The sequence below is a fragment of the Mycolicibacterium duvalii genome (genome assembly GCF_010726645.1).
In the GTDB taxonomy this organism is placed as follows: domain Bacteria; phylum Actinomycetota; class Actinomycetes; order Mycobacteriales; family Mycobacteriaceae; genus Mycobacterium; species Mycobacterium duvalii.
In genome coordinates this window covers 3473795-3584584 of sequence record NZ_AP022563.1, presented here as the reverse complement: position 1 = coordinate 3584584, position 110790 = coordinate 3473795, and the positions used below count along the sequence as shown (strand labels likewise).

The 110790-nt window shown below is 68.9% G+C and carries 116 protein-coding genes and 1 pseudogene (2 of these 117 only partly in view); 81 read left to right on the top strand and 36 right to left on the bottom strand.

From position 1 onward, the window contains the following. The 8 genes from G6N31_RS16985 to G6N31_RS16950 all read left to right on the top strand — a co-directional run. Positions 1 to 2905: the 3' portion of a DNA-directed RNA polymerase subunit beta' gene (locus G6N31_RS16985; RefSeq protein WP_098002433.1), read on the top strand. It extends 1049 nt beyond the left edge of the window; the window shows 2905 of its 3954 coding nt (coding positions 1050-3954); its start codon lies off the left edge, out of view; it ends in the stop codon at positions 2903 to 2905. 158 nt (positions 2906 to 3063) lie between these two features. Beyond that, complete coding sequence (locus G6N31_RS16980) at positions 3064 to 3816, top strand: deoxyribonuclease IV (RefSeq protein ID WP_098002434.1); 753 nt, start codon at positions 3064 to 3066, stop codon at positions 3814 to 3816. A 273-nt stretch (positions 3817 to 4089) separates the two neighbouring features. After that, on the top strand, positions 4090 to 5079 hold the full coding sequence (locus tag G6N31_RS16975) for a phosphatase PAP2 family protein (RefSeq protein WP_163722469.1): 990 nt from the start codon (positions 4090 to 4092) through the stop codon (positions 5077 to 5079). A gap of 30 nt (positions 5080 to 5109) precedes the next feature. After that, a complete protein-coding gene (locus G6N31_RS16970; protein ID WP_098002436.1) occupies positions 5110 to 6330 on the top strand; it encodes a cation:proton antiporter domain-containing protein in 1221 nt (406 codons plus the stop codon). A 48-nt stretch (positions 6331 to 6378) separates the two neighbouring features. Beyond that, on the top strand, positions 6379 to 8004 hold the full coding sequence (locus G6N31_RS16965) for an acyl-CoA dehydrogenase family protein (protein ID WP_098002437.1): 1626 nt from the start codon (positions 6379 to 6381) through the stop codon (positions 8002 to 8004). Beyond that, positions 8001 to 8939: a crotonase/enoyl-CoA hydratase family protein gene (locus tag G6N31_RS16960; RefSeq protein WP_098002438.1), complete on the top strand. Its 939-nt coding sequence runs from the start codon at positions 8001 to 8003 to the stop codon at positions 8937 to 8939. Before G6N31_RS16965 ends, G6N31_RS16960 begins: the two co-directional genes overlap by 4 nt. Before the next feature lie 23 nt (positions 8940 to 8962). After that, a complete protein-coding gene (locus G6N31_RS16955; protein WP_098002537.1) occupies positions 8963 to 9676 on the top strand; it encodes a PaaX family transcriptional regulator C-terminal domain-containing protein in 714 nt (237 codons plus the stop codon). An 11-nt stretch (positions 9677 to 9687) separates the two neighbouring features. Next, positions 9688 to 10452, top strand: a complete 765-nt coding sequence (locus tag G6N31_RS16950) for a crotonase/enoyl-CoA hydratase family protein (RefSeq protein WP_179964193.1) — start codon at positions 9688 to 9690, stop codon at positions 10450 to 10452. A gap of 10 nt (positions 10453 to 10462) precedes the next feature. Here G6N31_RS16950 and G6N31_RS16945 read toward each other — a convergent pair whose 3' ends face one another. After that, entirely contained in the window at positions 10463 to 10864 is a 402-nt protein-coding gene (locus G6N31_RS16945; RefSeq protein ID WP_098002440.1) for a DUF3060 domain-containing protein, read from the bottom strand. A 1-nt stretch (position 10865) separates the two neighbouring features. Continuing rightward, a complete protein-coding gene (locus G6N31_RS16940; RefSeq protein WP_098002441.1) occupies positions 10866 to 11237 on the bottom strand; it encodes a DUF3060 domain-containing protein in 372 nt (123 codons plus the stop codon). A 65-nt stretch (positions 11238 to 11302) separates the two neighbouring features. Here G6N31_RS16940 and G6N31_RS16935 point away from each other — a divergent pair, with 65 nt between their 5' ends. The 7 genes from G6N31_RS16935 (at position 11303) to tuf (ending at position 17622) form a co-directional block, all read left to right on the top strand. Continuing rightward, entirely contained in the window at positions 11303 to 11836 is a 534-nt protein-coding gene (locus G6N31_RS16935; protein WP_098002538.1) for a DUF3558 domain-containing protein, read from the top strand. 1 nt (position 11837) lies between these two features. Next, complete coding sequence (locus tag G6N31_RS16930; protein ID WP_098002442.1) at positions 11838 to 12350, top strand: DUF3558 domain-containing protein; 513 nt, start codon at positions 11838 to 11840, stop codon at positions 12348 to 12350. 11 nt (positions 12351 to 12361) lie between these two features. Beyond that, positions 12362 to 12937, top strand: coding sequence for a TetR/AcrR family transcriptional regulator (locus tag G6N31_RS16925; protein WP_098002539.1), 576 nt, complete (start codon positions 12362 to 12364; stop codon positions 12935 to 12937). A gap of 308 nt (positions 12938 to 13245) precedes the next feature. Then, positions 13246 to 13620, top strand: coding sequence for a 30S ribosomal protein S12 (gene rpsL, locus G6N31_RS16920; RefSeq protein WP_003929602.1), 375 nt, complete (start codon positions 13246 to 13248; stop codon positions 13618 to 13620). Then, positions 13620 to 14090, top strand: coding sequence for a 30S ribosomal protein S7 (gene rpsG, locus G6N31_RS16915; protein ID WP_059015889.1), 471 nt, complete (start codon positions 13620 to 13622; stop codon positions 14088 to 14090). Before rpsL ends, rpsG begins: the two co-directional genes overlap by 1 nt. 59 nt (positions 14091 to 14149) lie before the next feature. After that, the gene (gene fusA / locus G6N31_RS16910) at positions 14150 to 16255 is read left to right on the top strand and encodes an elongation factor G (protein WP_098002443.1); all 2106 of its coding nucleotides are present in this window, start codon (positions 14150 to 14152) and stop codon (positions 16253 to 16255) included. 176 nt (positions 16256 to 16431) lie between these two features. Further along, the gene (gene tuf, locus G6N31_RS16905; protein WP_098002444.1) at positions 16432 to 17622 is read left to right on the top strand and encodes an elongation factor Tu; all 1191 of its coding nucleotides are present in this window, start codon (positions 16432 to 16434) and stop codon (positions 17620 to 17622) included. 68 nt (positions 17623 to 17690) lie between these two features. On the opposite strand, the gene G6N31_RS16900 is transcribed toward tuf, so the two are convergent. Continuing rightward, positions 17691 to 18647, bottom strand: a complete 957-nt coding sequence (locus G6N31_RS16900; protein ID WP_098002445.1) for an ERCC4 domain-containing protein — start codon at positions 18645 to 18647, stop codon at positions 17691 to 17693. Between the two features lie 189 nt (positions 18648 to 18836). On the opposite strand from G6N31_RS16900, the gene G6N31_RS16895 reads away from it, so the two are divergent. From G6N31_RS16895 to G6N31_RS16875, 5 genes are all read left to right on the top strand, one after another. Continuing rightward, positions 18837 to 19628, top strand: a complete 792-nt coding sequence (locus G6N31_RS16895) for a cutinase family protein (protein ID WP_098002446.1) — start codon at positions 18837 to 18839, stop codon at positions 19626 to 19628. 51 nt (positions 19629 to 19679) lie between these two features. Continuing rightward, positions 19680 to 20501, top strand: a complete 822-nt coding sequence (locus G6N31_RS16890; protein ID WP_098002447.1) for an SHOCT domain-containing protein — start codon at positions 19680 to 19682, stop codon at positions 20499 to 20501. Positions 20502 to 20549: 48 nt separating this feature from the next. Then, a complete protein-coding gene (locus G6N31_RS16885; RefSeq protein WP_098002448.1) occupies positions 20550 to 21401 on the top strand; it encodes a mycofactocin-coupled SDR family oxidoreductase in 852 nt (283 codons plus the stop codon). 75 nt (positions 21402 to 21476) lie between these two features. After that, the gene (locus G6N31_RS16880) at positions 21477 to 22670 is read left to right on the top strand and encodes an NAD(P)/FAD-dependent oxidoreductase (RefSeq protein ID WP_098002449.1); all 1194 of its coding nucleotides are present in this window, start codon (positions 21477 to 21479) and stop codon (positions 22668 to 22670) included. 61 nt (positions 22671 to 22731) lie between these two features. Further along, positions 22732 to 24513 carry an HNH endonuclease signature motif containing protein gene (locus tag G6N31_RS16875; RefSeq protein WP_098002450.1) on the top strand — a complete coding sequence of 594 codons (1782 nt, stop codon included), beginning with the start codon at positions 22732 to 22734 and terminating at the stop codon, positions 24511 to 24513. Here the strand turns inward: G6N31_RS16875 and G6N31_RS16870 are convergent. From G6N31_RS16870 to mftR, 3 genes are read right to left on the bottom strand one after another with little or no spacing between them, the layout of a single operon-like run. Beyond that, the gene (locus tag G6N31_RS16870; RefSeq protein WP_098002451.1) at positions 24510 to 25784 is read right to left on the bottom strand and encodes a VOC family protein; all 1275 of its coding nucleotides are present in this window, start codon (positions 25782 to 25784) and stop codon (positions 24510 to 24512) included. The two genes, G6N31_RS16875 and G6N31_RS16870, sit on opposite strands and share 4 nt — an antisense overlap. Further along, positions 25781 to 26305, bottom strand: coding sequence for an RNA polymerase sigma factor (locus tag G6N31_RS16865; RefSeq protein WP_098002452.1), 525 nt, complete (start codon positions 26303 to 26305; stop codon positions 25781 to 25783). The genes G6N31_RS16870 and G6N31_RS16865 overlap by 4 nt, the downstream gene beginning before the upstream one ends. 25 nt (positions 26306 to 26330) lie before the next feature. Continuing rightward, on the bottom strand, positions 26331 to 26972 hold the full coding sequence (mftR, locus tag G6N31_RS16860) for a mycofactocin system transcriptional regulator MftR (RefSeq protein WP_098002453.1): 642 nt from the start codon (positions 26970 to 26972) through the stop codon (positions 26331 to 26333). A gap of 50 nt (positions 26973 to 27022) precedes the next feature. On the opposite strand from mftR, the gene mftA reads away from it, so the two are divergent. From mftA to mftG, 7 genes are all read left to right on the top strand, one after another. Next, on the top strand, positions 27023 to 27115 hold the full coding sequence (gene mftA, locus G6N31_RS16855) for a mycofactocin precursor MftA (protein ID WP_098002454.1): 93 nt from the start codon (positions 27023 to 27025) through the stop codon (positions 27113 to 27115). Positions 27116 to 27117: 2 nt separating this feature from the next. Further along, the gene (mftB, locus tag G6N31_RS16850) at positions 27118 to 27405 is read left to right on the top strand and encodes a mycofactocin biosynthesis chaperone MftB (RefSeq protein ID WP_098002455.1); all 288 of its coding nucleotides are present in this window, start codon (positions 27118 to 27120) and stop codon (positions 27403 to 27405) included. Then, on the top strand, positions 27402 to 28589 hold the full coding sequence (mftC, locus tag G6N31_RS16845; RefSeq protein ID WP_098002456.1) for a mycofactocin radical SAM maturase: 1188 nt from the start codon (positions 27402 to 27404) through the stop codon (positions 28587 to 28589). The genes mftB and mftC overlap by 4 nt, the downstream gene beginning before the upstream one ends. Before the next feature lie 4 nt (positions 28590 to 28593). After that, positions 28594 to 29769: a pre-mycofactocin synthase MftD gene (gene mftD, locus G6N31_RS16840; protein ID WP_098002457.1), complete on the top strand. Its 1176-nt coding sequence runs from the start codon at positions 28594 to 28596 to the stop codon at positions 29767 to 29769. Positions 29770 to 29871: 102 nt separating this feature from the next. Continuing rightward, positions 29872 to 30612, top strand: coding sequence for a mycofactocin biosynthesis peptidyl-dipeptidase MftE (gene mftE, locus G6N31_RS16835; RefSeq protein WP_098002458.1), 741 nt, complete (start codon positions 29872 to 29874; stop codon positions 30610 to 30612). Beyond that, complete coding sequence (mftF, locus tag G6N31_RS16830; RefSeq protein ID WP_098002459.1) at positions 30609 to 32021, top strand: mycofactocin biosynthesis glycosyltransferase MftF; 1413 nt, start codon at positions 30609 to 30611, stop codon at positions 32019 to 32021. The genes mftE and mftF overlap by 4 nt, the downstream gene beginning before the upstream one ends. A 5-nt stretch (positions 32022 to 32026) precedes the next feature. Then, positions 32027 to 33442, top strand: coding sequence for a mycofactocin dehydrogenase MftG (gene mftG / locus G6N31_RS16825; protein WP_098002540.1), 1416 nt, complete (start codon positions 32027 to 32029; stop codon positions 33440 to 33442). On the opposite strand, the gene G6N31_RS16820 is transcribed toward mftG, so the two are convergent. Continuing rightward, positions 33344 to 35002 (bottom strand): MFS transporter, encoded by a 1659-nt coding sequence (locus G6N31_RS16820; RefSeq protein WP_098002460.1) that lies wholly within the window; start codon positions 35000 to 35002, stop codon positions 33344 to 33346. The genes mftG and G6N31_RS16820 overlap by 99 nt on opposite strands. Positions 35003 to 35138: 136 nt before the next feature. On the opposite strand from G6N31_RS16820, the gene G6N31_RS16815 reads away from it, so the two are divergent. Then, positions 35139 to 35747 carry a TetR/AcrR family transcriptional regulator gene (locus tag G6N31_RS16815; protein ID WP_098002541.1) on the top strand — a complete coding sequence of 203 codons (609 nt, stop codon included), beginning with the start codon at positions 35139 to 35141 and terminating at the stop codon, positions 35745 to 35747. Here G6N31_RS16815 and G6N31_RS16810 read toward each other — a convergent pair. Together G6N31_RS16810 and G6N31_RS16805 are read right to left on the bottom strand one after the other, a co-directional pair. After that, positions 35732 to 36994, bottom strand: a complete 1263-nt coding sequence (locus G6N31_RS16810; RefSeq protein ID WP_098002461.1) for a cytochrome P450 — start codon at positions 36992 to 36994, stop codon at positions 35732 to 35734. The genes G6N31_RS16815 and G6N31_RS16810 overlap by 16 nt on opposite strands. A gap of 99 nt (positions 36995 to 37093) precedes the next feature. Beyond that, positions 37094 to 38335 carry a cytochrome P450 gene (locus G6N31_RS16805; protein WP_098002462.1) on the bottom strand — a complete coding sequence of 414 codons (1242 nt, stop codon included), beginning with the start codon at positions 38333 to 38335 and terminating at the stop codon, positions 37094 to 37096. A gap of 73 nt (positions 38336 to 38408) precedes the next feature. Here G6N31_RS16805 and G6N31_RS16800 point away from each other — a divergent pair, with 73 nt between their 5' ends. The 27 genes from G6N31_RS16800 (at position 38409) to sppA (ending at position 56309) form a co-directional block, all read left to right on the top strand. Continuing rightward, positions 38409 to 39965 carry a carboxylesterase/lipase family protein gene (locus G6N31_RS16800; protein ID WP_098002463.1) on the top strand — a complete coding sequence of 519 codons (1557 nt, stop codon included), beginning with the start codon at positions 38409 to 38411 and terminating at the stop codon, positions 39963 to 39965. Positions 39966 to 40266: 301 nt separating this feature from the next. Beyond that, positions 40267 to 40572, top strand: coding sequence for a 30S ribosomal protein S10 (rpsJ, locus tag G6N31_RS16795; RefSeq protein ID WP_003883485.1), 306 nt, complete (start codon positions 40267 to 40269; stop codon positions 40570 to 40572). Positions 40573 to 40585: 13 nt separating this feature from the next. Beyond that, positions 40586 to 41266, top strand: coding sequence for a 50S ribosomal protein L3 (gene rplC, locus G6N31_RS16790; RefSeq protein ID WP_098002464.1), 681 nt, complete (start codon positions 40586 to 40588; stop codon positions 41264 to 41266). Then, the gene (gene rplD, locus G6N31_RS16785) at positions 41263 to 41916 is read left to right on the top strand and encodes a 50S ribosomal protein L4 (RefSeq protein ID WP_098002465.1); all 654 of its coding nucleotides are present in this window, start codon (positions 41263 to 41265) and stop codon (positions 41914 to 41916) included. The genes rplC and rplD overlap by 4 nt, the downstream gene beginning before the upstream one ends. Further along, a complete protein-coding gene (gene rplW / locus G6N31_RS16780; protein ID WP_098002466.1) occupies positions 41917 to 42219 on the top strand; it encodes a 50S ribosomal protein L23 in 303 nt (100 codons plus the stop codon). Positions 42220 to 42254: 35 nt separating this feature from the next. Further along, positions 42255 to 43091: a 50S ribosomal protein L2 gene (rplB, locus tag G6N31_RS16775; protein WP_098002467.1), complete on the top strand. Its 837-nt coding sequence runs from the start codon at positions 42255 to 42257 to the stop codon at positions 43089 to 43091. 27 nt (positions 43092 to 43118) lie between these two features. Next, positions 43119 to 43400 carry a 30S ribosomal protein S19 gene (rpsS, locus tag G6N31_RS16770; protein ID WP_003892827.1) on the top strand — a complete coding sequence of 94 codons (282 nt, stop codon included), beginning with the start codon at positions 43119 to 43121 and terminating at the stop codon, positions 43398 to 43400. Further along, positions 43400 to 43879 carry a 50S ribosomal protein L22 gene (rplV, locus tag G6N31_RS16765; RefSeq protein ID WP_098002468.1) on the top strand — a complete coding sequence of 160 codons (480 nt, stop codon included), beginning with the start codon at positions 43400 to 43402 and terminating at the stop codon, positions 43877 to 43879. Before rpsS ends, rplV begins: the two co-directional genes overlap by 1 nt. Further along, positions 43879 to 44718, top strand: coding sequence for a 30S ribosomal protein S3 (gene rpsC / locus G6N31_RS16760; protein WP_098002469.1), 840 nt, complete (start codon positions 43879 to 43881; stop codon positions 44716 to 44718). The genes rplV and rpsC overlap by 1 nt, the downstream gene beginning before the upstream one ends. A gap of 2 nt (positions 44719 to 44720) precedes the next feature. Next, complete coding sequence (gene rplP / locus G6N31_RS16755; RefSeq protein WP_098002470.1) at positions 44721 to 45137, top strand: 50S ribosomal protein L16; 417 nt, start codon at positions 44721 to 44723, stop codon at positions 45135 to 45137. After that, positions 45137 to 45370: a 50S ribosomal protein L29 gene (gene rpmC, locus G6N31_RS16750; RefSeq protein ID WP_098002471.1), complete on the top strand. Its 234-nt coding sequence runs from the start codon at positions 45137 to 45139 to the stop codon at positions 45368 to 45370. The genes rplP and rpmC overlap by 1 nt, the downstream gene beginning before the upstream one ends. Then, complete coding sequence (gene rpsQ, locus G6N31_RS16745) at positions 45370 to 45672, top strand: 30S ribosomal protein S17 (RefSeq protein WP_098002472.1); 303 nt, start codon at positions 45370 to 45372, stop codon at positions 45670 to 45672. The genes rpmC and rpsQ overlap by 1 nt, the downstream gene beginning before the upstream one ends. 84 nt (positions 45673 to 45756) lie before the next feature. Further along, positions 45757 to 48108 (top strand): arylsulfatase, encoded by a 2352-nt coding sequence (locus G6N31_RS16740; RefSeq protein WP_098002473.1) that lies wholly within the window; start codon positions 45757 to 45759, stop codon positions 48106 to 48108. A 4-nt stretch (positions 48109 to 48112) separates the two neighbouring features. Further along, positions 48113 to 48733: a hypothetical protein gene (locus G6N31_RS16735; protein WP_098002474.1), complete on the top strand. Its 621-nt coding sequence runs from the start codon at positions 48113 to 48115 to the stop codon at positions 48731 to 48733. A gap of 5 nt (positions 48734 to 48738) precedes the next feature. Continuing rightward, positions 48739 to 49608: a formylglycine-generating enzyme family protein gene (locus tag G6N31_RS16730; RefSeq protein ID WP_098002475.1), complete on the top strand. Its 870-nt coding sequence runs from the start codon at positions 48739 to 48741 to the stop codon at positions 49606 to 49608. 176 nt (positions 49609 to 49784) lie between these two features. After that, a complete protein-coding gene (gene rplN / locus G6N31_RS16725; protein WP_014814254.1) occupies positions 49785 to 50153 on the top strand; it encodes a 50S ribosomal protein L14 in 369 nt (122 codons plus the stop codon). Beyond that, complete coding sequence (gene rplX, locus G6N31_RS16720) at positions 50154 to 50471, top strand: 50S ribosomal protein L24 (protein ID WP_098002476.1); 318 nt, start codon at positions 50154 to 50156, stop codon at positions 50469 to 50471. Position 50472: 1 nt separating this feature from the next. Continuing rightward, on the top strand, positions 50473 to 51039 hold the full coding sequence (rplE, locus tag G6N31_RS16715; RefSeq protein ID WP_098002477.1) for a 50S ribosomal protein L5: 567 nt from the start codon (positions 50473 to 50475) through the stop codon (positions 51037 to 51039). Between the two features lie 4 nt (positions 51040 to 51043). Continuing rightward, entirely contained in the window at positions 51044 to 51229 is a 186-nt protein-coding gene (locus G6N31_RS16710) for a type Z 30S ribosomal protein S14 (protein WP_098002478.1), read from the top strand. 90 nt (positions 51230 to 51319) lie between these two features. Continuing rightward, a complete protein-coding gene (gene rpsH / locus G6N31_RS16705; protein ID WP_098002479.1) occupies positions 51320 to 51718 on the top strand; it encodes a 30S ribosomal protein S8 in 399 nt (132 codons plus the stop codon). A gap of 14 nt (positions 51719 to 51732) precedes the next feature. Beyond that, positions 51733 to 52272 carry a 50S ribosomal protein L6 gene (gene rplF, locus G6N31_RS16700; RefSeq protein ID WP_098002480.1) on the top strand — a complete coding sequence of 180 codons (540 nt, stop codon included), beginning with the start codon at positions 51733 to 51735 and terminating at the stop codon, positions 52270 to 52272. Positions 52273 to 52275: 3 nt separating this feature from the next. Beyond that, entirely contained in the window at positions 52276 to 52680 is a 405-nt protein-coding gene (gene rplR / locus G6N31_RS16695; protein WP_098002481.1) for a 50S ribosomal protein L18, read from the top strand. A 43-nt stretch (positions 52681 to 52723) separates the two neighbouring features. Beyond that, positions 52724 to 53395, top strand: coding sequence for a 30S ribosomal protein S5 (rpsE, locus tag G6N31_RS16690; protein WP_098002542.1), 672 nt, complete (start codon positions 52724 to 52726; stop codon positions 53393 to 53395). A 2-nt stretch (positions 53396 to 53397) separates the two neighbouring features. Then, positions 53398 to 53577 (top strand): 50S ribosomal protein L30, encoded by a 180-nt coding sequence (gene rpmD, locus G6N31_RS16685; RefSeq protein ID WP_014814261.1) that lies wholly within the window; start codon positions 53398 to 53400, stop codon positions 53575 to 53577. 2 nt (positions 53578 to 53579) lie between these two features. Next, the gene (rplO, locus tag G6N31_RS16680; RefSeq protein ID WP_098002482.1) at positions 53580 to 54023 is read left to right on the top strand and encodes a 50S ribosomal protein L15; all 444 of its coding nucleotides are present in this window, start codon (positions 53580 to 53582) and stop codon (positions 54021 to 54023) included. Between the two features lie 120 nt (positions 54024 to 54143). Continuing rightward, positions 54144 to 54491, top strand: coding sequence for a DUF732 domain-containing protein (locus tag G6N31_RS16675; protein WP_098002483.1), 348 nt, complete (start codon positions 54144 to 54146; stop codon positions 54489 to 54491). A gap of 51 nt (positions 54492 to 54542) precedes the next feature. Beyond that, positions 54543 to 56309, top strand: a complete 1767-nt coding sequence (gene sppA / locus G6N31_RS16670; RefSeq protein WP_098002484.1) for a signal peptide peptidase SppA — start codon at positions 54543 to 54545, stop codon at positions 56307 to 56309. Here sppA and G6N31_RS16665 read toward each other — a convergent pair. From G6N31_RS16665 to G6N31_RS16655, 3 genes are read right to left on the bottom strand one after another with little or no spacing between them, the layout of a single operon-like run. Further along, positions 56275 to 57207 carry an SAM-dependent methyltransferase gene (locus G6N31_RS16665; RefSeq protein ID WP_098002485.1) on the bottom strand — a complete coding sequence of 311 codons (933 nt, stop codon included), beginning with the start codon at positions 57205 to 57207 and terminating at the stop codon, positions 56275 to 56277. The two genes, sppA and G6N31_RS16665, sit on opposite strands and share 35 nt — an antisense overlap. 4 nt (positions 57208 to 57211) lie before the next feature. Further along, a complete protein-coding gene (locus tag G6N31_RS16660) occupies positions 57212 to 58111 on the bottom strand; it encodes a class I SAM-dependent methyltransferase (RefSeq protein WP_098002486.1) in 900 nt (299 codons plus the stop codon). Positions 58112 to 58125: 14 nt separating this feature from the next. After that, positions 58126 to 59049, bottom strand: a complete 924-nt coding sequence (locus tag G6N31_RS16655) for an SAM-dependent methyltransferase (protein ID WP_098002487.1) — start codon at positions 59047 to 59049, stop codon at positions 58126 to 58128. Positions 59050 to 59277: 228 nt separating this feature from the next. On the opposite strand from G6N31_RS16655, the gene secY reads away from it, so the two are divergent. Genes secY through G6N31_RS16635 form a run of 4 tightly spaced genes read left to right on the top strand, consistent with a single transcriptional unit; the run spans position 59278 to position 62472 of the window. After that, positions 59278 to 60621 carry a preprotein translocase subunit SecY gene (gene secY, locus G6N31_RS16650; protein WP_098002488.1) on the top strand — a complete coding sequence of 448 codons (1344 nt, stop codon included), beginning with the start codon at positions 59278 to 59280 and terminating at the stop codon, positions 60619 to 60621. Positions 60622 to 60636: 15 nt separating this feature from the next. Next, on the top strand, positions 60637 to 61182 hold the full coding sequence (locus tag G6N31_RS16645; protein WP_098002489.1) for an adenylate kinase: 546 nt from the start codon (positions 60637 to 60639) through the stop codon (positions 61180 to 61182). Positions 61183 to 61186: 4 nt separating this feature from the next. Next, the gene (map, locus tag G6N31_RS16640; protein WP_098002490.1) at positions 61187 to 61984 is read left to right on the top strand and encodes a type I methionyl aminopeptidase; all 798 of its coding nucleotides are present in this window, start codon (positions 61187 to 61189) and stop codon (positions 61982 to 61984) included. Further along, a complete protein-coding gene (locus G6N31_RS16635) occupies positions 61981 to 62472 on the top strand; it encodes a MarR family transcriptional regulator (protein WP_098002491.1) in 492 nt (163 codons plus the stop codon). Before map ends, G6N31_RS16635 begins: the two co-directional genes overlap by 4 nt. A gap of 2 nt (positions 62473 to 62474) precedes the next feature. Here the strand turns inward: G6N31_RS16635 and G6N31_RS16630 are convergent, their stop codons facing one another. Continuing rightward, entirely contained in the window at positions 62475 to 63689 is a 1215-nt protein-coding gene (locus G6N31_RS16630) for a GAF domain-containing sensor histidine kinase (protein WP_098002492.1), read from the bottom strand. Next, complete coding sequence (locus tag G6N31_RS16625) at positions 63686 to 64348, bottom strand: response regulator (protein WP_098002493.1); 663 nt, start codon at positions 64346 to 64348, stop codon at positions 63686 to 63688. The genes G6N31_RS16630 and G6N31_RS16625 overlap by 4 nt, the downstream gene beginning before the upstream one ends. Positions 64349 to 64453: 105 nt before the next feature. Here G6N31_RS16625 and G6N31_RS16620 point away from each other — a divergent pair, with 105 nt between their 5' ends. Continuing rightward, positions 64454 to 65209: an HAD family hydrolase gene (locus G6N31_RS16620; protein ID WP_308207658.1), complete on the top strand. Its 756-nt coding sequence runs from the start codon at positions 64454 to 64456 to the stop codon at positions 65207 to 65209. On the opposite strand, the gene G6N31_RS16615 is transcribed toward G6N31_RS16620, so the two are convergent. Continuing rightward, the gene (locus G6N31_RS16615; protein WP_098002494.1) at positions 65124 to 66488 is read right to left on the bottom strand and encodes a glycosyltransferase; all 1365 of its coding nucleotides are present in this window, start codon (positions 66486 to 66488) and stop codon (positions 65124 to 65126) included. The genes G6N31_RS16620 and G6N31_RS16615 overlap by 86 nt on opposite strands. Positions 66489 to 66535: 47 nt before the next feature. Between G6N31_RS16615 and G6N31_RS16610 the strand changes: the two genes are divergently transcribed. After that, complete coding sequence (locus tag G6N31_RS16610; RefSeq protein ID WP_098002495.1) at positions 66536 to 67213, top strand: TetR/AcrR family transcriptional regulator; 678 nt, start codon at positions 66536 to 66538, stop codon at positions 67211 to 67213. Here G6N31_RS16610 and mmsB read toward each other — a convergent pair. The 3 genes from mmsB to G6N31_RS16595 are packed head-to-tail and all read right to left on the bottom strand — an operon-like array spanning position 67188 to position 70771. Next, a complete protein-coding gene (mmsB, locus tag G6N31_RS16605) occupies positions 67188 to 68063 on the bottom strand; it encodes a 3-hydroxyisobutyrate dehydrogenase (protein ID WP_098002496.1) in 876 nt (291 codons plus the stop codon). The two genes, G6N31_RS16610 and mmsB, sit on opposite strands and share 26 nt — an antisense overlap. A 15-nt stretch (positions 68064 to 68078) precedes the next feature. Further along, positions 68079 to 69242, bottom strand: coding sequence for an acyl-CoA dehydrogenase family protein (locus G6N31_RS16600; protein WP_098002497.1), 1164 nt, complete (start codon positions 69240 to 69242; stop codon positions 68079 to 68081). Positions 69243 to 69250: 8 nt separating this feature from the next. Further along, positions 69251 to 70771, bottom strand: a complete 1521-nt coding sequence (locus G6N31_RS16595; RefSeq protein ID WP_098002498.1) for a CoA-acylating methylmalonate-semialdehyde dehydrogenase — start codon at positions 70769 to 70771, stop codon at positions 69251 to 69253. A gap of 169 nt (positions 70772 to 70940) precedes the next feature. On the opposite strand from G6N31_RS16595, the gene G6N31_RS16590 reads away from it, so the two are divergent. After that, on the top strand, positions 70941 to 72329 hold the full coding sequence (locus G6N31_RS16590) for an HNH endonuclease signature motif containing protein (RefSeq protein WP_098002499.1): 1389 nt from the start codon (positions 70941 to 70943) through the stop codon (positions 72327 to 72329). Here G6N31_RS16590 and G6N31_RS16585 read toward each other — a convergent pair. The 5 genes from G6N31_RS16585 to G6N31_RS16565 all read right to left on the bottom strand — a co-directional run bounded on the left by G6N31_RS16585 (position 72281) and on the right by G6N31_RS16565 (position 78079). After that, positions 72281 to 72922 carry a dTDP-4-dehydrorhamnose 3,5-epimerase family protein gene (locus G6N31_RS16585; RefSeq protein ID WP_098002500.1) on the bottom strand — a complete coding sequence of 214 codons (642 nt, stop codon included), beginning with the start codon at positions 72920 to 72922 and terminating at the stop codon, positions 72281 to 72283. The two genes, G6N31_RS16590 and G6N31_RS16585, sit on opposite strands and share 49 nt — an antisense overlap. Next, entirely contained in the window at positions 72919 to 73926 is a 1008-nt protein-coding gene (gene rfbB, locus G6N31_RS16580) for a dTDP-glucose 4,6-dehydratase (protein ID WP_098002501.1), read from the bottom strand. Before rfbB ends, G6N31_RS16585 begins: the two co-directional genes overlap by 4 nt. Before the next feature lie 25 nt (positions 73927 to 73951). After that, the gene (locus tag G6N31_RS16575) at positions 73952 to 74821 is read right to left on the bottom strand and encodes an LLM class F420-dependent oxidoreductase (protein ID WP_420090343.1); all 870 of its coding nucleotides are present in this window, start codon (positions 74819 to 74821) and stop codon (positions 73952 to 73954) included. A gap of 27 nt (positions 74822 to 74848) precedes the next feature. Then, positions 74849 to 76333: an ATP-binding protein gene (locus G6N31_RS16570; RefSeq protein ID WP_098002503.1), complete on the bottom strand. Its 1485-nt coding sequence runs from the start codon at positions 76331 to 76333 to the stop codon at positions 74849 to 74851. 81 nt (positions 76334 to 76414) lie between these two features. Beyond that, positions 76415 to 78079 carry an NAD(P)/FAD-dependent oxidoreductase gene (locus G6N31_RS16565; RefSeq protein ID WP_098002504.1) on the bottom strand — a complete coding sequence of 555 codons (1665 nt, stop codon included), beginning with the start codon at positions 78077 to 78079 and terminating at the stop codon, positions 76415 to 76417. A gap of 99 nt (positions 78080 to 78178) precedes the next feature. Between G6N31_RS16565 and G6N31_RS16560 the strand changes: the two genes are divergently transcribed. Then, positions 78179 to 79030, top strand: coding sequence for a universal stress protein (locus tag G6N31_RS16560; RefSeq protein WP_098002505.1), 852 nt, complete (start codon positions 78179 to 78181; stop codon positions 79028 to 79030). Here the strand turns inward: G6N31_RS16560 and G6N31_RS16555 are convergent. Beyond that, entirely contained in the window at positions 79000 to 79713 is a 714-nt protein-coding gene (locus tag G6N31_RS16555; RefSeq protein WP_098002506.1) for a hypothetical protein, read from the bottom strand. The genes G6N31_RS16560 and G6N31_RS16555 overlap by 31 nt on opposite strands. Positions 79714 to 79735: 22 nt before the next feature. Next, positions 79736 to 80167 (bottom strand): Hsp20/alpha crystallin family protein, encoded by a 432-nt coding sequence (locus tag G6N31_RS16550; RefSeq protein WP_098002507.1) that lies wholly within the window; start codon positions 80165 to 80167, stop codon positions 79736 to 79738. A gap of 86 nt (positions 80168 to 80253) precedes the next feature. On the opposite strand from G6N31_RS16550, the gene G6N31_RS16545 reads away from it, so the two are divergent. From G6N31_RS16545 to G6N31_RS16520, 6 genes are all read left to right on the top strand, one after another. After that, entirely contained in the window at positions 80254 to 82914 is a 2661-nt protein-coding gene (locus G6N31_RS16545) for a cation-translocating P-type ATPase (RefSeq protein ID WP_098002508.1), read from the top strand. Between the two features lie 4 nt (positions 82915 to 82918). Continuing rightward, positions 82919 to 83611 (top strand): SRPBCC family protein, encoded by a 693-nt coding sequence (locus G6N31_RS16540; protein ID WP_234815217.1) that lies wholly within the window; start codon positions 82919 to 82921, stop codon positions 83609 to 83611. Further along, positions 83608 to 84405, top strand: a complete 798-nt coding sequence (locus G6N31_RS16535) for a ribosome hibernation promotion factor (protein ID WP_098002509.1) — start codon at positions 83608 to 83610, stop codon at positions 84403 to 84405. Before G6N31_RS16540 ends, G6N31_RS16535 begins: the two co-directional genes overlap by 4 nt. Continuing rightward, positions 84402 to 85289, top strand: a complete 888-nt coding sequence (locus G6N31_RS16530) for a universal stress protein (protein ID WP_098002510.1) — start codon at positions 84402 to 84404, stop codon at positions 85287 to 85289. The genes G6N31_RS16535 and G6N31_RS16530 overlap by 4 nt, the downstream gene beginning before the upstream one ends. Before the next feature lie 96 nt (positions 85290 to 85385). Continuing rightward, on the top strand, positions 85386 to 85973 hold the full coding sequence (locus G6N31_RS16525; RefSeq protein ID WP_098002511.1) for an Rv1733c family protein: 588 nt from the start codon (positions 85386 to 85388) through the stop codon (positions 85971 to 85973). A 30-nt stretch (positions 85974 to 86003) separates the two neighbouring features. Then, the gene (locus tag G6N31_RS16520) at positions 86004 to 86744 is read left to right on the top strand and encodes a universal stress protein (protein ID WP_098002512.1); all 741 of its coding nucleotides are present in this window, start codon (positions 86004 to 86006) and stop codon (positions 86742 to 86744) included. Here the strand turns inward: G6N31_RS16520 and G6N31_RS16515 are convergent. The 5 genes from G6N31_RS16515 to G6N31_RS16495 form a co-directional block, all read right to left on the bottom strand. Then, entirely contained in the window at positions 86708 to 87586 is an 879-nt protein-coding gene (locus G6N31_RS16515) for a universal stress protein (RefSeq protein WP_098002513.1), read from the bottom strand. The genes G6N31_RS16520 and G6N31_RS16515 overlap by 37 nt on opposite strands. After that, the gene (locus G6N31_RS16510) at positions 87583 to 88566 is read right to left on the bottom strand and encodes an Acg family FMN-binding oxidoreductase (protein ID WP_098002514.1); all 984 of its coding nucleotides are present in this window, start codon (positions 88564 to 88566) and stop codon (positions 87583 to 87585) included. The genes G6N31_RS16515 and G6N31_RS16510 overlap by 4 nt, the downstream gene beginning before the upstream one ends. Before the next feature lie 69 nt (positions 88567 to 88635). Next, positions 88636 to 90957 (bottom strand): heavy metal translocating P-type ATPase, encoded by a 2322-nt coding sequence (locus tag G6N31_RS16505; protein WP_098002515.1) that lies wholly within the window; start codon positions 90955 to 90957, stop codon positions 88636 to 88638. 4 nt (positions 90958 to 90961) lie between these two features. Next, the gene (locus tag G6N31_RS16500; protein WP_098002516.1) at positions 90962 to 91843 is read right to left on the bottom strand and encodes a universal stress protein; all 882 of its coding nucleotides are present in this window, start codon (positions 91841 to 91843) and stop codon (positions 90962 to 90964) included. 28 nt (positions 91844 to 91871) lie between these two features. Continuing rightward, positions 91872 to 92684, bottom strand: a complete 813-nt coding sequence (locus tag G6N31_RS16495; RefSeq protein ID WP_234815218.1) for a universal stress protein — start codon at positions 92682 to 92684, stop codon at positions 91872 to 91874. Positions 92685 to 92846: 162 nt separating this feature from the next. Here G6N31_RS16495 and otsB point away from each other — a divergent pair, with 162 nt between their 5' ends. The 7 genes from otsB to G6N31_RS16460 all read left to right on the top strand — a co-directional run bounded on the left by otsB (position 92847) and on the right by G6N31_RS16460 (position 104110). Beyond that, a complete protein-coding gene (gene otsB / locus G6N31_RS16490; RefSeq protein WP_098002518.1) occupies positions 92847 to 96401 on the top strand; it encodes a trehalose-phosphatase in 3555 nt (1184 codons plus the stop codon). A 79-nt stretch (positions 96402 to 96480) separates the two neighbouring features. Then, the gene (locus G6N31_RS16485) at positions 96481 to 96930 is read left to right on the top strand and encodes a pyridoxamine 5'-phosphate oxidase family protein (protein WP_098002519.1); all 450 of its coding nucleotides are present in this window, start codon (positions 96481 to 96483) and stop codon (positions 96928 to 96930) included. 24 nt (positions 96931 to 96954) lie between these two features. Beyond that, positions 96955 to 98994, top strand: coding sequence for an erythromycin esterase family protein (locus G6N31_RS16480; RefSeq protein WP_098002520.1), 2040 nt, complete (start codon positions 96955 to 96957; stop codon positions 98992 to 98994). Beyond that, on the top strand, positions 98991 to 99941 hold the full coding sequence (locus G6N31_RS16475) for a 1-phosphofructokinase family hexose kinase (protein ID WP_098002521.1): 951 nt from the start codon (positions 98991 to 98993) through the stop codon (positions 99939 to 99941). The genes G6N31_RS16480 and G6N31_RS16475 overlap by 4 nt, the downstream gene beginning before the upstream one ends. A 53-nt stretch (positions 99942 to 99994) precedes the next feature. Then, positions 99995 to 101719, top strand: a complete 1725-nt coding sequence (locus G6N31_RS16470; RefSeq protein WP_234815219.1) for a sensor histidine kinase — start codon at positions 99995 to 99997, stop codon at positions 101717 to 101719. A gap of 11 nt (positions 101720 to 101730) precedes the next feature. Then, positions 101731 to 101997 carry a DUF1918 domain-containing protein gene (locus tag G6N31_RS16465; RefSeq protein WP_098002522.1) on the top strand — a complete coding sequence of 89 codons (267 nt, stop codon included), beginning with the start codon at positions 101731 to 101733 and terminating at the stop codon, positions 101995 to 101997. A 19-nt stretch (positions 101998 to 102016) separates the two neighbouring features. Beyond that, positions 102017 to 104110 carry an adenosylcobalamin-dependent ribonucleoside-diphosphate reductase gene (locus G6N31_RS16460; protein ID WP_234815220.1) on the top strand — a complete coding sequence of 698 codons (2094 nt, stop codon included), beginning with the start codon at positions 102017 to 102019 and terminating at the stop codon, positions 104108 to 104110. A gap of 9 nt (positions 104111 to 104119) precedes the next feature. Here G6N31_RS16460 and G6N31_RS16455 read toward each other — a convergent pair whose 3' ends face one another. From G6N31_RS16455 to G6N31_RS16445, 3 genes are read right to left on the bottom strand one after another with little or no spacing between them, the layout of a single operon-like run. Beyond that, entirely contained in the window at positions 104120 to 104857 is a 738-nt protein-coding gene (locus tag G6N31_RS16455) for a GAF and ANTAR domain-containing protein (RefSeq protein WP_098002524.1), read from the bottom strand. Then, complete coding sequence (locus G6N31_RS16450) at positions 104854 to 105612, bottom strand: GAF and ANTAR domain-containing protein (RefSeq protein ID WP_133117663.1); 759 nt, start codon at positions 105610 to 105612, stop codon at positions 104854 to 104856. The genes G6N31_RS16455 and G6N31_RS16450 overlap by 4 nt, the downstream gene beginning before the upstream one ends. A 20-nt stretch (positions 105613 to 105632) precedes the next feature. Then, positions 105633 to 106067 carry a CBS domain-containing protein gene (locus tag G6N31_RS16445; protein ID WP_098002526.1) on the bottom strand — a complete coding sequence of 145 codons (435 nt, stop codon included), beginning with the start codon at positions 106065 to 106067 and terminating at the stop codon, positions 105633 to 105635. Positions 106068 to 106271: 204 nt separating this feature from the next. On the opposite strand from G6N31_RS16445, the gene G6N31_RS16440 reads away from it, so the two are divergent. Then, complete coding sequence (locus G6N31_RS16440) at positions 106272 to 106697, top strand: DUF2267 domain-containing protein (protein ID WP_098002527.1); 426 nt, start codon at positions 106272 to 106274, stop codon at positions 106695 to 106697. Here G6N31_RS16440 and G6N31_RS16435 read toward each other — a convergent pair. From G6N31_RS16435 to G6N31_RS16425, 3 genes are read right to left on the bottom strand one after another with little or no spacing between them, the layout of a single operon-like run. Beyond that, on the bottom strand, positions 106675 to 106950 hold the full coding sequence (locus G6N31_RS16435) for a hypothetical protein (protein WP_133117664.1): 276 nt from the start codon (positions 106948 to 106950) through the stop codon (positions 106675 to 106677). The two genes, G6N31_RS16440 and G6N31_RS16435, sit on opposite strands and share 23 nt — an antisense overlap. Next, a complete protein-coding gene (locus tag G6N31_RS16430) occupies positions 106947 to 108101 on the bottom strand; it encodes an Rv2629 family ribosome hibernation factor (protein ID WP_098002529.1) in 1155 nt (384 codons plus the stop codon). Before G6N31_RS16430 ends, G6N31_RS16435 begins: the two co-directional genes overlap by 4 nt. Beyond that, positions 108091 to 108519: a nitroreductase family deazaflavin-dependent oxidoreductase gene (locus tag G6N31_RS16425; RefSeq protein WP_163722225.1), complete on the bottom strand. Its 429-nt coding sequence runs from the start codon at positions 108517 to 108519 to the stop codon at positions 108091 to 108093. Before G6N31_RS16425 ends, G6N31_RS16430 begins: the two co-directional genes overlap by 11 nt. 163 nt (positions 108520 to 108682) lie before the next feature. Between G6N31_RS16425 and G6N31_RS16420 the strand changes: the two genes are divergently transcribed. From G6N31_RS16420 to G6N31_RS16405, 4 genes and pseudogenes are all read left to right on the top strand, one after another. Then, complete coding sequence (locus G6N31_RS16420) at positions 108683 to 108955, top strand: hypothetical protein (protein WP_098004210.1); 273 nt, start codon at positions 108683 to 108685, stop codon at positions 108953 to 108955. Then, on the top strand, positions 108952 to 109755 hold the full coding sequence (locus tag G6N31_RS16415; RefSeq protein WP_098004209.1) for an AMP-binding protein: 804 nt from the start codon (positions 108952 to 108954) through the stop codon (positions 109753 to 109755). The genes G6N31_RS16420 and G6N31_RS16415 overlap by 4 nt, the downstream gene beginning before the upstream one ends. Continuing rightward, a pseudogene (locus tag G6N31_RS16410) lies at positions 109662 to 110120 on the top strand (transketolase C-terminal domain-containing protein); the annotation flags it as partial. The gene G6N31_RS16415 and the pseudogene G6N31_RS16410, both read left to right, overlap by 94 nt. Continuing rightward, a protein-coding gene (locus tag G6N31_RS16405; protein WP_098004208.1) for a dihydrolipoamide acetyltransferase family protein crosses the window boundary here: on the top strand, positions 110117 to 110790 show its 5' portion. It continues 574 nt past the right edge of the window; 674 of the gene's 1248 nt are visible here — the first part of the coding sequence; it begins with the start codon at positions 110117 to 110119; the stop codon falls past the right edge of the window. The pseudogene G6N31_RS16410 and the gene G6N31_RS16405, both read left to right, overlap by 4 nt.

The following is a 110790-nucleotide window of genomic DNA, read 5'->3' as shown; positions in this document are numbered from 1 at the left end:
CAACAACCGGTTGAAGCGACTGATCGACCTCGGCGCGCCCGAGATCATCGTCAACAACGAGAAGCGCATGCTGCAGGAGTCGGTGGACGCGCTGTTCGACAACGGCCGCCGTGGCCGCCCGGTCACCGGGCCCGGCAACCGTCCGCTGAAGTCGCTGTCGGATCTGCTCAAGGGCAAGCAGGGCCGGTTCCGCCAGAACCTGCTCGGCAAGCGCGTCGACTACTCGGGCCGTTCGGTCATCGTGGTCGGCCCGCAGCTCAAGCTGCACCAGTGCGGTCTGCCCAAGCTGATGGCACTCGAGCTGTTCAAGCCGTTCGTGATGAAGCGTCTGGTCGACCTGAACCATGCGCAGAACATCAAGAGCGCCAAGCGCATGGTCGAGCGGCAGCGTCCGCAGGTGTGGGACGTCCTCGAAGAGGTCATCGCCGAGCATCCGGTGCTGCTCAACCGCGCGCCGACGCTGCACCGCCTGGGTATCCAGGCCTTCGAGCCGCAGCTGGTCGAGGGCAAGGCGATCCAGCTGCACCCGCTGGTGTGTGAGGCGTTCAACGCCGACTTCGACGGCGACCAGATGGCCGTGCACCTGCCGCTGTCCGCCGAGGCGCAGGCCGAGGCCCGCATCCTGATGCTGTCCTCGAACAACATCCTCTCGCCCGCGTCGGGCCGCCCGCTGGCCATGCCGCGTCTGGACATGGTGACCGGCCTGTACTACCTGACCACCATGGTCGAGGGCGACAAGGGCGAGTACGCCCCGGCCGGCAAGGATCAGCCGGAGACCGGCGTGTACAGCTCCCCGGCCGAGGCCATCATGGCGATGGACCGCGGTGCGCTGAGCGTGCGGGCCAAGATCCGGGTGCGGTTGACGCATCAGCGTCCGCCGACCGAGCTCGAGGCCGAGCTGTTCCCGGAGGGCTGGGAGTTCGGTCGGCCGTGGACGGCCGAGACGACGCTGGGCCGCGTGATGTTCAACGAGCTGTTGCCGCCGACGTACGCGTTCATCAACGAGCAGATGCACAAGAAGGTGCAGGCCCGGATCATCAACGATCTGGCCGAGCGGTTCCCGATGATCGTCGTCGCGCAGACCGTCGACAAGCTCAAGGACGCCGGCTTCTACTGGGCCACCCGCTCGGGTGTCACCGTGTCGATGGCTGATGTGCTCGTTCCACCGCAGAAACAGGAGATCCTGGAGCGGTACGAATCCGAGGCCGACGGCATCGAGAAGAAGTACCAGCGCGGCGCGCTGAACCGCGACGAGCGCAACGAGGCCCTGGTCAAGATCTGGCAGGACGCCACCGAAGAAGTCGGTAAGGCGCTCGAGGAGTTCTACCCCGAGGACAACCCGATCATCACGATCGTGAAGTCCGGAGCGACGGGTAACTTCACCCAGACGCGCACGCTGGCCGGCATGAAGGGTCTGGTGACCAACCCCAAGGGCGAGTTCATCCCGCGTCCGATCAAGTCCTCGTTCCGCGAGGGCCTGACGGTGCTGGAGTACTTCATCAACACCCACGGCGCCCGTAAGGGTCTTGCGGACACCGCGCTGCGTACCGCCGACTCGGGTTACCTGACCCGACGTCTGGTCGACGTGAGCCAGGACGTCATCGTCCGCGAGACCGACTGCGAGACCGAGCGCGGCATCACCGTCACGCTGGCCGAGCAGGCCGAGGACGGCACGCTGGTGCGCGATCAGCACATCGAGACCTCGGCGTACGCCCGGACGCTGGCCACCGACGCGGTCGACACCGACGGCAACGTCGTCGTCGAGCGCGGCCACGACCTGGGTGACCCGGCGATCGACGCGCTGTTGGCCGCCGGCATCACCGAGGTCAAGGTCCGCTCCGTGCTGACGTGTGCAACCGGCACCGGCGTGTGCGCGATGTGCTACGGCCGTTCGATGGCGACCGGCAAGCTGGTCGACATCGGCGAGGCGGTCGGCATCGTGGCCGCGCAGTCCATCGGTGAGCCAGGCACGCAGCTGACGATGCGCACCTTCCACCAGGGTGGTGTGACCGGTGGCGCCGACATCGTCGGTGGTCTGCCCCGTGTGCAGGAGCTGTTCGAGGCCCGCGTTCCGCGTAACCGTGCCCCGATCGCCGACGTCAGCGGGCGGATCCAGCTGGAGGAGAGCGACAAGTTCTACAAGATCACCATCGTCCCCGATGACGGGGGCGAGGAGGTCGTGTACGACAAGCTCTCGCGGCGTCAGCGCCTGAAGGTGTTCAAGCACGACGACGGCTCCGAGCGCCTGCTGACCGACGGCGACCACGTCGAGGTGGGCCAGCAGCTGCTGGAAGGCTCGGCCGACCCGCACGAGGTGCTGCGCGTCCAGGGCCCCCGCGAGGTGCAGATCCACCTCGTCAAGGAGGTCCAGGAGGTCTACCGCGCCCAGGGTGTGTCGATCCACGACAAGCACATCGAGGTCATCGTCCGGCAGATGCTGCGCCGCGTCACGATCATCGATTCGGGTGCGACGGAGTTCCTGCCCGGCTCGCTGACCGAGCGTGGCGAGTTCGAGACCGAGAACCGTCGGGTCGTCGCCGAGGGTGGCGAGCCCGCGGCCGGCCGTCCGGTGTTGATGGGTATCACCAAGGCGTCGCTGGCCACCGATTCGTGGCTGTCGGCGGCGTCGTTCCAGGAGACCACCCGCGTGCTGACCGATGCGGCGATCAATTGCCGCAGCGACAAGCTGCAGGGTCTGAAGGAGAACGTGATCATCGGCAAGCTGATCCCGGCCGGTACCGGTATCAACCGCTACCGCAACATCCAGGTGCAGCCGACCGAAGAGGCCCGCGCTGCGGCGTACACGATCCCGTCCTACGAGGATCAGTACTACAGCCCGGACTTCGGCCAGGCCACCGGTGCCGCGGTGCCGTTGGACGACTACGGCTACTCGGACTACCGGTAAGCAACAACGGAAAAGGCCCCCGCATTCGTGCGGGGGCTTTTTCGTTGGGCGCACTGACGCAATGTCGCGCTGAGAACGCCGGGAAGGGTATATGTACACGGCAACGCCCTCAGGGTGACGTTGTGGCGCTCACTTAGGTCCCGCCTAGACTCGGCGTCGTGCTCATAGGTTCCCATGTCCACGGTGACGATCCCCTGGCTGCGGCGCAGGCCGACGGCGCCGACGTGGTGCAGTTCTTCCTCGGCAACCCGCAGAGCTGGAAGAAGCCCAAGCCGCGCGACGACGCCGAAACGCTCAAGGCCGCACCGATCCCGGTCTACGTGCATGCGCCGTACCTGATCAACGTGGCGTCGGCGAACAACCGTGTGCGAATCCCGTCACGCAAGATCCTGCAGGACACCTGCGACGCGGCCGCCGACGTCGGTGCCACCGCGGTGATCGTGCACGGCGGGCACGCCGACGACAACGACATGGACGCCGGCTTCGAACGCTGGGTCAAGGCGCTGGACTACCTCGAGACCGACGTGCCGGTCTATCTGGAGAACACTGCCGGCGGCGACCACGCGATGGCCCGGCACTTCGACACGATTGCGCGGCTGTGGGATCACATCGGCGACAAGGGCATCGGCTTCTGTCTGGACACCTGCCACGCGTGGGCGGCCGGCGAGGCCTTGATCGACGCGGTGGATCGGATCAAGGCGATCACCGGGCGCATCGACCTGGTGCACTGCAACGACTCCCGCGACGCAGCAGGCTCGGGCGCCGACCGGCACGCCAACTTCGGGCTCGGCCAGATCGACCCGCAGCTGCTCGTCGCGGTGGTCCAGGCGGCCGATGCGCCGGTGATCTGCGAGACCGCCGACGAAGGGCGTAAGGACGACATCGCCTTCCTGCGCGAGCACGTGAAGTGACGGAATTGGTCACACTTCGGTAGCCAAACGCAACATGAACGACGTTCGGCCGAGAGGTTAATTAGGCTATCGCCCGGGAATCACCCCACCCCGCGACGAAAGGCCGACGTGTCCGTTGACGAGGCGTCTCGTGCGTCGACGCAGGTCGTGCCGGATGTCGACGCCTCCGACACGGCCGAAACCGTCGACACCCCCGCCACCGTCGACACGGCCGAGACCGTCGATACGGCCGAGACCGTCGATTCCGGCGCGACCGATCGCCGGGCCCGTCGGCTGCGGGTGCTGCGCTGGGTGGCGGTCTCGGTCTGGGCGGGTGTGGTGGTCTACCGCACGGTCACCGACGGCTTCGCCTTCAACCGCGAGCTGCTGCTGCTCTACATCGCCACCGGTCTGCTGGCCGCGAGCATCGGGCAGGGCCGACGGATGCTCTACGTCGTGCGCGACTGGCTGCCGTTCGCGCTGGTGTTGCTGGCCTACGACCTCAGCCGCGGTGCCGCCACGCTGATCGGCCGCCCGACGCTGTGGCACTGGCAGGTCGACGCCGATCGGTGGCTGTTCTTCGGTGTCATGCCGACGGTGTGGCTGCAGGAACGGCTCAAGCTGCCCACGCCGCCGTGGTGGGAGGTCGTGCTCAGCTCGGTCTACATGTCCTTCTTCATCCTCCCGTACGTCGTCGCCGGCGTGCTGTGGCTGCGCAACCGCGACGAGTGGAAGCGGTTCGTCGCGATGTTCGTCGGCCTGAACTTCGCCGCGTTGGTGGTGTATGCACTCGTCCCGGCCGCGCCGCCGTGGGCGGCGGCCCGGTGCACCCCCGACGACGTGGACGGCGGGCCGTCCGGGCCCTCGTGCATGTTCCGCTCGGCACGCGGTGTCGACGACGGCGGACTGCTGGGGGCGTTGCAGACCTCCCAGGACGGCGCCAACGACTGGATCGAGCGGATCGTCGGGCGGGGGTGGGGCAAGCTCAACCTGCATTCGGCGTCCGCGCTGATCGATCAAGGGCAGGCCGCGGTGAACCTGGTCGCGGCCATCCCGTCCCTGCACGCCGGGATGACGGCTGCAGTCGCCGCGTTCCTGTGGACCCGGGTCAACCGGAAGTGGCGCCCCCTGTTGGTCGCCTATCCGCTGGTCATGGCGTTCACTCTGGTCTACACCGCCGAGCACTTCGTCGTCGACATCCTGCTGGGCTGGGCGTTCGCCGCGGCCGCGGTGGCGATCCTGCATCGCTTCGACCGGCGACGACGAGCCGGTCAGGACGCCTGACGCCGCGCCAAGGCGGGTATGTGTCCGCACATGGGCATCGACATCCTGCTCGCCACCGTCGGTCTGCTTGGTGTTGCCGTCGCCGCGCTGTCGGCGAAGATGCGCCGGCTGCCGATCTCTGAACCGCTGCTCGGGCTGATCGCCGGCGTGCTGATCGGCCCCGCCGCGCTCGACGCGTTGCAGCTGCCACCGATCACCGAAGAGACCACGCTGGTACACGAAGTCAGCCGCGTGCTGCTGGCCGTGTCGGTCATGGCCGTGGCGCTGCGGTACCGCGCGGACGTGCTCAAACACCTGTGGCGGCCGTTGGCGCTGCTGCTTCTGGTGGCGATGCCGGGGATGGCGCTGGTCACCGGTGCGCTCAGTTGGCTCCTGCTCGCCGTCCCGTTTGCGTCCGCCGCGCTGCTCGGTGCGGCCCTGTGCCCGACCGACCCGGTGCTGGCGTCCAGCGTGGTCACCGGCGAGGACGCCGAGCGTGATCTCCCGGCGCGGAACCGCCAGTTGCTGTCGCTGGAGTCGGGCGCCAATGACGGCCTGGCGCTGCCGCTGGTGCTGGCCGCGGTCGCGATCGCCGGCGGGATGAGCGCCGGAGCAGCCGCGCTGGAGTCTCTGTGGCAGGTGCTCGGCGCCGTCGGGTTCGGCGCCGCGGCCGGCTTCGCCGGCGGAAAGGCACTGCGGTGGGGCGAGAAGTACGGAGCCACCGACGCCGCGCCGGCGCTGTTCTTCACCGTGGTACTGGCGCTGGGGATCCTGGGCGTGTCGGGCATCCTGCACGTCGACGGCATCCTCTCCGTCTTCGTCGGCGGCCTGCTGTTCAACGTGGCCGGCACCGGCGCCGACCGGACCGCCGAGGTCCCGATCGACGAGGCCATCAACCGCTTCGCGGTGCTGCCGCTGTTCGTGCTGCTCGGTGCGGCGCTGCCCTGGGAGGCGTGGACGGCTCTGGGCTGGGGTGGCATCGGATTGGCGGTCGCTGTGCTCCTCCTGCGTCGATTGCCGCTGCTGTTGCTGCTGCGCCGGCCGCTGACGTTGACGACGCCCGACGCCCTCTACCTCGGATGGTTCGGGCCGGTCGGGGTGTCGGCCCTGTTCTATCTGACGATGGAGGCCGACCGTCTCGGTATCGACGAGACGGTGCTCGCCGCCGGGACGTTGGTGCTGGTGGCCAGCACGGTGGCCTTCGGTCTCACCGGGGTCGTCGGCCGCGCCCTGTACGCGAAGTCGGCGGCGTCGGCACCCGCCGCACCCTGAGGTATTACAACTCTTGTGTGGCCGTCGTGAAAATGTAACAGTGGACGTATGGACACCCATGTGGTCACCAATCAGGTCCCGCCCCTGGAGGACTTCAACCCGGCCGCGTCGCCGGTGCTGGCCGAAGCGCTGATCCGCGAGGGTGGCGAGTGGGGCGTCGACGAGGTCCACGAGTTGGGCGCAGTCGGTGGCTCCCCCCGGGCGCAGCGCTGGGGCGACCTCGCCGACCGCAACCGGCCGGTGCTGCACACCCACGACCGCTACGGCCACCGCGTCGATGAAGTCGAGTACGACCCGGCCTATCACGAGTTGATGACCGTCGCGATCGGTCACGGACTGCACGCCGCACCGTGGGCCGACGAGCGGTCCGGCGCGCACGTCGTCCGTGCCGCGAAGACGTCGGTGTGGACACCCGAACCCGGCCACATCTGTCCGATCTCGATGACCTACGCGGTGGTGCCGGCGCTGCGGCACAACCCCGACCTGGCCGCCGCCTACGAACCGTTGCTGACCAGCCGCGTCTACGACCCGGAGCTGAAGGTGCCCGCCACCAAGGCCGGCATCACCGCCGGCATGTCGATGACCGAGAAGCAGGGCGGCTCCGATGTCCGCGCCGGGACCACCGAGGCCACCCCCAACGGTGACGGCAGCTACTCGCTGCGGGGACACAAGTGGTTCACCTCCGCGCCGATGTGCGACGTCTTCTTGGTGCTCGCCCAGGCGCCGGGCGGCCTGAGCTGCTTCTTCCTGCCGCGCGTGCTGCCCGACGGCACTCGCAACCGGATGTTCCTGCAGCGTCTCAAGGACAAGTTGGGTAATCACGCCAACGCGTCGAGCGAAGTCGAATACGACGGCGCCACAGCCTGGTTGGTCGGTGAAGAGGGCAGAGGAGTGCCGACGATCATCGAGATGGTCAACCTGACCCGGCTGGACTGCACGCTGGGCAGCGCGACCAGCATGCGCAACGGGCTGATGCGGGCCACCCATCACGCTCAGCACCGCAGCGCGTTCGGGGCCTACCTGATCGATCAGCCGCTGATGCGCAACGTGCTCGCCGACCTCGCCGTCGAGGCCGAGGCCGCGACGATGCTGGCGATGCGGATGGCCGGGGCCACCGACCGCGCCGTCCGCGGCGATGAGCGCGAAACCCTTTTTCGCAGAATCGGTCTCGCCGCGGCCAAGTACTGGGTGTGCAAGCGTGCCACCGGCCACGCCGCGGAGGCGATGGAATGTCTGGGTGGTAACGGCTACGTCGAGGACTCCGGCATGCCGCGGCTCTACCGTGAGGCGCCGCTGATGGGGATCTGGGAGGGGTCGGGCAACGTCAGCGCACTGGACACGTTGCGCGCCATGGCCACCCAGCCCGAGTGCATCGAGGTGCTGTTCGACGAGTTGGCCGCGACCCGGGGCCATGATCCGCGGCTGGACGCCCACGTCGACGCGCTGCGGCCGCAGCTCGAGGATCTGGAGAGCATCCAGTACCGGGGCCGCAAGGTCACCGAGGACATCGCGCTGGCACTGCAGGGCGCGCTGGTGGTCCGCCATGGTCACCCGGCCGTCGCGGAAGCGTTCCTGGCCAGCCGGCTCGGCGGTCAGTGGGGAGGTGCCTACGGCACGCTGCCGACGGGGCTGGATCTCGCGCCGATCCTCGAGCGCGCCCTGGTCAAGGCATGACTCACGCCATCAGGCCCGTCGACTTCGACAACCTCAAGACGATGACCTACGAGGTCACCGGCCGCGTCGCCCGCATCACGTTCAACCGGCCCGAGGCGGGCAATGCGATCATCGCCGACACGCCCTTGGAACTGTCGGCGCTCGTGGAACGGGCCGATCTGGACCCCAACGTCCACGTCATCCTGGTGTCCGGGCGCGGCCAGGGGTTCTGCGCCGGGTTCGACCTGTCCGCCTACGCCGAGGGTGCGTCGTCGGCCGGCGGCGGCAGCCCGTACCGAGACACCGTGCTCTCGGGCAGGACGCAGGCGATCAACCATCTGCCCGACCAGCCGTGGGACCCGATGATCGACTACCAGATGATGAGCCGGTTCGTGCGGGGCTTCTCCAGCCTGATGCGCGCCGACAAGCCCACCGTGGTCAAGATCCACGGGTACTGCGTGGCCGGCGGGACCGACATCGCGCTGCACGCAGACCAGGTGATCGCCGCGGCCGACGCCAAGATCGGTTACCCACCCACCCGGGTGTGGGGAGTTCCGGCGGCGGGCATGTGGGCCCACCGGCTCGGTGACCAGCGCGCCAAACGTCTACTGCTGACCGGTGATTGCCTCACCGGCGCGCAGGCCGCGGAATGGGGGCTGGCCGTCGAGGCGCCCGAACCCGACCAACTCGACGAGCGCACCGAGCGGCTGGTCGAACGGATCGCTGCCGTCCCGATCAACCAGCTGATCATGGTCAAACTGGCGATGAACAGCGCCCTATACAACCAGGGCGTGGCCAACAGCGCGATGATCTCCACGGTGTTCGACGGCATCGCCCGGCACACGCCCGAAGGGCATGCGTTCGTCGCGCAGGCCCGCGAACACGGGTTCCGCGACGCGGTCCGCCGCCGCGACGAGCCGTTCGGTGACCACGGGCGCACCGCCTCGGGGGTCTGACAGTGACGCAGCCGCTGACGCGTATGACGGCGCGCTCGGTCATCCTCAGCGTGCTGCTCGGCGCTCATCCGGCCTCGGCCGGCGCGGCCGAACTCGTCCGCCTCACCGCCGATTTCGGCATCCGGGAGGCCACCGTGCGCGTCGCGTTGACGCGCATGGTCGCCGCGGGCGATCTGGTCCGGGCGGCAGACGGCTACCGGCTCTCCGAACGGCTGATGGCCCGGCAGCGCCGGCAGGACGATGCGATCGATCCGCGCCGCCGCGCCTGGGACGGCACCTGGACGGCGCTGGTGGTAACCAGCGTCGGCGCCGACCCGCGCACCCGCGCGGGACTGCGAAACACTCTGCAGAACAGCCGGTTCGGTGAACTCCGCGAGGGTCTGTGGCTGCGCCCGGACAACCTCGAGAACCAGCTTGCCGACGACATCACCGAGCATGTGCGCGTGCTGAGCGTGCGCGACGCCGAACCGGCCGGATTGGCCGCGCAACTGTGGGATCTGCACGGCTGGGCGCAGACGGGGGAGACACTGCTCTCGGCGATGGCCGATGCGACCGACGTCCCGGGCCGTTTTCTGGTGGCCGCGGCCATCGTCCGGCACCTGCTCACCGACCCGGTGCTGCCCGACGAACTGTTGCCGGCGCACTGGCCCGGCGAGCGGTTGCGCAGCGCCTACCAGGATTTCGCCGCCGAACTGGTGGCGCGACGCGACGGAGCGGCCCTGATGGAGGCGACATGAGCGGAGGCGGCATGAGCGGTGGAGTGCGAGTCGAGAAGAGCGGGCCGGTCACCACGGTGATCATGAACCGGCCGCAGGCCCGCAACGCCGTCAACGGCCCGGCGGCCGAGGAGTTGCACGCGGCGTTCGACGAGTTCGACCGGGACGACGCGGCGGCGGTGGCGGTGCTGTGGGGCGACAACGGAACATTCTGTGCGGGTGCCGATCTCAAGGCGCTCGGCACACCGGACTCCAACCCGGTGCACCGCACCGGCCCGGGACCGATGGGGCCGAGCCGCATGGTGTTGTCCAAGCCGGTGATCGCGGCGGTGAGCGGCTACGCCGTCGCGGGCGGCCTGGAACTGGCGCTGTGGTGTGACCTGCGGGTGGTCGAGCAGGACGCCGTCATGGGCGTGTTCTGCCGGCGCTGGGGGGTCCCCCTGATCGACGGCGGCACCGTGCGGCTGCCCCGGCTCATCGGCCACAGCCGCGCGATGGACCTGATCCTGACCGGGCGCGCGGTCCACGCCGACGAGGCACAGGCGATCGGGCTCGCCAACCGCGTGGTGCCGACCGGGCAGGCCCGTGAACGCGCCGAGGAGCTGGCCGCCGAACTGGCCGCGCTACCCCAGCAGTGCCTGCGGGCCGACCGGATGTCGGTGCTCAACCAGTGGGGCTGCTCGGAAGCCGAGGCGATGGACTTCGAGTTCGGGAGCATGTCGCGGGTCGCGGCGGAATCCCTGGCCGGAGCCGCCCGATTCGCGGGCGGCGCGGGCCGTCACGGCGCCCCGGCCTGACGCGCCGGTCTCAACCGCGGGTGATGCTGTTGTTGTTGCCGGTGTCGTTCACCTGGGGGTCGCCGGCGCGGTAGGTGACGGTGTTGTTGAGTCCGACCACCGACAGTTCCTTGTCCACCCGGTCGAAGTTGATGCGGTTGTCCGATCCGCCGATGTTGACGTTGGCGCAGGTCCCGACCACCGTCAGGGTGTTGTTGGAACCGCCGACGTTCAGCGACTTGCCGTCCGCGCAGTCGATCTCGGTCGTGGTGCTGAACGAGCCGTAGTTGATCGTGTTGCCGATCTCGATCTGGGCCCCGGACGAGCCCGCGGTGGCCGTGGGGTCGGTGTCGTCCTCGCTGGTGGCACCGCAGCCGGCCAGCGTCAGCGCCAGTGCGGACAGGGCGGCGATTCCGTACGAACGCAAAGACATGTCAAGCGGGTACCCGATTGATCCGGTTGGTCATCCCCAATTCCCGGCCGCGGTCCCACACGATCGGCTCGCCGCCCTTGTAGAACACCGTCTGGTCGTAGCCGTAGACGGTGATGTCGTTGATCACGTTGTCTACGACGACGACGTTCGACGAGCCCTGCACCGTCACCGCCCAGCAGGTGCCGATCGCGTTGACCTGGTTGTTGGCACCGTTGACGAACACCGTCGCGTTCTTGCAGTCGATGGTCTGGACCATGCCCACCCCGGTGATGTGGGTGTCGCCGTTCTCTGCCGACGCCGGCGGCGCCGCGAACACCGCGGCGAATCCGAGCGCACCTACGACCAGCAACCGTCCCGCAGACGTCGACTTCATGGCGAAAAGCCTACGACGCCACAAGGTGCTTGAGCTAGTTCCTCTCGGTACCGTGAGCGGCAATGATGCGTCAACGTGCCGGGGTGTGGATCGGGGCGGCCCTGTCCGCGCTGATCGTCGCCGGCTGCGCGCAGACCGTGCCGGGCACCGCCCAGCGCGAGGACGCGAACGCCGACAGCGGTCGCAGTTACGGATACGTCGACGACAGCTGCGGACTGCTCGACGACTCGACGGTGAAGGAAACGCTGGGCGCCGACGAGCTGGCACGGCCCTACAGCGGGGCGGTGTGTCAGTACGTGCTGTCGAGGGGTGCGGCTCCGGCGCTCATCGACGTCACGTTCTCGTGGTTCGCGACCGGGACGCTGGCGCGGGAGCGGACGTTGGCCGAGCGGCGCGGCGGCGTCGTCACCGACATCGTGGTGGAACGGCGCCCGGCGTTCACCGCGCGTCGCGACGTCACCGGGGCGGCATGCTCGGCGACCGCGGCCGCCGGGTCGGGGGTCGTGAGCTGGTGGGTGCAGTACCGGGGGCGCGACGCCGGAGAACCGTGCGTGGCCGCCGAGAAATTGCTGACCGCGACGCTGCGCTCGGACATGTGACGTGCGGATCCTCCAGCAGCTGTCCATCGCCGCCGTCGGTCTGGCCCTGGCCGGGTGCGGCGGCACCGAGCCGCCGGCCGAACCGGCATCCGCCACGGCGTCCGGATTCGAGAGCCGGGACTGCAACGGCATCACCGACGCCGACGTCGACGCCGCCGTCGGCGCGCCGATGTTCGAGCAGGCCGTGGTGGGCGACGCCGGCTGCTTCTGGCAGGAAGACACGGTGATCGGCTTCGTCGGGGTCGGCATGGGCATCTCGACGTGGTGGTACCGCGGCAGCGACATGAACACCGAACGCGAGCTCGAAGCGCTGGCCGGGCGCACCCTGGCCGAGCTGTCCATCGACGGCAACAAGGGCTTCAAGGCCTACGACAACACCGCGTGCAGTATCTACGTCGCCAAGGGCGGCGATGTCATCACCTGGTCGATCCAGACGCTGAACTCGGCGACGTTGCCAGACTTGTGTTCGGTCGTCGAACAGCTGGCGCAGCTCAGCCAGGAGCGGGTGAACTAGAGTTGCGCGACATGGCAGTCCGGCCGCCGCGTTCGGCGAAATTGAGTCGCGACGCCATCGTCAACGCCGCACTGACCTTCCTGGATCGCGAGGGCTGGGACGCGCTGACCATCAACGCGCTGGCCAACCAGCTCGGCACCAAGGGCCCGTCGCTGTACAACCACGTGCACAGCCTCGACGACCTGCGGCGCACCGTCCGCATGCGGGTGGTCGGCGACATCATCGAGATGCTCAACACCGTCGCACAGGGGCGCAGCCCCGACGACGCGGTGGTGGTCATGGCCAGCGCCTACCGCAGCTACGCCCACCACCATCCCGGGCGGTACTCGGCGTTCACCCGGATGCCGCTGGGCGGCGACGACCCCGAGTTCACCGACGCCACCCACGCGGCCGCCGCACCGGTCATCTCGGTGCTGGCGGCCTACGGCCTCGACGAGGAGGCCGCGTTCTACGCCGCGCTGGAGTTCTGGTCGGCGATGCACGGCTTCGTCCTGCTGGAGATGACCGGGGTGATGGCCGGCATCGACACCGACGCCGTCTTCACGGACATGGTCATGCGTCTGGCCGCCGGAATGCGGTCCCGCTGACGCCTCCGGAGCCGAGATCCGCAGGTCAGCGGGTTTTGTCGAGGTCCGCGACCCTGGTATTGTGGATCGTCGTGCCTGGCAGACAAGGGCGCCTGCGGTTCCTGACTGTCTCAAGAACCACGAGCAAAGCCTGCACTCCGGGCCAATTTGCATGTCCTCCGTGTTCGGTGAGTCGGGAATTGCCCGAGAGCCACGGCTGGCCGCATGCGACACGCCCGGCTGCGGGGTAAGCAGCGGGGGCGTAACAGCAGGACAAGAGAACTTAGAACAGCAAGCACCACAGAACGAGCAACACAGAAAGCCGGTACATGCCAACCATCAACCAGCTGGTCCGTAAGGGTCGCCGCGACAAGATCGCCAAGGTGAAGACCGCGGCCCTCAAGGGCAGCCCGCAGCGTCGCGGTGTGTGCACCCGCGTGTACACGACGACCCCGAAGAAGCCGAACTCGGCGCTTCGCAAGGTCGCGCGTGTGCGGCTGACCAGCGCGGTCGAGGTCACCGCCTACATCCCGGGCGAGGGCCACAACCTGCAGGAGCACTCGATGGTGCTGGTGCGCGGCGGTCGTGTGAAGGACCTGCCCGGTGTGCGCTACAAGATCATCCGCGGGTCCCTGGACACCCAGGGTGTGAAGAACCGCAAGCAGGCCCGCAGCCGTTACGGCGCGAAGAAGGAGAAGAGCTGATGCCGCGCAAGGGACCCGCGCCCAAGCGTCCGTTGGTCAACGATCCGGTCTACGGGTCGCAGCTGGTCACCCAGCTGGTCAACAAAGTTCTGCTGGACGGGAAGAAATCACTGGCCGAGCGCATTGTTTACGGTGCGCTCGAACAGGCCCGTGAGAAGACCGGCACCGACCCCGTGGTGACGCTCAAGCGCGCCATGGACAACGTCAAGCCCGCCCTCGAGGTCCGCAGCCGTCGCGTCGGTGGTGCGACCTACCAGGTTCCCGTCGAGGTCCGGCCGGACCGGTCGACCACGCTGGCCCTGCGCTGGCTGGTGAGTTTCTCCAAGCAGCGTCGCGAGAAGACCATGATCGAGCGCCTGGCCAACGAGATCCTCGACGCCAGCAACGGCCTGGGTGCCGCCGTCAAACGACGCGAGGACACCCACAAGATGGCCGAAGCGAACCGGGCCTTCGCGCACTACCGCTGGTGACGGCCGCCGGCGGCGCCGGCGAATGAACAGCAAACTACCAAGCGAAAGAGAAGACTTCTGTGGCACAGAAGGACGTGCTTACCGACCTGAACCGGGTCCGCAACATCGGCATCATGGCGCACATCGATGCCGGCAAGACGACGACGACCGAGCGCATCCTGTACTACACGGGCGTCAACTACAAGATCGGTGAGACGCACGACGGTGCGTCGACCACCGACTGGATGGAGCAGGAGCAGGAGCGCGGCATCACGATCACCTCGGCCGCAGTGACCTGCTTCTGGAACGACAACCAGATCAACATCATCGACACCCCCGGGCACGTCGACTTCACCGTCGAGGTGGAGCGCTCGCTGCGCGTCCTCGACGGCGCCGTGGCCGTGTTCGACGGCAAAGAGGGCGTGGAGCCGCAGTCCGAGCAGGTGTGGCGGCAGGCCGACAAGTACGACGTCCCGCGTATCTGCTTCGTCAACAAGATGGACAAGCTGGGCGCGGACTTCTACTTCACCGTGCGCACCATCGAGGAGCGCCTGGGCGCCAAGCCGCTGGTCATCCAGCTGCCGATCGGCGCGGAGAACGACTTCATCGGCATCATCGACCTGGTCGAGATGAAGGCCAAGGTGTGGCGCGGCGAGACCGCCCTCGGTGAGAAGTACGAGGTCGAGGACATCCCGGCCGAGCTCGCCGAGCAGGCCGACGAGTACCGCACCAAGCTGCTCGAGACGGTCGCCGAGACCGACGAGGAGCTGCTGGAGAAGTACTTCGGTGGCGAAGAGCTCACGGTCGACGAGATCAAGGGCGCGATCCGCAAGCTGACCGTGGCCAGCGAGCTGTACCCGGTGCTGTGCGGCAGCGCGTTCAAGAACAAGGGCGTACAGCCCATGCTCGACGCCGTCATCGACTACCTGCCCTCGCCGCTGGACGTCGAGAACGTGCAGGGCCACGTCCCCAACAAGGAGGACGAGGTCATCACCCGCAGGCCGTCGACCGACGAGCCGTTCTCGGCGCTGGCGTTCAAGATCGCGGTGCACCCGTTCTTCGGCAAGCTGACCTACGTCCGGGTGTACTCGGGCACCGTCGAGTCCGGCTCGCAGGTCGTGAACTCCACGAAGGGCAAGAAGGAGCGGCTGGGCAAGCTGTTCCAGATGCACGCCAACAAGGAGAACCCGGTCGAGCGGGCCAGCGCGGGTCACATCTACGCCGTGATCGGGCTGAAGGACACCACCACCGGTGACACCCTCTCCGACGCCAACGAGCAGATCGTGCTCGAGTCGATGACCTTCCCGGATCCGGTGATCGAGGTGGCCATCGAGCCCAAGACCAAGAGTGACCAGGAGAAGCTGGGCACCGCGATCCAGAAGCTCGCCGAAGAGGATCCGACCTTCAAGGTGCACCTGGACCAGGAGACCGGCCAGACCGTGATCGGCGGCATGGGCGAGCTGCACCTGGACATCCTGGTGGACCGCATGCGCCGCGAGTTCAAGGTCGAGGCCAACGTCGGCAAGCCGCAGGTGGCCTACCGCGAGACCATCAAGCGCAAGGTCGAGAAGGTCGAGTTCACCCACAAGAAGCAGACGGGTGGCTCCGGCCAGTTCGCCAAGGTGCTCATCGACCTCGAGCCGTTCAGCGGCGAGGACGGTGCCACCTACGAGTTCGAGAACAAGGTCACCGGTGGCCGTATCCCGCGTGAGTACATCCCGTCGGTGGATGCCGGTGCGCAGGACGCCATGCAGTACGGCGTGCTCGCCGGCTACCCGCTGGTGAACCTGAAGGTCACGCTGCTCGACGGCGCCTTCCACGAGGTCGACTCGTCGGAAATGGCGTTCAAGGTGGCCGGCTCCCAGGTGCTGAAGAAGGCCGCGCAGGCCGCGCAGCCCGTCATCCTGGAGCCCATCATGGCCGTCGAGGTCACCACCCCCGAGGACTACATGGGTGAGGTGATCGGCGACCTGAACTCCCGCCGTGGTCAGATCCAGGCCATGGAGGAGCGGAGCGGTGCCCGTGTCGTCAAGGCGCAGGTCCCGCTCTCGGAGATGTTCGGCTACGTCGGAGACCTTCGGTCGAAGACCCAGGGCCGGGCGAACTACTCCATGGTGTTCGACTCGTACGCCGAGGTTCCGGCGAACGTGTCGAAGGAGATCATCGCGAAGGCGACGGGTCAGTGAGCATCGACGGCCGCCCAGCGGCCCGAGGCGCGGAGCTGATCCGGAGTCGAGCAATGGGCAGCGCGAAGGCGACGGGTCAGTAATCCCGCGTTCTCGCAGGTCTGGTAAGACCACACAACTGAACACATCGAAATTGCTTTAGAAGAAGCACCAACACAGTCCAGGAGGACAACACAGTGGCGAAGGCGAAGTTCGAGCGGACGAAGCCGCACGTCAACATCGGGACCATCGGTCACGTTGACCACGGCAAGACCACGCTGACCGCAGCTATCACCAAGGTTCTGCACGACAAGTTCCCGGAGTTGAACGAGTCGCGCGCATTCGACCAGATCGACAATGCGCCCGAGGAGCGTCAGCGCGGTATCACGATCAACATCTCCCACGTGGAGTACCAGACCGACAAGCGGCACTACGCCCACGTGGATGCCCCCGGTCACGCTGACTACATCAAGAACATGATCACCGGTGCCGCCCAGATGGACGGCGCGATCCTGGTGGTCGCCGCCACGGACGGCCCGATGCCCCAGACCCGTGAGCACGTGCTGCTCGGCCGCCAGGTCGGCGTGCCCTACATCCTGGTCGCGTTGAACAAGGCCGACATGGTCGACGACGAGGAGCTGCTCGAGCTCGTCGAGATGGAGGTCCGCGAGCTGCTGGCCGCCCAGGACTTCGACGAGGACGCCCCGGTCATCCGCGTCTCGGCGCTGAAGGCGCTCGAGGGCGACGAGAAGTGGGTCAAGTCCGTCGAGGAGCTCATGGAGGCCGTGGACGAGTCCATCCCGGACCCGGTTCGCGAGACCGACAAGCCGTTCCTGATGCCCGTCGAGGACGTCTTCACGATCACCGGCCGCGGCACCGTGGTCACCGGTCGTGTGGAGCGCGGTGTGGTCAACGTGAACGAGGAAGTCGAGATCGTCGGCATCCGCGAGGGGACCACCAAGACCACCGTCACCGGTGTCGAGATGTTCCGCAAGCTGCTCGATCAGGGCCAGGCCGGTGACAACGTCGGTCTGTTGCTGCGCGGTATCAAGCGTGAGGACGTCGAGCGCGGCCAGGTCGTGGTCAAGCCCGGCACCACCACCCCGCACACCGAGTTCGAGGGCAGCGTCTACATCCTGTCCAAGGACGAGGGTGGCCGCCACACGCCGTTCTTCAACAACTACCGTCCGCAGTTCTACTTCCGGACCACGGACGTGACCGGCGTGGTGACCCTGCCCGAGGGCACCGAGATGGTGATGCCCGGTGACAACACCGACATCTCCGTCAAGCTGATCCAGCCCGTCGCCATGGACGAGGGCCTGCGCTTCGCGATCCGCGAGGGCGGCCGTACCGTCGGCGCCGGCCGCGTCACCAAGATCGTCAAGTGACGATCTGACTCAGTACCGCGAAGCGGCGCTCACCTTCGGGTGGGCGCCGCTTTTCGTTTTCTCGACTTCTACCGGTGCTGGTCCGCGCGGAATTGTTCGACAATCGCTGAGGAAATCCTGCCGCGGTCTCCGACCGCCAGGCCCCGTTCCCGTGCCCAGGCCCGGATTTCCCTGTCTCCCACCGGCTCCGGTGCGGCCGGAGTCTCTGGCCGGCCTCGGAAGTCGGTGGCGGTGTGCAGTTCATGTTCGTGCAGACAGGCACCCAGCCAGCGGTAGATCCATTCCTGGGCCAGCGCGCGCGATTCGACGAACACGATCGGCAGTGACGGGAAGCGCGCCTGCGCCTCGGCCAGCGCTTCGGCCACAGCGGAGGCGCTGACGTGCTCGAGCCTGAAGATCCGCGAGTACCCCGACTCGACGACGACGGCCGCGCGCGGGAGGCTTGCCAGCTCGGCCAATTGATAGGTGAGCTTGCCGGACAGCAGCCCGGCGGACAGATCTTCGATGCTCTTGCGTTCCGCTGAAGCGACCAGCACATCGCCGCAGTAGACGGCGTAGTCTCCGGCCGGCAGCGCGCGGCGGATCGTGGTGGCCTGTTGGTCGCCGAACTTGTAGCCGTAACGCTCGTGGCTGTCCACCGCGATCTCCAGGGTCCGGCCGTGTGCTCGGGCGGTGGGCAGTGCGACATTGGGTCGCGCTTGTCGGGCGGTGCGGCGAGATTGCCAGAACACCATCTCGCGGCCACGGGCTCGGGTGAGCACGAATTGCGACCGGTTCTCTCGTCCGCGTTCGAGCACCAGATCGATGGCGGCCCCACGTCTGCTGATCGAGCGGACCGCCAGCCGCTCAATCACTTCGGCGTCCGCCGGCCACTGTTCGAGCCGGTGGCAGTACACCTTGTTGGTCCGTGGCCACGTCTCCCGGGTCTTCAAGATCACGCCTTCGGTGCCCAAGGGCAACCGAATGAGGTACGGCAATGTCGTACCTTCCTCCGGGTTTCGGGCGATGAGCATGTCCTCGGGCATCGGTCTCACCCTGCATCACGCGTGTAGCGGTGGCAACGCTGTAACGCCGCACGCCGGGCGGGCGATGTATGTCTCGACGGTCGTCGAGGGGTCGGCCGGCACACCGTGCCATCAGAACTAAGAGGTTGTTCGTTGTCTCATCGCAGAACTGGGTTCGCGGCGCTGGCCGCTGCCGCGAGTGCCGTGGCCATGGCGGGTCTGGGCGCGGGTGTCGCGTCCGCTCAGCCCGAGTGCCCCGACGTACATGTGATCGGCGCGGCCGGCTCCGGTGAGCGGGCCGGTGACATGTCCGCCGACGGCGGCATGGGCCGTGTGGTCTACAAGTCCTACCGCGACCTGGCGCAGCTGGTGCAGCAGGACGGGCGCACCATCACCGCCGAGGCCGTCGCCTATCCCGCGACCGCCGTGCCGGAGGACGGCGGCATCCTGGACTGGGCCGCGTTCATGGGCAGTGTCGACGCCGGTGCGACAGCGCTCGGACAGCAATACCAGGCCTTCGTCGCGCAGTGCCCCACCAGCCAAGTGGTGCTGGCCGGTTACTCCCAGGGCGCCATGGTGGTGCACCGCAACCTGCACGCGCTCGACGCGAGCCCGAACCTGGCCGCGGCGCTGCTGGTCGCCGACGGTGACCGGCGCCCCGAGGACCCGACGATCAACCTCGGCTCGGTCGCATCGGTGCCCGGTGCGGGGATGGGGGTCGCGCAGGACTGGCCGATCCTCGCCAAGGCGCCGGCTCCGCTGCCGGTCTCGGTCGGGATGCGCACGATCAGTGTCTGCAACCTCGGTGACGCGGTGTGCGACTACGATCCCGACGCCGAGGACGAGATGAACCCGGCCGCGGTGGCCGTGCACACCAGCTACGCGCGCAACGCGGCGGCGATGGACTCGTGGACGATGCCGCTGTACCAGATGGTGTCCACCGGCGACTCCCCGGAGGCCACCCCGGCGCCGAGCGCCCCGGTCTTCGTCGCCGCCGGCTGACTCTGACCGCGAACCGCGGCAGAGAAGGCGTCGCGCAGCGATAATGCTGCCATGTCGACGTTCTGGCGATACGTGCGCGTTCAGCTGTTCGTGCTGCTGTGCGGCATCGTCGGCCCGCTCTTCCTGGTCATCTACTTCGCCAGCGGTGCCGACCCGATGTTGGGCTGGATGTTGTGGACCGGCCTGCTGGTCACCGCGCTCGATGTCTTGATCGCGCTCGTGATCACGGGTTTCGGCGCCAAGTCCGCGGCCAGGACCGCGGAGATGGAATCCACCGGCGTACTGGCGTTGGCTCTGGTCACCGGCATCCACGAGACCAACACCCGGATCAACGACCGCCCCCTGGTCAAGCTCGACCTGCAGGTGTCCGGTCCGGGTATCACGCCGTTCGCGACTCAGGACAAGGTGGTCGCATCGGTCAGCCGCCTGCCGATGATCACCAGCCGCAAGCTGGTCGCGCTGGTGGACCCTGTCACCAACGATTACCAGATCGATTGGGAGCGAAGCGCTTTGGTCAGCGGCATGATGCCGGCGACATTCACCGTGGCCGAGGACAACCGGACCTACGACCTCACCGGCCACGCCGAACCGCTGATGGAGATCCTGCAGGTGCTCAAGACGCACGGCATCCCCGTCGACAACATGATCGACCTGCGGTCCAATCCTGCTGCCCGTCAGCAGGTCCAGGCCATCGTCCGGCACGCCGCGGCGCAACAGGCGGCGCAGGTGCCGGCACCTGTGGCCCCGGTTGCCCAGCCCGCCGAGCCGACGATCGCAGAACGGCTGCAGAAGCTGGAAACGCTGCGGGCGACCGGGTCCATCACCGACGCCGAGTACTCGGCCAAGCGGGCCGAGATCATCGCCGACCTGTGAGCGGGACAAACCTAGAACGCGTTCTAGTTCTGCTGTTAGCCTGACCCGATGAGCTCTGGTGCACCACTGGAAGGCCGCGTCGCGCTGATCACCGGTGCCGCGCGTGGGCAGGGGCGGGCGCACGCCGTCCGGCTGGCCCACGACGGCGCCGACATCATCGCCATCGACGTCTGCAAATCGGTCTCCGACACGGTGACCTACCCGATGCCGACTCCCGACGACCTGGCCGAGACCGTCGCCCTGGTGGAGCAGGCTGGCCGCAAGGCCCTGGCCCGTGAGGTCGACATCCGTGACCTCGCCGCGCAGCAGGACGTGGTGGCCGCGGGGATGGAGCAGTTCGGGCGGCTGGACATCGTCGTCGCCAATGCCGGCATCCTCAGCTGGGGCCGCATCTGGGAGATGTCGGAAGAACAGTGGGACACCGTCATCGACGTCAACCTCAACGGCACCTGGCGCACCATCCGCGCCGCGGTCCCGGCCATGATCGAGGCGGGCAACGGCGGGTCCATCATCGTCGTCAGCTCGTCGGCCGGGCTGAAGGCCACGCCGGGCAACGCCCACTACGCGGCGTCCAAACACGGTCTGGTCGCCCTGACCAACGCCTTGGCTCTCGAGGCGGGGGAGTTCGGCATCCGGGTCAACTCGATCCACCCGTACTCGATCAACACGCCGATGATCGAGCCCGAGGCCATGGCGGCGATCTTCGCCAAGCATCCGACCTTCCTGCACAGCTTCGCACCCATGCCGCTGAAGCCCGTTGCGCGCGAGGGTAAGCCGGGCCTTCAGGAGTTCATGTCCGTCGAGGAGGTCGCCGACGTGGTGGCCTGGCTCGCCGGCGACGGTTCCATGACCGTGTCCGGCTCGCAGATCGCGGTCGACCGTGGCGTGATGAAGTACTGACCTCCCGCCGTAATGCTGAGCGCTCACCTGTGGGGTGGGCTACACCTGCGTCGCCGCATCGTGTAAAAAGCCCACGTGAGCACTTCAGCGGGGCAGAGTGGCCCGAACGGTGTCGTGATCGTCGGCGGCGGTCTGGCCGCGGCACGCACGGCCGAGCAGCTACGTCGGTCCGAGTACAGCGGTCCGGTGACCATCGTCAGCGACGAGGACCACCTGCCCTACGACCGTCCGCCCTTGTCGAAGGAGGTGCTGCGCGCCGAAACCGACGACGTCACGCTCAAGCCGGCGGAGTTCTACGCCGAGAACGACATCACGGTGCTGCTCGGCAACGGGGCCCGCGCGGTCGACACCGCCGCCCAGACCCTGACGCTGGCCGACGGCACCCAACTGCCCTATGACGAACTCGTCATCGCGACCGGTCTGGTGCCCAAGCGCATCCCGTCTTTCCCCGACCTTCCGGGCATCCATGTCCTGCGCAATTTCGACGAGAGCCTCGCGCTGCGCAAGGAGGCGGCCACGGCCAAGCATGCCGTCGTGGTCGGTGCCGGATTCATCGGGTGCGAGGTGGCGGCGAGCCTGCGCAAGCTGGGCGTCGACGTGGTGCTGGTCGAGCCGCAGCCCGCCCCGCTGGCCTCGGTCCTCGGTGAGCAGATCGGCGAACTGATCACCCGGTTGCACCGCGCCGAAGGTGTCGACGTGCGCTGCGGCGTCGGCGTGGCCGGCGTGCAGGGCGACGACCGGGTCCGCAAGGTCACGCTCAGTGACGGCGCCGAGGTGGACGCCGACGTCGTCATCGTCGGAATCGGCTCGCGCCCCAACACTGACTGGCTCGAGGGCAGCGGCATCTCCGTCGACAACGGCGTGGTCTGTGACGACGCCGGCCGCGGGAGCGCACCGCACGTGTGGGCTATCGGGGACGTCGCATCCTGGCGTGACCAGGTCGGCGGCCAGGTGCGCGTCGAGCACTGGAGCAACGTCGCCGACCAAGCCCGCGTGCTGGTGCCCACCATGCTCGGCCAGCAGCCGGCGTCGGCGGTGACCGTGCCGTACTTCTGGAGCGATCAGTACGACGTGAAGATCCAGGCGCTCGGCGAGCCCGAGGCCACCGACACCGTCCACATCGTCGAGGACGACGGCCGCAAGTTCCTGGCCTACTACGAGCGCGACGGCGTCGTGGTCGGTGTGGTCGGCGGCGGCTTCCCGGGCAAGGTGATGAAGACCCGCAACAAGATCGCCTCTGGCGCACAGATTTCCGAGCTGTTGGGGTAGTCCGGCCCCGCGGCCGAATTGCTGCGTCATCGTGTCGGTGGGGGTTGGCATAATCGAACTTGTGTTCGATTCGTTATTTGCCGAGGCGTCTGATGAGGCGATCGTGGGCTGGATCGAGCGCAGTGCGCGGGAGGAGGCGCGGATTTGTGCGCGCCGGTCGGCGGCGATCGCGGAGTTGGTGCACCGTCATGTCGATGAGGATGACGAGCGCGGTGGGTGGGTTTTTGATCCGTGGGCCGCGACGGCCGCGCAGGTGGCCGCGGCGCTCAACGTCGGGCAGCGTAAGGCTTCGGGGCAGATGCATATTGCGGTGGCGTTGCGCTACCGGCTGCCCAAGGTCGCGCAGTTGTTCACCGATGGGGTAATCGGGGCGCGGGTGGTTTCGGAGATCAGTTGGCGGACCCAGTTGGTCGAGGATCCGGCGGTGTTGGCCCGCATTGATGACCGGTTGGCCGGCGCGGCGCGTGATTGGGGTCGGCTTTCGGGGGACAAACTCAAGGCGGCCATTGATGAGGTGGTCGAGCGGTTCGACCCCGACGGGGTGCGGCGTAGCAGGGAGATCATGCGGGTCCGCGATATTCATGTCGGGGCCAGTGATGATCCCAGTGAGGTCGCCGCGTTGTGGGGGCAGTTGTTGGCCAGCGATGGCCGGCTGCTCAAAGCGCGCCTTGCTGAGATGGTGGGTGGGTTGTGTGCCGAGGATCCGCGCCCGGCCGGGGAGCGGCGCTCCGATGCGATGGGCGCGATCATCCGGGGGGAGTTTCATCTGAACTGCCGGTGCGCATCTGCGGACTGTCCGGTGCCCGTCCGGCCGACACGGTCCAACGCGGTGATCAAGATCATCGCCGATCAAGCTGCGATCGAGGCCGCCCACGCCCTCATCGCCCATGACACCGCCACCGCCGCCGCCAACACCGCCGCCGCCAAAGCCGAGAAGGCCGCCGAAGCCGAAAAAGCCGCTCTGTCCGAAAGCGCGGCTGCGGCCGAAGATCCCGAGCTTTCGCAGGATCCTGCGCTGCCGGAGGGCCCTGAGGTGCCCCAAGACCGCGCGTTGTCGGAGAACACCGCTGCCTCGGAAGGCCCTGCTGCATCCGCAGATGCCGCAGCGGCGGACGATTCGACGGCCTCGCCCGCCGCGGCCCCCGCGCCGGGTGGGGTGGTGGATCGGGGGGCCGCGCTGGGCCTGGATGGGCGGCCGGTGCCGATCGCGCTGCTGGCCGAGATGATCCGTAATGGCGCGAAGACCTCCGAACTGACCCTGCCCGGCCCGCAGCCCGAGCCGCGGTATCGGCCCTCAGCAGCGCTGGCGGAGTTCGTGCGCATGCGCGATCTGTTCTGCCGCTTCCCCGGCTGTGACATCCCGGCCGAACGCTGCGATATCGACCACACCGTGCCCTATCCGTTCGGGCCCACCCACGCCTCCAACCTCAGCTGCAAGTGCCGCGGCCACCACCTGCTCAAAACGTTCTGGTGCGGCCCCGGTGGCTGGCGCGATGAACAGCACCCCGACGGCACCCTGATCTGGACCGCCCCGACCGGGCACCGCTATGCCACCAAACCCGGCAGCCGCCTGTATTTCCCCAGCGCGGCCATCACCACCGCCGACCTGCCCCCACCACCGACACCTCCGCCGGGCTATGCCGCCGGCACCCTGAAAATGCCGCGACGCCGACGCAACCGCGCCGCCGACACCGCCGCACGCAACAAAGCCGAACGCGCCCACAACGCCGAACAACGCGCCCAAGAACTCCAACGCGCCCAAGAACTGCGACGCGCCCGGGAAAAGAAGCTGGGACAGGCACAACCGCCGCCCGAAACAGGCGCCGACCCGCCGCCGTTCTAGAACTCCCCGAGATAGAACCGGGTGCCCTGGTCGTCGGTGCACAGCGCGGACTTGCCGTAGGACTGCTGCGACGGCTCCTCGATGACCGTGCCGCCGGCCTCCCGCACCCGCGCCACCGCGGCGTCGACGTCCTCGACGGTCCACATCGGCACGACGACCGGTTCGGCAGTTCCACCGGCCACGCCTGCCATGGGATGCGTGCCCATCACCTGCCAGCCGTCGTCAACGCGTCCCGGTTCAAACGTCCAGAACAGCAGACCGCCGTAGAAGGCTTTGAACACAGCTGAATTCGGCACCTGGTAGGTGATGTAGGACAGCTCTCCGGGACCACTGCCGTTGAGCTTCGGCCGTGGCTGCTCAGACGAGGGTTCGAACACCGCGAACGGCAGCCCTTGCGGATCGGTCGCACTCACCACGTCGCCGAAGTCGAGACGTTCGACCTCGCCGACCTGTCCGCCGGCGCCGAGAATGCTCTGCTGCGCGCCGTTCTGGTCGGTGACGGCGTAGCCACACACCAGTGTGTTCGGCCCCGAGGTCAGTCGGATTCGCTGCCCGATACCGGTCACCGTCCGGGTTCGGGAGTCATAGGTCCACCCGAGCACATGCGCGTAGAACGCCGCCGCTCGCTCAGGGTCCGGTGTACAGAGCGCGACATAGCCGACATCACCGTGCTGGATCGGCACGGCAGCGCCGGTAACGGGCCCGGTGAGCATCCAGCGATGCCCGAACGGATCGACCAGGGCAGCGCCGCGTGCCCCGTGCGCCTCGTAGGGTTCGCGCTGAATGGTGGCGCCCGCCTCCCGGGCCCGGCGCAGGGCGGCGTCGGTGTCGGACACGGCCAACATCAGGCTCACTGAAACATGCTGCGGTGACGGCGCTTTCAGGCTGACCTCGGGAAACTCATCGGCCAGGTACAGAATTCCGCCGCCGAGTGACAATTCCGCATGGCCGATCCGGCCGTCGTCCATCTCGACAGGGTCACCCGTCAGCGCGGCCCCGAACGCGTCGGCATACCAGGTGATGGCCGCGCGGGCATCGGTGACGGTCAGATAGGCGATCACCGCGGATCGGGGCTCGACCGGCGGTGCAGCCGCCTCGGCCAGTTCGGCGATCATCGTGTCGGTTCCGCTCATGACAACTCCTCCGGTTCGACGGGGTAAGGACGCGGCCGCTTGCAGCCGGGCACGGAGGCGGGCGGCGAAGGCCGGGTCGGGCGCGACGGGAAGATCGTCGCTGTTGAGCACGGTCAACGGATCCCGGTTGTCGTTCACGGCTTCCTCCTTTCCGGCTCCGGGTAGTTCGATCGGAATGCGCGGCGGGCCCGCACGAGCAGGGCCTCGGTGGCGTGCACGGTGCGGCCGATCAGCTCCGCGCACTCGGGCACCGACCGGTCGTCCATGTAGCGCAACGCCAGAACGGTGCGATGGTGCTCCGGCAGCCTGGCGAGCACGCTCTCGGCGACGATGCGGTCGAGCTGGGCGTCCCAGGTGTCGGCCGTCTCGGTTGCCTCCGGCACGTCGGCGACCGGGACGCTGAACCGGTCGTGGCGGCGCCGGTAGTGGTCGGCCAGCTTGTGGCGCGCCACCCCGATCAGCCACGGCACGCTCAGCTCGGGCGGTGAGGGCTTGCGGGCGGCGTCCATCGCCGCCAGAAAGGTCTCTGACGTCAGGTCCTCGGCCGTCCCGCGGTCACCGCAGCGCCGGACGAAGTACCCGTAGACCGCGGGCAGGGCCTCGTCGTACAGCGCGAGCAGTGCGCGCGGAGCGTCCGTGCCATCCGGTTCGGCGCTCACACCTACATCGTCGCCGCCGAGGCCGTTACTCCGACACCCCGATTTCCAGTTGGTCCAGACCGCCGGCCGTCATGTCGAATGCGCCGCCCAGCGCGGTGGCCAGCGACACCGTCTCGTCGGCCAGCCAGTGCTCGTAGGCCGCCAGCGCCACCGCCAGCATCGACCACGCCACCGTCTGCGGCACCAGGTCCTGTTCCGTGAGGCCCAGGCGACGCGCCACGAAACCTGCCACCACTGCCCGCCACCCGGCGTACATCGTCATCGAATAGGCTTGCAACGTCTCGGTTTCCAGGATCAACCGCATGCGCTGCCGGTGGCGGTCGCCGTCGTCGAAGTCGTTGAAGGCCAGCAGGGCGGCGCGCAACGCCTCCCGGATCGGCACGTTGGGATCGGCCCCGTCGAGCAGTGTGCGCATGTGCTCGAGGTGCGCATCGAAGTCGCCCCAGGGCAGCGCATTCTTCGACGGGTAGTAGCGGAACAGTGTCCGGCGGGCGATTCCCGCGGCGGCCGCCACGTCGTCGACGCTGACCTCGTCGAAGCCGCGCGTCGTGAACAGGTCGATCGCGACGTCGCTGATGTGCTCCCAACTCGTGGATCGACGACGGCCCACCCGCGGTTTCGTGGCATCCACCGCGACCCCCTCTTCCGTTTCGGCACTCGATGCCATATTGTTAGCGACCTGCGTCACAAAAGTCGAGAGTCAGAAAGGTGACATCCATGGATTCGAGCGAGAACACCCAGAACGACGAGCTGGTGACCGAGAGCCTGGTCGAGGAAGTCTCGATCGACGGGATGTGCGGGGTCTACTGAGCATGACTGCGCCGACCTCTTTCGACGCGGGCCGACGCTGGCGGTTGCACCCGCAGGTGGCGGTCCGGCCGGAGCCGTTCGGCGCGTTGCTCTACCACTTCGGGACCCGCAAGCTCTCGTTTCTGAAGAATCGGACGATCGTCGAGGTGATCAACTCGCTGGGTGATCACCCCGACGTTCGCTCCGCCTGCCGCGCTGCCGGTGTCGACGACGACGCGCAGGCGCCCTACCTCCATGCACTGGGCGTGCTCGTCCAGTCCAACATGCTTGTCGCGGAAGAGGATCGATGACTGTCACTGCCCCCGTGCCCCGGCTGGTCGACCAGTTCGAGCGCGGACTGGACGCCCCCATCTGTCTGACCTGGGAGCTGACCTACGCGTGCAATCTGTCGTGCGTGCACTGCCTGTCGTCCTCGGGTAAACGCGACCCGCGTGAGCTGAGCACCCAGCAGTGCAAGGACATCATCGACGAGCTCGAGCGTATGCAGGTGTTCTACGTCAACATCGGCGGCGGGGAGCCGACCGTGCGCAGCGACTTCTGGGAGCTCGTCGACTACGCCACCGAGCACCACGTCGGCGTCAAGTTCTCCACCAACGGAGTGCGGATCACCCCGGACGTAGCCGCCAAACTGGCCGCCAGCGACTACGTCGACGTCCAGATCTCGCTGGACGGCGCGACCGCCGAGGTCAACGACGCGGTGCGCGGCCCGGGATCCTTCGCGATGGCGGTGCGCGCGCTGGAGAACCTGCGCGACGCCGGATTCACCGACGCCAAGATCTCGGTGGTCGTCACCCGCCACAACGTTGACCAGCTCGACGACTTCAAGGCACTGGCCGACGCCTATGGCGCGACGCTGCGCATCACCCGGCTGCGTCCGTCGGGCCGCGGCGCCGACGTGTGGGACGAACTGCACCCGACCTCGGACCAGCAGGTCCAGCTCTACAACTGGCTGGTCGCGCACGGCGAACGCGTGCTCACCGGCGACTCGTTCTTCCACCTGTCCGGCCTCGGCGAACCCGGCGCGCTGGCCGGGCTGAACCTGTGCGGCGCCGGCCGCGTGGTCTGCCTGATCGACCCGGTCGGCGACGTCTACGCCTGCCCGTTCGCCATCCACGACAAGTTCCTGGCAGGAAACGTGTTGCGGGACGGCGGTTTCGACACGGTGTGGAAGCACTCCGAGCTGTTTCGTGAGCTGCGCGAACCACAGTCGGCCGGCGCCTGCAGCGGCTGCGGGCATTACGACGCGTGCCGTGGCGGCTGCATGGCGGCCAAGTTCTTCACCGGCCTGCCGATGGACGGACCCGATCCCGAATGCGTGCAGGGCTACGGCGAACCCGCGCTGGCACTCGAACGCGACAAGCCCAAGTCGAGCGTGGATCACTCCCGCTCGGGCGGCCGCGCGCCGAAGGGCCCCATCCCGCTCACCCTGCTGAGCGCTCCTCCCAAAAAGTTCTGCAACGAAAGTCCTGTGTAACCCCATGGCACGTGATACCTGGTTCGAAACCGTCGCCATCGCCCAGCAACGGGCGAAGAAGAGGCTGCCGAAGTCGGCCTACTCCTCGCTGATCTCGGCCAGCGAGAAGGGCGTGACGGTCACCGACAACGTCGAGTCCTTCGCCGAACTCGGCTTCGCCCCCCACGTCATCGGCGCCACCGAAAAGCGTGACATGGCGACAACTGTGATGGGACAGGACATTTCGCTGCCCGTCGTCATCTCGCCGACCGGCGTGCAGGCGATCGACCCCGACGGTGAAGTGGCGGTGGCCCGGGCCGCGGCGGCCCGCGGCACGGCCATGGGTCTGTCGTCGTTCGCGAGCAAGCCGATGGAAGAGGTCACCGCGGTCAACGACAAGATCTTCTTCCAGATCTACTGGCTGGGCAGCCGCGACGAGATCCTCGCGAGAATGGAACGCGCCCGCGCTGCCGGCGCCAAGGGGCTGATCCTGACCACCGACTGGAGCTTCGCCCACGGCCGCGACTGGGGCAGCCCGAAGATTCCGGAGCGGATGGACCTCAAGACCATGATCCGGATGTCGCCGGAGGTGATCACCAAGCCGAGGTGGTTCTACAGCTTCGCCAAGACGCTGCGCCCACCGGACCTGCGGGTGCCCAACCAGGCCCGCCGCGGTGAGCCCGGTCCGACGTTCTTCGAGGCCTACGGGCAGTGGATGGGCACCCCGCCGCCGACCTGGGAGGACGTGGCCTGGCTGCGTGAGCAGTGGGGCGGACCGTTCCTGCTCAAGGGCACCGTCCGCGTTGACGACGCCAAACGCGCTGTGGACGCGGGCGTTTCGGCGATCACGGTGTCCAATCACGGCGGTAACAACCTCGACGGCACGCCCGCGGCGATCCGGTGCCTGCCGGCCATCGCCGACGCTGTCGGCGACCAGATCGAGGTGTTGCTCGACGGTGGAGTCCGGCGCGGCAGCGACGTGGTCAAGGCGGTAGCCCTGGGCGCCCGCGCGGTGATGATCGGGCGGGCCTATCTGTGGGGCCTGGCAGCGAACGGGCAAGCCGGTGTCGAGAACGTTCTGGACATCCTGCGCGGCGGTATCGACTCGGCGCTGATGGGGCTGGGCAAGTCCTCGATCCACGAGCTGACCCGCGACGACGTACTGGTCCCGGAGGGCTTCACCCGCACCCTGGGGGTGTGACCGTCCCCTGGTGCCAACGGGGCGCAGGGGGCGGGGGTGAACCGCCTGGGCGACGCAGCAGAAAATCAGTCGTCCGGTGAGCCAACAATTGGCGCGCAACAGGTGAATTGGGCCTACCATCGTCGCGTGGCTTTCCCCATCGAGCTCGGAAACTCGACGTCGCGGCAGCTACATGAAACGTCTCCGGCCCTGATCGTCCCGGTCGGATCCACCGAACAACACGGGCCCCATCTGCCCCTCGATACCGACACCCGCATCGCGTCCGCGGTGGCCGACGGCCTCATCCGGCGACTCCGCGCCGCCGACACCGGCGTGTGGCAGGTCGCGCCGCCGGTCAGCTACGGAGCCAGCGGCGAGCACGAAGGCTTCCCCGGCACCATCTCGATCGGCACGGCAGCGCTGACGGAGCTGTTGGTCGAGTTCGGACGCTCCGCGTGCCGATGGGCCTCCCGGCTGGTGTTCGTCAACGGCCACGGCGGCAACGTCGCCGCGTTGCGCCGGGCCTGCACGCTGCTGCGCTCCGAGGGCCGCGATGTCGCGTGGTGTTCCTGCGTGTCCCGCGACGCCGACGCGCACGCCGGTCACACCGAGACGTCGGTGTTGTTGCACATCGCCCCGGATGCCGTCGGCGACGACCGGGTCGTCGGGAACGCCGCCCCGTTGGCCGAGTTGATGCCGGCACTGCGCGAGGGGGGCGTGGCCGCGGTGAGCCCGGTGGGGGTTTTGGGGGACCCGACAACGGCTACCGCACACGACGGAAGCAGAATTCTTACCGAGATGGTGGACGCGTGCACGGCGCGCGTCACACGCTGGCAGCCAGACAGTGGGGGGATGCTGACATGACCGGCCCGCGTCTCCCGGACGGGTTCGCCGTCCAGGTGGACCGCCGGGTGCGCGTGCTCGGAGAGGGCACGGCGTTGCTCGGCGGCTCACCGACCCGGTTGCTGCGCTTGGCGCCGGCCGCGCAGACGCTGCTACGCGGCGGCCGGCTGGAAGTTCACGACGCGGTCAGTGCCCAGCTGGCCCGCACCCTGCTCGACGCGACCGTCGCACACCCGCGGCCGCTGAGCGGGCCCTCGCACCGCGACATCACCGTCGTTATCCCGGTGAAGGACAACCCTATCGGGCTGATGCGCCTGGTGTCGTCGCTGCGCGGTATGCGTGTGGTGATTGTCGACGACGGCTCCGTGGACCCGGTGCGCGAGGCCGACTTCGCAGCGATGCACTGCGACGTGCGGGTGCTGCGCCACCCGTACAGCAAGGGTCCGGCCGCGGCCCGCAACACCGGGCTGGCGGTCTGCGACACCGACTTCGTCGCGTTCCTGGACTCCGACGTGGTGCCGCGCCGCGGCTGGCTGGAAGCGCTGTGCGGCCACTTCTGCGACCCCGCGGTCGCGTTGGTGGCGCCCCGCATCGTGGCGCTGAACAACACCGCCGGCGCGGTGGCGCGGTACGAGGCGGTCCGCTCCTCGCTGGACCTCGGGCTGCGCGAGGCGCCCGTCGTGCCGTACGGCACCGTCTCCTACGTGCCCAGTGCCGCGATCATCTGCCGCCGAGCGGCCCTGCTCGACATCGGCGGATTCGACGAGACCCTGACCTCCGGCGAAGACGTCGACCTGTGCTGGCGCCTCAACGAGGCCGGTGCCCGGCTGCGCTACGAGCCGATCGCCACGGTGGCCCACGATCATCGCACCGATCTGCGGAAGTGGTTCGTGCGCAAGGCGTTCTACGGCAGCGCCGCAGCCCCGTTGACCATCCGTCATCCCGGGAAGACGGCGCCGCTGGTGATCTCCGGCCCGACCCTGGCGGCGTGGCTGCTGGCCGCGCGGGGTTCGGGCATCGGCTATGTGGCGTCGGTGGTCGTCGCGGTCCTCACCGGGCGCCGCATCGCCAAGACACTGTCCGGAGTCCCGACCGAGCCGCTGGAGGTGGCCGCGGTGGCCACCCAGGCGATGTGGTCGGGGGCCGCCCAACTCGCCGCGGCCATCTGCCGGCACTACTGGCCGCTGGCGCTGCTGGCGGCGACGCTGTCGAGGCGATGCCGTCGCGTGGTGCTGGTCGCCGCGGTGCTCGACGGCCTGCTCGACTGGCTGGTGCGCACCGGTCGTGTCGACGACGACGGCAAGCGGGTCGGGGTGCTGACCTACCTGCTGCTCAAACGCCTCGACGACATCGCCTACGGCCTGGGGCTGTGGAGCGGCGTGCTGCGCGAGCGCCACGCCGGCGCCCTGAAGCCGCAGATCCGCCGCTGAGCCTGATGACCGATGTCCTGATCATCGGTGCGGGCAGCGCGGGCTCGGTGCTCGCCGAGCGGCTCTCCGCCGACGAACGCTGCACGGTCACCGTCGTCGAGTGGGGCCCGAGCGCCACCGACGCCCGGGTGGCGGATCAGATCGCCGACGGCCTTCGGCTGCCGATCGGACCCGCCAGTTCGGTCGTGCACCGCTACCCGACCGTGTTGACCGATGATCCGCGCCGGACCGCGCAACTGATGCGCGGCGCGGTGGTGGGCGGCTCGGGAGCGGTCAACGGCGGCTACTTCTGTCGCGCGCTGCCGACCGACTTCGACGGCTGGGGTCTGCCGGGGTGGGCGTGGGCCGACGTGCTGCCGCACTTCCGCGCCATCGAGCACGATCTCGACTTCGACACCCCGGTGCACGGGCAGGACGGCCCGATCACGGTACGTCGCGTCGCCGTATTCGACGGCGCCACCGGTGCATTCGTCGATGCTGCGCGCGCTGCGGGCTACCCGTGGGTCGAGGATCTCAACGGCGCCACCGCCGGTCTGCAGCTCCCCGCCGGCATCGGTGCGGTGCCGCTGAACATCGACGGCGGTCAGCGGGTGGGACCCGGTGGCGCTTTCCTGCAGCCCGTGCTGGGCCGGCCCAACCTGACCGTGCACACCGAGACCCGGGTGCAACGCCTGCTGCTGCAGGGCACTCGGGCGGTCGGGGTGCAGTGCCGCGGCCCAGATGGCGCCTCAGAGCTGTTCGCCGACCGAATCATCCTGTGCGCCGGGGCGATCGAGACGGCTCGGCTGTTGCTACTCTCCGGCATCGGACCGGCTGCTCAGGTGCGTGCCGCCGATGTTCCCGTCGTCGCCGACCTTCCCGTGGGGGTCGCGACCATCGACCACCCGGAATGGGTGCTGCCGGTCCGGTGGACGCCGACCCACGGGGTTCCACCGCTCGAGGCGATTCTGACCACGGATAAGGGTGTCGAGATCCGGCCCTACACAGCGGGATTCGGAGCCATGGTGGGTGGTGACCACGATGACCCGGCCGATCACCCGCACCTCGGAATCACGCTGATGCGGCCGCATTCACGCGGGCGGGTCCGCCTCCGGGGAACCGATCCGGTCATCGAACATCGTTACGACAGTGCGCCGCTCGACGTCCTACTGCTCAGCGAAGCAACGGAGCTCGCGCGCGAGCTGGCCGGTGCGGCTGCGGAGGGGCAGGAAGCCGTATGGGCAACCTCGCAACATCTGTGCGGCACCGCGAAAATGGGGAGCGACGACGATCCCGACGCCATGGTCGACAACCGGTGCCACGTGTTCGGCGTGGACGGCCTGTCAATCGTCGACGGGTCCATCCTTCCGATGGCGCCCAGTCGCGGCCCGCACGCCACCATCGCGATGATCGGCCACCGGGCTGCGGAATTCTTCGCGTGAGCCACGGCGCAGCGGCGCCCACTGCCGGCCGTCCCGCCCGGGTGACCACACGGCGACAAACAGCGCGCCGGCCAGCGTGACCACCGAGAGCACCAGCAGCGCCTGACTCATCGAGTGCAGGAACGCGTCCTCGGCCAGCCGGGTCAGTTCCGCTCCCTGCGGTCCCATGCGTTCGGCGATGGACAGCGCATAGGCCAGCGAATCGGTCGCGCCGGAACGGATCTCGTCGGGGAAGGCTTCCAGGCGCGGGGCCAGCGAGGAGTGGTAGAGCGCGGCCAGAATCGATCCGGCGACCGCGATACCCACCGCGGCTCCGATCTCGCGGGTGGCGTCGTTGACCGCCGAGGCAACGCCCTGCTTCTCGTCGGGGGTGGCGTTCATGATCGCCGACGTCGTCGGGGCGGTGCAGAACCCGATGCCCGAGGCCATGACCAGCATGGGCCACATCAGGTCGGTGAAGGTCGAATCCCCGTCGAGGAAACGCATCAGGTACAGCCCGGTTGCGATCAGCAGCAGCCCGACGGTGACCGCGAAGCGCAAACCCACCTTCGGCAGGTAGAGGTGCAGGCTGAAACCCAGCACCAGCACGGGAAGTGCCAACGGCGACAGCGCAAAAGCGGTCTGCAGCGGGGTGTATCCCATCACCAGCTGCATATGCTGCATCGCGAGATAGAAGAAGCCGAAATTCGCCATGAAGATGAACGTGATTCCCACCGCACCGGTCGCGAAGTCAGGTCGGCGGAACAGCCGCACGTCGAGCAGCGGGTGGGTGCGGCGCAACTGCACCACTGCGAACACCGCGGCCAGTGCCGGGCCCGCACCGAGACATCCCAGCACGATCGGGTCGGTCCACCCGCGCACCGGCGCTTCGACGATGCCGAGCACGAAGACCGCGATCGCCGTCGCGATCAGGCTGCCACCCAGCCAGTCGATCGGGGCCGCGGTCTCGTCGCGGGAGGACCCGATCGTCAGCGTCGCGACGAACAACAGCAGCGCCGCGGCGGTGAAGGCGTAGAAGATCGACTGCCAGGAGAAGAATTGCAGCATCAGCCCGGTGCCGAGGAAGCCGACGACCGCACCCGAGCCGGCGACACCGGCCCAGATGCCGACGGCCTTGTTGCGCTCGTCTTTCGGGAACGCGGCCGTCAGCAGTGACAGCGTGGCCGGCATGATGAACGCAGCACCGACACCGGCCACGGCGCGCGCCACGATGATCTGGGTCGGGCTGTCGAGCACCGTCGGCGCGCACGACGCCACCCCGAAGATCACCAGGCCGACCAGCAGGGCGCCGCGCCGGCCGAAGCGGTCACCCAGAGCGCCGGCCGGCAGCAGCAGACAGGCCAGCGCCAGCGTGTACCCGTCGACGATCCACGTGAGCTGGGACTGGGTGGCCGACGTCTCCAGCGCGAGGTCAGGCAGAGCGGCGTTGAGCGCCACCATCGACGAGATCACCAGCAGCACGTTGAAGCTCGCGACGACGAGCAGCCAGATGCGTCCGCGTTTCGGCAGGGACGCGACCTCGCCGTCGATATCCTGGGCAGATCCAGACAGGGTGACCATGGCGTCTCTTCCAGCAGGAGGTTTCAAGACTGTTGGTCTCAAAAAGACAAACCGAGACTAACAGTCTCGTTGCAAGACCAATAGTCTTGTGCACATTCCCGCTGTCGGGGCGGGCGAAACCGAGGAGGCGGAAACCATGACCGGCGACCCGCGGCCGGCCCGGTCCCGGGCCCGTCTGCTGGAGGCGGCCACCGCGCTGCTGCGCGCCGGCGGGCCGGCGGCGGTGACGATCGACGCGGTCACCCGACAGGCCAATGTCGCCCGCGCGACGTTGTATCGCCACTTTCCGAGCGGTAACGACCTCGTCGCGGCGGCCTTCACCAGTCTGATCCCGCCGCCGCCGATGCCGCCCGAGCGCGGCACGCTGCGCGAGAGGCTCCAGGCGATCGTGGTCGAGTGGGCCGATTCGATCGCCGAGGCCCCCACCACGCTCACCGCGATGGCGTGGCTGTCGCTGGGGCCCGACATCACCGGGGTGCCCCTCGCGGACGGGACTCCGGTCAGTTCACTGCGCGAACGGATCGTCGAGCAGTACGCGGCGCCGTTCGAGACCGTCTTCGACAGCGCCGACGCCGCCGAACAACTCCAGCCCGTCGACCGCCCGATCGCCCTTGCGCTGCTGGTCGGACCGTTGGCCTTCGGCCGGATCAGCACGCTGCCCGACTTCGACTACCGGGCGGCGGCCGTCGCAGCGGTCGACGGCTTTCTCAACGCGTACGCAAAGCCCGGTCAGCGCAGCGAGTAACGCACCGGCAGATGCTTGAGGCCGCCGACGAAGGTGGTCGCCGACAGTTCGGGCTTCCCCGCCAGCTCGATCGAGTCCAGCCGCGGCAACAGCTCGGTGAACAGGCTGTTCATCTCCATCCGGGCCAGAGCCGCGCCGAGGCAGAAGTGCACTCCGTAGCCGAAGGCGACGTGCTTGTTCGGGTCGCGACCGACGTCGAAACGGAACGGCTCGTCGAAGACCTCCTCGTCGCGGTTGCCCGACACGTAGGCCAGATACACCGACTCGCCCTTGGCGATGGGCACCCCGCGGATCTCGGTGTCCTCGGCGGCAGTGCGCATGAACTCCTTGACCGGGGTGGACCAGCGGATCATCTCCTCGACGGCGGTGCCCATCAAGCTGAGATCGCCTTTGAGGCGGGCCATTTCGGCGGGGTTCTCGATCAGCGCGAGCAGGCCCCCGGAGATGGCGTCCTTGGTGGTGTCGTGGCCGGCGCTGGCGACGATGACGTAGTAGGACAGCGTGTCCACGTCGGACATGAGCTCGCCGTCGACGCGGCCGTTGGCGATCGCCGACGCCAGATCGTCGGTCGGGTGCTCCCGCCGCGACGCCGTCAAAGCGCCGAAGTAGTTGAAGAAGTCGGTCAGCACCGCCATCTGCTCTTCCGGTGTGGTGCCGCGCTTGTACTCGTCGTCGTCGCCGCCGAACATCTCCTGGGTCAGCATGTGCATCCGGCCGAAGTCCTCTTCGGGCAGGCCGAGCAGCGACAGGATCACATACAGCGGGAAGTTGACCGCGATGTCGGTGACGAAGTCGCACTCCGGGCCGATCTCGGCCATTTTGTCCACGTAGCGCTTGGCCAGCTCGTCGACACGAACCTTCAGGTCCCGCATGGCTTTCGGGCGGAACCAGTCGGCGCCGATGGCGCGCACCTTGCGGTGGTGCGGGTCATCCATGTGGATCAGGGTGCGCAACCCGAACCCGGCCTCCAGCTGCGCCTTGGCCAGATCGTCGGCCTCGGCGGTGGCCAGCAGCGGCCGGGGCTCGGACAACCACAGGTCGTTGGCGCGCTCGATGGCCATGATGTCGGCGTGCTTGGTGATCGCCCAGAACGGCCGGTACGGACCGTGATCGACGTAGGCGACGGGGTTGTTGGCGCGCAGGTGCGCCAACGCGGCGTGCAGCCGGGCATCGTCGGCGTAAGCCGTCGGGTCGGCCAGTACCTTCGCCGCTTCGTCCATCTTGAGATCCATCGCGGACGCGCTCATCGGGCTCCTCACACAGCAGTACTTGACGGGTGTCAAACACAGTCTATGTGATCGGGGCCACTTGTCGAGTGGCGGGCCGCCTATGTCACAGCGCCGGACTCAGCGCAGTCCGTACCGGATCGGTAGGTGCTTGAGGCCGCCGACGAAGATCGTCGCGATGAACTCCGGGTCGCCGGCCAGTTCGATGGACTCCAGCCGGGGGACCAGTTCGGTGAAGAAGCTGTTGATCTCCATCCGCGCGAGCGCGGCGCCCAGGCAGAAGTGCACGCCGTAACCGAACGACAGGTGCTTGTTCGGGTCGCGGCCGACGTCGAAGCGGAACGGCTCGTCGAAGATGTCCTCGTCGCGGTTGGCCGAGACGTAGGACAGCAGCACCGACTCGCCCTCCTTGATCGGCACGCCGTGCACCTCGGTGTCGGCGGTGGCGGTGCGCATGAACTCCTTGACCGGGGTGGTCCACCGGATCATCTCCTCGACCGCGGTGCCCATCAGGTCCGGGTGGGCCTTCAGCCGCGCCAGTTGATCCTGGTTCTCGATCAACGCGAGCAGGCCGCCGGAGATGGCGGCGCTGGTGGTGTCGTGGCCGGCGCTGGCGACGATGACGTAGTAGGACAGGCAGTCGATGTCGTTGAGGTACTCGCCGTCGATCTTGGCGTTGGCGATCGCCGAGGCCAGATCGTCGGTGGGGTGGGCCCGGCGTTCGGCGGTCAGCGCGGTGAAGTACCGGAAGAAGTCGGTGATGACCTCGTGCAGTTCCTCCGGGCTCTTGCCGCGGGTGAACTCGTCGTCGTCACCGCCGAACATCTCCTGGGTGAGCTTGAGCATCCGGCCGAAGTCGGATTCGGGCAGGCCCAGCAGCGACAGGATCACGTACAGCGGGAAGTTGACCGCGACTTCCTGGACGAAGTCGCACTCGGGGCCCTTCTCCACCATCTTGTCGACGTAGATCTTGGCCAGCTCGTCGACGCGGGTCTTCAGCGCCCGCATGGCCTTGGGGCGGAACCAGTCCGCGCCGACCTTGCGGATGTCGCGGTGCAGCGGGTCGTCCATGTGGATCAAGGTGCGGATGCCGCCGCCGGCGGCCAGGTTGGCCTGGGACAGGTCGTCGGTGGCGGCGGTGACGAGCATCGGGCGCGGTGCGTTGATCCACAGCTCGTTGTCCCGCTCGATGGCCATGATGTCGGCGTGCTTGGTGACCGCCCAGAACGGCCGGTAGTCCGGGACGTCCACGTAGGAGACCGGGGCGTGCCGGCGCAGGTGGGTCAGCGCGGCGTGCAGGCGCGCCTCGTCGGTGTAGGCCTTCGGATCGGCCAGGACGCCGCCGGTGACGGGCGTGCTCATGGTGCCTCGCTCGGGATTAACTTGACAGGTGTCAAGAACACTGTAACCCACGTCGCAAGTAGGCTCGGACGTCGTGCCGAAACGACTGCTCAGCGTGGCGCTCGTGCTGCTGTGCGCGGTCGGGTGTGTGCATGCGGCGGACCCCGTGGCGGTGCCTGCGCCCGCCGATCCGGCGGTGGTGCAGACCGGTACGGGCGCGGTGCGCGGCGTCGAGGATCCCGGGCACAGCTTCTTCGGCGGCATCCCGTACGCGGCCCCGCCGGTCGGCCCGTTGCGGTTCCGGCCGCCGGAGCCCGCGCTCCGCTGGGACGGGGTACGGGACGCGTCACGGCCCGGCCCCCGATGCCTGCAGGCCCCCGGGCCCGACCCGGAGTTCGGCACCGGCAGCGGGGAGGATTGCCTGTCGCTGAACGTGTGGACGCCGGCGACACCCGACGAGCCCAAGGCCGTGCTGGTCTGGTTCCACGGCGGCAGCTTCATCAACGGCGACGGCGGCATGTTCGGCGCGCGCCGCCTGGTCGAACGCGGCGACATCGTCGTGGTCACCCTCAACTACCGGCTGGGCGCGCTCGGATTCCTGGCCCACCCCGCGCTGGGCCCGCCGGGCGACGTCGGCAACTACGGCCTGGCCGATCAGCAGGCTGCGCTGCGCTGGGTGCGCGAGAACATCGCCGCGTTCGGCGGTGACCCGGATCGGGTCACGGTGGCCGGGGAGTCGGCCGGCGCGATGTCGGTGTGCGACCACCTGGCCGCGCCCGGCTCGCGGGGTCTGTTCCACGGCGCGATCATCATGAGCGGTCCCTGTCAGGCCCAGGCCGCACTGCCGCACGCCAGGCGCGTCAGCCTCGACTATGCCGCGGCAGCCGGATGCGGTGACGTCGCCGCGGCAGCCGGGTGTCTGCGCGGCGCCCGGGTCGACAGGCTGCGCGAACCGGTCTTCTACGCCCGGCTCGGCGTCGAGCAACTGACCGGCCCGGTGACCGCAACGACGGCGCTGCCGGTCGATCCGCTCACCGCCGCCGCCGACGGGACCACGGCACGGGTTCCGGTGCTGATCGGCACCACTCGCGACGAGTTCACCCTGTTCACCGGGCTGCGCTATCTGCGCACCGGGCAGCGGATCGGCGCCGCGGGGTATCCGCATGCCCTCGCCGAGGTCTTCGGGCCCGATGCGGCCGCGGTGGCGCAGCGCTACCCGGCCGACCGCTACCGCGAGCCCGAGCTGGCCTACTCGGCCGCGCTGACCGATGCGGAGTTCGCGTGCGTGGCCGACCGGCTCGCCGCCGACCTGAACCGGCACCAACCGGTCTACGCCTACGAGTTCGCCGACCAGGACGCGCCGGCCCCCGAACCGCTGACGACGTTGCCGTTCCCGGTCGGCGCGAGCCACTCGCTGGACGTGCGCTACGTCTTCGACGTCGGCGGGGCGCCGGACCTGACCGCCGCGCAGCGTGACCTGAGCCGGCAGATGGTCGACTACTGGGCCGCGTTCGTGCGGACCGGAGCCCCCGCGACGGACTGGCCGAGGCGCGGTTCCGGTCGGGTGATGACGCTGCGCCCGGACGGCAATACGGTGGTCGACGACTATGACAGGGCGCACCAGTGCGCCTTCTGGGACGCGCTAGGCTGACGCAGGTCCGGGGCTCGCGGCCGGGATTTGGAGCACGTCCCGATCTAGGGCATACTGTTCGGGTTGCCTTGAGCCGGGTTCGCTCGGCCGGGCATGCGACCGGCGCCCCTCGGGGCGCGTCTGGTCCCCAACCTTCGATCGCGACGAAAATCCGCCGCCTTCGAGCGTGCGTTCGGGCGACACACCCGACCGCGGGGACCGGTGAACCAGAGACAGGTAAACAGCGGCGGCACAGCCAGGCCCAGCAGGGTTCCGGATCTCCCGGACGGCGTGGGGCCATGAGTAGTGAGGTAGGAGAAGCGTGGCGGGACAGAAGATCCGCATCAGGCTCAAGGCCTACGACCATGAGGCGATCGACGCCTCGGCGCGCAAGATCGTCGAGACGGTCACCCGGACGGGCGCCAGCGTGGTCGGCCCGGTGCCGCTGCCGACCGAGAAGAACGTGTATTGCGTCATCCGGTCTCCGCACAAGTACAAGGACTCGCGCGAGCACTTCGAGATGCGCACCCACAAGCGCCTGATCGACATCCTCGACCCGACGCCGAAGACGGTCGACGCGTTGATGCGCATCGATCTGCCGGCCAGCGTCGACGTCAACATCCAGTAGGAGACCCACAAGAATGGCACCCTCAAGCAATTCGGGCGCTCCGCGCCGCGGCATTCTGGGCACCAAGCTGGGCATGACGCAGGTGTTCGACGAGAACAACAAGGTCGTGCCGGTGACGGTCGTCAAGGCCGGGCCCAACGTCGTCACGCGCATCCGCACCGCGGAGCGCGACGGGTACAGCGCCGTGCAGCTCGCCTACGGCGAGATCAGCCCGCGCAAGGTGAACAAGCCGCTTTCGGGGCAGTACGCCGTCGCCGGCGTGAACCCCCGCCGCCACCTCGCCGAGCTGCGGCTCGACGACGAGGCCGCGGCCGCCGAGTACGAAGTCGGCCAGGAGCTGACCGCCGAGATCTTCGCCGACGGCAGCTACGTCGACGTGACCGGCACCAGCAAGGGCAAGGGCTTCGCCGGCACCATGAAGCGGCACGGCTTCCGCGGCCAGGGCGCCTCCCACGGCGCGCAGGCCGTGCACCGCCGGCCGGGCTCGATCGGTGGCTGCGCCACCCCGGGCCGTGTCTTCAAGGGCACCCGCATGTCGGGCCGGATGGGCAACGACCGCGTCACCACGCAGAACCTGAAGGTGCACAAGGTCGACGCCGAGAACAACGTCCTGCTGATCAAGGGCGCGATCCCCGGACGCAACGGTGGACTGGTGATGGTCCGCAGCGCAGTTAAGCGAGGCGAGAAGGCATGACTCTGACTCTTGAGGTACGGACGCCCGGCGGCAAGACGGATGGCTCCATCGAGCTGCCCGCCGCGCTGTTCGACGTCGAACCCAACATCGCGTTGATGCACCAGGTGGTCACCGCTCAGCTTGCGGCGGCCCGGCAGGGCACGCACTCGACCAAGACCCGCGGCGAGGTCCGCGGCGGCGGCAAGAAGCCGTACCGCCAGAAGGGCACCGGCCGCGCCCGTCAGGGCTCGACGCGCGCGCCGCAGTACGCCGGCGGTGGCACCGTGCACGGTCCCAAGCCGCGCGACTACAGCGAGCGGACCCCGAAGAAGATGATCCGGGCCGCGCTGCGCGGCGCGCTGAGCGACCGGGCGCGCAACGGCCGTATCCACGCCGTCACCGAGCTGGTCGAGGGTCAGTCGCCGTCGACCAAGAGCGCCAAGGCGTTCCTGGCGAGCCTGACCGACCGTAAGCAGGTGCTGGTGGTCATCGGCCGCGCCGACGAGGCGAGCACGCTCAGCGTGCGCAATCTGCCTGGCGTACATGTCATTTCGCCCGACCAGCTCAACACGTACGACGTGCTCAAGGCCGACGACGTGGTGTTCAGCGTCGAGGCGCTGAACGCCTACATCGAGGCGGGCACCAAGCAGGAGCAGGAGGTAACGGCGTAGATGGCTACCGTGACCGATCCCCGCGACATCATTCTCGCGCCGGTGATCTCGGAGAAGTCCTACGGACTCATCGAGGACAACGTCTACACGTTCATCGTGCACCCCGACTCGAACAAGACGCAGATCAAGATCGCAGTCGAGAAGATCTTCAAGGTCAAGGTCGCGTCGGTGAACACCGCCAACCGGCAGGGCAAGCGCAAGCGCACCCGCACCGGCTACGGCAAGCGCAAGGACACCAAGCGCGCCATCGTGACGCTGGCCGCGGGTAGCAAACCCATCGATCTGTTCGGAGCGCCGGCCTGATCGCCGGACAGGACAAGAACAGGACTGAGTAGAAGATGGCTATTCGTAAGTACAAGCCGACGACCCCGGGTCGCCGCGGCTCGAGCGTGTCCGACTTCGCCGAGATCACCCGCGACCACCCGGAGAAGTCGCTGGTCCGCCCGCTGCACGGCAAGGGCGGGCGCAACGCGCACGGCCGGATCACCACCCGGCACAAGGGCGGCGGGCACAAGCGCGCCTACCGCGTGATCGACTTCCGTCGGCACGACAAGGACGGCGTCAACGCCAAGGTCGCCCACATCGAGTACGACCCGAACCGCACCGCGAACATCGCGCTGCTGCACTACCTGGACGGCGAGAAGCGCTACATCATCGCGCCTTACGGCATCAAGCAGGGCGACACCATCGAGTCGGGCGCCAACGCCGACATCAAGCCGGGCAACAACCTGCCGCTGCGCAACATCCCCGCCGGTACGGTCATCCACGCGGTGGAGCTGCGCCCCGGCGGCGGCGCCAAGCTGGCCCGGTCGGCCGGTGCGTCGATCCAGCTGCTGGGTAAGGAAGGCGCCTACGCGTCGCTGCGTATGCCGTCCGGTGAGATCCGCCGCGTCGATGTGCGTTGCCGCGCCACCGTCGGCGAGGTCGGCAACGCCGAGCAGGCCAACATCAACTGGGGCAAGGCCGGCCGCATGCGCTGGAAAGGCAAGCGCCCCACCGTCCGCGGCGTCGTGATGAACCCCGTCGACCACCCGCACGGCGGTGGCGAGGGCAAGACCTCCGGTGGCCGTCACCCGGTCAGCCCGTGGGGCAAGCCCGAAGGCCGCACCCGCAAGCCCAACAAGGCGAGCGACAAGCTCATCGTCCGACGCCGGCGCACCGGCAAGAAGCGCTAGTCGGCGCTCGGTAAAGGAGACACAGCGATGCCACGCAGCCTGAAGAAAGGTCCGTTCGTCGACGACCATCTGCTCAAGAAGGTCGACGTCCAGAACGAGAAGAACACCAAGCAGGTCATCAAGACCTGGTCGCGCCGCTCGACCATCATCCCGGACTTCATCGGACACACCTTCGCCGTCCACGACGGACGCAAGCACGTCCCGGTGTTCGTCACCGAGGCGATGGTCGGACACAAGCTGGGCGAGTTCGCTCCCACCCGCACCTTCAAGGGTCACATCAAGGATGACCGGAAGAGCAAGAGGCGGTAATGACTACAGCAATCGAGTATCCGTCGGCCTCCGCCAAGGCGCGCTTCGTGCGCGTCTCGGCCACCAAGGCCCGCCGCGTGATCGACCTGGTCCGCGGCAAGAGCGTCGAGGAAGCTCTCGACATCCTGCGGTGGGCGCCGCAGGCCGCCAGTGAGCCGGTCGCCAAGGTGATCGCCAGCGCCGCGGCCAACGCGCAGAACAACGAGGGCCTGGACCCGGCGACCCTGGTGGTCGCGACCATCCACGCCGACGAGGGCCCCACCGCCAAGCGCATCCGGCCGCGCGCCCAGGGGCGGGCGTTCCGGATCCGCAAGCGCACCAGCCACATCACGGTGATCGTCGAGAGCCGGCCGAGCCGGTCCAACCGGGGCGGTGCCTCGGCGTCGGCCGCGCGCGCACGCCGGGCGCAGGCGTCCAAGGCAGCCACCAAGACATCCAAGACCGAGGCCTCTACCGAGGCGAAGGAGGGCTCGGAGTAGTGGGCCAGAAGATCAACCCGCACGGCTTCCGGCTCGGCATCACCACCGACTGGAAGTCCCGCTGGTACGCCGACAAGCAGTACGCGGACTACATCAAGGAAGATGTCGCGATCCGCAAGCTGCTGGCCACCGGCCTGGAGCGGGCCGGCATCGCCGACGTCGAGATCGAGCGCACCCGCGACCGCGTTCGGGTGGACATTCACACCGCGCGTCCGGGCATCGTGATCGGCCGCCGCGGCACCGAGGCCGACCGTATCCGCGCCGACCTGGAGAAGCTGACCAAGAAGCAGGTCCAGCTCAACATCCTCGAGGTGAAGAACCCCGAGAGCCAGGCCCAGCTGGTGGCCCAGGGCGTCGCCGAGCAGCTGAGCAACCGCGTGGCGTTCCGCCGCGCGATGCGCAAGGCGATCCAGTCGGCGATGCGTCAGCCCAACGTCAAGGGCATCCGGGTGCAGTGCTCGGGCCGCCTCGGCGGGGCCGAGATGAGCCGCTCGGAGTTCTACCGCGAAGGTCGGGTGCCGCTGCACACGCTGCGCGCGGACATCGACTACGGCCTCTACGAGGCGAAGACCACCTTCGGCCGGATCGGCGTGAAGGTCTGGATCTACAAGGGCGACATCGTCGGTGGCAAGCGTGAGCTGGCCGCCGCCGCACCCGCCGCCGACCGCCCGCGCCGTGAGCGCCCGTCGGGTACCCGGCCGCGTCGCAGCGGCGCGTCGGGCACCACGGCGACGAGCACCGACGCCGGCCGCGCGGCCTCCGGCGAGGCTCCGGCCGTCGCCGAGGCCACCGCAGGAACCGAGGCGGCCGCAGGCGCCGCTGAGAATACGGAGAGCTAGTCATGCTGATTCCCCGGAAGGTCAAGCACCGCAAGCAGCACCACCCCAAGCAGCGTGGCATCGCCAGCGGCGGGACCCAGGTGAGCTTCGGTGACTACGGCATCCAGGCGCTCGAGCACGCCTACATCACCAACCGGCAGATCGAGTCCGCTCGTATCGCCATCAACCGGCACATCAAGCGTGGCGGCAAGGTGTGGATCAACATCTTCCCGGACCGTCCGCTGACCAAGAAGCCCGCCGAGACCCGGATGGGTTCCGGTAAGGGTTCGCCGGAGTGGTGGGTCGCCAACGTCAAGCCGGGTCGCGTGCTGTTCGAGCTGAGTTACCCCAACGAGGAGATCGCCCGCGCCGCGCTGACGCGCGCGATCCACAAGCTGCCGATCAAGGCACGCATCGTCACCAGAGAGGAGCAGTTCTGATGGCAGTGGGCACATCGCCCGGTGAACTGCGTGAGCTCACCGACGACGAACTGACCGACAAGCTGCGCGAGTCCAAGGAAGAGCTGTTCAACCTGCGCTTCCAGATGGCGACCGGCCAGCTTGCCAACAATCGCCGGCTGCGCACGGTCCGGCAGGAGATCGCGCGGGTGTACACCGTGCTGCGCGAACGCGAGTTGGGTCTGGCCGCCGGACCCGGAGGTGAGGATTCCTAATGGCAGAAAGCGATCAGAAGGGGCCGGCCTACACGCCCCGGACCGAGAAGCCGCGCGGCCGTCGTAAGACCGCGATCGGCTACGTGGTGTCGGACAAGATGCAGAAGACGATCGTCGTCGAGCTGGAGTCCCGCAAGAGCCACCCGCTCTACGGCAAGATCATCCGGACGACCACCAAGGTCAAGGCCCACGACGAGAACGAGGCCGCCGGCGTCGGCGACCGCGTCTCGCTGATGGAGACCCGCCCGACCTCGGCGACCAAGCGCTGGCGCCTGGTCGAGGTCCTCGAGAAGGCCAAGTAAGCACTGCGTGAAGAAGAGCCCCGTCGCCTGCCGGCGACGGGGCTTTTTCGACGAAAGAACCTGGTCGCGGTGTAACCTCCGGACGTGACCACGGACTTCAACGGCAAGATCGAGCTCGACATCCGCGACTCCGAGCCCGACTGGGGTCCGTTCGCGGCGCCGACCGCGCAGCCCGACGCGCCCAACGTGCTCTACATCGTCTGGGACGACGTCGGCATCGCCACCTGGGACTGCTTCGGCGGGCTGGTCGAGATGCCGGCCATGAGCCGCATCGCCGAACGGGGCGTGCGGCTTTCGCAGTTCCACACCACCGCGCTGTGCTCGCCGACCCGGGCCTCGCTGCTCACCGGCCGCAACGCCACCACCGTCGGCATGGCCACCATCGAGGAGTTCACCGACGGTTTCCCGAACTGCAACGGCCGCATCCCATTCGACACCGCATTGCTCTCAGAGGTGTTGACGGAGAACGGATACAACACCTACTGCCTCGGCAAGTGGCACCTCACCCCCATCGAGGAATCGAATCTTGCGTCGACCAAACGGCACTGGCCGCTGTCGCGCGGCTTCGAGCGGTTCTACGGGTTCCTCGGCGGCGAAACCGACCAGTGGTATCCCGACCTGGTCTACGACAACCATCCCGTCTCGCCACCGGCCACCCCGGAAGAGGGTTACCACCTGTCGAAAGACTTGGCGGACAAGACCATTGAGTTCATCCGTGACGCCAAGGTGATCGCGCCCGAGAAGCCGTGGTTCGCCTACGTCTGCCCCGGTGCCGGTCATGCGCCCCACCATGTCTTCAAAGAGTGGGCCGACAAATACGCGGGCGTCTTCGACATGGGCTACGAGCGCTACCGAGAGATCGTGCTGGAGAACCAGAAGCGGATGGGCCTTGTGCCGCCGGACACCGAGCTCTCCGCGATGAACCCGTACTCCGACGTCACCGGCCCCAACGGCCAGCCGTGGCCGGAGCAGGACACCGTGCGGCCGTGGGACTCGCTGAGTGACGACGAGAAGCGGTTGTTCGCCCGGATGGCCGAGGTCTTCGCCGGTTTCCTGTCCTACACCGACGCGCAGCTGGGCCGGGTGCTCGACCATCTCGAACAGACCGGCCAGCTCGACAACACCGTCATCGTGGTGATCTCCGACAACGGAGCCAGCGGTGAGGGCGGTCCCAACGGCTCGGTCAACGAGGGCAAGTTCTTCAACGGTTACATCGACACCGTCGAGGAGAGCCTGCGGTTCTTCGACCAGCTGGGCAGTCCGCAGACGTTCAACCACTATCCGATCGGCTGGGCGATGGCGTTCAACACGCCCTACAAGCTCTACAAACGCTACGCCTCGCACGAGGGCGGTATCGCCGACAGCGCGATCATCTCCTGGCCGAAGGGGATTCGCGCGCACGGCGAGATCCGCGACAACTACGTCAACGTCGCCGACATCACCCCGACGGTCTACGACCTGCTCGACATCACGCCGCCGGCGACGGTGCGCGGCGTTGCGCAGAAGCCGCTCGACGGCGTGAGTTTCAAAGTGGCACTGGATGATCCGGACGCGCCGACGGGCAAGGAGACCCAGTTCTACACCATGCTGGGTACCCGCGGTATCTGGCACAAGGGGTGGTTCGCCAGCGCCGTGCACGCCGCGTCGCCGGCCGGGTGGTCGAACTTCGACGCCGACCGGTGGGAGCTCTACCACATCGAAACCGACCGTAGTCAGTGCCACGACCTGGCCGACGAGTTCCCCGACAAGGTCGCCGAGATGGTCGACCTGTGGTTCGCCGAAGCCCGGAAGTACAACGGCCTGCCGCTGGGTGACCTCGACGTGCTGGAGACCATAGGGCGGTGGCGGCCCACGCTGTCGGGCGATCGCGCGTCCTACACGTACTACCCGGGTACCGCCGACGTCGGCAGTGGGGCGGCGGTGGAGTTGCGCGGCCGGTCGTTCGCAGTGCTCGCCGAGGTCACCGTCGAGGATGCCGACGCGGCCGGGGTGGTCATCAAACACGGTGGCGCACACGGTGGTTACGTGATGTTCCTGCGCGACGGCCGACTGCATTTCAGCTACAACTTCCTCGGCGAGATCGAGCAGACGCTGTCGTCGTCCGAGCCCGTCGGCCCCGGTACCCACAGCCTCGGCTTCGCCTACACCCGCACCGGCACCGTCGAGAACAGCCACACACCGCTCGGCGACGCCGCGCTCTACGTCGACGGCACCGAGGTCGCGACCTATCCCGGCATGCGGGCCATGCCCGCCACATTCGGTCTCGCCAGCGCCACCCTCAGCGTCGGACGCAACGCGGGCTCGCCGGTGTCGCGGTCCTACGCTTCGCCGTTCGCGTTCACCGGCGGCGCCATCACACGGGTCACCGTCGACGTGTCCGGTACCGGGTACGCCGACCTGGACCGGGATTTCGCGCGCGCGTTCGCCCGGGATTGATCTCGTGAACCGCATCCCGGCGGTGCTGCTGGCAGCAGGCGTCTGGCTGGCCGCCCCGGGATGCACGCGCGTCGAGCAGGGGGTGCCGACCGCGGGTACCGACACGTCCGCAGTCGTGACCACCGCGGTGCCCGAACCTGCCGGAAACCCCTGCGTGCCAGAGGAGCTCGCACCGGTGCGGGTACAGGCCGAGATCGCCGACCCGGCGGCTCCCACCGCGACCGTCGGTGTGCCCGAGGGATGGTCGATGGGTTCGTCGCCCGGCGGCGCACGGTTGGAGGGGCCCGACGGCATGTGGGCCACGGTCACCGTCTCGAAGGTCTCGTCGGACCCGGACGAGGCGTTCGCCATCTATGTCGACGATCTCACCGCCGACACCGTGCTCAGCTCCGTGAGTCTGCTCCCCGGAGAGTTGTGCGGCTATCCCGGCCAGACCGTGCTGGGCGTACTGGGCACCGCGGACGACGGCACGGCCACGGTGCAGTACGAGGCGCGGATCGTGCACGTGCCGAGCGGGGGAGCGGCCTATCTGATCGCGGTGTACGTCGAGGCGCCGAGCGGCACGCCCGGCTTCGACGCCGCCGCGACGATGCTGACCGGCGACTTCGAGATCGGCCTACCCTGACATCCATGGTGACCGGCCTCGTCGCGCTGCCAGGGGGGTCGTTCCGGATGGGCTCGACCCGGTTCTATCCGGAAGAGGCCCCGGTGCACACCGTCACCGTCGAGCCGTTCGAGATCGAGGCCCACCCGGTGACCAACGCGCAGTTCGCCGCGTTCGTCGCCGACACCGGCTACCGCACCGTCGCCGAGACCGCACCCGACCCGGCGCTGTTCCCGGGCGCATCGGCGGCGGATCTGGTGCCCGGCGCGCTGGTGTTCACGCCCACCACCGGCCCGGTGGACCTGCGCGACTGGCGGCAGTGGTGGCGATGGGTGCCCGGCGCGTGCTGGCGCGCGCCGTTCGGGCCGGACAGTTCGGTGCAGGACAAACCCGATCACCCCGTGGTGGCGGTGTGCTACACCGATGCGGTGGCCTACGCGCGCTGGGCCGGTCGCCGGTTGCCGACCGAGGCCGAGTGGGAGTTCGCCGCGCGGGGCGGCTCGGCCAGCACCTACGGGTGGGGGGACGACCCGGCGCCCGACGGCCGGCTGATGGCCAACACCTGGCAGGGACGGTTCCCGTACCGCAACGACGGTGCCCTCGGGTGGCGCGGCACCTCCCCGGTGGGTGCGTTCCCGCCGAACGCGTACGGGCTTGTCGACATGATCGGCAACGTGTGGGAATGGACGACGACGCGCTTCGCCGGGCACCACCGGATCGGCGCGGCGCCGTCGTGCTGCCCGCCGTCGCACCCCGATCCAGCCGTCAGCCAGGCCCTCAAGGGCGGGTCGCACCTGTGCGCACCGGAATACTGTCACCGCTACCGACCGTCGGCGCGCTCGCCGCAGTCGCAGGACAGCGCGACCACCCACATCGGCTTCCGCTGCGCCCGCTGACCGCCGACCGCCGGCGATTTGGATCATTTCCCGAGCTCACCTAGTATGTACGGGTTGCCTTGGGCAGACCTCGGCCGATCCTGCGGATGGGCCCTGCGTGCCTTTGGGTGACAAAGACCGCGCACGTCAGGGTCGGTAATCCTGCGTGCACACAGTAACCAGGTCGAGGAGATCTAGTGATTCAGCAGGAATCGCGGCTCAAGGTCGCCGACAACACGGGCGCCAAGGAGATCTTGTGCATCCGCGTGCTCGGCGGATCGTCGCGGCGCTACGCCGGCATCGGTGATGTCATCGTGGCCACCGTCAAGGACGCCATCCCGGGCGGCAACGTCAAGCGCGGCGACGTCGTCAAGGCGGTCGTCGTGCGCACCGTCAAGGAGCGCCGCCGCGCCGACGGCAGCTACATCAAGTTCGACGAGAACGCCGCCGTCATCATCAAGAACGACAACGACCCGCGTGGGACCCGCATCTTCGGGCCCGTTGGTCGTGAACTGCGCGAGAAGCGCTTCATGAAGATCGTCTCGCTCGCCCCGGAGGTGTTGTAGATGAAGGTCCATAAGGGCGACACGGTGCTGGTGATCTCCGGCAAGGACAAGGGCGCCAAGGGCAAGGTCCTGGTGGCCTACCCCGACCGCGAGAAGATCCTCGTCGAGGGCGTGAACCGGATCAAGAAGCACACGGCGCAGTCGGCCAACGAGCGTGGCGCGTCGTCCGGCGGCATCGTCACCCAGGAGGCGCCGATCGCCGTCTCGAACGTGATGCTGCTCGACTCCGACGGCAAGCCGACGCGCGTGGGCTACCGCATCGACGCCGAGACCGGCAAGAAGGTCCGCGTCGCCAAGACCAATGGCAAGGACATCTGAGATGACCAGCACCGAAACCAAGAGCCTGCCGCGCCTGAAGCAGCGCTACCGCGAAGAGATCCGCGATGCGCTGGCCAAGGAGTTCGGCTACGCCAACGTGATGCAGATCCCGGGCGTGGTCAAGGTCGTCGTGAACATGGGTGTCGGGGACGCCGCCCGCGACGCCAAGCTGATCAACGGTGCGGTCAACGACCTGACGCTGATCACGGGCCAGAAGCCGGAGATCCGCCGGGCGCGCAAGTCGATCGCCCAGTTCAAGCTCCGCGAGGGTATGCCGATCGGCGCGCGGGTGACTTTGCGCGGCGACCGGATGTGGGAGTTCCTGGATCGGCTGATCTCGATCTCGCTGCCCCGTATCCGCGACTTCCGCGGTCTGAACGCCAAGCAGTTCGACGGCACCGGCAACTACACCTTCGGGCTGACCGAGCAGTCGGTGTTCCACGAGATCGACGTGGACAGCATCGACCGGCCCCGGGGCATGGACATCACCGTCGTCACCTCGGCGACGAACGACGACGAGGGACGGGCGCTACTGCGGGCGCTGGGCTTCCCGTTCAAGGAGAACTGAGCAGATGGCAAAGAAAGCTCTGGTCAACAAGGCCAACAAGAAGCCCAAGTTCAAGGTGCGGGCCTACACGCGCTGCAACAGGTGCGGCCGGCCGCACTCGGTGTACCGCAAGTTCGGTCTGTGCCGCATTTGCCTGCGCGAGATGGCGCACGCGGGCGAGCTGCCGGGCGTGCAGAAATCCAGCTGGTAAGCCAGCCAACCACTACTAACACAGTTGCGGTAGGCCCCCGAAAGTAATGGACACAGAGGGAACCGCCGCGAGAAAGGTGAACCGGCTGTCATGACCATGACGGATCCGATCGCAGACTTCTTGACACGTCTGCGCAACGCCAACTCGGCGTACCACGACGAAGTGACCCTGCCGCACAGCAAGATCAAGGCCAACATCGCCGAGATCCTCAAGCGCGAGGGCTACATCAGCGACTACCGCACCGAGGACGCCCGCGTGGGCAAGTCCCTGGTCGTGCAGTTGAAGTACGGCCCCAGCCGGGAACGCAGCATCGCGGGCCTGCGCCGGGTGTCCAAGCCCGGCCTGCGCGTCTACGCGAAGTCCACCAACCTGCCGCGCGTGCTCGGCGGGCTCGGTGTGGCGATCATTTCCACGTCGTCCGGTCTGAGGACCGACCGCCAGGCGGCCCGCGAGGGCGTCGGTGGCGAAGTCCTCGCCTACGTGTGGTGAGGGAGGGCTAGAACATGTCTCGCATTGGAAAGAACCCGGTCCCGGTCCCGAACGGGGTCGACGTGACGATCACCGGGCAGAACGTGGCCGTCAAGGGGCCCAAGGGCACCCTGACCCTCGACGTCGCCGAGCCGATCGAGGTCGCACGTGACGAGGACGGCGCCATCGTGGTCAGCCGGCCCAACGACGAGCGCCGCAACAGGTCGCTGCACGGCCTGTCGCGCACGCTGATCGCCAACCTGGTCACCGGCGTGACCGAGGGTTACACCACCAAGATGGAGATCTTCGGCGTCGGCTACCGCGTGGTGGCCAAGGGCAGCGACCTGGAGTTCGCCCTCGGCTACAGCCACCCGGTGCTGATCAAGGCTCCGGAGGGCGTCACCTTCACCGTGGAGACGCCCACCAAGTTCTCGATCTCCGGTATCGACAAGCAGGCAGTCGGCCAGATCGCGGCCAACATCCGCCGTCTTCGCAAGAGCGATCCCTACAAGGGCAAGGGCATTCGCTACGAGGGTGAGCAGATCCGCCGCAAGGTCGGAAAGACAGGTAAGTAGTAGATGGCTACCAAGACTCAAGACGCCGGTCACAAGCCGGTCGGCAAGAACATCTCCGAGACGCGGCGCACCTCGCGGCTGCGCCGGCACGCGCGGCTGCGCAAGAAGGTCGCCGGTACAGCCGAGCGTCCCCGCCTGGTGGTCAACCGGTCGGCGCGGCACATCCACGTGCAGCTGGTCGACGACGCCCAGGGCGTGACGCTGGCGGCGGCCTCCTCGATCGAGGCCGACGTGCGTGCCCTCGACGGGGACAAGAAGGCCCACAGCACGCGGGTGGGTCAGCTCATCGCCGAGCGCGCCAAGGCTGCCGGCATCGACGAGGTCGTGTTCGACCGCGGTGGGTACACCTACGGTGGTCGGATCGCGGCGCTGGCCGACGCCGCACGCGAAGGCGGGCTGAAGTTCTGATGATCGAACTGACCAACGTGAACCAAACCGGAAGGAATGCATGATGGCCGAGCAGGCTGCAGGAGCCGGCGGGCCGTCGAGCGACGGCCGCGACGGCAGGAACGACCGCGGGGGCCGGGGTCGCCGTGACGACCGCGGTGGCCGCGGCGGTCGCGACGACCGGGAGAAGAGCAACTACCTCGAGCGCGTCGTCACCATCAACCGCGTCTCCAAGGTGGTCAAGGGTGGTCGCCGCTTCAGCTTCACCGCGCTCGTGATCGTCGGTGACGGCAAGGGCATGGTCGGTGTCGGCTACGGCAAGGCCAAGGAAGTCCCCGCCGCGATCGCCAAGGGCGTCGAGGAGGCACGCAAGAACTTCTTCCGCGTGCCGCTGATCGGCGGCACCGTCACCCATCCGGTCCAGGGCGAGGCCGCGGCCGGTGTGGTCATGCTGCGCCCGGCCAGCCCGGGTACCGGTGTCATCGCCGGCGGCGCATGCCGCGCGGTGCTCGAGTGCGCCGGCGTGCACGACGTGCTCGCCAAATCGCTGGGCAGCGACAACGCGATCAACGTGGTGCACGCGACCGTCGCCGCGCTGAAGTTGTTGCAGCGCCCGGAAGAGGTCGCGGCTCGCCGCGGCCTGCCGATCGAGGATGTGGCGCCCGCAGGCATGCTCAAGGCCCGGCGTGAGGCCGAGGCCCTGGCCGCCAGCGCTGCGCGTGAAGGAACGGCGTAACCATGGCAGAGCTCAAGATCACCCAGGTGCGCAGCACCATCGGCGCGCGGTGGAAGCAGCGGGAGACGCTGCGCACGCTGGGCCTGCGCAAGATCCGCCAGTCCGTGGTCCGCGAGGACAACCCGCAGACCCGCGGACTGATCAAGACCGTGCACCATCTGGTCACGGTTGAGGAGGTTTAACCATGGCTCCGATCAAGCTGCACGACCTGCGACCCGCGCCGGGGGAGAAGACCCCCAAGACGCGGGTGGGCCGCGGTGAAGGCTCCAAGGGCAAGACCGCCGGCCGTGGCACCAAGGGCACCAAGGCGCGCAAGAACGTGCCGGTGATGTTCGAGGGCGGGCAGATGCCCATCCACATGCGGCTGCCCAAGCTCAAGGGGTTCCGCAACCGCTTCCGCACCGAGTACGCCGTGGTCAACGTCGGTGACATCAACAAGGCGTTCCCGGACGGGGGCACCGTGGGTGTCGACGAGCTGGTGGCCAAGGGCCTGGTGCGCAAGAACACCCTCGTCAAGGTGCTCGGCGACGGCAAACTGTCGGCCAAGGTCGACGTGACCGCGCACAAGTTCAGCGGCAGCGCCCGCGAGGCGATCACCTCTGCGGGCGGCACCGCCACCGAGCTGTAGACGATCGTTGTGGTCAGAGAGCCCCTGCTTCGGTAGGGGCTTTCTGCGTGGATGCGCTCGTAACGCGCGCGGCGCCACACACGATTAGACTGCCGCAGGGGAAATGACCGAGGAGCAACCATGATTCGCTACCGTCGCGCCGTGGCCGCGGCGATGGTCGCCGCCGGCCTGACCGCTTTCGGTGCGGCCGCACCGGCTGCAGCGCAACCTGACGATCAACGCTTCGCCGACGCCGTGAAGGCGCTCGGTATCGACACCAGCCGCATTCCCGACGTGCCCGCGGTCGGCAAGCAGGTCTGCGACCTGCTCACCTCGGGGCTGGCCGGCAATCCCAACCCGGTCCCGGTGGTGCGCGGCGTGCGCAGCACGGTGCAGAACTCCGGCCTGGACCGCGACAAGGCCACCGGGCTGATGCGGGTGTCGGTGGCCGCGTACTGCCCGCAGTACGCGCGCTTGGTCGGTCGCTGACCTCGCGCCGCCGCGCAGGGGGCGCCGCCGGCCGTCGGTAGGCTTTCGACCATGCTCTCTCTGCTGTCCGGTCTGCCCGGCCTCGACGACGTTCGCCACCTGGCCCGCAAGGTCGACACCGCCCGTCACCAGGGTGTACCCGATGGCTGCATCCTCGAGCTGGACCTGCAGAACGTGCCGCCGGAGACCACGGGCTTCGACCCGATCGCCATCCTGTCCGGGGCATTGGGGCCCAAACCGTTGCTGCTGCGCGAAGCCGTCGACGCGATCCACCGGGCCGCGGACGACCCACGGGTGGCCGGGCTGATCGCCCGGGTCCAGATCACCGCCGCCCCGCCCGGCCCGGTGCAGGAGCTGCGGGAGGCCATCGCGGCGTTCACCGCCAAGAAGCCGTCGCTGGCGTGGGCCGAGACCTACCCGGGCACCCTGTCCTACTACCTGGCCTCGGCGTTCGGCGAGGTGTGGATGCAGCCGTCGGGAACCGTCGGCCTCATCGGGTTCGCCACCAGTGCGCTGTTCCTGCGCGACGCGCTGGACAAGCTCGGCGTCGAGGCACAGTTCGTGGCGCGCGGCGAGTACAAGTCGGCGGCCAACCTGTTCACCGAGCACGGCTACACCGAAGCCCACCGCGAAGCCGACTCCGCGCTGGTGAACAGCCTGCGCGCGCAGGTCTGGGAAGCGATCGCCGCCGTGCGCAAGGTCGACGTCGGCGCCCTGGACGCGCTCGCCGACCGGGCGCCGCTGCTCCGTGACGACGCGCTGGCCGCGGGACTCATCGACCGCGTCGGATTCCGGGACGAGGCGTATGCGCACATTGCCGGTCTCGACGCGGGCGCCGCCTCCGGAAACGCGGATGCCGACGACGCCCCGCCGCGGCTCTACCTGTCGCGCTACGCCCGGGCCCGCAAACCGGCCATGCCCGGCCTGAAGAGCCAGCCGACCATCGCGGTGGTGACCCTGTCGGGGCCGATCGTCAGCGGCCGGGGCGGGAGGCAGATGTCACCGATGGGCAGTTCGGCGGCCGGCGGGGACACCATCGCCGCGGCGCTGCGGGAAGCGGCCGCCGACGACGACGTCGCCGCGATCGTGTTGCGGGTCGACAGTCCCGGCGGGTCGGTGACCGGTTCGGAGACCATCTGGCGGGAAGTGGTCCGCACCCGCGAAGGCGGCACCCCGGTGGTGGCGTCGATGGGCGCGGTCGCCGCCTCCGGCGGCTACTACGTGTCGATGGCGGCCGACGCCATCGTCGCCAACCCGGGCACGCTGACCGGTTCGATCGGCGTGGTCACCGGCAAGCTGGTGGCCCGCGGACTCAAGGACCGCCTCGGCGTCGGTTCGGACACCGTGCGCACCAACGCCAATGCCGACGCGTGGTCGGTCAACGCGCCGTTCACCGAGGAGCAGCAGGCCCACGTCGAAGCTGAGGCCGACCTGTTCTACACCGACTTCGTCGCGCGGGTCGCCGACGGCCGGTCGATGAGCGTGGAGGCGGTCGAGCAGGTCGCCCGCGGCCGGGTGTGGACCGGTGCCGACGCCCATGAGCGGGGTCTGGTGGACGAACTGGGCGGCCTGCGCACCGCGATCCGCCGGGCCAAGTTGCTGGCCGGTCTGGACGCCGACGCCAAGGTCACCCTCGTGCACCTGCCCGGTTCGTCGCTGTTCGACATGCTGCGGCCCAAGCCGTCCTCGCAGCCGGCCGCGACCCTGTCCGAGGCACTGGGCGGGTTGGCGTTTCGCTCGGTGGCCGACGTCGTCGATCACACCCAGCGCTCGCTGAGCGGCGTCAACGTGTTGTGGTTGGGGCCAACTCGGCTCTGACGTAGATGATCTGGCCGCCCAGTGGATCCTGATCGGTCGCGTCCTCGGGCAGCGCGCGGTCGAACCGGGCGAACAGTTCGTCGCGGGGTGTCGCGGTCACCGCCCAGCCCAGGCCGCCCAGGTAGTCCCCCACGTGGCTGCGCTCGCCGGCGTAGACCAGGGTGGACATGTCGAGGTCGAGGCCGTGCTGTTGCAGTGGCTGGGCCAGCGCGCGGGCCTTCTCGGTGTCGAAGTCGACGATGCCGGGGACATACTCGGTCGACACCGTCGAGCCGGGGGCCGACAGCGCGGTGATCCGGTCGAACAGCAGATCCTGGGCGTCGGAGGGCAGGTAGATCAGCAGACCCTCGGCCAGCCAGGCCGTCGGCTGCGTCGCGTCGAAGCCGGCGTCGCGTAACGCCGCCGGCCAGTCCTGCCGCAGGTCGATGGCGACCGTTCGCCGGGTCGCGCGCGGCTGCGCGCCGAGCCCGGCCAGCGTCTGCGTCTTGAACTCGATGACCTGCGGTTGGTCCAGCTCGTAGATCACGGTTTCCGGCGGCCACCCCAGCCGGTAGGCGCGCGCGTCCAGACCCGATGCCAGGATCACGACCTGACGGACTCCGGCCGCCGCCGACGCCAGCATGCTGTCGTCGAAGAACTTGGTGCGTACGGCCATCCCGTCGATCATGGCCTGAACCCGTTCGGGGGTCATGTCGGGAAACAGGGACAGGTCGAGCTCGCCGTCGAGCATCCTGGTGAACAGATCGATGCCGACCGCGCGCACCAACGGGCCGGCGAACGGGTCGTCGATCAGCGGGTCGGGGTCGGCACTGGCCATCGCCCGTGCGGCGGCGACCATCGTCGCGGTGGCCCCGACGCTGGAGGCCAGGTCCCAGGTGTCATCCTCGGCGCGCGCCATGTCGCTATCCCAACCGGGCCGACAGGTAGCCGGAGTCGCCGATCATCGCCATCAGGTCGTTGCGCGGCGGCTCGAATCCCTGCGCCCGATACGCGGCGGTGGTGGGAAGGATGTCGACCTCCCACCCCTGGGCCCGCAGATGCTCGGCGGCCGAGGTGCGCGGACCGTTGTAGAACAGCTCCTCGAGGTTGACGTCGCTACCGTGCCGGCGCGCGCGCTCGGTCATGGCTCTGGCCCACTCGCCCGTCAGCGCCTTGGCGTCCATGTGCTCGGTGGCCAGTCGGCTGCCCGGTGCGCTCAGCGCGGTGATGTGGTCCAGCAGCCGGTCCTGCGCATCCGGGGGCAGGTAGATCAGCAGGCCTTCGGCGATCCACGCCGTGGGCGCCGAGGGGTCGAAACCGTGCTCGCGCAGCGCGGCGGCCCAGTCGTCGCGCAGGTCGATGCCGACGGTGCGGTGCTCGGCTTTCGGTTGTGCGCCGTCCTCGGCCAGCACCTGGGTTTTGAACTCGATCACGTCGGGTTGGTCCACCTCGAAGACCACGGTGCCTTTCGGCCAGTCCAGGCGGTAGGCCCGGGCGTCGAGTCCGGCAGCCAGGATCACCGCCTGGGTTATCCCGGCCCGTCCCGCCTCGGCGAAGAAATCGTCGAAGAAGCGGGTGCGCACCGCGATCTGCTCACGCATCAGCTGGGCGCCGAACAGCGGATCGGAATCGAAGTCGATCTCGCCGTGGGCCACCTTGATGAAATGCGGCAGCCCGACGGCCTCGACCAGCATCACCGCGTACGGGTCGTCGATCAGCGGGTCGGGCCCGCGGCTGGCGAAGGCGCGTGTCGACGCCACCGACGTCGCGGTCGCCCCCACGCTGGAGGCCAGATCCCAGGTGTCGCGATCGGTTCGTGCCATCGTGCGGTGTCCTCCTACCTCTGAGCCGTCACGTAGACGACTTCGGCGAAGCCTTCGTCGGTGTCGAGCCGGTCGAGTCCGTAGCGCTGCAACAGATCATTGGTGGGCACCGCCTCGACCGTCCAGCCCTGGCCGATCAGATACCCGGGGAGCTCGGAGCGATCCCCGAGGAACACCAGTTCCGAGAAGTCCAGGTCGAATCCGTGCCGGCGCCACTGGTCGGTGGAGGTTTGCATCCGCGTACGGATCTCGGCGGGGTCCTCGGCCTGGTGTGCGGGCACGCCTTCGGCGGCCAGTCGGCTACCCGGAGGGCTCAGCGCGGAAATCTGGTCCAGCAACCGGTCCTGGGCCTCCGGGGGCAGGTAACCGAACAGACCCTCGGCGATCCAGGCCGTCGGCCGGGTGGCGTCGAAGCCGGCGGCGGCCAGCGCGGCCGGCCAGTCCTGCCGCAGGTCGACGGCCACGGTGCGCAGCTCGGTCGCCGGCTCGGCGCCCAGCCGCGCCAGCGTCCGGCGCTTGAACGCGATCACCTCGGGCTGGTCGACCTCGAACAGGACCGTGCCGGCGGGCCAGTCCAGGCGGTAGGCCCGGGCGTCGAGTCCGGCGGCCAGGATCACCGCCTGCCGGATACCCGCGGCGGTGGCGTCGGCGAAGAACTCGTCGAAGAAGCGCGTGCGGGCGGCCATCCCGTCGGCGAAGCGGCTCATCCCGACCGGCGACTCGCCGTCGCCGGCGTCGAGGTCCTCCGGCGTCAGCTCGCCGGCGGCGAGCCGGGTGAAGAAATCCACCCCGACCGCGCGCACCAGCGGTTCGGCGAACGGGTCGTCGATGAGCGGCTCGGCAGCGCGGGTCGCGACGGCGCGGGCCGCGGCGACCAGCGTCGCGGTGGCGCCGACGCTGGACGCCAGATCCCAGGTGTCGTCATCACTTCGGGGCATAGGAAACCTCGACAAACTAGTTAGTTGACTTAAGGAGCTACCACGACTGTACGCCTCGGATTCGGGCCATCGGAGCGGCAACTGTTAGTCTCGTAGACTGTTTGAACGCGTGACTTGCGCAGGCCGGATGCCTGCTCGTGCCGTCGCGCGCACGACTTAAACCAACGCTGGTCACGCCAGCCACATGAGCACGCCGCGATCGACAAGTCGGCCGTGCAGGAGGAAAGAGTGCTCTCGGCTTTCATCTCATCACTGCGGACAGTCGATCTGAGGCGAAAGATCCTGTTCACGCTCGGGATCGTGATCCTCTACCGGGTCGGTGCGGCCATCCCGTCACCCGGGGTGAACTACCCCAATATCCAGCAGTGCATCGCCGACGTCAGCGGCGGGGAGTCGGCGCAGATCTACTCGCTGATCAACCTGTTCTCCGGTGGCGCGCTGCTGCAGTTGACGGTGTTCGCCGTCGGCGTGATGCCCTACATCACCGCCAGCATCATCGTGCAGCTGCTCACGGTGGTGATCCCGCGGTTCGAGCAGCTGCGTAAGGAGGGGCAGGCCGGCCAGGCCAAGATGACGCAGTACACGCGTTATCTGTCGATCGCGCTGGCCATCCTGCAGGCCACCAGCATCGTGGCGCTGGCCGCCAACGGCGGCCTGCTGCAGGGCTGCACGCTCGACATCATCGAGGGCCAGAGCGAGGGCCTGAACATCTTCACCCTGGTCGTCATCGTGCTGGTGATGACCGCCGGTGCGGCGCTGGTGATGTGGATGGGTGAGCTGGTCACCGAGCGCGGCATCGGCAACGGCATGTCGCTGCTGATCTTCGCCGGTATCGCGGCGCGTATCCCGATCGAGGGCCAGACCATCCTGGAGAGCCGCGGTGGCATGGTGTTCGCCCTGGTCTGCGTGGCGGCACTGGTCATCATCATCGGCGTGGTGTTCGTCGAGCAGGGGCAGCGACGCATCCCGGTGCAGTACGCCAAGCGCATGGTCGGCCGGCGGATGTACGGCGGCACGTCGACCTACCTGCCGTTGAAGGTCAACCAGGCCGGCGTGATCCCGGTGATCTTCGCGTCCTCGCTGATCTACATTCCACATCTGATCAGTCAGCTGGTGGCCAGCGCCGGCGACGGAACCAACACCAACACCAGTTGGTGGCAGACCTTCATCGCGGAGAATCTGACCAACCCGGCCGACCCGATATACATCGCGATGTACTTCGGCCTGATCGTCTTCTTCACGTACTTCTACGTGTCGATCTCGTTCAACCCCGACGAACGCGCCGACGAGATGAAGAAGTACGGCGGCTTCATCCCGGGCATCCGGCCCGGCAAGGCCACCGCCGACTATCTGCGGTTCGTGCTGTCGAGGATCACGCTTCCGGGTTCGATCTATCTCGGTGTGATCGCCGTGCTGCCGAACCTGTTCCTGGAGATGGGCAACACCGGCTCGGTGCAGAACCTGCCGTTCGGCGGCACCGCGGTGCTCATCATGGTCGGCGTCGGCCTCGACACGATCAAGCAAATCGAAAGCCAGCTGATGCAGCGCAACTACGAAGGCTTCTTGAAGTGAGAGAGGGTTCTTAAGTTGAGAATCGTGTTGTTGGGGCCGCCCGGTGCGGGCAAGGGCACGCAGGCCGCGAAGCTGGCCGACAGCCTCGGCGTTCCCCACATCTCGACCGGTGACCTGTTCCGTTTCAACATCACCAACGGCACCGAGTTGGGTCTTGAGGCCAAGAAGTACCTCGACGCCGGTGACCTGGTCCCCGCGACGCTGACCAACGCGCTCGTCGACGACCGGCTCGACGACGACGACGCCGCGCAGGGCTTCATCCTCGACGGGTTCCCCCGGTCGGTCGAGCAGGCCAAGGCCCTCGACGCGATGCTCGAGAAGCGCAACCTGTCGCTGGACGCGGTGCTCGAGTTCAAGGTGCCCGAGGAGGAACTGGTCAACCGGCTCAAGGGCCGCGGCCGCGCCGATGACACCGAGGACGTCATCCGCAACCGGTTCAAGGTGTACCGCGACGAGACCGCTCCGCTGCTCGACTACTACCGCGACTCCGTCACCACCGTCGACGCCGTCGGCGATCTCGACGAGGTCTTCACCCGGGCGCGCAAGGCCCTGGGCCGCTAGCCCCATGGTGTCTTTGCCCAGCCTGCGCGGTCGCAAGGTCGTCGCGCAGCGCACCGCCGGGGAACTCGACGCGATGGCCGCGGCCGGCGCCCTGGTCGCCGCCGCGCTGAAAGCCGTCCGCGCGGCCGCGGCGCCCGGCGTGAGCACCGCCGAACTCGACGCCGTCGCCGAGTCGGTGATCCGCGACGGCGGTGCGGTGCCGTCGTTCCTCGGCTACCACGGGTTCCCGGCCACCATCTGCGCATCGGTCAACGACCGCGTGGTGCACGGCATCCCGACCGCCGGCGAGATCCTCGTCGAGGGCGATCTGGTGTCCATCGATTGCGGCGCCATCCTCGACGGGTGGCACGGCGACTCGGCGTTCACCTTCAGCGTCGGGACGGCACGTGCCGAGGACGAGACGTTGTCGCAGGCGACGCGCGAATCGATGGAGGCCGGCATCGCGGCGATGGTGCCCGGCAACCGGCTCACCGACGTCTCGCACGCGATCGAGCGCGGTACCCGCGCCGCCGAGCAGCGGCACGGCCGGTCGTTCGGCATCGTGGCCGGTTACGGCGGGCACGGCATCGGCCGGCAGATGCACATGGATCCGTTCCTGCCCAACGAGGGCGCACCCGGGCGGGGTCCCTACCTGGCGCCCGGCTCGGTGCTGGCGATCGAGCCGATGTTGACGCTGGGTACCACGCGCACCGTGGTGCTCGACGACGAGTGGACCGTGGTGACCGCCGACGGGTCGCGCGCCGCGCACTGGGAGCACACCGTCGCGGTCACCGACGACGGACCGCGCATCCTCACGGCGTGACGAACCGGGACCCGATCGCGGTCGCCCGCGCGAACTGGGAGAGCAGCGGGTGGGGCGACGTCGCCGACGGCATGGTGGCGGTGACCTCGGTGATGCGGGCCCATCAGATTCTGCTGGCGCGGGTGGAGAACGCGTTGCGGCCCTACGACCTGAGTTTCTCCCGGTATGAGCTGTTGCGCCTGCTGGCGTTCAGCCGCACCGGTGCGCTGCCGATCACCAAAGCCTCCGACCGGCTGCAGGTGCACGTCACCAGCGTGACCCACGCGATCCGGCGGCTGGAGGCCGACGGCCTCGTCGAACGGCTGCCGCACCCCACCGACGGGCGCACCACGCTGGTGCGGATCACCGACCTCGGCCGGTCCACCGTCGAGGACGCGACGGTGACGCTGAACCACGACGTGTTCGCCGACATCGGGATGTCGGCCGACGAGTCTCGGGCGCTGGCCGCGTCCATCCAGACGCTGCGCCGCACCGCCGGCGATTTCTGAGCCTAATCCGCCGGGGTCGAGGGCAGCGGGATCGTCGCGGTCACCGTGGTCCCGGCCCCGGGCCGCGAGCGGATGTTGAGCCGCCCGCCGACGATCTCGGCGCGCTCGGCCATCGACAGCAGTCCGTAGCCGCCCATCTCATCGCTGCCCAGCGGATGCTCGAAGGTGTCGAAGCCGACGCCGTCGTCGGCGATCTCGAGGCGGGCGATGTCCCCGTCGTCGGTGCGGTCGAGGCGGAACGTCAGCCGGGCCCGGGTGGCCCGGGCGTGTTTGACGACGTTCTGCAGGCATTCCTGGGCGATCCGGTACAGCGCCAGCTCGATGTGGTCGGGCACCCGGGTGTCGTCGAGGTCGACCTCGATGCCGATCTGCGGGATCGAGCGGGCCAGGCTGGCCAGCCCGCCGGACAGTCCCAGGTCGTCGAGCACCGGCGGGCGCAGGCCACTGATCGCGGCGCGGGCCTCCTGCAGGGTCAGCTGTGCCAGCTCCCGGGCCCGCTCCAGCTGCTCGGTCAGTGCCGCACGGTCATCGAGCGCCTGCGCTGCGGCGTCGAGCCGGTAGGACAGCGTGACCAGTCGTTGCGAGATGCCGTCGTGGATGTCGCTCGCCAACCGCCGCCGTTCCAGTTCCTGGGCCTCGATGACCTGCTCGACGAAGTTCTCATGGGCACGTTCGCGCGCCACCAGCTGCCGGTGCAGGCGGGCCTGGTGCATGGCGCCGGCGATCAGCCGGCCGATCACCAGCAGCAGTTCCACGTCCCGGTCCCCGAACTCCCGTTCGGCGACGGTGTGCACGTTGAGCACCCCTACCAGGCCTCCCGGAGCCGTCTCCATCGGCACCGACACCATCGAGGTGAAGTCACGTCCGCGCAGCGACCGGAACGGCAGGTAGCGCGGGTCGGACTCCTTGTCCTTGCGGATCACCACCGGTTTGCGGTGGCGGGCCACCCATCCCGAGATGCCCTGCCCGAGCGGCAACCTGATCTTGCCGACCTCGGAGTCGAACGGTGGGGTGGCGCCGGCCAACGTCAGTGACCGTTCGGTGTCGTCGAGCACGTGGACGAAGCAGACGTCGCTGTCGGTGGCCGCGGTGATCATCCGAGCGGCCGCCGCCGCCAACGGCTCGACCCCCGGTCCGCTGGAGGCCGCCTGGATCAGCTCGCGCAGCAGCGCCAGTTCCCGGTCGGCGGTCAGTACCGCCCTGGCGGAAGAGCTCACTGGTAGATGCCCTCCCGCAATGCCGTGGCCACCGCGCCGGTGCGGTCACTGACCCCGAGCTTGCGATAGATCGAGCTCAGATGGGTCTTGACGGTCTCGTCTCCGATGATCAGCTTGGCCGCGATGGCCCGGTTGGACAGCCCGTTGACCACCAGCGCCAGAATCTCGCTCTCCCGTTGGGTGAGCCCCTGTCGCGCGCCGGGCCAGAACTCGTCGCGCTGCAGCCGGGCGGCGGTGTCCACCGCACGGGCGGCCATCCCGGGGTCGATCGCGGTCGCACCGCCGTGCGCGAACTCCAGCTGGCGGACCAGCTCCTCACTGCTGATGCTCTTCAGCAGGTAGCCGGCTGCGCCGACGCGCAACGCCTGGAACAGGTACTGCTCGTCGTCGTAGACCGACAGCATCACCACCTTGCGGTCCGGATCGCGCTGGCGTAGCTGTTGGCACACGTCCAGACCACTGGACCCCTGCATCCGCACGTCGCACAGCACGATGTCGGGATCGAGCTCGGTGACCACGTCGAGCACCTGCTCGGGACCGACGGCCTGCCCCACCACGGTGACCCGGTTGCTGAACGCGGCCAGCATCGCCTTGAGGCCTTCGATGACCATCTCGTGGTCGTCTACCAGCACGATTCGCACCGGGTCGGGGTCGGCCATGCCCCAACCTTAGGGCCGCCCCCGGCACGCATCGGTGAACTTGGCGCGTCGAATCCCCCAAGTGGGGGAGGCGGCCGCGTTGTGATCTGGGCCACCATCACAATCGTGACGAGCATTGAGCAGAAAGCCTGGCGTGCCGGCCGGTTCTGGTGGGACTGGCCGCGACCCAGCGACGCGAACATGGCCCCGCTCAAGGCGATGGTCTTCGACCTCGACGCCCTCGCCGACATCGACTCCGCAGGACACCGGCCCGCATTCAACGCCGCATTCGCCGAGCTCGGCCTCGACATCGTGTGGTCGGAGCAGCGCTACCGGCAGCTGAAGGTGCTCTCCGACGAGCGCACCCGGGTGGCTGCCGAGCTGCGTAAGCGCGGTGTGCGCTGCGAGTGCGACGTGCTGGCCGAACTGCTGGTCGACGAGATCTGCGCGACCAAGGCGATGATCCTCGATGAGACCATCCTGGATTCCGACGTGACGCCGCGCGCCGGGATCGTGGACCTGATCACCGAGGCGTTCGGCGCCGGTATCGCGGTCGGCATCGTCAGCACCGGAAGCCACGCCTGGGTGGAGCCGCTGGTGCGCCAGCTGGTGGGCGACGGGGTGGTCTCGACGGTGGTCACCCCGGACGATGCGCCCGACGGCAGCCTCTACGAGCATGCGCTCGCCGACCTCGGCGCGACGCCTCAGGATTCGCTCGCGTTCGCGGGGTCGCCGGCGAACCAGCGGATCGCCGCGGCCGCCGGGGTGCCGACGGTGCTCGTCGACGGTGACGACGTCAGCGGCGCCCCGATCCATCTGGCCGACTGTCAGCACGTGCGCGACGAGTGGAATCAGTCGCACCCGAGGCCGACCGCGGCCTGATCGCGCGGCGGGCCAGATCGTCGATGACGTCGGTCAGCACGCGGTAGCCACCGCTGGCGGCCATGTCGGCCGCGATCCGGCGCGCCGAATCGCGGAAGCTCCGATCCTCCAGAACCTGCCGCACCGCGCGTCCGAGCGCCGGTTCGGTCGGCCGGTCCCGGCGGATCTGCACCCCGACCCCCGACCAGGCGACCCGGGCTCCGACCTCGGGCTTGTCCTCCTTGCCGCCGGTCACCACGAGCGGCACGCCGTGCCGCAGCGCGTACTGCACGCCGCCGTATCCGCCGTTGGTGACGAAAACGTCTGTGCGGGGGAGTAACTCGTCGTACGGAAGGTACTCGGCGACGCGGACGTTGGGCGGAAGTGCCGGCAGCGTCTCGAGCGGGCGGCCGCCGGTGGACACCACGACCAGCACGTCGTCGTCGGCGAGCGCACGGGCGGTCGGGACGATCAGTTGCGTGTAGTCCTTGTTGGCGATGGTGCCCTGCGTGACGTGCACGACCGGTGTGGTCCCGTCGAGGTCGCCCCACCACGGCGGCAGCGGAGCCTGGGAACCGGTGGCCGAGAGCGGACCGGCGAAGTGCACGGTCGGCGGCAGGTCCGAGCGCGGATACTCGAACGACGGGACCGTGAACTGGACGACGGCATCGGCGTGCCGTGCCCAGTCCATCACCGAGAACGGCATGTCGGTGCCGTGGATGCCCCGGTAGATGTCGTGGCTGAGGGCGCTGACGCTGCGCATCACGCGCTCGGTGGCGATCCTCAGCACGGCGTTGCGAATCCGGTTGCCCCACCGTGCCGGTTGCAGACCCAGCCCGAAGGGCGCGACGTCGCGACTGGGGAACGACAGTGGCAGCACGCCGCAGTCGACGATCGCGGGCCGGGCGGAGCGTGGATAGCCGAGCAGGAACGCTGCGGCGGCGAAGGTCGGTTCGACCAGGAGGACGTCGACGGTCTGCTCGGCGTGTGCGGTCAGGACGGCGTCGACCTGGGCCGGGACCGGCCGGACGAACATGTGCTCGATGTCGAACGCGACGGCCTTCACCCCGCTCAGCGCGGCACGTTGCGGGAACCGCTTGTCGTGGTCGACGCGGTCGTCGTAGTCGGCGTCCCCGGACAGGGCGAGGTGTCGTGCGCCGGTGGCGGTGACGGACTCGCCGAACCGGGTGCCGGTGAGGAACCGGACGTCGTCACCGCGGTCGACGAGGTGGCGCGCCACGGCGAGCAACGGCGTGACGTGGCCGTGGATCGGCACGCTGGCGATGAGAATCGAGGCCACGGTGGCTCCTTCGGCCGATTGAGTAGTTTCGTGTAGTATTCAGTACTATGGCATACAGGTCAATATCCGAGCCGGGGAAGCCGACGGCGCGTCGGTACCGTTCGACTCTGCGCCGCCAGCAGGCCGAGCAGACCCGTCAGGAGGTGGTCGCAGCGGCGGCCGGGCTGTTCGCCGAGCATGGGTATGCCGCCACCACGCTGGCCAAGATCGCCGCGGCGGCGGGGGTGTCGGTCGAGACGGTGCAGACCTACGGACCGAAGGCCGCGCTGATGATCGCGGCCGTCGAGTACAGCGCATTCGGGCAGACAGGTGACCGGGACATCCTCGACGGTGACGTCGGTGCGCGGCTCTTTGAGGTCGACGACGCGGGTGACGCGCTCGACTTCATCGTGTCGATGCAGGTCGACCTGCATGCCCGGTCCGCACGTACCGCGCGGGCGCTGTTCAGCGGCGCCGCCGTCGATCCCGCGCTGGACCGCTACCTCGATGACCTACTCGCCGGGATCAAGCGGCAGATTCGGCGGGTCATGGTCGTGTTCCGGGAGCGCGGTTGGTTGCGCGAGGACGTGAGCTTCGACGAGCTCGTCGAGACCGCCGCGCTGCTCGGCGACGTCGAGACCTACCTCAAGATCGTCGACCGCAGCCGGTGGAGCCGGCAGTCCTACGGAAAATGGTTGCGGCGCATGCTCGCCGAGACGGTCATGAACCCCGCAGCAGTTCGATGACCGCGCTGAAGTCCTGGTCGGCGTGCTCGACGGCGAAGTCGGCGTAGATCTGCGCGGCGTGGCTGCCCAGCGGTGCCGTCGCACCCGTGGAGGCCACCGCGGCCATCGCCAGGCCGAGGTCCTTGTTCATCAGTGCGGTGGCGAACCCCGGTTTGAAGTCGTTGTTGGCCGGTGAGGTCGGTACGGGCCCGGGCACGGGACAGTTCGTGTGCACGGCCCAGCAGTTGCCGGTGGCGCCGGTGATCACGTCGAACAGCGACTGGGCCGGCAGGCCGAGTTTCTCAGCCAGCACGAACGCCTCGCCGATCGCGATCTGCTGGACCGCGAGCACCATGTTGTTGCACAACTTGGCGGCCTGGCCGGCGCCAGAGGCTCCGCAGTGGATGATCTTGCCCGCCATGGGTTCCAGCACCGGCTTGGCGCGCTCGAATGCATCGTCGTCACCGCCCACCATGAAGGCCAGCGTGCCCGCGGTCGCCCCCTTGATGCCACCCGAGACCGGCGCATCGATCTGGGCCAGACCCTTCTGTGCGGCCTGGTCGTGGATGGTGCGGGCATCGTCGACCGAGATCGTGGACGTGTCGATCAGCAGCGAGCCGGATCTCGCGGCGGGCACCACCTCGTCGTAGACGGACTTGACGATGTTGCCGTTGGGCAGCGACGTGATGATCACGTCGGCCTCGGCCACGGCGTCGGCGCCGGTGTCGAAAACGGTTGCGCCTCTGGCTTTCGCGGCTTCCTTCAGCGCGCTCACCGGATCGAATGCGCGGACGTCATGGCCGGCCGCCACCAGATTCGCCGCCATCGGGCCACCCATGTTGCCCAGGCCCAGGAACGCGATCGTCGTCATCATCAATCCCTCGTGTCAGGATGCGCGGGCTCGGGAGGCGGCTGCCCGCCCGATCACCACGCGCATGATTTCGTTGGTGCCTTCCAGGATCCGGTGCACCCGCAGATCACGGACGATCTTCTCCAGGCCGTACTCGCGCAGATAGCCGTAACCGCCGTGCAGTTGCAGCGCCTGATCGGCCACGTCGAAGCAGGCGTCGGTGACGTAGCGTTTGGCCATCGCGCACAGTTCCACCTTGTCGGGGTGGTTGTCGTCGAGAGCCGTTGCCGCACGCCACAGCAACGTCCGGGACGTCTCCAGTGCGGTGACCATGTCGGCGAGGGTGAACCGGATCGTCGGCTCGTCGAGCAGGGACCCGCCGAAGGCCTGCCGGTCGGCCAGGTACGAGGCGGCCTTCTCGTAGGCGGTCTGTGCACCGCCCAACGAACACGCCGCGATGTTGAGGCGCCCGCCGTTGAGGCCCTGCATCGCGATACCGAATCCGGTGCCCTGGCCGTCGGCGCCGCCGAGCATCGCGTCGGCCGGCACTCGTGCGCCTTCGAAGATGACCTGCTTGGTGGGCTGGGCGTTCCAGCCCATCTTCTGCTCATCGGTGCCGAAGCTCAGGCCCGGCGCGTCCTTGGGCACCACGAACGTCGAGATGCCTCTCGGGCCATCATCTCCGGTGCGCGCCATCACGATGTAGACGTCCGAGGACCCGGCGCCGGAGATGAACTGCTTGACGCCGTCGAGGACGTAGTCGTCACCGGAGCGAACGGCCTTGGTGCGCAACGCACCGGCGTCGGATCCGGCGCCCGGCTCGGTCAGGCAGTAGCTGGCGATCGCATCCATCGACGCCAGCCGCGGCACCCACTCCTTGCGCTGCTCCTCGGTGCCGAAACTGTCCACCATCCATGCGCACATGTTGTGGATGGACAGGAACGCCGACACCGTCGGGTCGGCGGTAGCGAGCTTCTCGAAGATCCGCACCGCGTCGATGCGCCGCAGGCCGCTGCCGCCGACATCCTCGCGGCAGTAGATGGCCGCCATGCCGAGCTCGGCGGCCTCGCGCAGCACGTCGGTGGGGAAGTGATGGGTCTCATCCCACTCCAGCGCGTGCGGCGCCAGGCGCTTCTCGGCGAATGCGGCGGCCGTCTCGGCGATGACGCGCTCGTCGTCGTCGAGGCCGAAATAATCCATTTGCCAGACTATTTCATGGTCGGGATGACGAACTCCGCGCCATCCTTGATGCCCGACGGCCACCGCTGGGTCACGGTCTTGGTCTTGGTGTAGAACAGGATCGAGTGCGGGCCGTGCTGGTTGAGGTCGCCGAAGCCGGACCGCTTCCAGCCGCCGAAGGTGTGGTAGGACACCGGAACCGGGATCGGCACATTGACGCCGACCATACCGACCTGCACGCGGGCCACGAAGTCGCGGGCGGCGTCACCGTCGCGGGTGAAGATCGCCACGCCGTTGCCGTATTCGTGCTCGGTGGGCAGCCGCAGTGCGTGTTCGTAGTCGTCGGCGCGCACGATGCACAACACCGGCCCGAAGATCTCGTCGGTGTAGATCGACATGTCGGTGGTGACGTGATCGAAGAGGGTGGGCCCGATGAAGTAGCCGCCCTCGAGGCTGTCGTCGTCGAAAGTCAGCTCGTCCGAACCGCGTTCGCGACCGTCGACCACGAGCTCGGCACCGGCTTCCACGCCCTGGGCGATGTAGTCCTTGACCCGGTTGAGCGCGGCCTCGGTGACCAGCGGTCCGTAATCGGCCTTCGGATCCAGGCTGTGGCCCACACGGAGTTGCTTGACCCGCTCGACCAAGCGGGCGCGCAGGCGGTTCGCCGTCTCTTTGCCGACCGGCACCGCGACGCTGATCGCCATGCAACGCTCACCCGCGCTGCCGTAGCCGGCGCCGATGAGTGCGTCGACGGCCTGATCGAGGTCGGCGTCGGGCATCACGATCATGTGGTTCTTCGCGCCGCCGAAGCACTGCGAGCGCTTGCCGTTGGCGGCGGCGGTGGAGTAGATGTACTGCGCGATGTCGGAGGAACCGACGAAGCCGACAGCCTGGATGTCGGGATGCGCGAGGATCGCGTCGACGGCCTCCTTGTCGCCGTGGACGACCTGGAACACGCCCGCCGGCAGACCGGCCTCGATGAACAGCTCGGCCAGCCGGACCGGAACCGACGGATCGCGCTCAGAAGGCTTGAGGATGAACGCGTTTCCACAGGCCAGCGCAGGCCCGGCTTTCCACAGCGGAATCATCGCCGGGAAGTTGAACGGCGTGACGCCGGCGACCACACCGAGCGGCTGCCGCATCGAGTAGACGTCGATACCGCCGCCGGCGCCTTCGGTGTACTCACCCTTGAGCAGGTGCGGGATCCCGATCGCGAACTCGATGACCTCGATGCCGCGCTGGATGTCGCCCTTGGAGTCGGCGACGGTCTTGCCGTGCTCCTTGCTCAACAGCTCCGCCAGCTCTTCGGTGTTGGCGTTGACCAACTCGATGAACTTCATCATCACGCGGGCGCGGCGCTGCGGATTCCACGCCGCCCACTCCTTCTGCGCCTCGACGGCCGACGCGACGGCGGTGTCGACGTCGGCTGCGCTGGCAAGCAGCACTTCGGCCTGCACGGTGCCGGTGCTCGGGTTCAGCACGTCGGCGGTGCGCGTCGACGAGAGGTCGCTGCGCTTGCCGTCGATGAAGTGGGGGATGCGTGTGGTCATGTTCAAGCCTTCTTCCGCGTGGATACTTGGATATCCTAGTAATGCGGCGCGGGCGTTCGCAAGGGCCGCTCTCGATCGGTTAACCCCAATTCCGGGTTCATCCCCAGACTGGCGTGATCTGCGTTGACGAGACTGCCCGACGCGCTCGGATCGAACTAGTGTTCGATTCATGGAAGGTTCAGTCGCGGCGGCTCTCGCGGCGTTGGCGGCCACGCGCGATGCCGTGAATGCGCTGGACCTGACTGCGTTGAGCCATACCGAACTCCTCGAGGTGATGGACGCGCTGGAGTCCGACTCCCGCCGCGCTCCGGTGCTGGCACATCGCGTCGTGACCCGGTTGTCGGCCGAGGCCAACCCGATGGAACTGGGTGCCACATCCTGGCCGAAGCTGCTGGCGTTCCGATTGCGGATCAGTGCTTCCGAGGCGCGTCAGCGCCTGGACGTCGCTGCCGAACTGTCCCCGCGCACGGCGATGACGGGTGAGGCGCTGGCTCCGGTCCTCGAACGCACCGCCGAGGCCCAGCGCCGCGGGCAGATCGGCGCCGAGCACGTCAAGGTGATCCGGCAATTCTTCGCCACCCTGCCGGATGCAGTCGACGCCGCGACCCGCATCGAAGCGGAGCGAACGCTGGCGGTCATCGCCGGACGGCAAGGTCCCGAAGGGCTGCGGAAAGCCGCGAATCGATTGCTCGCGCACTTACATCCGGACGGTGACTTCAGCGACGCGGAGAGGTCCCGCAAGCGTGGCGTGCACCTCGGACCCCAACGTCCGGATGGCATGAGCCGGATCAGTGGAGAACTCACGCCGGAGGCCAGGGCGGTGTACGAGGTGCTGTTCGCGAAGTTCTCCGCGCCCGGCATGTGCAATCCCGACGACGAATCACCGACGATCGATGGTGCGCCAGACGACGGGGTCGCAGCCAAGGATTCGCGGTCGCAATCGCAGCGCAACCACGACGCACTGTTGGCGATGGGCCGGATGTTGTTGTGCTCACCGAAACCGGGGCAACTCAACGGGCTACCGGTCACGGTGATCGTGTCGACCACGCTGCGCGATTTGGAATCGGGTGCGGGGCAGGCGGTCACCGGTGGTGGCTCGTTGCTGCCGATGCGCGACCTGATCCGGATGGCTGCGCACGCTCATCACTATCTGGCGGTGTTCGACGACCACACCGAGCAGGCGCTGTATCTCGGACGGACCCGGCGCTGTGCGAGCGCGGCGCAGCGAATCGTTCTGCACGCAAAGTACCGCGGCTGTACCCGTCCCGGATGCGACGCCTGCGGTTACCGCTGCCAGGCGCACCATGGCACGTCCGACTGGAAGCGCGGGGGCCGTACCGACATCGACGATCTGACGCTGGCCTGCGGGCCGGACAACCTCATGATCGAGAACACTGGGTGGACAACGGTGCAGCGCGCCGATGGCCGCACCGAATGGATTCCTCCGCCGAGTCTGGACACCGGGCAGGCGCGGGTGAACGATCTGCACCACCCGGAGCGGATGCTGCTCTACGCGGACGACCCGGACGACCCGGATGTCGGCGGGGCCGCGCCGTGACGCAGTTCGGCGACGAAGGCCTGCGCCTGTTCCCACGTCGGGAGCAGGCCGGCCGCGCGCGCCTCGTCGAGGGTGGGGGCAGCACGGTCGCGGTCGGACAGGATCAGCTCGCCGTCGTAGGGCCAGTCGATGTTCAGTGCCGGGTCCAGTGGGGTGACGTTGTGCTCCCGGGTCGGGTCGTAGGGCGCCGAGCACAGGTAGGTCACTGTGGACCGGTCTGCCAGCGCGAGGAACGCGTGGCCGAGGCCCTCGGAGAGATAGACCGACCGGTGGTCGGTGTCGTCGAGTCGGACGGCGTCCCACCGGCCGAAGGTCGGTGAGCCGACGCGGATGTCGACCACCACGTCGAGGACCGCGCCCCGGGTGCAGGTGACGTACTTGGCCTGACCGGGTGGCAGCTGGGCGAAGTGCAGCCCCCGCAGCACGCCCGCATGCGACACCGAGCAGTTGGCCTGCCGCAGGTTCAGCGGGTGTCCGGTGAGGTCGCCGAACTCCGTCTCGGTGAACCACTCGTGGAAGGATCCCCGGGCATCGTGATGCACCACAGGTGTCAGCTCCCAAGCGCCGGGGACCGACAGCTCGCGTGCGCTCACCCCTCGCGCTCCGCGTACCGGGACTCCACGGCGTCTTTGATGGGCCCCCACCAGGATTCGTTGGCGCGATACCAATCGATGGTCTCGCGCAGGCCCGTCTCGAAGTCGGTGTGCTCGGGTTTCCAGCCGAGTTCGTCGCGCAGCGGGGCGGGGTCGATCGCGTACCGCAGATCGTGGCCGGCGCGGTCGGTGACGTGGTCGAAGTCGTCGGGCGCGCGGCCCATGAGCCGCAGGATGGTGCGCAGCACGGTCAGGTTGTCCTGCTCGCCGTCGGCTCCGATCAGATACGTTCGGCCGGTCTCGCCGCGCTCGAGGATGTGCCAGACCGCACTGTTGTGGTCGTCGACATGAATCCAGTCGCGCACGTTGGCGCCCGACCCGTAGAGCTTGGGTCGCCGGCCGGTCAGGACATTGGTGATCTGCCGTGGGATGAATTTCTCCACATGCTGGTACGGGCCGTAGTTGTTCGAGCAGTTCGACAACGTCGCGGCCACCCGGTAGGAGCGCACCCACGCGCGTACCAGCATGTCGGCCGCGGCCTTGGTGGCGGAGTACGGGCTCGACGGGTTGTACGGCGTCGCGTCGGTGAAGCGCTCCGGGCTGTCCAGCGGCAGATCGCCGTACACCTCGTCGGTCGACACATGATGCAGGCGAACGGCTTTCGAGGTAGACGCGTGCCGCACCGCCTCCAGCACAGTGAAGGTGCCGACGACGTTGGACCGGACGAACGGCTCGGGGTCGGCCAGCGCATTGTCGACATGGGTCTCGGCGGCGAAGTGCACCACCGCGTCGGCCTCGGCGACGAGCGTGCCCACCAGCTCGGCGTCGGTGATGTCGCCGGCCACCAGCCGGATGTCGTCGTCGACGGGGGCCAGCGACTCCCGGGTGCCGGCATAGGTGAGCGCGTCGAGGACCGTCACCCGGACATCGGGGCGTTCCCGCACGGTCGCATGGACGAAGTTCGCGCCGATGAATCCCGCGCCGCCGGTAACCAGCAACCGCATGGGTGGCACCCTAACCCGCGCCCGGTCAGCCGGCGGTGCCCAGTGGCCCGGCGAGCTCCTCGAGCGTCGAGAGCAGCTCGTCGGAGCCGCCGAGAACCTGGATCGCGACGTGGTCGGCGCCGGCCTGCAGATGCTCGGTCAGCCGCGCGGCGATCTGGTCGGGTGTGCCGTGGGCCACCACCGCATCGATGAACCGGTCGGTGCCGGGGGGTTCGAGGTCCTCGTCGGTGAAACCGAGCCGCTTCCAGTTGTTGACGTAGTTCGACAACCCGAGATAGAAGTCGACGGCCGCGCGGCCGACCTCGCGGGCCTTCTCGCTGTCGTCGGTGAGCACCACCTTGTGCTCGGGCGCCAGGAGCACGGTGGGGCCGACCAACTCGCGCGCCTGGCCGGTGTGCACCGGCGTGGTCAGGTACGGGTGGGCGCCGGCGGCGCGCTGGGCCGCCAGCTGCAGCACCTTGGGGCCGAGCGCGGCGATCACTCGTCGGCTCGTCGGGACCTTGGCCGCGTCGAGCGCGTCCAGATAGTCGTTGAGTGCCTTGTACGGGCTGGCGTACTGCTCGGTGTGCTCCGGATGGCCGACACCGACACCGAGCACGAAACGACCGGCGAACGCCTTCTCGATGCGGTGGTAGGACTTCGCGACCTCGGCCGCCTCGGCGGTCCAGATGTTGACGATCCCGGTCGCGACCTGCAGCTTCTCGGTGCGGTCGAGGATCGGCTCGACGAACGACAGGTCGGCCGCGGGCGACGCGCCCACCCACACGGTGCCGTACCCGAGCTTCTCGATCTCGACGGCTTGATCGGGAGTGACGGGCGTACCTGTCCACACTCCGAAACGTCCCAGCGCGGGTTTGAGCGAAACACCCAGCGATACACCCTCGGTCATTGCCATCCCTTCAGTCTGTTGCCCACCACGTTGTCAGTCGTCGCCGGCGACCACAACCTCGGTCGGGCTCTGTGGGGCCGGTGCCACCCAGGGCAGCGACACGGTGAACCGGGTGTCGCCCGGCTGCGACTGCACGGCCAGATGACCGTGGTGTTTCTCCACCACGATGCGCCAGGCCAGATCCAGGCCCAGTCCGGTGCCCTCGCCGAACGGTTTGGTCGTGAAGAACGGGGTGAAGATCCGGTCGACGATGTCGTCGGGGATGCCGGGGCCGTCATCGCAGATCTCGACGACGATGCCGCTGTCGTTGTCCTGGCGGCGGGTCCGGATGGTCAGCGTGCCGTGACCGTCCATCGCCTGGATCGCGTTGTCGATCAGGTTTGTCCAGACCTGGTTGAGATCGCCTGGGTAGCACTGCAGTTCGGGCAGCGACGGGTCTTTATCCCAGACCAGGGTGACCGCGCCGTCCTTGCCGACCTTGTCTCCGAAGATCGTCTTGACGGTGCTGTAGAGCAGCTCGTGGACGTTGGCGCTCTGGTACTCCGCACGGTCCATCTGCGAGTACTGCCGTGCGCCGGCCAGCAGCGCCGAGATGCGCTTGCTCGCCTCGGCGATCTGGTTCATCAGCAGCTCGTTGTCGATCGTGTACTTCAACCACCCGACGGCGCCGGGCAACGTCGCCGAGCAGTCGACGTCGGCGATCGAGGCCGCCACGCGTTCCAGCCAGTCGACGTCGAGGCCCGCCTCGACGAACGTCGGCGCGTAGTCCCACGCCGCGGAGATGCCGTGCTCGTCGAGCCAGTCGCCGATCTGGTCCTCGCGGTCGGCGATCTCCAGAGCCCCCAGCTCCTGCGATTTCGACTTCGCGACCTGTTCGGCGACCTCGTCGGAGATGCTGACCAGGACCTTCAGCGCCGCCGGGGTGAACTTGCCGTCGGCCAGCATGGCGAGCTTGTGCCGCACCTTGCCGACACCTTCGCGCAGATCGGCGACGGCGCGTGCGGTGGCTCCGGCCGGGTTGTTGAGCTGATGGGTCAGGCCCGCCGAGAGCTGGCCGAGTGCCAGCAGCTTCTCGCGCTGACCCAGGATCTGGCGCTGTCGCAGCCCGCCGACCATGTGGCCCTCCAGCAGGTGCACCGCCATCGGGAATTCCTTCTGCATGAACGCCGCGAACGCACCCGCGTCCAGCACGAAGAACCGCGACGGCCGGGTGACCCGCACCGAGGCCTCATACAGGTGTTTCTCACCCGGCACGTAGGCCGACCAGGCGCCGCAGTACACGCCGCGCTGCGACGTGCGGTTGGTCTCGATGTCCACCCCGCCCGAGCGCTTCGACATCACCAGTTCACCGTCGATCAGCACGTAGAAGCACGTCGCCGGGTCACCTTCGGTGCAGATCGGTCCCGGCTCGAAGGTCTGGATGTGGCCGTTGGCGCACAACGTCGCGAGCTGGTCGTCACTGAGCGCCTCGAAAAGGAACAGGGTGCGCAGTTCCTCGGGCAGACACTTCTCGCCCATGGGTGATCCTTCCTACAGAGGCAGTGACGGATGAAACGCGGGTCCCGCGACGTCGATTCCACCCACCGGTGTCACGGCCGGCTACGTCTCGGCCAGGTAGCGGTGCACCAGCATCACCGCCATCGACCCTTCGCCGACGGCCGCGGCGACCCGCTTGGCCGATTCGGCTCGGACGTCGCCGGCGACGAACACCCCGGGCACGCTGGACTCCAGATGGTGCGGCGGGCGCTCCAGCGTCCAGCCGGAGACGTCGCGCAGGTCGGGTCCGGCGAGGATGAAGCCGTGGTCGTCGCGGACGACGACCCCGTCGAGCCAGTCGGTGCGCGGTTCGGCGCCGATGAAGATGAACATCCGGCCGCAGTCGGCCTCCTCGCGCGCACCGGTGTGGAGGTTCTCCAGACAGATCCCCTCGAGATGGCCGTCACCGGTGACCGCGTGCACGACGGTGTGCGGCAGCTCCCGGATGTTGTCCTGCGCCCGGATCTGCTGGATCAGGTAGTGCGACATCGAGTCCTCGAGGGTGCGCCGGCTGACGATGGTCACCGACTTAGCGGTCCGGGCCAGATACATCGCCGCCTGCCCGGCGGAGTTCGCACCGCCGATGACGTAGACCTCGTCGCCGTCGCAGTCCGCGGCCACCGACGCGGTCGCGCCGTAGTAGACCCCGGCGCCGGTGAGGTCGGCGCAGCCCTCGGCGGGCAGTTGGCGGTATTCGACGCCCATGGCCAGGATCGCCGCGCGGGTGCCGATCGTGCGTCCGTCGGACAGGTGCACGGTGCGCGCGTTGCCGTCGACCTCGAGCCGGACCACCTCGGCCGCGGTGATCAGCTCCGCGTCGAACTTCTCCGCCTGCCGGCGTGCCCGCTCGGCCAGCTGGGCACCCGACAGCCCGTCCGGGAAACCGAGATAGTTCTCGATGCGCGAGCTCTGCCCGGCCTGTCCGCCGGTCGCGGTGCGCTCGATGAGCACCGTCTTGAGGCCCTCCGACGCGGCGTAGACCGCCGCGGCCAGGCCGGCCGGACCGCCGCCGATGACCACGAGGTCGTAGAAGTCACCCGACGGCGTGGTGGTCAGGCCCAGCGTGGCGGCCAGCTCGGCGTCGGTGGGGTCGACGAGCGTCTCACCCTGCTCGGTGATGACCACCGGCAGCGTCAGCCCGTCGTGGCCGGCCGCGTCCAGCAGCTGGGCGCCGCGGGGCTCGTCGGAGCGGAACCAGGTGTAGTACAGGCGGTTCCGGGCCAGGAATTCGCGCACCTCCGATGAGCGGGCGTTCCACGGGTGCCCGATGATCTTGGTGTGCGGGATGGCCCGGTCGCCGGTGGACCGCCAGGCGTCGATCAGCGCGTCGATCACCGGATACAGCTTCTCCTGCGGGGGGTCCCACGGCTTGAGCAGGTAATGGTCGAGGTCGACGACATTGATCGCGTCGATCGCGGCGTGGGTGTCGGCGTAGGCGGTCAGCAACACCCGGCGCGCCATCGGGAAGATGTCCATCGCCGACTCGAGGAACTCGATGCCGCTCATCTGCGGCATCCGGTAGTCGGCGACGAACACCGCCACGGTCTCGCCGCGCAACTTCAATTCGTTGAGGGTCTGCAGCGCATCGGGACCCGACTCGGCGCGCACCACGCGGAACTTCTCGCCGTAGTGCCTGCGCAGATCCCGGGCGACGGCGCGCGACACCGCGGGGTCGTCGTCCACGGTGAGGATCACGGGCTTGCGGGGCTGGTACTCCGGTCCGGTCATCGCATCAAGTATGCGCCGCCTGTCCAGCGGAAATCTCGGCGCCGGTGCCTGCTCGGGTGCCTAAGGTAACTTTGGGCTACCGGTGACGAAAGAGGGCGGATGTCGACGAAGCTGATGGTCGGATACGACGGATCCCCGGCGGCCGGTGCGGCCATCACGGCCGGCTCCGCTCTGTTTCCGCGCGCCCACGCCTGGGTGACCCACATCTGGGCGCCGCCGTTCGCCAGTGTGGGGCTGCGTCGACGGCTGCGCGACATCGCGCAGAACTCCGACGAACTCGCCACGCTCGTGGACAGCGAGGGGGCGTGGGAAGCCGAGTCGGTCACCGATGCGGGCGTGGCGCTGGCCCGGGCCGCCGGCTGGGCGGCCGAGAAGGTGGTCGAGCGGACGACCGATTCGGACGGGATGCGGCTGGCGCAGCTGGCCGAACAGCTGCAGGCCGACGCTCTGGTGATCGGCGACCGGGGACTCGACGGCACCAAGGACGACATCGGCGGCGTCTGCGACATGACGGTGCACTATGCGACCGTGCCGGTGCTGGTGGTGCCCGATCCGCTGCTGCGCAGCGAGTTCGACGCGCTGGCCGACGGGCCGGTCCTCGTCGGCTACGACAGGTCCGACCGCGCCGAGGCCGCGATCGCCAAGGTGCGACAGCTTTTTCCCGGCAGGCGGATCGTTCTGGCCGCGGTGCGGGACGACGACGAGCCCTTCGCACCCGGTCCCGCGGCCGAGGGCCTCGAGGTCGTCACGGTGGACAAGCCCAGCGGTTTCGCCAAGCCGCGCGACCGGCTGATCGCCGAGGCGCTGATCGCGTGCGCCGACGACCACAACGCCGCGGTGGTGGCCGTCGCGGCGAAAGGTCATTCAGCGGTGCGGGAGGTGTTGCTGGGCAGCGTCGCTGTGGCCACCGTGCGCCGGTGTCACCGTCCGGTGCTGGTGGTGCACGGCTGACCCGGCGGCACATACGACGGATGGCGCGCGACACTGGCGGCGATGGCACTGCGGCGAGTCCGCTGCGCGCGCACCGCGATACCGCGCATCATCTTCTGCTCCATCACGAAATGCGGTATGTCGAACCAGAAGTGACCGACCGCCCCGCCGCAGCCGCGTACCACCAGCCGGGTCCAGCCGATCTCCCGCCGCAGCACGAAAGACCAGCAGCCGGAGGCCTTTTCACCGCGCTGCAGCCGCTCGTAGTCATCGGGCGAGACCAGCACCAGATGTGACTCGGGGCGGATCTGCGCGACGATCTGGCGGGCCCCGAGCCCGTAGCGACGGGCCAGCCAGACGGTGTCACCCACCCGCAGGTGCTGCCATTCGGGGTGAATCTGCCAGGCGTTGTGCACGTCGGCCAGAACCGCGCGCTCCAGCAGCGAGTAACTGTAGAAGCCCGCGCGGTCCTCGCCTATCTGCACCAGCCACGGCCACACCTCGCGCGGCGACGCGTCGATCGTGACCGCCCGCGTCGTCCGTGGCGCGACCGGGTCGACCAGGTCATCGCCGGGCAGCGCCGCGGCGACCTCGTCGGGCCGTGCGCCCCACGTGTACATCCACGGCCGCACGTGGACCTGGTAGAGCGCGGCGATGCCGATCGCGGCCATGACGTCCGCGACCAGCGGCCTCTGCGTGCCCATCACGGCAAGCCCTCGGCGCGGCTCAGCCGGCCGGCTCGACCGGGATGCGCTTCTCCGGGACGTCGGATTCCTTCAACGGCACCGAAACGCTCAGGATGCCTTTGTCGTAGCTGGCTTTGATGGCGTCCTCGTCGGCGCCGCCGGGCAGCGTCACCGCGCGGGTGAACGACCCGTACGAGAACTCCGAGCGGCCGTTGGATTCCTTCTTCTCGCTGCGCTCGGCCTTGATGGTGAGCACACCGTCGCGGACGGTGATCTCGACGTCCTTCTCCGGGTCCACACCCGGAATCTCGGCCTGCAGTACGTATTTGCCATCCTTGATGTCGTCCTCGACCTTGATGACGTGTTTGCCGAACATCGGACGCAGACCTGCCCACGACGGGAATCCCGAGAAGAGTTCGGAGACCTCGGGCCAGGCCGACCGATGGGGCTGCTGCACGGCGACGTTGTTCATGTTTCCTCCTTGACATCGAGGCAGACGCTTGCCCTTCGCATCCGACCACCACCGGCGGCCCGCCACTAGGGGCGGAAGTCCTCCCGATGGGGGTCATTCGCCCGGTGAGCGGCGGGCCGGCCCCTGGCTACAGTGATCGCGTGCTGGGCAGCGCACCCGTGGGCCTGACCTCGGCGCAGGCCCGGCGCCTGCTCGACGACAACGGCCCCAACCACCTGCCGGTCCAGCGCCCGATGCCGTGGTGGCGGGTGCTCGGCGCCGAGATGCTGCATTTCTTCGCGGTGCTGTTCTGGGCTGCCGGGGTGCTGGCGTTCGTCGCCGGTTTGCCGCAGTTGGGGGTGGCGATCTTCGTCGTCATCGTCCTCAATGCGCTGTTCGCGTTCGCCCAGGAGGCGCGCGCTCAGCGGGCGTCGGAGAAGCTGCGCCAGATGTTGCCGCGGCGGGCGCGGGTGATCCGCGACGGCATCAGCGTGGAGATCAACGCCGAAGACCTGGTCGTCGGTGACGCGATGCTGCTCGCCGAAGGCGACCGGATCTCGGCCGACGGCGAGATCCACCGCGCCGCAGGGCTGGCCGTGGACACCTCGGCGATGACCGGCGAGAGCGTGCCCGAGCGGCCGGGCGTGGCCGACGCCGTGTACGCCGGTTGCTTCGTCGTCGAGGGCGAAGCGCTGGTCGTCGTGACGGCCACCGGCGACCACACCCGGCTGGCCGGGATCGCCGGCCTCACTTCCGAGCGCCAGTTGCCGACACCGCTGCGCCGGGAACTGACCCGTGCCTCCCGGGTCATCGCAGGCGCGGCGCTGGGGGTGGGTGCGGTGTTCTTCGCGTTCTCGGTTATCTTCGGAATGCCTGTCGCACAGGGCTTTCTGTTCGCCATCGGGGTGACCGTAGCGGTGGTGCCAGAGGGACTGTTGCCCACGGTGACGCTCTCGCTGGCCATGGGGGCGCAGCGGATGGCGCGCCGTCATGCACTGGTCCGCCACCTCGAGGCGGTCCAGACGCTGGGCTCGACCACCTACATCTGCACGGACAAGACCGGGACGCTGACCCAGAATCGGATGTCGGTGGTCCGGGCCTGGACCCCGCGCGGTGCGGCCGTCATCGACGGCGTCGGCTACCAGCCCACCGCCGACGTGGTCGTCGCACCGGAAGCCGAACGTGCTGTCAGAGATCTCGCCGCGGCGGCACGGCGGTGTTCGACAGGACGGATCGAGCAGGCCGATGGGTCCTGGCAGGCCCGTGGCGACCCGATGGAGGCCGCGCTCGACGCGTTCGCGCAGCGTGTCGGTGTGCTCGACACCACCGACGACCGGGCCGATCAGCTCAGGTTCCCGTTCGACCCCCGCCGGCGGCGCATGTCGGTGGTCACCGACGGGCACGTGTGCGTCAAAGGCGCCCCCGACGCGGTGCTGCCGCTATGCCGGGCCGAATCCGGGGCACACGCTGCGCTGACCGAACTGACCGGCCGGGGGTTGAGAGTGTTGGCGGTCGCTGCGGGACGAACAGCCTGCCGCGCCGATCGGCCGACCTCACCGCAGGACGTCGAGAAGGACCTGACCTTGTTGGGTCTGGTCGCGCTGGAGGATCCGCCCCGGCCGTCGGTGCCCGCCGTGTTGCGTACCTGTCGACGTGCGGGCATCCGGGTCGCGATGGTGACCGGGGATCATCCGGACACGGCGATGGCCGTGGCGCGCGAAACCGGCCTGCGGCTCGAGGACACCGACCGGGAGGTTCTGCTCGGCAGCCAGTTGCCCGACGACCTCGACGAATTGGGCGCACTGCTCGACCGGGACGGACTGGTGGTGGCCCGCGTCGACCCGGAGACCAAGCTCCGGATCGCGCAGGCGCTGCGTCGCCGCGGTCACGTGGTGGCGATGACGGGTGACGGCGTCAACGATGCCCCGGCACTGCAGGCGGCCGCGATCGGGGTGGCGATGGGCCGCAGCGGGACCGACGTGGCCCGTGCGGCTGCCGACGTCGTGTTGCTCGACGACAACTTCGCGACCATCGTCACGGCGATCGAGGAGGGGCGTTCCACTTTCATCAACATCCGCCGCTTCCTGACCTACCACCTCTCCGACAATGTCGCCGAATTGGCGCCCTTCGTCGTCTGGGCGCTCAGCGCCGGCCGATTCCCGTTGGCCATCGGGGTGCTGCAGGTGTTGGCCCTCGACATCGGAACCGATGTCTTCCCGGCGCTCGCGCTGGGCGCCGAACCGCCGGACAAGCGAGTGCTCGACGGTCCGCCCGTGCGCGGGCACCTGCTCGACCGGGCCATTCTGGTTCGCGCCTTCCTGGTCCTCGGACTGGCCGAAGCCGCGGTGGCCCTGCTGGCTTTCACCGCGACGTTCGTCGCTGCGGGATGGCGACCCGGACAGGAGTTCACGACCGGTGCTCTGATGTGGTCGGCATCCGGGGCGGCCTTCACCGCGATCGTGCTCGGCCAGGCGGCCAACGCATTCGCCTGTCGCAGCGACGAACTCCCGGCATGGCGGCTGTCGCTCCGCACCAACGCGCTGCTGGTGGGCGCGGTGGCCGTCGAACTCGTCCTGCTGCTGGTGCTGCTGTACGTGCCGCCGATCGCGACGGCGCTCACCCACACCGGACCGACGACGGCGGGATTCCTGGTCGCCGCGCTGTCGGTGCCGGCCGTGCTGCTGGTCGACGCCGCAGACAAACACCGCCGCCGGTCTCGGAAAGGACCAGCGGCCCTAGCGCGTCCGCGCTCGGGCGCGCGACGATGACGTCATGGTGAACCGCATGGTGAAGGTCCTGACCGCGGCCGGGCTGCTGTACGCCGCGCGGCGCTATTTCCGTGACTGGGGCACCACCAAAGAGGAGTCGACCAGCGTGCTGCCCGGTGACCACCTGCTCGCGGCGCCCGTGCTGCAGGCCACCGAGGGGGTCTGGATCGAGGCCGCCGCCGAGCAGGTGTGGCCGTGGCTGGTCCAGATGGGGCAGGACCGGGGTGGCCTCTACAGCTTCGAAGCGCTCGAGAACGCGCTGGGACTGGATTACCGCAACGCCGATCGGATCCACCCCGAATGGCAGGATCTGGCCGTCGGTGATCCGGTCCGCCTGGTACCGCGCGGCTGGCTCGGGCTCCGGCACGGTGTCGAGATGACGGTGGCCGCGATCGATGCGCCGCATTCGATCGTGCTGCGTGCCGCGCCCCCGCAGTTGCCGTGGGAGATGGTGTGGTCGTTTCATCTGCTGCCGCACTGGGAGGACCGCTGCCGGTTGCTGATCCGGTCACGACTGGCGCTGCGGCACCCGGGCGAGGTCGCCTTCGCCGAGCTGGCCGGGCCGGCGCGGGCATTCGTCACGCGCGGAATGTTGTTGGGTGTCAAGCGGCGGGTGGAGCTCGGCGCAGCCGGGGGTGGACCGGGGACCTTAGGCCCTAACGCGGCGGCCGGTGTGCCGCGTACCAACGAGCCATGAGCAACGGAGTAGAAGCAAGCCCGGACCTCGCAGTCGACATCACCGCCCGCGACGAGTCGCCAGGCGTCACCGAGTACGCACAGGAGAAGATCGCCGCGCTGGCCCGTTTCGCTCACCGGCCGATCTCGCACGCCCGGGTCCGGCTGACCCGCAGTCGTGACCTGGCCGTCGAGCGGCCCGTGATCGCGCAGGCCAACCTGGAGGTGGGGGGCCGGCCGGTGCGCGCCCAGGTGCAGGCCGCCACCGCGCAGGAGGCCATCGACGTGTTGGAGGCGCGGCTGCGTCGCAGACTCGAACACCTCACCGCACGCTGGAAAGCGCCCAAGGGACCCGAGGCCGCGCCTCCGTGGCGCGGCGGCGCGGCATCCGAGCGCGCGCCACGATCGCTGCCACCCGGATCCGGGGAGCCCCGCATCGTGCGGCGCAAATCCTTCGCGATGACACCCTGTACCGTCGACGATGCCGTGGCTGACATGGAGTCGCTGGACTACGACTTCCATCTCTTCACCGAAATCGGCTCGGAGACAACCGCAGTCGTCTATCGGGGCGGCCCGACCGGGTATCGGTTGGCCCTGGTGGCGCCGGCGCTGGCCGGCGAGGTGGCGCCGTTCAAGGGCAAGGTCACCATCAGCCCGCACCCGCTGCCCTGCCTGAACGAGCAGGAGGCCCTCGACCGGTTGGCGCTGCTGGATCTGCCGTTCCTCTTCTTCGTCGATGCCGCGCAGGGCCGGGCCGGCGCGCTGTACCGGCGCTACGACGGCGACTACGGACTGATCACCCCGGCGGGACCATGAGCGACGCAGCGAACTCACGGAGCTACGGAATCGTCGCCGCCGTCGACGGCTCGGCGCCGTCGCAGACGGCGGTGCGGTGGGCCGCCCAGGAGGCTTCGCTGCGCGGCGTGCCGCTGACTGTCGCCCACGTGCAGCCGACCGACGAGATCGGTCCGTGGCTCGACGTGCCGATCACCCCGGAGTACGCCGCCCAACGCGAGGCGCGGGCCGCCGAGATCGTCCGGGAAGCCGTCGAACTCGCGAATGCCGCCGTGGCCGGACGGCGCAAGATCCGCATCGACGAGATGATCTCGCCCGGCCCGGTGAAACGCGCACTGATCGACGTGTCCAAGGACGCCGACATGGTGGTGGTGGGGTCGCGCGGCCTCAGCGGGCTGGAGCGGATGCTGCTGGGGTCGACCAGCGCCGGACTGGTGCACCACGCGCACTGCCCGGTCGCGGTGATTCGCGACGACGAGACCCTGAGCGTCCCGACGGGCCCCGTGGTCGTCGGTGTCGATGCGTCCGAGGCCTCGGAACCCGCCGTGGCCTTTGCGTTCGACGAGGCGTCGCGACGGGGAGCGGAACTGGTGGCCGTCCACACCTGGATGAACCGCGCGGATTTCTACATCGAGGTGGCGGCCCAGGATCTGGCGAACGAGGCCGATGAAGAGCTCGCGGAGCGGCTGGCAGGCTGGGGCGAGCGCTACCCCGACGTCGCGGTGCGACGGGTGGTCGTGCAGGACAACGCCGCTCGGCGGTTGATCGAGGAGTCCCGCGGCGCTGCGCTGCTGGTCGTCGGCAGCCACGGACGGGGCGGCTTCGCCGGACTCCTGCTCGGGTCGGTCAGCTGGACGGTGGCGCAGGCGGCGCGGGTCCCGGTGGTCGTCGTGCGACGCTCCTGACCCGGCCCGATCCGGTGCGGCGTGGCACGGATCCGGTTCATTACAAGGGACCTTCGCCTCTGCGCCGCTTCGAGCACACCGACGAGGATGAGAGCTATGCAGACCTTCACATTCGGGGTCGGCGTGTGGATGCGCCGGCTCGTGGCGCGTAACCCGCTGGTGCGGGCCACCGATCGCGTCGAGGCGATGGTGGTGGTGGCCGTCGCGGCGCTGAGCATCCTCGCGATCCCCGTGGCCGGGTCGGTGGGCACCGCCGAATACGACCGTCTGGTCCACACATTCGCCGACCAGCAACTGACCCGGCAGTCCGTGGACGCGACCGCGGTGCAGGACAGCCGGGAGGCACCGCAGCCCTACCAGCGGCGCTACGTCACCGAGATCCGCTGGAATTTCGCGGGTGTCACGCACACCGACGAGGTCCGGACCAATCGGATGAGTGCCGGTGACCGCCTGCCGATATGGGTCGACGAGACCGGCGCTCACGCGGGGCCGGCGCCGACCGCCGAGGACGCCGTCGCCGGAGCGGTCAGTGCGGCGATGGGCTTCTGGACGATGGTGGCGGGAGCCGGCCTCGCGGTCTGGGCGGCCGTGCGGTTGTGGCTGGTGCGAGCGCGGTTCTCCGCCTGGGACCGCGAACTCGACGATCTCGCAGACAACGGCGGGCGCGCGAACAACGCCAACTAGCCAGCGCCGGAACGGAGGAGGACCCGAACCATGGTCGACACCCATCCGGGCGACGGTCCCGTCGTCGTCGGTGTCGACGGCTCACATGCGGCGCTGAACGCGGTCCGGTGGGCGGCGGCCGAAGCCCAGGCCCGCGACGTGTGCCTGCGCCTGGTGCATGCGGTGCCCAGCGCCCGCGGTGGGTCGGACGCGATGCTGGCCGAGGCGCACGACGCGGCGGCCGCGGTCACCCGCGCGCCGCGGGTGCAGACGGTGGTGACCGTGGGGGCGCCGGGCGACGTGCTGGGCCGCGAGTCGTCGGAGGCTGCGATGGTCTGCATCGGCGCCCGGCCCGTCAGTAGCGGGACACCGTTATTCGGTGTCACCGCAAGATATTTGGCGGAACGGGCGCGCTGTCCGGTGGCGATCATCCGGACTCGCACCGACGGCAGCGCGCAGACCGACGGGGTGGTTTCGGTGGTTCTCACCGATGACGACGACACCGACGCCCTGGTTCATCTGGCCATGCACGAAGGCCGGCTCCGCGGCGCCACCGTGCGGCTGATCGACCAGCGCACCGACAGCTGGGTTCGGCGCTATCCCGACGTGCACGTCGAACTGGCCGCCGCCGGCACCGGACGGCAGTACTGCCGACACGACGCGGGCGCGGCCGGGCTCGGACTCGCGGTCGTGGGCGCGCGAGACGTCCGCGAGTTGGCCGACATCCAGGTCCCGGCCAGCCATCCCATCCTGGGCTACCCCGACTGTTCGGTGCTCCTGCGGCGGTCGTGACCGGCCACCGGCGCAGGCTGGTCGTCGGGTTCGCAGACGAAGATGTCGAAGCAGCCGCCGGGCACCCCGTCGCGGGGGGTCAGCAGGTCGGAGAGGTCGGCCGCACGTTCGTGTGGGACGACCACCAGGGAGATGTTCTTCTGTTGCCGGGCAAGGTAGTTCAGGATGCTGCCCGGTACTGCCTGAGCGTGGATGTCCAGCCCCGGATACCGCTGCCGCCACGCGGTGAGCCGGCGCTCCCAGCGGGCCTTGACCAGACGGTTCTTGGTCGACACCGCCTCGTCGTCGTAGATGTCGGGGTACCGGGACGGCCAGGTCGCGATCACGCGCAGCGGGGCGCCGCGCAGCAGGGCCTCCTCGACCGCGTGCGCCAGGGTCCGTTCGGCGGTCGACGAGTCGCTGACCTCGGCCACCACCCACCCCGGGTCCCCGCGGTAGGCACCTGCCGAGTGCACGATCACCACGGGGCAGTGCGGCACGCACGCCACGGCTGCCGCGGTGCTTCCGATGTTGCTGCCGACGCGCTGCTCGGCCAGGCCGGCCGATCCGACGCAGAGCAGCACCGCGCCGCGTGCGCCGGCTCGCAGCACCGCGGCGGGCGTGCCGCACGTGAGCTGGGTCTCGATCTTGACCGGGGTGTCCATCACCTCGACAGCCTCGACCGCCGAGTCCAGAACCTGCCGCGCCCGGCTCAGGTCGCCGGGCGGCGCGACCGCATGCACCAGTCGCAACGGGATGTCGCGACTCGACGCCTCGCCGGCCGCCCAGATCGCTGCGGCGGTGGCGGCAGGGGATCCGTCGATCCCCACCACCACCGCGGGCGAGCCCGGCGCAGAACTCAATGTCTGATCTCCAGCACCTCAGCCGTCGGCCGGCGCGGCGTCGGCGGCCCGAGATCGCGGGTGGCGGGGGCGGACCCGATGCGCACGAGCAGCTGCGGAATGCCGATCGAACCGGTCAGCGCCGTGACGATCTCCCGGCTCTCGGACACCTCGGTCAGGTGCGACAGCGTGCAGGTTGCCAGGCCGGCCAGCGTCGCATCGAGCAGGACCGCCGAGAGCAGCTCCCCGCACCGGAGGGCGCTGGCGCGGGTGCTGTCCTCGGTGGAGAGCACCACGACCTTGGCGTGATCCTCGGTGATGTCGTCGCCGCGGTCGCGGTGCCCGGCCTCCGGAAAGTCCCGGCCGATCCCGACCTGCTCGCGTTCTGCGGCCGACGGCAGGGCCGACGCGGGAATGCCCTCGGTCACCACCACGTCGGCCGTCCAGCCGACCAGCTCGGCGTGATAGTCGGACTCGTAGCGGCGCGCCGAGCGGGTCAGCTCGGACGCCCGGATCAGCGCGGGGCGCGCGTCGTCGGCGACGACGTGGCAGGACACCCCGCTGACCGCCGCCGCTGCGACGAGCTCGGTCAGTAGCAGATCCCAGTCGGCCGGTGCGGAGAACGGCAACCGGTCGGTGCGCCGGCGGCGGATCGCCTCGGCGCGTTCGCGATGCCCGTCGGTGACGAAGTCCATCGGGCTGAAGTCCACCGCGGCCAGGTGGTCCAGGTTGTTCGGGTTGGGGAAGTGGTCGACATGGCAGACCCATCCGGCTGCGGCCATCGCCACCCGGAAATGGTCGAGAACCGCCCCGCAGCTGATCACCAATTCCCGTCCGGTGGGGTCGGTGTATCTCGGTGCCGCGGTGTCGTCTAGGAACAGCGAGACGGTCGCGCCGTCACCGACCCAGCGCCACGGCTGGCTGTTGTGCAGGGACGGGGCACGCGTAGCCAGCGCCACCGCGTCGGTGACGACGTCGAAGTCGACGATCACATCGCGCATCTGCTGACCTTCCGTTCGCTGGCTCCAGCCTGACGGCGCCGGTGGCCGGCCGACCAGGGCCAATGGTCCTCAACGCCGCACGTCGGGCTCGTCTGCCGCGAGGGTGAAGTAGTTCTCCTCCTCCTGGATGAAGTGCAACCGCAGCAGCGCGTACAGGCCGTAGAGGCACGCCAGCAGGTCGTCGACCTGATCGGCCTGGATACCGTCCGCCGTCTCGGCCACCCGCAGATGCGAACCGATGCGGTCGGCGAGTCGCTGGATCTCCGCGTGGGTCCGGCTCATCGTGGCGGTGGCTTCAGTGCTGTGCAGCGGCGCCGCCAGCGCCGGGTACAACTCGGTCTCCTCGGCGCGCTCGTGCGGCAGGATCTGCTCGGTCAGCAATGCGTAGGATCGCTGCACCGAGCGCAGTGCCGCGGTGTCGGCACCTGCGACCAGGCTGTCGGCGCTGGTCCGGATCTGGCTCAGCGCGTCGCGCAGTTCCTCGTGCTCGGCGGCGAACTCCTGCAGCATCGCCTCGGTTGCGGCGGCCAGCTCCACCTTCGTGCGGGGGTCACCCCGCAGCGCGCGCAACGCGTTGAGGATGACCGTGACGTCGATGGCTTCCTGCAACAACGCGCCCGCCGCGGGCGGCAGCCAACCCAGCGCGGCCACCGTCATCGCGATCAGCGACAGCGTCATGCCGACCACGGCGCTCTGCACCGCGATACGCCGGGACCAGCGGGCGATGTCCATCGCATCGGCCAGCCGGTCGAGCCGGTCGGTGGTCAGCACGATGTCCGCAGCCTCCGACGACGCCGTCGCTCCGCGCGCCCCCATAGCGACGCCGACGGTGGCCGCCGCGAGCGCCGGTGCGTCGTTGATGCCGTCACCGACCATCACCGTGACGGCGCGGTCCCGCTCGGCGCGGACCGCGGCGACCTTGTCGGCGGGGCTCTGCCGGGCGTACACCTCGTCGAGACCCAGCACAGTCGCGACCTCCCGAGCCGGTTCGGGCCGGTCGCCGGTGAGCATCACCAACCGGTTGAAACCCGCTTCGCGGAGTCGCCTCATCGTGCGGGGCGCCTGCCGGCGCAGCGGGTCCCGGAGCAGCACCGCGCCGATCGGTTGGGCGTCGACGCAGACCCAGGCCACCGCCGCGTTGTCCAGCCGGGCCCGGTTGAGCGCGCCCAGCGCCCACGCGGCGGTGACGGTGCCCTCACTCAGTGCGCCTACCGTCACCCGGTGGCCGTCCACCGTCGCACTGACGCCGCGGCCGGGCTCCTCGGTGGCCTGCGACGGCAACGCCAGACTCAGATCGCGGGCCAGCGCCTCGGCGACGATCGCTTCGGCCAGCACGTGCGGCGACATCTGGTCCACCGAGGCGGCGATCCGCAAGACCTCCCTCGCGTCGCGGTCCGGGGCGGCGACGACGTCGACGACCCGGGGGGCGCCCATCGTGAGGGTGCCGGTCTTGTCCATCACCAGAGTGGTTGCCCGGCCCAGGCTCTCCAGCGCGGCTCCGCTGCGGATCACCACTCCGGTCCGTGACGCCCGGGACAGGCCCGACACGATGGCCACCGGCGCGGCCAGCAGCAGCGGACACGGGGTGGCGACCACCAGGACCGCGACGGCCCGCACGGCCGAGCCGCCGGCCAGCCAGGCGGCGCCGGCCATCAGCAGCGCCAGCGGCAGGAAGTAGGCCGCGTACCGGTCGGCCAGTCGCACGACGGGCGCGTTCTCGGCACCCGCCTGCCGGGCCAGCCGCACGATCCCGGCGTAGGTGCTGTCTTCGGCCGTGGCGGTGGCGCGCAGTTCGAAGACGCCGCCGGCGTTGACCACCCCGCTGCGCACGGCCTCCCCAGCGGACCGCTCGACGTGCACGGACTCCCCGGTCAACGCCGACTCGTCGAGCACCGCAGCGCCCTCGGTGACCCGGCCGTCGACGGGTAGCACGTCGCCGGGCGCGATGACCAGGATGTCGTCGACGGCGACCTCGGCGATCGGGACGACACCGACCTGGGTGCCGATCCGGCGACGGGCGAACCGCGGCGCCCGCTCCAGCAGTGCCTGCAGGTCCCGGGACGCACGGCGCGTGGCCGCGGCGTCGAGGGCCCGGCCGCCGGCCAGCATCACGGCGATCAAAGCCCCGGCGAGATACTCGCCGACCAGCAGCGTCCCGGTCAGCGACAGCACCGCGATCAGGTCGACACCCAGCCGCCCCCGGCGCAGCGCCGCGACCACCCACAGCACGGCGGGCACGATCGCGACCAGAGTGCCGGCGGCCCAGCACGCATCGGCGACGCGTGACGCTCCGAGCAGCCACGCGACACCGCCCGCAGCCAGCGCTGCCACCGTGCACACCGCCAGCGCGGGCTCCGCGAGGGGTCGCCACCGGGCCGGCGACGTAGCCACGGTCTCAGCCGCGGATCACAGCGACCGGCGCCAGAGCCGACTCGGCCACCGCGGTGCTCACGGAACCGAGCAGCATGCTCGCGATACCGCCGCGGCCGCGGCTGCCGACCACCACCAGCTGCGCGCTCTTGGACTCGTCGATCAGCCAGCGCGCGGGCCGGTCGCACACGATGCGCCGCTGGACGCGGACGTCGGGGTAGCGCTCCTGCCACCCGGCCAGTCGCTCGGCGAGGATCTCGTGGCCCTGTTGTTCGTATTGGTGCCAGTCCATTCCGAGGATCGGGAAGACCGCCACGTCGCTCCATGCGTGCAGCGCCACCAGGTCGACCCCGCAGCGCGACGCCTCGTCGAAGGCATAGGCCGTGGCGTGCTCCGAGGCCGGCGAGCCGTCGATGCCGAGCAGCACCGGGCGGGTACGGTCGGGCCGGCGGACCGCCCCCTCCCGCGTGACGACGACAGAGCAGCGCGCGTGATGCAGCAGCGAGCGGCTGACCGATCCCAGCATGGCGCCGCCGATCGGCCCGAGTCCGCGGCTGCCGATCACCAGGACGTCTGCGGTTGCGGACATGTCGGTGAGTTCGGTGACGACGCCATCGTGGCGGATCTCGGTGTGCACCGGGATCGGCGGAGAATCGCCGAGCGCGGCGTCGAGCGTCTCACGCGCCTCCTTGAGCACCCGCGCGGCGTTGTCCTCCTGCCATTCGTAGAAGTTCATCAACGGGGCTTCGATCGGCCAGGTCACGATGACCGGCGCCACGACGTGCGTCAGGGTCACCGGCCGCCCCCGCAGCGCCGCCTCATGCGCGGCCCAACGCACCGCGGCGTGCGACTCCGGTGAACCGTCGACGCCGACGAGTATCCCGGTGTCTTCTGAGCGTTCGGACATTTCGGTCTCCTCGGATGAGGTCGGTGGGTCAGGAGCGCACAACCAGCGCCGAGGACGTGCCGTGGCGCAGCACCGAATGGCCGGACCCGAGGATCTGCGCGACCTCATCGACGTCTTCGCTGCCGATCACCGCCAGCAGGACCGGCTCGTCGTGTCGCTTGAGGAAGTGAGCGACGTCGGCCCGGTCGGCGATCGGATAGATGTGCACGTCCGGATAGCGTTCCCGCCACGGCCGGATCCGCCGCTCGAGGGCGTCGGCCGAACCGGCGTCGCGCCGGTCACCGAGAAACAGCACCGGGGTGCGGCGCAGGGTCGCTTCGCGCAGCGCATGCTCGACGACGGCCGGGTTGTCCGGGCGGTCGGAGACCGCCACGATGATCCAGCTGGGCCCGGCCGAGCTCGGGTGTTCTTCGGGCCGGATCAGCGCCACCGGGCAGTAAGCCCGCTCTGCCACCTCGGCCGCGGTCGACCCGACGATCGACCGGGCGTAGCGGTCGATGCCGGCCGAGCCGACACACACCATCGCCGCCCGCTCCGATGCCGCCACCAGCGCCTCGGCCGCCGGCCCGTCGACGATCTCGGTCTCGACGTCGACGGCTTTACCGTTGGCCTGCAGCGCAATCCGCATCTCGCGCAGAGTGTCGCGGGCGTGCCGAATCTGCGCGGTGTACTCCGTCGCGCTCAGATGCGCCGGCTTGATCGCGTAGATCAACAGCACCGAGGTCCCCCTAGCCTCGGCCTCGTCGGCCGCCCACAACGCGGCACGCCGGGCAGCGGCTGATCCGTCGACACCGGCGACCACCGGCAGAGGCATGGCATCGGGTGACCTATCGGATGTCATCGTGTTCTCCGTTCGGCGGCGGGTCCCTTTCACCGTATTGAGCCGCGTCGGCGTGGACCTAGGGCCATTGGTCATCCGTCGGCGCAAAGGACTTCCTGCCCTTCTGCTGCGCACCGCCGCCGCGGTGCGATGAGGGCCGGTCATCTACCAAGGAGAGTGGCGATGGGACTTCCGGTGTTCGTCGATCCGAGGCGTTTCGACGCGGTGATTCTCGGGCCGCGGGCCGGTGTCCGTGCCGATCTCGTCGGGCAACTGCAGGCCGTGGACATCTGTGTCGCCACCGTCGATTCCACTTCGGATCCGCAGGTGCTGCGCGAGACCGCCCAGGAGTTCGGTGTCCGACCGTCACGCTGTGTGGTGATCGACGGAGATCCGGGCGGGGTGGCGGCCGCTCACGACGCCGGTTTCGCTCTGGTCGTCGGTGTGGCGCCGGTGGGCAGCGGGGACGCTCTCACCCAGTGCGGTGCCGATGTCGTCGTGCCCGACCTGGTCGCGCTCGCGGTGCGGGACAATTTCCGGCGGATCTCGGTGATGGCCGACGCGCTGCGCTCCTACGGTGAGATCGCACCGCTGGTCGAGACGCGAATTCCGGCGGTATTGCTCGATTTCGACGGGACACTGTCGGAGATCGTCGGCGAGCCCGCATCGGCCGCACTGGTTCCCGGCGCCCGCGAGACGCTGGAAGCGCTCGCGGCCCACTGTCCGGTCGCGGTCATCAGCGGACGCAGTCTGGGCGACATCCGGGACCGTGTCGGAGTGCCCGGCATCTGGTATGCCGGCAGCCACGGCTTCGAGCTGCTGGCGCCGGACGGCACCCGGCACGAGAACCAGGCGGGAGCCGAGGCCGCGCATGTGCTCGTCGGCGCCGTGGCCGAACTGCGCGCCCGCCTGGCCGCCGTCGAAGGTGTGCTCATCGAGGACAAGCGCTTCACCGTGGCCGTGCACTACCGGCACGTCGCCTCCGATCGGGTCGACGAGGTGGTCGCGGCGACCCGGGCCGTCGGGCAGCGCCGCGGTCTGCGCACGACCGGCGGCCTGAAGGTGATCGAGCTGCGCCCCGACGTCGACTGGGGTAAAGGTGCGGCCGTCGAGTGGATCATCGACCGCATCGACGGCCGCGAGCTGCTGCTGCCCATCTACATCGGCGATGAACTCACCGACGAGGACGCCTTCGACGTCCTGCGCCACAACGGGATCGGCATTGCCGTACGCAACCAGGAAACCGGCGACCGCAGGTCGGCGGCGCGGTTCGCCCTCGACAACCCCGAGGCCGTCTGCCGATTCCTGACCCGGCTGTCCGATCAGCTGGCCGTCGAGCACGACGTCACCAACGACCCCTGGTCGCTGACGTTCGGGGGATACCGTCCCGCCGACGAGCGCCTGCGGGAGGCGCTGTGCACCCTCGGCAACGGGTATCTGGCGGTCCGCGGCGCGGCGCCGGAGTGCGAGGCCGGGGAAAACCATTACCCGGCAATGTATGTCGCCGGTGTCTACAATCGTCTCACCGATCACGTGGCCGGTGTCGAAATCGACAACGAAAGCCTGGTCAACCTACCGAACTGGCTCGCGGTGACGTTCCGCATCGACGGTGGGCCGTGGTTCGACATCGACGACGTCGCCGAGGTCACCTCCTACGTCGCGACGCTCGATCTGCGGACGGCGATGTTGACGCGCGAGTTCGTGATGTGCGATCACGCCGGCCGCAGGACCCGGGTGCGTCAGCGTCGGCTGGTGGCGATGCACCGTCCGCATGTGGCGGCGCTGCAGACCACCGTCTACCCCGAGAACTGGTCGGGGCGCCTGGAGTTTCACACCGTCATCGACGGCCGCGTTCGCAATCTCGGCGTCGAGCGGTACCGCGACCTTTCCGCGCAGCATCTGACGGTGGACGGTATGCGCGAATTGAGCACCGATTCGGTGCTTTTGGATGCTCGCACCAACGAGTCCCAGATCCGGGTGGCCGTCGCGGCGCGCAGTCGCGTCGACAACGGCGCCGGCCCGCAGGCCGGGTACCGGGTGCTCCGCGACGACCGCCGCATCGGTCACGAGATCGCCGTCGACGTCACCGTGGGAGGCGCCGTCACCCTGGAGAAGGTGGCCACCGTCTACACCAGCCGCGACCACGGCATCTCCGGTCCGGTCGTGGCCGCCGAGCGCGAATTGGCCCACGTGGACAGCTTCGACGACCTGGAACGCGGACACCGCCTGGCGTGGACCCATCTGTGGGAGCGCTTCAACGTCGACCTGGGTCGCGAAGCCGACCTGCTGCGACTGGTACGTCTGCACCAGTTGCACACGCTGCAGACCCTGTCGCCGCACACCGCCGATCTCGACGTCGGGGTGCCCGCGCGCGGCTTGCACGGTGAGGCCTACCGAGGGCATGTCTTCTGGGACGAACTGTTCGTGTTCCCGGTGTTGAACATGCGCCTGCCCAAGGTCACCAGATCGCTGCTGCTCTACCGGTTCCGCCGGCTACCCGAAGCACGGCGGGCGGCGCGGGAGGCGGGATACCGGGGGGCGATGTTCCCGTGGCAGTCGGGCAGCGACGGACGTGAGGAGAGCCAGCGCCTGCACCTGAACCCGCGGTCGGGCCGGTGGAACCCGGATGCCAGCGCGCGGGCGCACCACGTTGGGCTGGCGATCGCCTACAACGTCTGGCAGCACTATCAGGTCACCGGCGACATCGGTTTCCTGATCGACTACGGCGTGGAGATGCTCGCCGAGATCGCGCAGTTCTGGGTCAGCGCGGCCACGCTGGACCCCGTGCGCGACCGGTATGTGATCTGCGGGGTGATCGGGCCCGATGAGTTCCACTCCGGTTATCCCGGCCGCGATTACGACGGGATCGACAACAACGCCTACACCAACGTGATGGCGGTGTGGGTGATCGTGCGGGCATTGGAGGCACTCGAGCGGTTGCCGCTGACCTACCGGTTGGCACTGCTGGAGGCGCTGGACATCGACGATGACGATCTGCGGCGTTGGGAGGATGTCAGCCGCAGGATGTTCGTCCCGTTCCACGACGGGGTGATCAGTCAGTTCGAAGGCTACGCAGAACTCGCGGAGCTCGATTGGGACGATTACCGGCAGCGCTACGGCGATCTTCAGCGGCTGGACCGGATCCTCGAAGCGGAGGGGTCGAGCGTGAACAACTACCGGGCGGCCAAGCAGGCCGACGTGTTGATGTTGTTCTACCTGCTCTCCGCCGACGAGCTCTACGAACTGTTCGACCGGCTGGGATATTCGTTCGCCCCCGAACAGATTCCGGCGACCATCGAGTACTACCAGAAACGCACGTCGCACGGGTCCACGCTGAGCGCGGTGGTGCACTCCTGGGTGCTGGCGCGCGGCGACCGGCGTCAGGCGATGAGCTACTTCCGGCAGGTGATGGCCTCCGACGTCATCGACATCCAGAAGGGCACGACGGCCGAGGGCATCCACCTGGCGGCGATGGCGGGCAGTATCGACCTGCTGCAGCGCTGCTTCACCGGGTTGGAGTTGCGCCGGGACCGCATCGTCGTCGGTCCGATGTGGCCGACCTCGCTCGGTCGCCTGACGTTCACCTTCCGCTACCGCGGCCACCGGCTGCGCATCAGTGTGGCCGGACGCAGCGCCACGCTGAGCGCCGAGCCCGGCGACGCCCCGCCGGTGATCGTCGAAAGTCGCGGAGACACCCGGGAACTGGTTGCCGGGTCGGCCGTGGAGTTCGTGCAGTGATTTTCGAACCGAGGACGACGTCGGAATCGAGGACCTTGTGCCATAGCTTCGGTGGTCTCGGGCTGCCTATGGTCGCGGTATGACCGATAACAGCTCACCGATCACCGTGCTTCCGCTCTCGGAGTGCTGGGACCTGCTGGCCGGCGTCTCGCTCGGCCGTCTGGTGACCAGCGTCGACGGCAATCCGGCGATCTTCCCGGTCAACTTCGCCGTGCAGAACCGCACCATCCTGTTCCGCACCGCGCAGGGCACGAAGCTGGTGAGCACGGCGATCAACAACAACGTCCTGTTCGAAGCCGACGACCACGACGACAAGCAGGGCTGGAGTGTCATCGTGGCGGGCACGGCGCGGTCGCTGCGCGAGGACGACGAGATCGCCGAGGCCCAACGCTCCGGCCTGCTGCCGTGGACGACGACCGACAAACCGCACTTCGTGCAGATCCGCCCGCGCAACGTGACCGGGCGCAGATTCGCTTTCGGTCCCGCGACGGCCCAGGCGCTGGCGGCCGAAGATCCCGTTCTGGGATAGCCCGTACGAAAGGGGACCGACGAGATGAGCGTGGCACGGGAGGACGTCAGCGGCCAGCCCCGGCGGGTCTTTCGGGACCGCCGCGAAGCCGGCCGGGTGTTGGCCGGCCTGCTCGGCGGATACCGCGGGCGAGAGGGGCTGGTGGTGCTCGGCCTGGCCCGCGGCGGGATCCCGGTGGCGTGGGAGGTGGCCGCGGCTCTCGGCGCCCCGTTGGACGCCTTCATCGTGCGCAAACTCGGCGCGCCCGGACACGACGAGTTCGCCATGGGTGCGCTGGCCAGCGGCGGACGGGTGGTCGTCAACGATGACGTGGTGCGGGCGCTGCGGGTGACGCCTGCGCAGCTTCGGGACGTGGCCGAGCGGGAAGGGCGCGAGCTGGTGCGCCGCGAAGCGGCCTACCGGGATGGGCGCCCGCCGCTCGAATTGGCCGGCAGGACAGTGATTCTCGTCGACGACGGGCTGGCCACCGGGTCGAGCATGTTCGCCGCCGTCCAGGCCCTGCGGGAGATGGATCCAGCCGAGATCGTCGTCGCGGTGCCGGCGGCGCCGGAGTCGACCTGCCGCGAGTTCGCCGGGCTCGTCGACGACGTGGTGTGCGCCTCGATGCCGACCCCGTTCATGGCGGTGGGCGCGTCGTTCTGGGATTTCACCCAGGTCAGCGACGACGAGGTGCGAGAACTCCTCGCCACGCCGACCGTCGGGATGCCCACCGCGCGGATCCGATTGGCCGAGACTCCGGCCGAGGTCATCACCCGCAGCTGCGTCGACGCACCGGCCGGGGTGCCGCCGCGCGAGGCGCTCGACGAACTGATCGGTGACGCCCGCATCGTGCTGATCGGCGAGAGTTCGCACGGCACCCACGAGTTCTACGAGGCGCGTGCCGAGATCACGAAATGGTTGATCGAGGACAAGGGCTTCTGCGCGGTGGCCGCAGAAGCCGACTGGCCCGATGCGTACCGGGTGAACCGTTATGTGCGCGGGCAGGGCGGCGACGGGTCTGCCGACGAGGCGCTGAGCGGGTTCGAGCGTTTCCCCGCCTGGATGTGGCGTAACACGGTCGTCCGCGACTTCGTCGGATGGTTGCGCGCCGGCAACGCGCAACGCCGGACCCAGGGCCTGCGCGAGACGGGGTTCTACGGACTGGATCTCTACAGCCTGCACCGGTCGATGCGGGAGGTCATCGACTACCTCGACAACGTCGACCCGGTCGCCGCGAGACGGGCCCGCGAGCGGTACGCGTGCTTCGATCACACCTCCGCCGACGACGGCCAGGCCTATGGTTTCGCCGCGGCTTTCGGCGCCGGGGCGTCCTGTGAACGCCAGGCCGTCGAGCAGCTGGTCGAGCTGCACCGCAACGGGCTGGAGTATCTGCGCCGCGACGGCGTGCTCGCCGAGGACGAGTTGTTCTACGCACAGCAGAACGCGCAGACGGTTCGCGACGCCGAGATGTACTACCGCGCGATGTTCGGTACCCGCGTCAACTCGTGGAACCTGCGTGATCAGCACATGGCCCAGACGTTGGAAGCGCTGCTGGCACATCTGGACCGGTCCGGCGAGCCGGCCCGGATCGTGGTGTGGGCGCACAACTCTCACGTCGGCGATGCGCGAGCGACCGAGGTCGGCGTCGACGGCCAGCTGACCCTGGGGCAGCTGGTCCGCGAGAAGTTCGGCGGCCGGTCCCGGCTGATCGGCTTCACCACCTACAGCGGAACGGTGACCGCGGCCAGCGACTGGGGTGGGATCGCCGAACGCAAAGTGGTGCGACCGGCCCTCAACGGCAGCGTCGAAGAACTGTTCCACGAGGTCGAACGACCTGAGTTCCTGGTGGCGGCCGCGATCAGCCGGGCAGCCGCCGAACCGCTGGACACGGTCCGGCTCGCCCGCGCGATCGGCGTCATCTACCGGCCGGAGACCGAACGGCAGAGTCACTACTACCACGTCCGGCCCGGCGACCAGTACGACGCCCTCATCCACATCGACAAGACCACCGCGCTGGAACCGCTGGAACCCACCAGTGTCTGGGTCGCCGGAGAGACACCGGAGACCTACCCCACCGGCCTATGAACGGTCCGTCGATCGTCACGTTGACGATGAACCCGGCCCTGGATGTGACCGCCGACGCCGATGAAGTCGTGCACACGCGGAAAATCCGTTGCCGTGCCGAGAGATACGACGCCGGCGGCGGCGGGGTCAACGTGGCCCGCTTCGCGCACGCCCTGGGGATGCCGGTGCAGGCGGTGTTCACCGCGGGTGGCGCGACGGGTTCGCGGGTGATGGACCTGGTCGACGCGGAGGGCGTGCACGCGGTCCCGGTCACCATCGCGGGACAGACGCGGGAAAGCTTCACCGTCAACGAGCGCGTCAGCGCGCGGCAGTACCGGTTCGTGCTTCCCGGGCCCGCGCTGACCCCCGAGGAGCAGCAGCGCTGCCTCGACGCGCTGCGGCGCGCCGCGGTATCAGCACGGTTCGTGGTGGCCAGCGGCAGCCTGCCGCCGGGAGTGCCCCCGGACTTCTATCAGCGTGTCGCCGACCTGTGCAGGGAGACAGCGGCATTGCTGATTCTGGACACCTCGGGTGCCGGGCTCCGTCAGGTGACCGGCGGCGTGCATCTCCTCAAACCCAGCCTGCGGGAACTGCGCGAATGCGTCGGGCGCGCCGTGGAGACCGAGTGCGAGCAGGAAGCTGCCGCTCGGGAACTCATCGATCGCGGGGTCACCGGCGCCGTGGTGGTGTCGCTGGGCGCGCAGGGCGCCCTGTTGGTGACTCCTGATGAGGCCGAACGGTTCCCGGCCGTCCCGGTCGCCACCGTCAGCGAGGTGGGGGCCGGCGACGCGATGGTCGCGGGCATCACGGTCGCGTTGGCGCGCGACGCGACCTGGAAACAGGCCGTGTGCTACGGGATAGCCGCCGCGACCGCGAAGCTCCAGACGCCGGGCACCGCGGCCTTCGGCCGTCGGGAGGTCGACGCGCACTTCCAGGATTATGTTTGCGCAGGCAGACGGTGTACGTAGAAATTTACGCGGACGACGCGTGCGCCGCCCGTTGCGATGGCACTATGGGACAGGTGACCGACTCGGGGGAGTCGGACTCTGGTGCCGGTGTGCGCCCGTTGCGGGAGACGCTGTCCCAGCTCCGACTCCGGGAACTTCTCAACGAAGTCCATGACCGCGTCGAGCAGATTGTGGAAGGTCGCGACCGGCTCGACGGACTGCTCGACGCGATGCTCACCGTCACCTCGGGACTGGAGCTCGACGAGACGTTGCGCACCATCGTGCGGACCGCCATCGATCTCGTCGACGCCCGGTACGGCGCGCTGGGGATCCGGGGCCACGACCACGAGCTCGTCGAATTCATCTACCAGGGGATCGACGAGGAGTCGCGGAAGCTCATCGGGCATCTGCCGGAGGGGCGCGGCGTGCTCGGCGTGCTCATCGACGATCCGAAGCCGATCCGGTTGGACAGCATCGCGAACCATCCGTCCTCCGTGGGCTTCCCGGCGCACCACCCGCCGATGCGGACATTCCTCGGGGTCCCCGTCCGCATCCGCCACCACGTGTTCGGCAACCTGTACCTGACCGAGAAGGCCGGCGGGCAGCCGTTCAGTGAGGACGACGAGGTACTGGTCCAGGCGCTGGCCGCGGCCGCCGGCATCGCGATCGAGAACGCCCGGCTCTACGAGCAGTCCAAGACCAGGCGGTCCTGGATCGAGGCCACCCGCGACATCGGTACCGAGATGCTGTCCGGAATGGACCCGTCGACGGTGTTCCAGATGGTCGCCGACAAGTCGCTGCACCTCAGCGGTGCGCGGTCGACGCTGGTCGCGGTGCGTCCCGACCTCGACGACCCGGAAGACGGGGTCGAGGAGCTGGTGGTGGCGGCCATCGGGGGGGCTGCCGGCGACACCGCCGCGATGTCGCGGGCCGCGGTGCCGACGGCGGGCACGGTCATCGGCGAGGTGTTCGCGAGCGCGACGGCGCAACGTCTGGATTCACTGCACCTCGATGCCGTGACGGCGACGCCCGGGCCCGCCCTGGTCCTTCCCCTGCGTGCCAGCGGCGCGGTGGCCGGAGTGCTGGTGGCCTCGCGCCCGGAGGGGGCCGCCCCGTTCGACACCGAGGAACTGGACATGATGGCCGCGTTCGTCGACCAGGCGGGACTGGCGTGGCAGTCGGCCACCACGCAGCGGCGGTTACGGGAAGTCGATGTGCTCAGCGATCGTGACCGCATCGCCCGTGATCTGCACGACCACGTGATCCAGCGGCTGTTCGCGGTCGGCCTGGCTCTGCAGGGCACCATTCCGCGGGCGCGCAGCACCGATGTGCGCGACCGGCTCGCCGAGTGCGTCGACGACCTGCAGGAGGTGATCCAGGAGATCCGCACCACCATCTTCGACCTGCACGGCGGGCAGGGGGGCGGAACTCGGCTGCGACAGCGTCTGGATGAGGCGATAGCTCAGTTCGCGACCCCGGAATTGCACACCACCGTGCAGTTCTCCGGGCCGCTGTCGGTCGTCGATGCGGTCCTGGCCGACCACGCCGAAGCTGTGGTCCGCGAAGCGGTCAGCAACGCGGTGCGCCACGCGGATGCGACCGCGCTGTCGGTCAGCGTCGCCGCGGCCGACGAACTGTGCATCGAGGTCGTCGACGACGGTCGTGGACTCCCCGCGGACGTCACCTGCAGCGGGTTGCGCAACCTTCGTCAGCGCGCCGACGACGTCGACGGCAGCTTCACGGTCGAGCCCGGGCCCGGCGGGGGGACGCGCCTGCGGTGGCGAGCGCCGTTGCGGTGAGAGGAGAACATATGCACGCTCAAGTCGGGGACTGGCTGGTCATCAAAGGCTTGACGGTCGACCGCCCGGAACAGCGGGGTCTGATCACCGAGGTGCGATCCGGTGACGGATCGCCCCCGTACGTCGTGCGTTGGCTCGATTCCGAGCACGAAGCCGTCGTGTTCCCGGGACCGGACGCGCTCGTCGTGACCGCCGAGGAACAGCGGGAGGCCGATGAGCGGGCCTGCCGTCGGTTCGGCGCGGTCCAGTCGGAGATCCGCCGCGGGGCGAAGCACTAGAGCGCCGGCTGCAGCGGACATGGCGCCGACGTCGAAACGAGGCTGGCCCGCACAGGTGCGGCGGCGCGACGGGACGCTGGTGCCGTTCGATGTCGGACGGATCGAGAGCGCGGTGAGCCGCGCCGCGCGGGAGGTCACCTGCGAGGACGCCGACATGCCCGCCATCGTGGCGGCGGCGGTGGCCGATGCGCTCGGGCCGGGGGTGGCCGCGGTCGAGCGGATCCAGGATCTCGTTGAGGCGCGACTCGGTGAGGCCGGGCTCGACGACGTCGCTCGGGCGTACATCCTCTATCGCCAGCAGCATGCCGAACTGCGTTCCGCCAAAGCGCTTCTCGGGGTCCGCGATGAGCTGAAACTCTCGTTGGCCGCGGTGACGGTGTTGCGGGAACGGTACCTGCGGCGTGACGACGAGGGCCGGCCGGTGGAGTCGACGGGCGAGATGATGGACCGGGTCGCCGGGTTCGTCGCGGCCGCCGAGGACACCTACCGGGCCCGCTCGTCGGGCCGCTGGGCCGAGCGGTTCGCCGCGGCGTTGCGCCGGCTCGACTTCCTGCCCAACTCGCCCACCCTGATGAACGCGGGCACCGAGCTCGGATTGCTGTCGGGCTGCGTGGTGCTGCCGGTGCAGGATTCGTTGCGCTCGATCTTCACCACGCTGGGCCAGGCCGCCGAAGTCCAGCGGTGCGGTGCGGGTACCGGTTTCGCCTTCAGCAGGCTGCGACCGGCCGGCGACGCGATCGCGAGCACCGGAGGATTCGCCAGCGGGCCGGTGTCGTTTTTGGAGTTGTTCGACACCGCCGCGAAGGTCGTCTCCCTTGGCGGCCGCCGGCGGGGCGCCTGTATGGGTGTGCTCGACGTCTCCCACCCCGACATCGCCGACTTCGTCGCCGCGAAAAGCGCTGAGAGCAAAGGTCTGTCGCAGTTCAACCTGTCCGTGGCCGTCAGTGACTCCTTCATGCGTGCCGTGCGTCGCGGGGAGATGCACCGACTGCGGCACCCGCGCACCGGCGCGCCGGTCGCCAGCATCGCCGCCGCCGAGTTGTTCGACAAGATCTGCGAGGCCGCGCATGCGTGCGGGGATCCGGGCCTGCTGTTCGCCGACCGCATCAACCGCGCCAACCCGGTGCCTCGTCTCGGCCGGATCGAGGCCACGAACCCGTGCGGTGAGGTGCCGCTGCTGCCGAACGAGTCGTGCAACCTGGGGTCGATCAATCTCGCCCACATGGTCACCGACGACCGGGCCGACGGTGTCGACTGGGACCGGCTCCGGGCGACGACAGCGCTGGCGGTGCGCTTCCTCGACGACGTCATCGACGTCAGCCGCTACCCGTTCGATGCGCTCGCCACGGCCGCCCGCGCCACCCGCAAGATCGGGCTCGGCGTGATGGGACTCGCGGAGATGCTTGCTGTGCTGGGCGTTCCGTATGACAGCGAGGCCGGGGTGCGGCTGGCGAGCCGGGTCATGAGCCGCATCCAGCGCACCGCGCACGACACGTCACAGCAGCTGGCCGCCGAGCGCGGACCCTTCCCCGAATTCCCCGGCAGTCGATTGTCCCGGCCCCGGCGCAACGCCGCCGTCACGTCGGTGGCCCCGACCGGCACGATCTCCCTGATCGCCGGCACCACCGCCGGAATCGAACCGATGTTCGCCGTCGCCTACACGCGTGCGGTCATCGGCCGGCACCTGCTCGAGGTCAACCCGTGCTTCGATCGGCTGGCACGCGCTCGGGGCTTCTACACCCCGCAGCTGGCCGCCGAAATCGCCCAACGCGGCGGGGTCCGGGGTGCGCGAAACCTGCCCGCCGACGTGCGCGCGGCGTTCCCGGTCGCCGGCGAGATCTCCGCGCAGTGGCACCTGCGCATGCAGGCAGCCGTACAGCGGCACGTCGACGCCGCGGTGTCGAAGACGGTGAACCTGCCCGCGGCGGCCTCCGTCGGCGACGTCCGCGAGATCTACCTGGCCGCTTGGGAGGCCAGGGTCAAAGGCATCACCGTCTATCGGTATGGGAGCCGGTCCGGTCAGATCCTGACCTATGCCGCACCGCAACCGGCGCTTGCGCAGGCCGACCTCGAGTTCAGCGGAGGCTGCATGGGCCGGGCCTGCCAGATGTGATCCGCCGACCTATACCTCTTCGACAGAGGTCAACCGAGGTGGCGTCTCCCCGTCGTGGATGACGGCGTCGGCGAGCTCGGCGAGCTTGCGTTGCTGCGCGTGGGCGTGGGCCCGCAGCATTTCGAAGGCTTCTTCGACGTCCACCCCGGTGCGTTCGGCGACGACGCCGGTGGCCTGCTCCACTGTCAGACGTCTCTTCAGGGCGGCCTGGAGTTGTTCGATGAGCAGGTTGTGCTGACCGAGGGTGCGTTCGTGGAGGAGCGCGATGGCGGCGACGTCGGTCAGGGCCTGCCCCACGGCGAGAACCTCGGCGTCGAGATCGCCCGCCGTCCGGGTGAACAGGGTCATGCCGCCGATGAGCTCGTCCCGCAGCCGCATCGGCAGCGCATGGACCGCGACGAACCCGGATGCGAGGGCCTCGGGAGCGAAGCTGGGCCATCGCCCGAGGGCGGAGTGCAAGTCCGCGGAGCTCACCGGGTGACCGGTGCGGAAACAGTCCTGGCAGGGACCCTCGGTGTTCTGTACCTGGGACAGCTCCAGGACCCGCGCCAGTTCGGATGAGGCGGCGACGACGCTCAGGCCTCCGTGGCTGTCGGCCAGCAGGAGTCCCACCGCGTCGACACCGAGGATTTGTTGGGCGCGGACGGCGATCAGATGCAGGACGTCGACGAGGTCGTACTCGGTGACGAGGATCTCCGCCAGCTCGACGAAGGTGCGGCTGATCGAGACCGGCGAGCCGGCGCTCATGCCGGCTCCCCGGACTCCGCGCTGGGCTCCCCGGCCGTGGCGGGCTCGAAGCGCAGTCTGCGTTCCACCACCGCTCGGGCCACGGCGGCGAGCTGCAGGTCATGACGGTAGGCGTGGGCCCGCAGGCGTACCAGGGCGTCGAGCACCGAGATCCCCAGCTGCACCGACACCATCCCGGCCGCCTGATGCACCTCGGCTCGCCACAACGCCGGGGCCTGGCCGTTGAAGACCGCGTCGTTGGCGGGGGTGTCGATTCCGCTGCGCGCGTCGAGGATGAGCATGAGTGCGGTGTCGGCGTAGACGAGGGCGTCGATCAGCTCGTCGCGGCCGAAGTCGCGCGGGGAGTCGCTGTAAAGGTTCATAGCGCCCACGTTGATCGCGCCGAGTGCCAGTGGGAAGCTGTGCACGGACCGCACGTCGAGGCGGCTCGCCTGGGTCGCGAACATCGGCCATCGACGGTGTGAGGCAGCAGATGTCAGATTGTCGACGAGCACCGGTTGCCCGGTGGCCGACGCGTCGATCCCCGGCCCCTCGCCGAGGGTCGTCTGCAGACCGTCGGCATCGCCGGCGTGATCGCCGATGCAGTACACCGGCTCCAGTGTCTGCGGCCCGCCTGCCAGCATCAGGCCGGCGCCGCTGACGGCCAGCGCTTCCACGCATTCGATGCACACATGCCCCGGTGCGGGTGGCCCGCCGTCGCGCATCGCGCGGAGTGCGACGGCGGTCCAGATCCGGGCGGCGCGCTCAGTTTCCATCGCGACCGTCGCCACCGGGATCAATGGCTGGTGATGGCCTGCTGCGCGCAGATCGCTTTCACGAACTGCGCGACCGCGTACTCGGGAAGGTGGCGGGCGATGTCGGCTTCGGAGATGATCCCGACCAGTCGGTGATCGTCGATGACCGGCAGCCGGCGGATCTGATGCTCCTCCATGATGGTGAGCATCTCCTGGATGTCGGCGTCGGCCGCCACGGAATAGACGGTGCCCTGCGCCAACTCGCCGACGGTGACGGCGGCCGGGTCGTGACCCGCGGCGAGGCACTTGACGACGATGTCGCGGTCGGTCACGATCCCGTGCAGTCGGTCATCGTCGCCGCAGATGGGCAGCGCACCGACGCCGAGCTCGGACATCCGTTGCGCGGCTTGGGCCAGCGTCTCGTGTTCACCGACGCATGTCGCACCGGCGTGCATGATCTCACGTGCAGTTGTCATGGTGCTCTCCTCGATTCAGGCTGCAATGCCGTGATGAAGCGAGATTCTTCTGTCTTGTCGGAGCGTGCGACAGAGGTCTTTTGGCACCAGATTGGCGACCAGATGCCGGTGGCACGACGGTCAGGGCCTTGCGGGTGACTTTCGGCCCTGGCTCGGTGCTGTTCGCGTGCAGTGTGCTGGGGTCGAGCGGCAGGAGGATCGGACATGAGAACGTCCACGAAAGTCCCGGGCCTCGACCACGCGATGCACGCCGCCCATACGTGGGTCAACGCCGTCGCCGCGGAATTCGACACCGAGGACCGCGAATTCGCCTACGGGGTGTTGCGGGGATGGCTGCACACCCTGCGTGACCGGCTCACCGTGGAGGCCGCGGCGCATTTCGCCGCACAGCTGCCCGACCTCGTGCGGGGTGTGTTCTACGGCGGGTGGGATCCGGCGGCGGTACCGGTCAAGCTCGACGCGAAGGCCTACACCGCGCGCTTTGCGCACGAAGCGAACATCGCGGTGCAGGACGTCCCGAAGGCAGCCGCGGCGGTCACCGCCGCGCTGATGCGGCTGCTCCCACCGGCGCAGGTGACCAAGGCGATCAACCAGCTGCCCGACGACATCAAGACGCTTCTGCGGCCCTGAACAGCCCGCCCCAGGCGTCGTCGATCGCCGCGGTGAGGTTCTCGTCGCCGGCCGCCGTTGATTCTCCCTGCGCTCTGCTCACCAACGCGGTGGCCAGACGCAGGGGGTCGACGTTGTGGTGCCGTGCCGCCCCGACGATGTCGAGAAGGGCATCATCGAGGCTGCACTGCTGCAGGGCGACCAGAACGCCCTGCGCCGCGCACAGGGTGCGACGCGCGTCGCGGTGACGGGATGGTCCGACCGGTGCCATCATCGACTCCCTGCGCCGGTGCCGGCACCCGACGCCGACCGGCGGTCCGCGCCCGAACCGACCGGGTAGCGCAGCAGGGCCGCCAACCCGTCGGTCAGGTCGCGCGTCTGGTCGACCCGCACGATGTCGGCGTCGGTCGCGATCGCCACGAAGGGCACGGCTTCGTCTTCCAGGGCAACCCGGATCGGCGGTTCGCCGAGCCCGGACAGTGTCTCGGCGTCCGGGGCGATGGTCGTCCGGTCCCTACCGCACACCACCGTGGCGCTGCCGACGTCGCCGACCACCAACGTGTCCACGGCACCGCAGCGCAGCGCCGCGCAGACCTCCGCGAGACCGACGGCGGCCAGCCCCGAGCCGCGGCCGGTCTCGGCGTCGAGGCGCGCCAACACTGCGCTGTCCGCTTCGCGCCGCCGGCGGGTGAGTTCGTCGCCGACCTGGTGCGCCATCTCCTCCTCGCCGCCGCGGCCACCGGACGCGGCCGCCGGCAATGTGACGACGCGTTCCTGGATTCGCCGCGGCAGGCAGGACTCGACATCTGAGCGTGCGCCGACTTCGCCGCGCAGGAACACCAGCTCGCTGCCGCCGCGGTCGACCAGCTCGGTGATGCGCTCCGCGACGGCGCGGGCGTTGGTGCGCACCGCCTCTTCGGTCGTGTGGGCGAAGTCCTGATAACCGTGCCAGCCGGCGGTGGCGGGCTTGTGTACCGGGAAGCCCGGTCCGTGCACGGTCTCGCGGTGTACCGCGCCGTTGCGGTGGTCGGCGAGGTCGGCACCCAGATGGTCGACTGCGGCGAACAGATAGGGCGGGTGCGCCAACGCCGACTCCAACAGCGGCAGCAGGTACGGGTACTCCGAAACTCGTAGCGCCGTGATCGACGGCGGGGCCGCGAGGTGCTCGTTGAGCAGCACCCCCTCGCGGCCCGCGATCACCGCGCGGCCCGCCCGTCCCACCCCCGGCGGGCTGTTCAGGACCGCCCGTTCGACGGCTCCGACCACATGTTCGGACACCGCGCTGTCCTCGAGATGGCGGCGGATCGCGCGCCAGCGTGCGACGGCCTGCTTCGCGCCGTCCGGGTGGGCGCGGTCGTCGTCGATATAGAGGGAGACGAAAGGCCCTGGTGCGTCGACGAAGGAACGCAGTCGGTCAATTGCCATGATGTGCCTCGCTGTCGGTGGCCAGGCTGAACTTGACGAAGTGTTCGACGCCGAAGCGCGCGAAGGCGCGCCGGCGCCGCGGCGTCAACTGCTCGGCCGCGACGTCCGCGCCGATGATCTGCGGGTTGACCACATCGAACGACCGACCACCGACGGTGATCGTCGCCTCGCCGGAGGCCACCACGTTGCGCAGCCAGTCGACGTCGGTGCCATAGGGCAGCGGGGTGAGGAAGCCGTCCGGGACGCGCTCGGCGACCACCGGTGTGGTGCGAACCGTGCCGGTGGTGCGTCCGGTGTGCCGGATCGCCGTGGCGTACCAGTGCCGACGCCCGGCCAGCAGCAGCATCACGGGGTTGAGCACGTGTTTGTTGAACGTCCGCACGACATTCCTGGCCGAGCGGGTGGGCAGGGTGGGCATACCCGATGCTCACCGAATCCGGCAGCGCCCGGGCAGGGTCAAGCGGACACGTTTCTTGGGACCTAAGACACCTTGTGCGGCAATGGTGACTTTCGTCTCTATTGCGCTGCAGCGGTCGGGTCGACTATGGGGTCGATTCCGTCGCAGACAGCAGGGAGCGAGTATGCCCACGACGTCACCTGACCGCATCAGCCGGACTCAGCGCCCGCTCGACGACGTTGCGTGGGAGTTCCTGCGGTCGGAGTTCACCGACACCCTCTACGCACAGTGGCCGATCGATCGCAGGCTCGACCTCTTCCTGCGTCACCGCGGCTACCGGCAACTGCACGACGACGGGACGGCCTACAGCGCGTTGCTCGAACGTGTGATGGACAACCTCGGCGCGGCCGCGCGCACCGGCGTCCTGGGGTCGTCGAACGCCGGCACTGCTTCATGACCGTCATCCGCAAGACCGCGGAGGACTGGCGCGTCCCGCCGAATTTCGTTGATTACGAGAAGACCCGCGCCGATTTCGACTGGTCCGCCGTGCCGGACGTGTGCACGGGGATGGGAAGCGGCCTGTGCAACATCGCCTATGCGGCCGTCGACCGGCATGCCGAGGGCCCCGCGGCGTCGCGGACCGCCCTGCGCTTCGTGTCCGCGTCCGACTGGGACGGCGGGCAGACCATCCGGGACCTGAGCTATGCCGAGCTGGGGCGTCTGGTCGCCCGATTCACGGGCGTGCTCAGAGCCCTCGGCGTCCACAAGGGCGGCCGGGTGTACACCCTGCTCGGTCGATCCCCGGAGCTGTATGTCTCCATCCTGGGAGCGTTGCGCAACGGCAGCGTGGTGACACCGCTGTTCTCCGCGTTCGGGCCGGAGCCGATCGCCACCCGGCTCAACCTCGGTGAAGCCGAGGTGCTGATCACGACGCGAGCGCTCTACCGCAAGAAGGTCGCCGGGATTCGGGACACGGTGCCCACGCTGCGCCATGTCCTCATCGTCGACGATCACGGAGGCGAGAGCGCGGGCCCGGGCACCATCAACTTCTGGCAGTGGATGGATGCGGCGACCGACGGCGCATCGATCGAACCGACCACGGCCGACGATCCGGCCCTGCTGCACTTCACCAGCGGCACCACCGGAACCCCGAAGGGGGCGCACAGCTCTACAACACTTCCGCGGACACCGAAGCCCTCGGTCCCACCGATATCACGCGCGCCGCGGTACGCCGGACCGGTTCGGATGTCTCGTTGATCACCTACGGCGGCTCGCTGCCGAAGGTGCTCGACGCCGCCGACGAACTGGCCGCGGCCGGAATCGACTGCGAGGTCGTGGATCTCCGAGTCCTGCGACCGCTGGACACCGAGACCTTCGTCGCGTCGGTGCGCAAGACGCACCGCGCGGTCGTCGTCGACGAAGGCTGGCGCACCGGCAGTCTGGCCGCCGAGATCAGCGCCCAGATCACCGAACAGGCCTTCTATGATCTCGACGCCCCCGTCGGACGGGTGTGCAGCGCGGAAGTGCCGATACCGTATGCGCGCCACCTCGAAGAGGCGGCGCTTCCGCAGCGGGACACGATCGTCGCGCAGGTGCGGCAGCTCTTCGGGGGACCGCGGTGATCGAGTTCGCCATGCCGGCGCTGGGTTCCGACATGGACGAGGGCACCCTCAACGAATGGCTGGTCAAGCCGGGCGATTCCGTCACCCGCGGCCAGATCGTCGCGGTCGTCGAGACCACGAAGGCCGCGGTGGAGGTGGAGTGCTGGCACGAGGGGACGGTCGGTGAACTACTGGTCCCGGTGGGACAGACCGTCTCGGTCGGCACCCCGCTGGCCACCCTGTTGGCCCCCGGAGAGACGGCCGAACGGCCCGCTGCTGAACCTGCCGCGCAGCCTGCCGCCGCAGCTGTTGCACCGCCCGTCGCCGAAGTAGTGCAGCCGTCCGCCGCTGAAACCCCTGAGCGGCAACCCGTTTCACCGGTGCGGCCCCCGGTGGTCGAGCCCGGCCACCGCCGCTGGATCTCGCCCGCGGCGCGTCGGCTTGCGACCTCGCTCAACGTCGACCTCGACGCCGTCGCCGGCAGCGGTCCGCAGGGCGCGGTCACCATCGTCGACGTCGAACACGCCGCAGCGCAGGGGGTCGAGCCGACTGCCGCGACCGCGCGGCCGGCAACCGTGAAGCCCGCCGAGAGCCGCGCCGCGGCGATGCGGCAGTCCATTGCCGCGGCGATGGGCCGCTCCAAGCGCGAAATCCCGCACTACTACCTTCGCCAGGAGATCCTGCTGGACCC

What these genes read in the sequence shown, in the direction of transcription:
- G6N31_RS16970 (WP_098002436.1), top strand. Translation starts at nt 5,110, where the DNA reads ATGGGCATCGACATCCTGCTCGCCACCGTCGGTCTGCTTGGTGTTGCC.
- G6N31_RS16965 (WP_098002437.1), top strand. Translation starts at nt 6,379, where the DNA reads ATGGACACCCATGTGGTCACCAATCAGGTCCCGCCCCTGGAGGACTTC.
- G6N31_RS16960 (WP_098002438.1), top strand. Translation starts at nt 8,001, where the DNA reads ATGACTCACGCCATCAGGCCCGTCGACTTCGACAACCTCAAGACGATG.
- G6N31_RS16955 (WP_098002537.1), top strand. Translation starts at nt 8,963, where the DNA reads ATGACGGCGCGCTCGGTCATCCTCAGCGTGCTGCTCGGCGCTCATCCG.
- G6N31_RS16950 (WP_179964193.1), top strand. Translation starts at nt 9,688, where the DNA reads ATGAGCGGTGGAGTGCGAGTCGAGAAGAGCGGGCCGGTCACCACGGTG.
- G6N31_RS16945 (WP_098002440.1), bottom strand. Translation starts at nt 10,864, where the DNA reads ATGTCTTTGCGTTCGTACGGAATCGCCGCCCTGTCCGCACTGGCGCTG.
- G6N31_RS16940 (WP_098002441.1), bottom strand. Translation starts at nt 11,237, where the DNA reads ATGAAGTCGACGTCTGCGGGACGGTTGCTGGTCGTAGGTGCGCTCGGA.
- G6N31_RS16935 (WP_098002538.1), top strand. Translation starts at nt 11,303, where the DNA reads ATGCGTCAACGTGCCGGGGTGTGGATCGGGGCGGCCCTGTCCGCGCTG.
- G6N31_RS16925 (WP_098002539.1), top strand. Translation starts at nt 12,362, where the DNA reads ATGGCAGTCCGGCCGCCGCGTTCGGCGAAATTGAGTCGCGACGCCATC.
- rpsL (WP_003929602.1), top strand. Translation starts at nt 13,246, where the DNA reads ATGCCAACCATCAACCAGCTGGTCCGTAAGGGTCGCCGCGACAAGATC.
- rpsG (WP_059015889.1), top strand. Translation starts at nt 13,620, where the DNA reads ATGCCGCGCAAGGGACCCGCGCCCAAGCGTCCGTTGGTCAACGATCCG.
- G6N31_RS16900 (WP_098002445.1), bottom strand. Translation starts at nt 18,647, where the DNA reads ATGCCCGAGGACATGCTCATCGCCCGAAACCCGGAGGAAGGTACGACA.
- G6N31_RS16895 (WP_098002446.1), top strand. Translation starts at nt 18,837, where the DNA reads ATGGCGGGTCTGGGCGCGGGTGTCGCGTCCGCTCAGCCCGAGTGCCCC.
- G6N31_RS16890 (WP_098002447.1), top strand. Translation starts at nt 19,680, where the DNA reads ATGTCGACGTTCTGGCGATACGTGCGCGTTCAGCTGTTCGTGCTGCTG.
- G6N31_RS16885 (WP_098002448.1), top strand. Translation starts at nt 20,550, where the DNA reads ATGAGCTCTGGTGCACCACTGGAAGGCCGCGTCGCGCTGATCACCGGT.
- mftR (WP_098002453.1), bottom strand. Translation starts at nt 26,972, where the DNA reads ATGGCATCGAGTGCCGAAACGGAAGAGGGGGTCGCGGTGGATGCCACG.
- mftA (WP_098002454.1), top strand. Translation starts at nt 27,023, where the DNA reads ATGGATTCGAGCGAGAACACCCAGAACGACGAGCTGGTGACCGAGAGC.
- mftB (WP_098002455.1), top strand. Translation starts at nt 27,118, where the DNA reads ATGACTGCGCCGACCTCTTTCGACGCGGGCCGACGCTGGCGGTTGCAC.
- mftC (WP_098002456.1), top strand. Translation starts at nt 27,402, where the DNA reads ATGACTGTCACTGCCCCCGTGCCCCGGCTGGTCGACCAGTTCGAGCGC.
- mftD (WP_098002457.1), top strand. Translation starts at nt 28,594, where the DNA reads ATGGCACGTGATACCTGGTTCGAAACCGTCGCCATCGCCCAGCAACGG.
- mftF (WP_098002459.1), top strand. Translation starts at nt 30,609, where the DNA reads ATGACCGGCCCGCGTCTCCCGGACGGGTTCGCCGTCCAGGTGGACCGC.
- mftG (WP_098002540.1), top strand. Translation starts at nt 32,027, where the DNA reads ATGACCGATGTCCTGATCATCGGTGCGGGCAGCGCGGGCTCGGTGCTC.
- G6N31_RS16820 (WP_098002460.1), bottom strand. Translation starts at nt 35,002, where the DNA reads ATGGTCACCCTGTCTGGATCTGCCCAGGATATCGACGGCGAGGTCGCG.
- G6N31_RS16815 (WP_098002541.1), top strand. Translation starts at nt 35,139, where the DNA reads ATGACCGGCGACCCGCGGCCGGCCCGGTCCCGGGCCCGTCTGCTGGAG.
- G6N31_RS16810 (WP_098002461.1), bottom strand. Translation starts at nt 36,994, where the DNA reads ATGAGCGCGTCCGCGATGGATCTCAAGATGGACGAAGCGGCGAAGGTA.
- G6N31_RS16805 (WP_098002462.1), bottom strand. Translation starts at nt 38,335, where the DNA reads ATGAGCACGCCCGTCACCGGCGGCGTCCTGGCCGATCCGAAGGCCTAC.
- rplC (WP_098002464.1), top strand. Translation starts at nt 40,586, where the DNA reads ATGGCACCCTCAAGCAATTCGGGCGCTCCGCGCCGCGGCATTCTGGGC.
- rplD (WP_098002465.1), top strand. Translation starts at nt 41,263, where the DNA reads ATGACTCTGACTCTTGAGGTACGGACGCCCGGCGGCAAGACGGATGGC.
- rplW (WP_098002466.1), top strand. Translation starts at nt 41,917, where the DNA reads ATGGCTACCGTGACCGATCCCCGCGACATCATTCTCGCGCCGGTGATC.
- rplB (WP_098002467.1), top strand. Translation starts at nt 42,255, where the DNA reads ATGGCTATTCGTAAGTACAAGCCGACGACCCCGGGTCGCCGCGGCTCG.
- rpsS (WP_003892827.1), top strand. Translation starts at nt 43,119, where the DNA reads ATGCCACGCAGCCTGAAGAAAGGTCCGTTCGTCGACGACCATCTGCTC.
- rplV (WP_098002468.1), top strand. Translation starts at nt 43,400, where the DNA reads ATGACTACAGCAATCGAGTATCCGTCGGCCTCCGCCAAGGCGCGCTTC.
- rplP (WP_098002470.1), top strand. Translation starts at nt 44,721, where the DNA reads ATGCTGATTCCCCGGAAGGTCAAGCACCGCAAGCAGCACCACCCCAAG.
- rpmC (WP_098002471.1), top strand. Translation starts at nt 45,137, where the DNA reads ATGGCAGTGGGCACATCGCCCGGTGAACTGCGTGAGCTCACCGACGAC.
- rpsQ (WP_098002472.1), top strand. Translation starts at nt 45,370, where the DNA reads ATGGCAGAAAGCGATCAGAAGGGGCCGGCCTACACGCCCCGGACCGAG.
- G6N31_RS16730 (WP_098002475.1), top strand. Translation starts at nt 48,739, where the DNA reads ATGGTGACCGGCCTCGTCGCGCTGCCAGGGGGGTCGTTCCGGATGGGC.
- rplX (WP_098002476.1), top strand. Translation starts at nt 50,154, where the DNA reads ATGAAGGTCCATAAGGGCGACACGGTGCTGGTGATCTCCGGCAAGGAC.
- rplE (WP_098002477.1), top strand. Translation starts at nt 50,473, where the DNA reads ATGACCAGCACCGAAACCAAGAGCCTGCCGCGCCTGAAGCAGCGCTAC.
- G6N31_RS16710 (WP_098002478.1), top strand. Translation starts at nt 51,044, where the DNA reads ATGGCAAAGAAAGCTCTGGTCAACAAGGCCAACAAGAAGCCCAAGTTC.
- rpsH (WP_098002479.1), top strand. Translation starts at nt 51,320, where the DNA reads ATGACCATGACGGATCCGATCGCAGACTTCTTGACACGTCTGCGCAAC.
- rplF (WP_098002480.1), top strand. Translation starts at nt 51,733, where the DNA reads ATGTCTCGCATTGGAAAGAACCCGGTCCCGGTCCCGAACGGGGTCGAC.
- rplR (WP_098002481.1), top strand. Translation starts at nt 52,276, where the DNA reads ATGGCTACCAAGACTCAAGACGCCGGTCACAAGCCGGTCGGCAAGAAC.
- rpsE (WP_098002542.1), top strand. Translation starts at nt 52,724, where the DNA reads ATGGCCGAGCAGGCTGCAGGAGCCGGCGGGCCGTCGAGCGACGGCCGC.
- rpmD (WP_014814261.1), top strand. Translation starts at nt 53,398, where the DNA reads ATGGCAGAGCTCAAGATCACCCAGGTGCGCAGCACCATCGGCGCGCGG.
- rplO (WP_098002482.1), top strand. Translation starts at nt 53,580, where the DNA reads ATGGCTCCGATCAAGCTGCACGACCTGCGACCCGCGCCGGGGGAGAAG.
- G6N31_RS16675 (WP_098002483.1), top strand. Translation starts at nt 54,144, where the DNA reads ATGATTCGCTACCGTCGCGCCGTGGCCGCGGCGATGGTCGCCGCCGGC.
- sppA (WP_098002484.1), top strand. Translation starts at nt 54,543, where the DNA reads ATGCTCTCTCTGCTGTCCGGTCTGCCCGGCCTCGACGACGTTCGCCAC.
- G6N31_RS16665 (WP_098002485.1), bottom strand. Translation starts at nt 57,207, where the DNA reads ATGGCGCGCGCCGAGGATGACACCTGGGACCTGGCCTCCAGCGTCGGG.
- G6N31_RS16660 (WP_098002486.1), bottom strand. Translation starts at nt 58,111, where the DNA reads ATGGCACGAACCGATCGCGACACCTGGGATCTGGCCTCCAGCGTGGGG.
- G6N31_RS16655 (WP_098002487.1), bottom strand. Translation starts at nt 59,049, where the DNA reads ATGCCCCGAAGTGATGACGACACCTGGGATCTGGCGTCCAGCGTCGGC.
- map (WP_098002490.1), top strand. Translation starts at nt 61,187, where the DNA reads ATGGTGTCTTTGCCCAGCCTGCGCGGTCGCAAGGTCGTCGCGCAGCGC.
- G6N31_RS16625 (WP_098002493.1), bottom strand. Translation starts at nt 64,348, where the DNA reads ATGGCCGACCCCGACCCGGTGCGAATCGTGCTGGTAGACGACCACGAG.
- G6N31_RS16610 (WP_098002495.1), top strand. Translation starts at nt 66,536, where the DNA reads ATGGCATACAGGTCAATATCCGAGCCGGGGAAGCCGACGGCGCGTCGG.
- mmsB (WP_098002496.1), bottom strand. Translation starts at nt 68,063, where the DNA reads ATGACGACGATCGCGTTCCTGGGCCTGGGCAACATGGGTGGCCCGATG.
- G6N31_RS16600 (WP_098002497.1), bottom strand. Translation starts at nt 69,242, where the DNA reads ATGGATTATTTCGGCCTCGACGACGACGAGCGCGTCATCGCCGAGACG.
- G6N31_RS16595 (WP_098002498.1), bottom strand. Translation starts at nt 70,771, where the DNA reads ATGACCACACGCATCCCCCACTTCATCGACGGCAAGCGCAGCGACCTC.
- G6N31_RS16590 (WP_098002499.1), top strand. Translation starts at nt 70,941, where the DNA reads ATGGAAGGTTCAGTCGCGGCGGCTCTCGCGGCGTTGGCGGCCACGCGC.
- rfbB (WP_098002501.1), bottom strand. Translation starts at nt 73,926, where the DNA reads ATGCGGTTGCTGGTTACCGGCGGCGCGGGATTCATCGGCGCGAACTTC.
- G6N31_RS16575 (WP_420090343.1), bottom strand. Translation starts at nt 74,821, where the DNA reads ATGGCAATGACCGAGGGTGTATCGCTGGGTGTTTCGCTCAAACCCGCG.
- G6N31_RS16570 (WP_098002503.1), bottom strand. Translation starts at nt 76,333, where the DNA reads ATGGGCGAGAAGTGTCTGCCCGAGGAACTGCGCACCCTGTTCCTTTTC.
- G6N31_RS16565 (WP_098002504.1), bottom strand. Translation starts at nt 78,079, where the DNA reads ATGACCGGACCGGAGTACCAGCCCCGCAAGCCCGTGATCCTCACCGTG.
- G6N31_RS16560 (WP_098002505.1), top strand. Translation starts at nt 78,179, where the DNA reads ATGTCGACGAAGCTGATGGTCGGATACGACGGATCCCCGGCGGCCGGT.
- G6N31_RS16555 (WP_098002506.1), bottom strand. Translation starts at nt 79,713, where the DNA reads ATGGGCACGCAGAGGCCGCTGGTCGCGGACGTCATGGCCGCGATCGGC.
- G6N31_RS16550 (WP_098002507.1), bottom strand. Translation starts at nt 80,167, where the DNA reads ATGAACAACGTCGCCGTGCAGCAGCCCCATCGGTCGGCCTGGCCCGAG.
- G6N31_RS16545 (WP_098002508.1), top strand. Translation starts at nt 80,254, where the DNA reads ATGGGGGTCATTCGCCCGGTGAGCGGCGGGCCGGCCCCTGGCTACAGT.
- G6N31_RS16540 (WP_234815217.1), top strand. Translation starts at nt 82,919, where the DNA reads ATGGTGAACCGCATGGTGAAGGTCCTGACCGCGGCCGGGCTGCTGTAC.
- G6N31_RS16535 (WP_098002509.1), top strand. Translation starts at nt 83,608, where the DNA reads ATGAGCAACGGAGTAGAAGCAAGCCCGGACCTCGCAGTCGACATCACC.
- G6N31_RS16530 (WP_098002510.1), top strand. Translation starts at nt 84,402, where the DNA reads ATGAGCGACGCAGCGAACTCACGGAGCTACGGAATCGTCGCCGCCGTC.
- G6N31_RS16525 (WP_098002511.1), top strand. Translation starts at nt 85,386, where the DNA reads ATGCAGACCTTCACATTCGGGGTCGGCGTGTGGATGCGCCGGCTCGTG.
- G6N31_RS16520 (WP_098002512.1), top strand. Translation starts at nt 86,004, where the DNA reads ATGGTCGACACCCATCCGGGCGACGGTCCCGTCGTCGTCGGTGTCGAC.
- G6N31_RS16510 (WP_098002514.1), bottom strand. Translation starts at nt 88,566, where the DNA reads ATGCGCGATGTGATCGTCGACTTCGACGTCGTCACCGACGCGGTGGCG.
- G6N31_RS16500 (WP_098002516.1), bottom strand. Translation starts at nt 91,843, where the DNA reads ATGTCCGAACGCTCAGAAGACACCGGGATACTCGTCGGCGTCGACGGT.
- G6N31_RS16495 (WP_234815218.1), bottom strand. Translation starts at nt 92,684, where the DNA reads ATGACATCCGATAGGTCACCCGATGCCATGCCTCTGCCGGTGGTCGCC.
- otsB (WP_098002518.1), top strand. Translation starts at nt 92,847, where the DNA reads ATGGGACTTCCGGTGTTCGTCGATCCGAGGCGTTTCGACGCGGTGATT.
- G6N31_RS16485 (WP_098002519.1), top strand. Translation starts at nt 96,481, where the DNA reads ATGACCGATAACAGCTCACCGATCACCGTGCTTCCGCTCTCGGAGTGC.
- G6N31_RS16480 (WP_098002520.1), top strand. Translation starts at nt 96,955, where the DNA reads ATGAGCGTGGCACGGGAGGACGTCAGCGGCCAGCCCCGGCGGGTCTTT.
- G6N31_RS16475 (WP_098002521.1), top strand. Translation starts at nt 98,991, where the DNA reads ATGAACGGTCCGTCGATCGTCACGTTGACGATGAACCCGGCCCTGGAT.
- G6N31_RS16465 (WP_098002522.1), top strand. Translation starts at nt 101,731, where the DNA reads ATGCACGCTCAAGTCGGGGACTGGCTGGTCATCAAAGGCTTGACGGTC.
- G6N31_RS16460 (WP_234815220.1), top strand. Translation starts at nt 102,017, where the DNA reads ATGGCGCCGACGTCGAAACGAGGCTGGCCCGCACAGGTGCGGCGGCGC.
- G6N31_RS16455 (WP_098002524.1), bottom strand. Translation starts at nt 104,857, where the DNA reads ATGAGCGCCGGCTCGCCGGTCTCGATCAGCCGCACCTTCGTCGAGCTG.
- G6N31_RS16450 (WP_133117663.1), bottom strand. Translation starts at nt 105,612, where the DNA reads ATGGAAACTGAGCGCGCCGCCCGGATCTGGACCGCCGTCGCACTCCGC.
- G6N31_RS16445 (WP_098002526.1), bottom strand. Translation starts at nt 106,067, where the DNA reads ATGACAACTGCACGTGAGATCATGCACGCCGGTGCGACATGCGTCGGT.
- G6N31_RS16440 (WP_098002527.1), top strand. Translation starts at nt 106,272, where the DNA reads ATGAGAACGTCCACGAAAGTCCCGGGCCTCGACCACGCGATGCACGCC.
- G6N31_RS16435 (WP_133117664.1), bottom strand. Translation starts at nt 106,950, where the DNA reads ATGATGGCACCGGTCGGACCATCCCGTCACCGCGACGCGCGTCGCACC.
- G6N31_RS16430 (WP_098002529.1), bottom strand. Translation starts at nt 108,101, where the DNA reads ATGGCAATTGACCGACTGCGTTCCTTCGTCGACGCACCAGGGCCTTTC.
- G6N31_RS16425 (WP_163722225.1), bottom strand. Translation starts at nt 108,519, where the DNA reads ATGCCCACCCTGCCCACCCGCTCGGCCAGGAATGTCGTGCGGACGTTC.
- G6N31_RS16420 (WP_098004210.1), top strand. Translation starts at nt 108,683, where the DNA reads ATGCCCACGACGTCACCTGACCGCATCAGCCGGACTCAGCGCCCGCTC.
- G6N31_RS16415 (WP_098004209.1), top strand. Translation starts at nt 108,952, where the DNA reads ATGACCGTCATCCGCAAGACCGCGGAGGACTGGCGCGTCCCGCCGAAT.